This window comes from Pseudomonas sp. MWU12-2020 (assembly GCF_023100605.1).
In the GTDB taxonomy this organism is placed as follows: domain Bacteria; phylum Pseudomonadota; class Gammaproteobacteria; order Pseudomonadales; family Pseudomonadaceae; genus Aquipseudomonas; species Aquipseudomonas fluorescens_H.
This window is the reverse complement of the sequence record NZ_JALMEX010000003.1, coordinates 519044-634386: the sequence shown is the minus strand read 5'-3', so window position 1 is coordinate 634386 and position 115343 is coordinate 519044. Positions and strand designations below refer to the sequence as shown.

Below are 115343 nucleotides of genomic sequence, written 5' to 3'. Positions count from 1 at the left end.
CGCGCCCGCGCGGGCAAAAATCAACGCTCTCAATAGTGGCTATCAGGATTTCAGCTTTAACGCCCTCATATCTCCTAACGATCTATAAATATCGATTAACGTTCTTTTACGGAATAACCAGCAGCCGCTATAAATCCCTGCACGCGGCGAACAACTGTTGCTCCAGCAACTGTTGCCCAGGCAACAGCAGATCAACAAACCCGCCTGATATCTGCACAACCGACTCACGCCAGAACGCTCAAGCCCAGGTAATCCGGGGCTCTCAGGAATTGGTACAGCGCTTGCTCAAGCCTTGGCACTTACTCACTGCTCGCTGAGCAACTGTTGATAAAAAGGAACTCATCATGTCGCGTCCCCTGAAAGTCGTCGCCCTCTCTGGCGGCACCTGGCGTCCATCGCGCACTCTGGTGCTGACCCAAGCGCTGCTGGCCGAACTGGCTGGGCACTTGCCGATCGAGAGTCATCTGATCGAACTCGGCGATATCGCCCGACCACTGGGCAGCGCTCTGTCGCGTCAGGAGCTGGGTGCCGAGGTCGAGGCCGAACTGCAAGCCATTGAACAGGCCGATCTGCTGATCGTTGCCGCGCCGGTGTATCGCGGCTCCTATCCGGGCCTGCTCAAGCATTTGTTCGATCTGATCGACCTCAACGCGCTGATCGACACCCCGGTGCTGCTCGCCGCCACCGGTGGCAGCGAGCGCCACGCACTGGTGCTCGATCACCAGTTGCGTCCGCTGTTCAGTTTCTTCCAGGCCGTGACCCTGCCCATTGGCGTGTACGCCACCGAGGCCGACTTCGCCGATTACCAGATCACCAGCGAACCGCTGAAAGCGCGGATTCGCCTGGCTGCCGAACGCGCCGCGCCACTGTTCGGCACGCAAATCAAACCGTTGCTGAAAATCGCTTAAGGAGCTGCTCATGGATGTTTTCTGGTTCCTGCCGACCCACGGCGACGGCCATTACCTGGGCACCACCCAAGGCGCGCGCCCGGTCACCCTGAATTATCTGAAACAAGTGGCGCAAGCCGCCGACAGCCTCGGCTATCACGGCGTGCTGATTCCTACCGGGCGCTCCTGCGAAGACTCGTGGGTGATCGCTTCGGCGCTGGTGCCGTTGACCGAACGTCTGCGTTATCTGGTGGCGATCCGTCCGGGAATCATTTCGCCAACCGTTTCGGCCCGTATGGCGGCGACACTCGATCGACTGTCCAACGGTCGTCTGCTGATCAACGTGGTGACCGGCGGCGATCCTGACGAAAACCGTGGCGACGGCAGCTTCCTCAGTCACAGCGAACGCTACGAAGTCACCGACGAATTCCTCAAGATCTGGCGCCGGGTGTTGCAAGGCGAATCGGTGGATTTCGAAGGCAAGCACCTCAAAGTACAGAACGCCAAGGCCCTCTATCCACCGGCACAAAAACCTTATCCGCCGCTGTATTTCGGCGGCTCGTCCGACGCGGCGCACGACCTGGCCGCCGAGCAGGTGGACGTATACCTGACCTGGGGCGAACCACCCGCCGCCGTCGCCGAAAAACTTGCCGATGTGCGTGAACGCGCCGCTCGGCATGGGCGCAAGGTGAAGTTCGGTATTCGCCTGCACGTGATTGTTCGCGAGACCGCCGAAGAGGCGTGGAAGGCTGCGGACAAATTGATCGAACACATCAGCGACGAGACCATCGAGGCGGCGCAAAAGTCCTTCTCGCGCTTCGATTCCGAGGGTCAGCGGCGCATGGCGGCGTTGCACGATGGTCGTCGCGACAACCTGGAAATCGCCCCCAATCTTTGGGCCGGCGTGGGTCTGGTACGCGGCGGTGCCGGTACGGCGCTGGTGGGCGATCCGCAGCAAGTGGCGGCGCGGATCAAGGAGTACGCCGACCTCGGTATCGAGAGTTTTATCTTCTCCGGCTATCCGCATCTGGAAGAAGCGTACCGCTTTGCCGAACTGGTGTTCCCGCTGTTGCCCGAGCCGTACGCAAGTCTGGCCGGACGCGGCGTGACCAACCTCACCGGGCCGTTTGGCGAAATGATTGCCAACGATGTGTTGCCCGGCCAAGCCAAGGCCTGAAAACGCCCATTGTAGGAGTGAGCCTGCTCGCGAAAGCGGTGGATCTGCGACGGTGATGTCGACTGTGCTGACCACATCGCGAGCAGGCTCACTCCTACAGAGGATTGCATCGATTTTGAGGAACACCGTGTGACCGCCAAACCACAAAGCACCCTGCTCTCCCCGCTGCAGACTGCCCGCCAACTGGCTGCCGAATTCGCCTTGACCGCCGTCGAGCGTGACGAGCGCGGCGGCACGCCGAAGGCCGAACGCGATGCCCTGCGCGACAGCGGCCTGCTGGCCCTGAGCATTCCCACCCGTTACGGCGGGCTCGGCGCGACATGGAGCGAAACCCTGCAGATCGTGCGCGAGTTCGCCAAGGTCGACAGTTCCATCGCCCACGTCTTCGGCTTTCATCACCTGATGCTCGCCACCGTGCGTCTGTTCTCGCGGCCCGAACAATGGCAGCCGTGGTTCGAACAGACCGCGCGACAGAACTGGTTCTGGGGCAACGCCCTCAACCCGCTCGACACCCGCACCGTGGTCAAGGATTTCGGCGGTTGGCGCGAGTTTTCCGGGAAGAAAAGCTTCTGTTCCGGCGCCAGCGATTCACAAATGCTGATCGCCTCGGCCGTCGACGAAAGTGCCGGCGGCAAATTGCTGATCGCGGCGATCCCCAGCGGTCGCAGCGGCATCACGCTGCACGACGACTGGAACAACATCGGCCAGCGCCAGACTGACAGTGGCAGCGCCACGTTCGAACGGGTGCGGGTCGAAGAATCCGAGCTGCTGCTTGATCCCGGCCCGTTGAGCACACCGTTCGCCTGCCTGCGTCCGCTGATTGCGCAATTGACCTTCACCCATATGTTTCTCGGGATCGCCGAAGGTGCCTTTGAAGAAGCCCGGCAATACACCCTGAGCGAAACCCGTCTCTGGCACAAATCCGTAGCCCGCAATGTGCGTGAAGACCCTTACGTGCTCGCGCATTACGGCGAGTTCTGGGTCGCGCTGGAAGGCATTCGCCTGCTGGTCGAACGGGCCGCCGCGCTGCTCGACGAGGCCTGGGCCAAAGGCCCGAACCTGACCGCAGAGGAACGTGGACATCTGGCCACGGCGATTGCCACCGCCAAGGTCGCCGCCAGTCGTCAGGGGCTGGAGATTTGCAGCCGCTTGTTCGAAGTCACTGGCGCGCGTTCGACCCACGCCTCGCTGCGCCTCGACCGGCACTGGCGCAACCTGCGCACGCAGACCCTGCACGACCCGCTCGATTACAAACTTCATGAGCTGGGCGACTGGGCGCTGAATCAGGCGCTGCCGGTGCCGACGTTCTATTCCTGATCTTGCCTTTAATGGAGCGAGTCCCATGCAACTGCTGACCCTTCCGCCCTCACCCGCTCTGGCGACGTCGATCCGCGCCACCGCGCAGGTCTTCGAAGACCCCAAGTCCCAGGCCCTGCTCGCGCATCTGCAACAGGTCGCGCCGAGCGAAGCCAGCGTGCTGATCATTGGCGAGACCGGCACCGGCAAGGAGCTGGTGGCGCGGCATATCCACAATCTGAGCCACCGCCGGCATCGGCCGTTTGTCGCGGTCAACTGCGGTGCGTTCTCCGAATCGCTGGTGGAAGCCGAGCTGTTCGGCCATGAAAAAGGCGCCTTCACTGGCGCCCTCAGCGCCAAGGCCGGGTGGTTCGAAGAGGCGGATGGCGGCACCTTGTTCCTCGACGAAATCGGTGATTTGCCGATGGCGATTCAGGTCAAGTTGCTGCGGGTGTTGCAGGAGCGCGAAGTGGTGCGCCTCGGCTCGCGCAAAAGCATTCCGATCAATGTGCGCGTGCTGGCCGCGACCAACGTGCAACTGGAGAAAGCGATCAATGCCGGCAACTTCCGCGAAGACCTGTTCTACCGATTGAACGTGGTCAATTTGGAACTCAGTCCGTTGCGCGAGCGGCCCGGTGACATCCTGCCGCTGACCCGGCATTTCATCGAGGCCTACAGCCAGCGCCTGGGTTACGGACGGGTCAGCATCAGCCCCGGCGCCGAACAGAAACTGCGCAGCTACAGTTGGCCGGGCAATATTCGCGAACTGGAAAACGTCATCCATCACACCCTGTTGATCTGCCGCAACGGCGTGATCGAACGCGACGATTTGCGCCTGTCGAACCTGCGCATCGAGCGCCCGGACGATCAGCAGTCGAACGCCGACGATTCACCGGAAGCGTTGCTGGAGCGGGCCTTTCAAAAGCTCTTCGAACAACAGGCCGGCGCCCTCCACGAAAAAGTCGAAGACGCCCTGCTGCGCGCCGCCTATCGCTTCTGCCATTACAACCAGGTGCATACCGCCGCGCTGCTCGGTCTGAGCCGCAACGTCACCCGCACACGGCTGATCAAGATCGGCGAACTGGCGGTGAACAAGCGGCGACTCACGGAGAACCTGCACGGTGAACGCCTGATCCAGTTGTCGATCTAGCCCACCAGATTGCAGTGCAGCGCATCGTCATGACTGCGGGCGATGCTGCTCAACACCTGGAACGAATTGAAGGTCACGGTTTTCGCCTGATGGGCGCGGATCAGCTGCCAGAAATCCTGCTCGCCGCTTTCATAGCGACAGAACGCCGCCTCTCCTGCCTCACGGCTCTGCCATTGCAGCAAGCTCAGCACCCGCCGACCGTCGTCGCTGACCTGGACGCTGGCGCTGACGAAGCCTGCGTAGCGCTGCGCCAGATGTTCGCTCTGCTGCGACAGCGCCGAGACCAATGCCGGTTGCTGGCGCGGCTCGATCTCGAATTCGATCAACTGGGTAAAACTGCGATTTTTCGCTGAAGTTTGCATGAGAAGTCCCCACTCATCGTAAGACGAGTCTTGCGACTCGAAGACCTGCAGGGTAAAACCTCTAGTTAAGTCAAGGTCAAGAGTCATTTTGCAAAATGATCACCAAGGAAAACCTGCACAAGCAACTCACCGTGGGCGAAGTCGCAGCGCGCAGCGGTGTCGCGGTGACTGCCCTGCACTTTTATGAATCGAAAGGCCTGATCAAGAGCCAGCGCAATGCCGGCAATCAGCGGCGCTATCCACGGGAAGTCTTGCGTCGAGTGGCGTTGATCAAGGTCGCGCAACGCCTGGGCATTCCGCTGGCAGAAATCGGCGAGGCGCTGAAAATCCTCCCGGACGACCGTGCCCCGACGGCGGCGGACTGGAAAGTCCTGTCCGAACAATGGCGTCGGGAGCTGGATGAGCGGATCAATCAACTGACGTTGTTGCGCGACCGGCTCACCGGTTGCATCGGTTGCGGCTGCCTGTCGATGGAGGCCTGCCCGTTGCGCAACCAGGGCGATGTGCTCGGTGAGCAGGGGCCGGGAGCGCATTTTCCGGACTGACGGCTCGTCGGGGAAAAATGCTGGCCGCGCAGACAGTTCTATAGTGAATCCTCCACAAATCCGGTGGAGTTCCACTCCGAAAACAAAGAACAGGGAGAACGTCATGAGCGTCAAACCCATTCCCGAGGGGTATCACAGCATTACCCCGTACCTCGGCATCCTCAAGGCCGCCGAGGCCATCGAGTTTTACAAAAAAGCCTTTGGTGCGACCCAGGTCATGCGCCTGGACATGCCCGACGGGCGCATCGGCCACGCCGAACTACGGATTGGCGATAGCGCGATCATGCTTGGTACACCGTGCGATCAAGGACCGTTGAGCGGCCCGGACAACGCGGTGTCGGTCGGTCTGCATCTGTATGTCACCGATGTCGACAAGTCCTTTCAGCGAGCGCTGGATGCCGGGGCGAGTGCGGTGTCCGAGGTCAAGGATCAGTTTTATGGTGATCGCAGCGGCACGCTGAAGGATCCCTATGGACACGTGTGGTTTCTCGCCACGCGCAAGGAGGATCTGACCGAGGAGCAGATCAAGCAGCGGGCGATGGAGATGTTCAGTCAGGGTTGAGATTTTCAGGGGCCGGGCTGGCCTCTTCGCGGGCAAGCCCGCTCCCACAGGGATCTCTGGTGTTTATACAATGGGTGTCACACAGAAAAACACTGCGGGAGCGGGCTTGCCCGCGAAGGGGCCGGCACTGCCGACACACATCACACTTCATGAACCACCACACCACGCTTCAACCCTTGCCCCGAATGCCGAACACTTTCAGGATGCATCCCACCCGCACCTGAACAAGGATCAGCCCGATGTTTGCCGGATTCGTCAAAGACCAGCGCCACGTCAACGGCGTCGACATCGCCTATCGCCTCGGCGGCAGCGGCCCGGGGCTGTTGCTGTTGCACGGGCACCCGCAGACCCACGTGATCTGGCATAAGATCGCGGAACAACTGGCCGAGCATTTCACCGTGGTCGCCGCCGACCTGCGCGGTTATGGCGACAGCGCCCGACCGGCTGCCAATGAACAACACCGCAACTATTCAAAACGCGAAATGGCCCGAGATAACGTCGCGTTGATGCAGGCGCTGGGGTTCGAACAGTTTTCGATTCTGGCCCACGACCGTGGCGCGCGGGTTGCCCATCGCCTGGCCCTCGACCACCGCGCTGCGGTGCAGCGGATGATGCTGCTGGACATCGCCCCGACCCTGGCGATGTACACGCAGACCAACGAAGCGTTCGCCCGCGCCTATTGGCACTGGTTCTTCCTGATCCGCCCGGCGCCGTTGCCGGAAACCCTGATCGAAGCCGATCCCGAAGCCTATCTGCGCAGTGTGATGGGCAGCCGCAGCGCCGGACTGGCGCCGTTCACCGAGCACGCGTTCGGCGAATACCTGCGCTGCCTGCAACGTCCCGGCAGCGCCCGGGGCATCTGCGAGGACTACCGCGCCAGCGCCAGCATCGATCTGGAACATGATCGTGCCGACATCGCCGCCGGCAATCAGCTTGAACTGCCGCTACGCGTATTGTGGGGCGCCGAAGGTACGGTCGGGCGTTGTTTCGATCCGCTCAAGGAATGGCAGCAAGTGGCAACGAGGGTCAGCGGCAAGGCGCTGCCGGGCGGGCATTATCTGGCCGAAGAAGTGCCAGAACTGCTGCTCGCCGAGGCGCTGGATTTCCTGCGCTGAACCGAGCCGTTCATCGCCGATGCTATGCTGGCGGCTTGTGCCGCCAGTGCTCGCTCCCACATGTCCCAGAACAAAGACCCCGTGCCCCTGCCCGAAGACTTGCGCGTGCTGCTGACCGTGATCCGCAAGAACGGTTTCGCCGCTGCCGCCGATGAGTTGGGGCTGTCCCCGGCCTACGTCAGCAAACGCATCCAGATTCTCGAATCGACCCTCGGCACCCGCCTGCTGCACCGCACCAGTCGCCGGGTGTCGCTGACCGAGGACGGCGAGCGGGTGCAGCGCTGGGCCTTGCGCATCCTCGATGATTTCCAGCAACTGCACGACGACCTCGCCGACGCCCACGACAGCCCGCGCGGGCGTTTGCACATCTGCAGCAGTTTCGGCTTCGGTCGCAACCATGTGGCGCCTGCGGTTTCGCGGCTGGCCGAACGGCACCCGCAATTGCAGATTCGCCTGGACCTGTTCGACCGCGCAGTGGACATCGTCAACGAGGGTTTCGATCTGGAAATCCGCGTCGGCGACGACCTGCCCGGCCAGCACATCGGCCGGCAACTGGTGAGCAACCGCCGTGTGCTGTGCGCCGCACCCGAATACCTTGAGCGCCGAGGCACCCCGCAGACTCTGGACGATCTGCAACAACACGACTGCCTGGTGATCAAGGAGCGCGACAACGCCTTCGGCGTCTGGAATCTGGACCGCAACGGCACGCAGGAAAGCGTGCGGGTCAGTGGGCCGTTGTCTTCCAACCACGGCGAGATTGTCCTGCAATGGGCGCTCGACGGACGCGGCGTGTTGCTGCGTTCATTGTGGGATGTAAAACCGTTGCTGGAACAGGGCCGACTGGTGCCGGTGCTGACTGATTACAACCAGAGCGCCAATGTCTGGGCGGTGTACCCGACGCGGCTGGCCAACTCCGGCAAGCTGCGGGCGTGTGTGGAGTTTTTGCAGGGGCATTTCAAGGATCTTTCTCTCTAGCCAAACACCACAAAACCCTGTGGGAGCGAGCCTGCTCGCGAAGGCGTCGGGTCAGACAATTGAGTGCTGACTGACACGACGCCATCGCGAGCAGGCTCACTCCTACAGAGGGCTAGTTGGGTGTCAGGCCAGCCATGGGTTGGCGGCCAGGTGTTCGCGCTCGAACGCCTCGATCTGCTCACGCCGCTGCAAGGTACTGCCAATCGCATCCAGCCCCAGCAACAGCGCAGTCTTGCGCAAGCCATCAATCTGGAAATCAATCACTTCACCGTCCGCCAGTCGAATCTGCTGCGCCTCTAGATCGACATTGATCTGCGCCGTGTCGGGCTGGCTCACCAGTCGGCCAATGCGCTGCACTTGAGCCTCATCCAGAGTGATCAGCAACACGCCGTTGCGCTGGCAGTTGTCGTAGAAGATCCCGGCAAAACTGCTGCCGATCAGCGCGCGAATGCCCATTTGCTGCAACCCCCACACCGCATGTTCGCGACTGGAACCGCAGCCGAAATTCGGCCCGACCACCAGAAAGTTCGCGCCCTGCCAGGCCGGCTGGTTCAACACGAATTCAGGGTTGGGCGTACCGTCGGCAAGAAAACGCATATCGAAAAACAGCCCACGATCCAGACCCTGACGGTCGATACCCTTGAGAAACTGCTTGGGCATGATCACGTCGGTGTCGACGTTGGCCGCGAGCATTGGCGCAGCCTGACCGCTGACCTGAGTAAAGGGTTGCAGGCTCATGGGCGTTCTCCGAAGTGGCGGATGTCGGTCAGGTGGCCGTTGATCGCCGCGGCGGCGACCATGGCCGGGCTCATCAGGTGCGTACGCGCCCCCGCGCCCTGCCGGCCTTCGAAATTGCGGTTGGTGCTCGAGGCGCAGCGGTCGCCGGGGGCCAGCACGTCATCGTTCATCGCCAGGCACATCGAGCAGCCGGACTGGCGCCATTCAAACCCGGCGTCAATGAAGATCTGCGCCAGCCCTTCGGCTTCGGCCTGGGCGCGGACCTCACTGGAGCCGGGCACGATCATCGCCCGCACATGCCCGGCCACCCGCCGCCCGTGCACGACGCTGGCGGCGTCACGTAAATCTTCGATCCGCGCGTTGGTGCAGGAGCCGATGAAAGCGTGACTGATGACAATATCGCGCAGCGCCATTCCCGCCTCCAGGCCCATGTATTGAAGGGCGCGGCGCATGTCCTGACGCAGGATCGGATCGTCGATAGTCTGCGGGTCCGGCACCCGTGCACCAATCGCCGCCGCCTGATCGGGGCTGGTGCCCCAGGTGACCATCGGCTCCAGCAGGCTGGCGTCGAGGTACACTTCGCGGTCGAACACGGCGCCGGAATCGCTGCGCAATTCACGCCATTTTTCCACGCCGCGCGCCCAGAGCTCGCCTTGTGGCGCGCGCGGTTTGCCGTTGAGATAAGCAAAGACTTTTTCGTCCGGCGCCATGAACGCGCCGCGCGCGCCCGCCTCGACCGCCATGTTGCAAATGGTCATGCGTGCTTCGACGCTCAGCGCATCAATGGTCGAACCCGAGAACTCGATCGCATAACCCGTGGCCCCCGACGCACCGATCCTGCCGATCAGCGCCATGATCACGTCCTTGGAGGTGAGCCCCGGCGCCAGTTCGCCATCCACCGTCACGCGCATACTTTTCAGGCGCTTGTAGACCAGCGTCTGCGAGGCCAGCAGATGCTCGATCTCCGAGGTGCCGATGCCAAACCCGAACGCCCCCAGCGCACCGTACGTGGTGGTGTGGCTGTCGCCGGCGGCGATGACCATGCCCGGCAGGATGAAACCCTGCTCCGGGGCGATCACATGCTCGATACCTTGGCGCTTGTCGAGAATATCCAGCAGTTCGATGCCGAAGTCCCGGCAGTTTTCCGCCAGATACGACACCTGCCGCGCACCGCCCGCATCAGGCATCGCCGCCACCCGTTTGGGGGTGGTCGGATTGACATGATCGACCACCGCCAGCGCCGTGGCCGGCCGCCAGACCTTGCGCCCGGCAGCGCGCAGACCGCTGAACGCCTGTGGACTGGTGTATTCGTTGATCACCTGACGGTCGATATACAGCAGCACATGGCCTTGGTCGTCGAGGCGGCACACGGTGTGCGAATCGATGTGTTTGTCGTAGAGGGTTCTGGGGTTCATCAGGGTGCTCACTCAGGGAAATCCGGTGCTCTCCATCATAGGGAGCGCCGACCGGCCATCAATTGCCTGACAGTGAGTGCGGCATTCATGAATCGTGTTTGATCGGCTGATCACCAAACACCCCCTGTAGGAGCGGGCTTGCTCGCGAAAGCGTCCTCTCAGTCGACATCCTTATTGAATGAACCACCGCATTCGCGAGCAAGCCCGCTCCCACAGGGGGGGTGGTGGCGTCTGGGCGGAAGTGCGAAACATTTACTTTCATATCGTCTTTCGGGATTTGTCCGGCTCATCCGTCCTATAGAGATGCAGGCCGTTCGCGTAGGCAACAGCCACGACCGCGCCTTTTACGGAGAACCATGCTGCGAAGCCCGTAGCAGAGGCTCCTCTCACCGAATCAAGACGCGCAATCATGTCAAAGAAATCCCGCTCGAAACTGTGGTTCCTGGTGCATAGCTGGCTCGCGTTGCCGATCTGGTTTTTTGTCCTGATCGTCTGTGTCACTGGCACGCTGGCGGTGGTCAGCCAGGAAATCGTCTGGCTGGCCAACCCGCAGATGCGCGCCAGCCCGCCGTCGGACGACGCGCCGCTGCTCAGTTACGACCAGGTACTGGCGGCGATCAAACAAGCCGAGCCGCAGACCCTGGTACAAAGCATCAGCCGTCCCGATGAGTCGCACTTTGCCCTGGACGTCGAAGTCAGCTACCCGGACGGTCGCTCGCTGACGGTCTATGTCAATCCGTACACCGGAGTCATTCAGGGCACCGCCCCCAGCTTCGACTTCAAGGCGTTCACCCGCGCTCTGCACGGCTGGTGGCTGGTGCCGTTCACCAACGGTTTCAGTTGGGGCTGGTATCTGGTGTCGTTTCTTGGCGTGCCGATGCTGGTGTCGTTGATCACCGGGTTGGTGGTCTACAAAAAATTCTGGAAAGGTTTTCTGCGCCCGACCCTGCGCATACGCCACGGCGCGCGGATCTTCTGGGGCGACTTCCACCGACTGTGTGGCATCTGGTCGATCTGGTTCATCGCGGTGATCTCCATCACCGGCATCTGGTTCCTGATCCGCGCGATCCTGTTCGATAACCAGATCTCCATTTCCAGTGAGCCGATCATTCCCGCCATGTCCCGGGAGAGCGTGCCGATTTCGGCCGCCGGCACACCACCGCCGCGTATCAGCCTGGACCGCGCCGTCGAGATCGCCCAGGAGAAGATTCCGGGGCTGGAGGCCAGTTTCGTCAGCCTTCCAGGTAACGCCTACAGCCACATGAGCGTCGGCGGTCGCGGCTGGTATCCGCTGATGTTCCAGACCGCAACGCTCAATCCGTACAACGGCGACATCGCCGCGTCCCGCCTGCTGTCCGATCGCTCCTCGCTGGAGTTTGTCACCGAGTCGATGCGACCGCTGCACACGGGTGATTTCGGCGGTATCTGGATCAAGTTGATCTGGTTCTTCTTCGGCCTGCTGCTGAGCATGATGGTCCTCAGCGGCTTGCTGATCTGGACCAAGCGCACGGCGCTGGCCACCGCCAATGCGCTGAAGCGCGAGGAAAAGAAAAACCGCATCCAGGCACAACCGGCCCGTACCCGTGTGCCTTCGGAGGTGAGCCTGTGAGCAAGTCCGGCACGATCACACCGCCCTCCCGACTGGCCCGTTTCTGGCACAAATGGCGCTTTCACCTCAATGTCCTGCTCCTGCTGATCCCGCTGGGCTTCATGCCCAAGTACTTCGCCGACGCTTCGCTGTTTCGCGGCGACAGCGGTTTGGGTCAACGGGAGATTGGCAACATCCAGGTCGGCCCGTGGAGCCTGCGACTGGCCGAATTGCGCAACGAAGCACCGACTCTCACCGGACCGGCCGGCTATATGAAGGATTTCAGCGCCGCCCTGTGCGATGCCTGTATCGAACAGGTCAAGGCTACCTACCTGCGCATCGGCAAGCCGCGCAGCCTGCGCGCCGCTGGCACTATCTTTTTCGGTACGCCGTACCGCATGGGCACACAAATGCCGATTCCGGAAAAGACCCGTCCCGACGCCGAACTGTGGATCACCATGGAAGGCTGGGACGGCAGCATGCATCAGGCCTCGATTCCCCTGAGCCAGGCCTCCCCCGCGACCCTCGCCTGGCTGAACCAACAAGGAGCCAAACCATGAACTGCGTTCAACGCCCTTCCCGTCTGCGGGTGCGCGCCGCGTTGCTGATGCTGTGCGCAGGTTTCAGCGCCGGCGCCCTGGCCCATAACCCGATGTGCGAATGCAAAGCCGTCGACGCCGAGCAGATCAAATGCACCGGCGGCTTTTCCGATGGCAGCGGCGCACCGGGGGTGACCCTGGACGTGATCGGTTACGACGAAACCATTCTGGTGCCGGGCAAGCTTGGCGCCGATTCGAGCCTGACCTTCAAGAAACCGGCGGCCGAGTTTTATGTGCTGTTCGACGCCGGCCCCGGGCACGTCGTGGAAATCGACCAAGCCGACATCGAGGCCCCATGAGCACGCCCACCACCCAAGTCGTACGTCCGGCCGGCGCCGGGCATGAAACCCTTAATGTTCTGCTGTTGTGTTTGCTGATCCTTGCCGTCGCCGGATCAGTGGTGGCATGGCGCGGGGTGTCCCATGAGCCGGAGCCGGTTTCCAGCCATCAACTCGATGCACGGCGCGACCTGAGTGCCGCCGAGCAAGGCATCTATGCCGACCTGCGGGTGACCCTCGACGAGATCCGCCTGCTGCGTGAAGAGCAGCAAAGCCTGCCGACCCCGCAAAATCTGGCCGAGGAAGGTTTCGCCCCGTTCGCTCAGGACGCCAGCTCGGTCAGCCGTGGCGGCCATGCCTGGCAGTTACTGGCGGACAGCGCCTATTTCGGCCACAGCCAGTCGCCCGCCGTCGCCGGTTCGTTCGTGATGTTGCTGAGCGCCGACGCCAGTGCCGCGCCGGACATCTGGCTTAACCGCGAGGCCGATCTGCAAACGCCTGCCGAGCTGACCGACGCTGCGCTGTCCGCCGCCGGCTGGAAGCAGATCGTCGCGCAGTTCGATGCCGGCGTGACCCGCGAACATCGCCACTGAACCTTCGCCTTCACCCGAGAGAAGACCGCTTGCCCATGCTTATTTCACTGACTCGCCGTCCCCTCCTGCGCACTCTGCTGATAGGCCTGTGCGCGTGCCTGCTGAGCCCACTGGCCAGTGCCGAACCCGGCAAACGCCTGCGCATCGGCATCACCCTGCACCCGTATTACAGCTATGTGGCGAATATCGTCGGCGACAAGGCCGATGTGGTGCCGCTGATTCCCGCCGGTTTCAACCCGCACGCCTATGAGCCGCGCGCCGAAGACATCAAGCGCATCAGCGGCCTGGATGTGATCGTGCTCAACGGTGTCGGCCACGACGACTTCGCCGACCGCATGATCGCCGCCAGCGAAACGCCGAACATCAAGACCATCGAAGCCAACGAAAACGTGCCGCTGCTGGCCGCCACCGGTACCGCTGCGCGCGGCGCCGGCAAAGTGGTCAACCCGCACACGTTCCTGTCGATCAGTGCCTCGATTGCCCAGGTCAACAACATCGCCCGCGAACTGGGCAAACTCGACCCGGACAACGCCAAGACCTACACCCAGAACGCCCGCGCCTACGGCAAACGCCTGCGGCAGATGCGCGCCGATGCGCTGGCCAAACTGACCCAGGCGCCCAACGCCGAACTGCGCGTGGCCACGGTGCATGCGGCCTACGACTATCTGCTGCGCGAATTCGGCCTGGAAGTGACGGCCGTGGTCGAGCCGGCCCACGGCATCGAACCCAGCCCGAGCCAGTTGAAAAAGACCATCGACCAACTGCGCGAACTCGACGTCAAGGTGATCTTCTCCGAGATGGATTTCCCCTCCACCTACGTCGAAACCATCCAGCGTGAGTCCGGGGTGAAGCTGTATCCGCTGTCGCACATTTCCTACGGCGAATACACCGCCGACAAGTACGAAAAGGAAATGACCGGCAACCTCGACACCGTGGTGCGGGCGATTCAGGAGTCCGGGGCATGACGGCAAAAGAAACCCTCTCTGACACCCCGCCATCCCCTGTGGGAGCGGGCTTGCTCGCGAAGGCGCCGGGTCAGCCAACATCTTTATCGAATGACACACCGCATTCGCGAGCAAGCCCGCTCCCACAAGGGGTAAATGGGCCGACTCTGGATTTTGCGGAAATCTCTCTGACACTCGGGCGCACCACGATTCTCGACAACGTCACCTTCCAGGTCCAACCCGGCCACGTGCACGCGCTGGTCGGCCCCAACGGCGGCGGCAAGAGTTCGCTGATCAAGACCCTGCTCGGGCAGATGCCGCACCAGGGTCAACTGAGCCTGCACTGGCCCGGCCAGCCCGGCACCATCGGTTATGTGCCGCAGGCGCTGGAATTCGATCGCGGCCTGCCGATGACCGTCGACGATTTCATGGCCGCCATGTGCCAGCGCCGGCCGGCGTTTCTCGGCTTGAGCAAGCACTACGCCAATGCCATCGGCGAGGCGCTGGAACGGGTCGGCATGCAGGACAAACGCAAGCGGCGCATGGGCGCGTTGTCCGGTGGCGAACGGCAGCGCGTGTTGCTCGCACAAGGCTTGATCCCGGCCCCGCAATTGCTGGTGCTGGATGAGCCGATGTCTGCCCTCGACGAAGCCGGGATCCAGGTGTTCGAACGCCTGCTCGGCGACTGGCGCGCGGCCGGCATCACCGTGCTGTGGATCGAGCACGATCTGGAAGCGGTCAAGCGTCTGGCCGACCGGGTCACCGGTCTCAACCGCCGCGTGCTGTTCGACGCTACGCCGCAACAGGCGCTGACTCCGGAACGCCTGTTGAGTCTGTTTTCCACCCATCCACGGAGCGCGGTCTGATGAGTTACGAAGCCTTTCGTTTGATGGTTCAGGGCTGGGCGTCGTCCGGTTACCTGCCGGAGGCGCTGGCCTACGGATTTGTGGTCAACGCGCTGCTTGCCGGCCTGTTGATCGGCCCGGTGCTCGGCGGCCTCGGCACGCTGGTGGTGGTCAAGCGCTTTGCGTTTTTCTCCGAAGCAGTCGGGCACGCGGCGCTGACCGGCGTGGCCATCGGCATTCTGCTTGGCGAACCCTACACCGGGCCGTACGGCAGCCTGTTCGGTTACTGCCTGCTGTTCGGCATCCTGCTCAACTACCTGCGCAACCGCACCGGCCTGGCGCCGGACACCCTGATCGGCGTGTTTCTCTCGGTGTCGCTGGCCCTCGGCGCGAGCCTGCTGTTGATTCTGGCCGGCAAGATCAACGTGCACATTCTGGAGAACGTGCTGTTCGGTTCAGTGCTTACCGTCAACGGCAACGATCTGCTGGTGCTGGCCATCGTCGGTTCGCTGGTCATGGCGCTGGCGCTGCCGTTGTACAACCGGATCATGCTCGCCAGTTTCAACCCGCAACTGGCGGCGGTGCGCGGCGTGGCGGTGAAGACTCTGGATTACCTGTTCGTGATTCTGGTGACGCTGATCACCGTCGCGGCGGTGAAGGTCATCGGCGCGATTCTGGTCGGCGCGTTGCTGGTGATTCCGGCGGCGGCAGCGCGGTTACTGAGCCAGTCGCTCAAGGGCTTCTTCTGGTGTTCGGTGCTGATTGCCACCGTCAGCACGCTATGCGGGATTCTCGCGCCGATCGTCTTCGATCTGCCGATCCCCTCCGGCGCCGCGATCATCCTGGTCGCCGGCATTGCCTTCGCCCTCGCCGCCATTGCGCGCGGGGTCGTCCCGAGTCTGAAAGGGAACCTTGGATACTGCGAAAACTGACCCTGGCCATGGCCCTGTGCGGCGTGGTCGGCAGCCCGCCGATGGCGGCTGAAAACCCTGAACCGCTGCGCGTGCTGGCCTCGTTGCCCATCACTTACGGTCTGGGCGAAGTGCTGCTCAAGGGCACTGACGTCAGCCTCGAGCGCGCAGCTCCGGCGAATCTGCCGGGCAGCCGTCAGACCGCATACTTCACCGGTCGCGGCGCTCCGGCGCTGGGCAAACTGGCGAGCAATGCCGACGCGGTGATCGGCGTGCGCTCGCTGTGGGCCGATGATCCGCTGTACCCGATCGCGCGGCGCAGCAACATTCGCATTGTCGAAGTCGATGCGGCACGTCCGGTCGACGGCGCCCTGCCGGGGATTGCCGTGCAGCCGGGGCTGAAGGTCGATGGTTTGAACAGTCAGCCATGGCTGGCGAGCAACAACATGGGACGGATGGCCGATGTGATCGCGGCGGATCTGGTGCGTCTGGCGCCGTCCGCCAAGCCGAAGATCGAGGCCAATCTGGCGGCGCTGAAACAGCGCCTGCTCAAGCTCAGCGCCGACAGCGAAGCGCGCCTGGCCGAGGCTGAAAACCTGAGCGTGATGAGCCTCAGCGATCACTTCGGTTACCTGATCGGCAGCCTGAATCTGGAGCTGATCGGTCAGGACGCACGAGCAGATGCCGAGTGGACAGCCGAAGATCTGAAGAAACTCACGGCGACGCTGAAGGACAACGACGTGGCGCTTGTGCTGCATCATCGCCAGCCATCGGAGGCAGTGAAAGCAGCAATTGCCGCCTCGGGGAGTCATCTGCTGGTGTTGAGTACCGACGCGGCGGATCCGGTGGCGGAGCTGGAGGGGAATGTGGATTTGTTACTCAAGGGGTTGAGCGGGGCGTAGTTTCAGTAATACCGCGTTATCGTTCTTCGCGAGCAAGCCCGCTCCCACAGGGGAGTTGTGCGCACCACAGATCCAATGTGGGAGCGGGCTTGCTCGCGAAGAGGCCCGCCAGAACAACACCATTGCCAGGAATGAAAAAACCCGCTGCCTGTCACCAGTCCAGCGGGTTTGTTTTTGGCGGATAAATTACTGAGCCGCCGCCTGCCCTTCCATCTTCTGACGCAGGCTCAGCGGACGCATGTCGGTCCAGACTTCTTCAATGTAGGCCAGGCATTCCTTCTTCAGGCCGCTCTTGCCCACGGTGCGCCAGCCTTCCGGCACGGCTTTGTAATCCGGCCAGATCGAGTATTGCTCTTCGTGGTTGACCACGACCTGAAAGAGGATGTCCTCGCGGTCGAATACTGACGTCATGCTGGTTCTCCATCGGTGTAAGGGTAGGCTGCACCTGGGGTGCAGCCGGGTATGTAGATAGAACGTTCGGCGCTGCGAAAAATTTACTCGGCGGCGGCGGCGGCGGCCAAGGCGCGGCCGAAGATCTCGGCGACGCGGTCGATTTCGGCGGCGGTGATCACCAGCGGCGGCAGGAAGCGCACCACCGCGCCATGCCGGCCGCCCAGCTCCAGAATCAGCCCACGCTTGAGGCATTCACGCTGCACCAGCGGTGCCAGGCGCGCGAACGCCGGCGGATGACCGAGGGCATCCGGCGCGCCGTTCGGGTCAACCAGCTCAACGCCCAGCATCAAGCCACGACCGCGAATATCGCCCAGTTGCGGGAAGTCGCGTTGCAGGATCCGCAGATGTTCGCTCAGACGCTCGCCCATGGCGGCGGCGTGTTCGCAGACCTTGTGTTCGAGCAGATAACGCATCACCGCCGAACCGGCCGCCATCGCCAACTGGTTGCCACGGAACGTGCCGGCGTGGGCGCCCGGCTGCCAGGTGTCGAGCCAGTCACGATAGACCACCACCGCGAGCGGCAGGCTGCCGCCGATGGCTTTGGACAACACCACCACGTCCGGGACAATGCCGGCGTGTTCGAAGGCAAACATCTTGCCGGTACGGGCGAAACCGCTCTGGATCTCATCGACGATCAGCGCCACGCCAGCCTTTTCGGTGATCCGGCGCAAGCCACGCAGCCACTCGATATCGGCCGGGATCACCCCGCCCTCACCCTGCACCGCTTCGACGATCACCGCCGCCGGCAACTGCACGCCGGCCTCAGGATCGTTGAGCAGATTTTCCAAATAACTCAGGTTGGCTTTGACCCCGGCCGCGCCGCCGAGGCCGAACGGACAGCGGTAGTCATAGGGAAACGGCATGAACTGCACGCCGTTGCTGAGCAAGGCACCCAATGGTTTCTTCGGCCCCAGGCTGCCCATCAGGCTCAGCGCCCCCTGGCTCATGCCGTGATAACCGCCGGAGAACGACAGCACGGTGCTGCGCCCGGTGGCGGTGCGCACCAGTTTCAACGCGGCTTCCACCGCATCGGTGCCGGTCGGGCCGCAGAACTGGATTTTCGCCTCGGCCGCCAATGCCGGCGGCAGTAGCCCGAACAGGTCCTGGACGAACTGATCCTTGACCGGTGTGGTCAGGTCGAGGGTGTGCAGCGGCAGTTCATCGGCCAGCACCTGCTGAATCGCCTCGATCACCACCGGGTGGTTGTGCCCCAGCGCGAGGGTGCCGGCACCGGCCAGGCAATCGATGAACGTACGGCCCTCAACATCTTCGACATACAGGCCCTTGGCACGTTTGAGCGCCAGCGGAATGCGCCGCGGATAGCTGCGGGCATTGGATTCCTGCTGACTCTGCCGGGCCAGCAGTGGCGATTCGTTGAACTGATACAGGGTTTCGGCCGGCGCGGAGGTGATCCGGGCCGACGACTCTTCGATAAGGCTGGTGGCGACTGACATCTCTCGACCCCTCAATACGCTATGGATAGTGACCAAAACAGCACACCGCACAGGTGCGCGTTCCGGTCGCGGGGCGCACATGCAGGTTTTCCTGTTCTGGAAACGCTTAAGCGGGGCGAGGATTTAGACCCCGGATCGAGTTGTCAGTCGGGCACCGCCAATGGCTTGTGCATTGCAACCCGGTGCAAGCCCTGATCGGTTAAGGCCGGCGCCGTCTCGCGGTACCCCAGATGCCGATAAAAAGCCGCGCCGATACGGGTGCTGAAAACGCTCACCTGTGGCACGCCACGAATCCGCAGCCAACCTTCAAGATCAGTCATCAGGGCGCGCCCTGCACCACGGCGAAACCATTCCGGCTGCACATGGCAAAAGCCGATGTCACCGCTGCCCGCCGCCATGCCGACGCCCACCGGCTTGTCCTGCAGCAAGGCGATGTTCAAATAGAAATGCGGATCGGCAAGGTGCGCACTGATGACGTCGGCGGACTGTAGGTCAATCCAGCGGCTGAGCAGTTGCGGGTCGTTGCGGTGGTCGAGCGCACAACCGACGCGGATCGAACGCTCGATGATGCGGCTGATAAGGCCGGCGTCGGCCGGCCTGGCCGGGCAAATGCAGATCGGTGCTTCCATGGCGCGTTCCCTCAATCCATTGAGTCAGAGCAGCCCGACCTTAACGCCGGGGCCGGCGAATCACCAATGCAGAGACGTTACATTTGATGTGCCACAGCACAAATCCCAATTGTGGGAGCGGGCTTGCTCGCGAAGGCGGCGTGCCAGTCAGCAACCTATCGACTGACCGGACGCCTTCGCGAGCAAGCCCGCTCCCACAGGGGATTTTCGGTGGTTCAGGCAGGTTGCAGCGGCATCGTCAGTTCCACCCGCAAGCCATCCGGGCGGCTGTCGAAATGCAGGGAGCAAGCGCAGCGCTGGACGATGGCTTGCACGATGGCCAGGCCGAGGCCGCAGCCGGTGCTCTGGCCGTTGCGCCAGAAACGTTGGGTCAGGTGCTGCAAATCATCAGCGGCGATACCCGGCCCATGGTCGCGCACTACAAAGCGTGCGCGCTGGCCGACGGTTTCCAGACTCAATTCCACGCTAGCGTCCGCCGGGGTATGGCGCAGGGCGTTGTCGAGCAGATTGCGCAGCGCGGCAATCGACAGCACCGCCGGCATTTGCACCGGCGCACTGGAGAGCTGCTTGGGCAATTGCAGCTTGATGCGTTGACGCTCACCGCCGGCCGCATCCTGCATCGCCAGTTTCGCCACCTGCTCGGCGCTGCACTGCACACCGTCGTCGAACGACAGACTGCCCTCGACCCGCGCCAGCAAGAGCAATTGCTCCAGCGTGCGGTGCATGCGGTCGGCGCCCTCCTCGGCCCGCGCCAGCGACTGATCGCGGGCACTGCCTTCGGTCATGCGCGCCACCTGCAGGTGCGTCTTGATCGCCGTCAGCGGGCTGCGCAGTTCGTGGGCGGCGTCACCGGTCAGGCGGCGTTCACGCTCGATGGTCTTGCCGATGCGCTGGAACAGCTGGTTCTGCGTATCGAGCAAGGGTTTCAGTTCGCTGGGGAACGACTGCAACTGCAACGGCTCAAGCGAGTCGGCATTCCGTCGCATCAAGGCTTCGCGCAGTCGATTGAGCGGCGCCAGGCCCTGGCCGATGCCCAGCCACAACAGGCACAGACAACCGAGCAACGCTACGCCGACCGGCACCGAGGCTGCCAGCAGGATCGACATGTTCAGGGCTTCGCGTTCGATCTGCCGATCGGCGGTGGTGATCCGCACATCGCCCCGCGCGAGAGTGAAACTGCGCCACGGCGCGCCGTCGATCATCTGGTCGTGGAAGCCCATTTTTTCCGCTTCCAGGGTTTGCTCGGGGCTACTGTGGCTGCGGGCCAGAATCTCTCCGCGCAGCGAACTGACCTGACAGGCCATGCCGCCGGGAATGTTCAATTGTTCGGCACTGAAATGGGTGCCCTCGCCCTTGCTCGGCAGCGCCGGCAATTGCTCCAGCAACCCGGCGACCATGCGCGCCGAGGCTACCAGACGCTGGTCGAGGGAAAACATCATCTGATTGCGCAAGTCGCTGAGCATCCAGGCCGCGGCCAGCGCCCAGATCAGGGCGAAGGCGGCGCCGAGGGTCAGACTCAGGCGCAGACGCAGACTCATCACTTCTGTTGTTCTCCACCATCGGCCGGCCCGAGGCGATAACCCAGACCGCGCACGGTTTCGACAATACCCTTGCCGAGCTTGCTGCGCAGGTGATGGATGTGCACGTTCAGCGCATTACTTTCCAGCTCGTCATTGAAGCCATAGACGCTGTCCTTCAACTGCTCGGTGGACAGCACCCGGCCACGGTTGTGCAACAGCGCCTGCAACAGCGATTGCTCGCGACGCGACAATTCCACCGGTTTTCCGGCCAGCGTAGTTTCACGGCTGCTCGGATCGTAGGTCAGCGCACCGTGTTCAATCAGGTTGACGCTGCGTCCGGCGACCCGGCGCAACAGGGTTTGCAGACGGGCGAACAGCTCCCGCAAATCGAACGGTTTGAGCAGGTAATCGTCAGCCCCGGCCTGCAGGCCATCGACGCGATCGGTCACCGAGTCGCGCGCGGTCAGGATCAGCACCGGAATTTCCAGACCCTGCTGACGCAATTGTTGCAGCAACTTGAGGCCATCTTCGTCAGGCAGGCCGAGATCGAGCACCATCACGTCGAATTCGGCGACCTTGAGCATCGCCCGTGCTTTCGAGGCGGTGTTGACGTGCTCGACCGTCAGGCCCTGCGCCGTGAGACCGGCCACGATACCGCTGGCGATCAGTTCATCGTCTTCACAAACCAGTACGTGCATGGGGGCTCCATGAGCAAAAACGCCATTCAAGCAGCCGAAGATTAAGCCGCAGTTATGCCAAGTGTACCGTTTAACGAGAGAAACGCTGCGTAGCCGCCCCACCACCGCAGTACGTCAGGTAAAGAGTCAGGTCATCTACCTGCGTTCCAATCTGATCGACAACCGCCAGGCGCAACTTTCAAATTGAAACATACCGGGCATATTAAAAATCAAGCTGTGCAACTAACATCGACTGCACACGATTAACAACAACGCTTTCTTCAACAACCATTAAAGGACTAAACATGTCTCGATTAGGAAAGGCCGTCGCTGTTGACTGGCGCTCAGGCAAAGACCAGATTTACTTCTTTTTCACGCACTACAACATATACTCGCGCTTCAGCCTGGCAGAAAACAAAGTACCTGAAAAATATCCTTTGGAGGTATCCGGGAATTGGGATGACTTTCATGACGCCTATCAGTTGCGGTTTGGTTTTACGACCACTGGACTCGACACTGACAGGATAGACGGAGACTTCCTGTGGCTATTTCATTATGGAGAGGATCGACTCACTCCCTATGTCACCAAATATGATCAGGACGATGAACGCTGCATCAGCACGGTTCCAGTTCAGGAATCACGCTGGCATAAACTTGTGCCTTACTTCGACCGGATCATTGCAGGAACGTGGTGGCAAACCATACCGGGCCGAGCACAGTTGTTCCGTTTCCTGATGGACAACGGCAAGGCGCTCAGGCTTGATTTTGGTTATGAGACACTTGTCGAAGAAACCATTAATGATGAAACATGGCCTGGGTTGGCCCAATATCAGGACCGAATCATGACGGGTGCGCAAAACGATCGTACGCTGGCGGACAGTTACTGGTATCTGTTCTTGGACAAGGATGAATACATCCGCTACAACATTCAGGAAAATCAGGTTGAGTCCGATCCCATCCAGATTGACGACGAATCCTGGCCAGGACTGCTGCGCGGCTGAAAACACTTTTTTCAAGTGAATGATTGTTGGCGATTAAGCATCGATTAATCGCCAACAATACTACGCACCTTGTCCCTACCCGCCAGAACAGTCAAACCCGCAATCATATTAATAAGCTTTATCAAGCGAAGTTGAGCCATTGGCAAACAGCAAGATGTCAGCGGCAACGAATACTCCGAGATATGAAATCTTGTCTTTATGTTTATCTGAATGACAACCGGCCCGCCGATATGATCAAGACGCGAAAAAAACATGTGGCGCGTATACAATCTCCGAAATCCGCTGGCCCGGGTTGCTGATAAACCGAGACCTCTTGCAGGCATCAGCGCATCTGCTTCGGGCCGTCCATCGGACAGCGTGCGGGGCGGTTAATCATCGGTTAATCGCCATCCACCATTGTGCCCACACTTGCACAGGGACAAGGCTCCTCCATGCGTCATTTTTTTCTTTTGTTTGCACTGCTGATTTCCGGCCTGGCCCAGGCCGGGAACAATCCATTCGAAACCAAACCGGAGTTTCTGCCGGTCGACAAAGCCTTCGTGCTGACTTCCGAACGCCTTGAATCCGGGGAAACCCAGCTGTTCTGGCAAATCACCGACGGCTATTACCTGTACCAGAAACGTCTGAAATTCGACGGTTTGCCGGCCGAGCAACAGCCGGCATTGCCCGAGGGCGAGTCGCACAGTGACGAGTTCTTCGGTGAACAACCGGTGTATCGCCAGGGGCTGGAAGTCAAAGTCCCGGCCTCGGCCAGCGGTCAGGTCAAGGTCAGTTACCAGGGCTGCGCCGATGCCGGCCTGTGTTATCCGCCGCAGACCCGGGTCATCGATCTGGGCGGCAAAGCGACGCCGACAGCCAGTGCCGAAGCGCCGGATCAGGCCTTGGCCAGCAGCCTGCAACAACGGGCGCTGGGCTGGAGCCTGCTGGTGTTCTTCGGCCTCGGCCTGTTGCTCGCGTTTACCCCATGTTCGTTGCCGATGCTGCCGATTCTGGCGGGCATGATTGTCGGTAGTGGCGCCACCCCACGCCGTGGTTTCGCCCTGGCCAGCAGCTATGTGATCTGCATGGCACTGGTGTATGCGGCGATGGGGGTGATCGCCGCCCTGCTCGGCGCCAACCTGCAGGCCTGGCTGCAAAATCCGTGGCTGCTCGGTGCGTTTGCCGCAGTGTTTGTGGTGCTGGCGCTGCCGATGTTCGGCTTCTTTGAATTGCAGTTGCCGGTGGCCTTGCGGGATCGCCTTGAGCACGCCTCGCGCAGTCGCAGCGGTGGCAGCCTGATCGGTGCCGGTGTACTCGGTGCGTTGTCCGGTCTGCTGGTTGGCCCGTGCATGACCGCGCCACTGGCCGGCGCCTTGCTGTACATCGCGCAGAGTGGCAATGCGCTGCACGGTGGCTTGATTCTGTTCGCGTTGGGCATCGGTATCGGGGTGCCGCTGTTGCTGCTGGTGACCGTGGGCAATCGCTTCCTGCCGAAACCTGGCGCGTGGATGAATCTGCTCAAGGGCATCTTCGGTTTCCTGTTCCTCGCGACCGCGCTGCTGATGTTGCGCCCGGTGCTGGACGCCTCGTTGTGGCTGGGGCTGTGTGGCGCCTTGCTGCTGATCACCGCGTTCTGTGCCTGGAAGCAATCGGAAGGTTTCGGCCGGGTCGCCCAGGTGTTCGGCGCCAGTTCGTTGCTGCTCGGTCTGTGGGGCAGCCTGCTGCTGATTGGTGCTGCCGGTGGCAGTGACGACCCGTATCAGCCGTTGCAGGTGTACAGCGCCGGCCGGGTCGCCAGCGCCACGCCGAGCGGGCATGAGGCGTTCACCACGATCAAGGATCCCGCAGCCCTGCAACGCGAACTGGATAGCGCCAAGGCTCAGGGCCAATGGGTGCTGCTCGATTACTACGCCGACTGGTGCGTGTCGTGCAAAGTCATGGAGAAACAGGTGTTCGGCAAGGACAAGGTCATGCAGGCGCTGAGCGATGTGCGCCTGCTGCGCCTCGACGTCACCGCCGACAATGCCGCCAGCCGCGAGCTGCTCGGCCGCTACAAAGTCCCGGGGCCACCGAGTTTTGTCTGGATTGGCGCCGACGGCGAAGAACGGCGTAGCCAGCGCATCACCGGCGAGGTCGATGCCGATACATTCCTGCAACGCTGGACCACCACTCGAGACGCCAACTGATGCTGACGTTCACCCTCGGCACCTTCGCCATCGCGCTTAACCACCTGCTGCTGATCAGTGCCTTGGCGCTGGCGACCTTTGTCGGCTGGCGGGTGGCCAAGCGTGGCGGCGATAATCCCGAGTCGGCGCTGTTCAGCCTGTTCCTGTTGGGCATGCTTGCGGCGCGCGTGGCGTTTGTCGCCCTGTATTGGGGGCACTATCGCAACGACCCGTGGCAGATCATCGACCTGCGCGACGGCGGTTTCCTCGCCTGGCCGGGGGTGATCGTACTGCTGCTGGCTGCACTTTATCGCGGCTGGCGCCGCCCGGGCCTGCGTCGGCCACTGGGTTTTGGTGTGGCCAGCGGCGTGCTGTTCTGGCTGCTGGCGACCCTGTCGCTGAACATCTACGAGCAAGGCACGCGCCTGCCGGAAATCACCCTGCGTAACGCCGCCGGTGAGACCATCCAGCTCAGCGACTATCAGGGCGGCCCGCTGGTGATCAACCTCTGGGCAACCTGGTGCCCGCCCTGCCGGCGTGAAATGCCGGTGCTGGAAAACGCTCAACAACAACGCCCGGACCTGACCTTTCTGTTCGTCAATCAGGCCGAAAGCATGCAAAGCGTTGCCACCTTCCTCGAAACCCAGGGCCTGAGCCTGAACAACGTACTGTTCGACCGCAGCGGCCGACTGGGTCAAGCCGTGGGTTCCATGGCGCTGCCGACTACGCTGTTCTACAGCCCTGACGGTCGCTTGCTGAGCAGCCACCTGGGCGAACTGTCGAACGCCAGCCTGGCCCGCGCCCTGGAAAACTTCGACATCCCGAATCCAACCGCCGCACCGGCCACCTCTGCAAGGAAACTGCCATGCCCCGCCTCCGCCACCTGCTGACGTTGACTCTGGGCACTGCCCTGCTGCACCTGCCGTCGGTTCAGGCCGCCGAAGAATTGCCCGCCGCGATCAAGCAGATCGAAGCCAAGGGCGCGAAAATCGTCGGCCAGTTCGACGCGCCGGACGGCTTGCGCGGTTATGCAGCGCAGTACCAGAACCGTGGCATGGCGCTGTACCTGACACCGGACGGCCAGCACGTCTTGCTCGGCAATCTGTACGACGCCGACGGCAAGGACTTGAGCAGTGAGCCGTTGCAGAAACTGGTCTACGCGCCGATGGCCAAGGAAATCTGGGGCAAGTTCGAAGCCAGCAACTGGATTCAGGACGGCAACAAGGATGCACCGCGCACCGTGTACCTGTTCAGCGATCCGAACTGCCCGTACTGCAACATGTTCTGGGAACAGGCGCGGCCATGGGTCAAGGCCGGCAAGGTACAACTGCGGCACATCATGGTCGGGATCATCCGCGAAGACAGCCCGGCCAAATCCGCTGCACTGCTGGCCGCGAAAGATCCGGCCAAGGCGCTGGAAGACCATGAGAAGGCTGGCAAGGCCAGCACACTCAAACCCTTGAAAGGCATCCCGGCGGCAGTGCAGACCAAACTCGCGGCGAACATGCAGTTGATGGAAGACCTGGAATTGCAGGCGACTCCGGCGATTTTCTACATGGATGACAAGGGTGAACTGCAACAGCAGCAAGGGGCGCCTTCGCCGGAGAAACTGGCGAAGATTCTCGGGCCGAAATAACCGGCGCTGGCTCCTGCACGCACTCAACCATCACCACTCACAAGGTTGGCAACGACCGATGATGTCTTCCAGATCATCGGTCACACCCTGTTCAGTCAGGAATCGCGTGACCTCAGCACTCCACTCATGATCCGAGGCAATCCCGGCCCATGTGTGGGTGCCGGCTCTAAGATAAGGGCGGTCATCGAACGTGTTGATCAGTGCCTGATTCAACGTTGGCACATCAAAATCCGGATTTTTCGCGCTTTGCACCGTCAGCGAGTTCAACACTCGTTGTTGGGTTTCTTCGCACAGTTTCACCGGACGGGCATCGATGGAACTCACGACGAGAAACGTAGGTTTAACGTCCTCGGCGAGCGCCGCATGCAAGCGGTAATGCCCGTCAATAATCACGTAAGAACACAATCCACCGATATACCAGAGCAAGATTGGAGGCAAGCTGCCTTCTCTGGCTTTTTTGCGCCACCATTTCAGCCGGCCCGCCAGCGGATCAACCGTGTGCAAACCAATCACATGGCCAAGACCCCAATCGAGCCAGTGCACGGTTTGCGGCTGCACGTTGTCGAGAATGCCATCGCCGTAAACGTACCACCTGGGATAATGGCTTGGCTGCTGCGGCGGCGTGCAGAAAAACCAGCCGCTGACACCTTCACGCTGTTTACCGCGCATAGCCGTGGGCACCATCGGCCGTACGACCCAATGGCCGGGATAAAGAAAATCAGCCTGAGTTTCCATCAACTTGTTGATGAAGTAGCGACACCAGTTTCGTAGGCGTTGATCGGACGGGAGAACAAAGTGCTCCTGAACGTCAGCCGAGCCGATGGCGGGGACAAGGGCTGACTCCAGCAAGGGCTGCGGGTTGCGCACCAGCCACGCACCGTAATATGAAGTGGCGAGAGTGCCCCAGAGCAGCGGGATATCATTCAGCATCAACTTTAATCGGTTGTTGTTCCCGCTTGATAGATGAAGCGGCGGTTTGCTGAACCCCGGACGATTGACCTCAAGGCCCAGTCCAATCCAACTGCCCTTGAAATCCTCGAGATCCCGCCAATAAAACTGGCTCACATCAGTCCCTTCTAAATGTGTTTGCGCGCAGAAGTATTTCAGATTCAGGTTCTTTTGGCGCCTGAATTGGCAACTTCGCGAGCAGGCTCACTCCTACAAGGAGTACAGGGTGCAGGCCAACTCCAAGCACATCTCAAACCCTGAGCGGCCAAGTGAACCGTGGCTGCAATCTTTTTATCATGAGCGCTGCGAGTTGCGCTCAGCCAAAAAGGTAAACAACACCTCGTTCACAAACTGCGGATTCTCCAGACTGGAGATATGCCCCGCCTCCGGCACCAGCACCCACGGGCAACCGATCAGTTCGGCCATTTCCTGAGCCTCTGAGGGCGGTCGTGGTTTGTCCTGGTCGCCGCACAGCACCAGGGTGGTCGCGGCGTTCAGCTCGCCCAGACGCGGCAACAGGTCATCACGGCTGAACGTGATTCGGCCCATCGGCACGATGCTTTCGCGCAGGCGATCCGTGGTGTAGGCCGCCAGTTTGGCGCGGAAGTCCTGATACAGCGGCGACTGCGGATCGATGCCCGGACGGAAGAAGATCGGCACCACGATGTCGAGTAACTGTGGCGCAATCTCGCCGCTTTCCTCGATCTGCTTGAACAGCGAGAAATAGTATTGACGGGTAGGCTCAGGCTCGACGCCGACGTAGGTGTCCATCAGCACCAGCCCGTTGATCCGCTGCGGGGCCGACAAGGCCAGCCGCACGCCCCACATGCCGCCGACCGACAGCCCCGCCAGCGTTATCCGCTCGATCTGCAGGTGATCGAGCAAGGCCTCTACCTGTCGTGCGATGTCATCCAGCGACGTGGTGCCTGGCGGCAAGCGCCCGGACTCACCATGGCCCCACAGGTCCAGGGCAATCACCCGGTAGTGCGGCGACAGCGCAGCGATCTGCGGTGCCCACATCGCCGTGTCCCACAGATAACTGCCCGCCAGCAACACGGCCGGGCCGGTGCCTTGATCAATGTAGTGCAGCGCTTGTCCGTCAACCGTGAAGAAAGGCATCGACCACCCCCGCGACAAAAAAGAGAACCGGCAGACTGAGCTGCCGGTTGTTGATCGTCAACCCTGGATATGTACGTGAATATGCCGGTTTATTTGTGTTGAATTCACTGACGCTTTCGCGAGCAAGCCGCTCCCACAGGGGAATGCATTCCAATGGTGGGAGCGGGCTTGCTCGCGAAGGGGCCGGTACAGACGCCGAAGATTACAAGCCCTCCAGCTCCGCCATCAGATCATTCAAGCGATCCACCTTGTCCTCGGTCATGTCACTGGCCGCCAGGCCTTCGATGTACTCGGCCAGTTCCTGCACCGTGCTGCACTCGAACATCGCCCGCAGCGGCACATCGCGTTGCAGGGTTTTCTGCACCCGCGAAGCGATCTGCGTGGCCAGCAACGAATGCCCGCCCAGTTCGAAGAAGTTGTCGCGCACCCCGACCTTGTCGACCTTGAGCACTTCGGCCCAGATGTCGGCCAGGGTCTGCTCCAGTTCGTTGCGCGGGGCCAGGTAGTCCTGGCTCTGCAACTGACCGATCTCCAGCGCCGGCAGGGCCTTGCGGTCGAGTTTGCCGTTGGCGTTGTGCGGCAACTGATCCAGCCACAACCAGTGCAGCGGCACCATGTATTCCGGCAGTTCGCTGCGCAGGCGTTGCTTGATTCGCTCCAGACGTTCGCTCGGGTTGAGCGCCGAATCCGCCGCGACCAGATAGCCGACCAAGTGCTTGCCATTCACGCCTTCCTGCACGCCGACCGCCGCATCGAGGACTTCCGGCTGTTCGTGCAGACGCGCCTCGATCTCACCCAGTTCGATCCGGTAACCGCGAATCTTCACCTGATGATCGACCCTGCCAACGTACTCCAGCACCCCGTCACTGCGCCGCCGCGCGAGGTCACCGGTGCGATACAGACGCTCGCCCGGCGCGCCGAAGGGGTTGGGCACAAATACCGGCGCGGTGCGCAGCGGATCGCTGACGTAACCGCGACCGACACCGGTCCCCGCCACGCACAACTCACCCACCGCACCCAACGGCACCAGCTCCAGCGCGCCATCGACCAGGTACAGCACGTTGTTGTCGGTCGGCGTACCGATCGGCAAATAGCTGCCGCGAGTCGAGGCCAGGTCGACGCGGTAGAACGCCACGTCATCCGAGCATTCCGCCGGGCCGTAAGCGTTAACCAGACCGATGTCCGGGTAACGCAGCAGCCACTGGTGCGCCAGTTCCGGCGGCATTGCTTCGCCGGTCGGCAGCATCCAGCGCAGACCGTCGAGGCTCAGGCGCTCGGAGGCGAGCATGCCCTGAATCAGCGACGGCACGCTCTCCAGCACGGTGATGCCCTGCGCCTGCACATGCACCAGCAAGCCCTGCGGATCGTGGGCGATGGTGTTCGGCACAATGTCCACCCGCGCGCCGAACAACGGCGCGGCGAGGAACTGCCAGACCGAAATATCGAAGCTTTGCGAGGCGGTCTGCGCGATCACGTCGGCGTCCGTCAGTTTCAGGTACGGCACCTTGCTCAACTGGTTGTTGAGCATGCCGCGCTGCTCGACCATCACGCCCTTCGGCAACCCGGTCGAACCCGAGGTGTAGATCACGTAAGCGAGGTTGTCCGGGTCACTGTGGATACCGAGGTTTTCCGCGGAGGTCGCCAACGCCTGCACCTCTTCCCAGACCAACAGCCGTGGACGGTTGGCGCAGCTGAATTCATCGAGCAAGGTCTGCGCCTGTTCGCGGCAGGCTTCGCTGCACACCAGCACCGGCGTGCGGCTCAGCTCGATGATGCGTTGCAGGCGCTGGCTCGGCAGGCCCGGGTCCAGCGGCAGGTAACCGGCACCGGCCTTGAAGCTGCCGATAATCATCCCCAGCAGATCGAGATTACGCTCGGCCAGCAATGCCACCGGTTGATCCATCTGCACCCCGGCCGCAACCAGTGCATGACCGAGACGGTTGGCATTGTGGTTGAGCGCGGCATAGCTCAGTTGCTGATCAAGGCAAGTGGCGGCGATGCGCTGCGGGTGCGCCGCGACCTGTGCTTCGAACAGCGCCACGTAGCTCTGCTCCAGCGGATAGTCGTGGGCGCTCTGGTTGCAGCCGTGCAGCAGGAAGTCCTGTTCCTCGGCGCCCAGCAGCGGCAGATCAGCCATGTCGCCATGGAAGCCTTCGACCAACGCCAGCAGCAGGCGCTTGAACTCGCCGAGCATGCGCTCGATGGTCGATTCGTCGAAGTAACGCTGGTCATACGACAGATGCAGACCGAGGTCATCGCCCGGGTAGCACACCGCCGTCAGCGGGAAGTTGGTGTGGGTGCGACCGGAGTCCGAAGTCGCATTGAGGCTCTGCGCACGGTCCAGCACCGAGACTTCCACCGGGGCGTTTTCGAACACGAACAGACTGTCGAACAGCGGCTGGCCTTTCGGCAGTTCACTCTGCTCTTGAATGTTCACCAGCGGCAGGTATTCGTACTCGCGCAGTTGCATGTTGCTGTCGAGCAGCGCGCTCAGCCACTGGCGCACACTGGCGCGCTGATCGTCCGCCGGGATCTGCACCCGCAGCGCGATGCTGTTGATGAACAGGCCGACGGTGCGTTGCATCTCCGGCATTTCCACCGGACGCCCGGCCACCGTCACGCCGAACAGCACGTCACGATCACCGCTCAGGCGTCGCAGCACCAAGGCCCATGCCGCCTGAGCGAAGGTGTTAATGGTCAGTTGATGGGCCTGGGCCAGCTCACGCAGACGGGCGCCATCTTCAACGTTGAGACGGGTATAGCGATCACCGACGATCATGCCGCCGCTTTCGCCAGCGTGTTCGCGCAGGAACGGCCGGTCGCTCGGGATCGGCGTGGTGCGTTCGAAACCTTGCAGGTTCTGCTGCCACCACTGGCGTGCCTCGGTCAGGCTCTGGCGTTGCAGCCAGCCGATGTAGTCGCGGTAACGCGGCGGCACCGACAACTGTGCTTCGCGCCCCTCACCGAGGGCGGTGTAGGTCTCGAAGAAATCGTTCATTAGCAGCGAGCGGCACCAGGCATCGATGAGGATGTGGTGGTTGCTCATCATGAACCAGTAACGCGCCGCGCCGACCTTGATCAGGCGCAGGTGGAACGGTGCCTGATTGAGCAGATCGAACCCGGCCTCGCGCTCGCTTTTCAGCAGCGCCTGCAGCTTCGGTTCTTGCTCTTCTTCGGCAACGGCGCTCCAGTCCAGGTACTCGATCGGCGTGCGCCCCGGGCTGTGGATCACTTGCAGCATGTCTTCGCCGACGTTCCAGCAGAACGACGCACGCAGCGCTTCATGACGGGCGACCACCGCTTGCCAGGCCTGGGCGAAACGCTCGGGATCAAGCTCGCTGTTGATGCGATAGCGATCCTGCATGTAATACAGACCGGTGCCCGGTTCGAGCAAGGTGTGCAGCAACATGCCTTCCTGCATCGGCGTCAGCGGATAGACGTCTTCGATGTGCGCCGCCGGCACCGGCAGTGCATCGAGTTGCGCCTGGGTCAATTTCGCCAGCGGGAAGTCCGACGGCGTCAGGCCACCGGCCTGGTCTTGCAGGCAATGTTCGATCAGGCTTTGCAGCTCGCCGAGGTAGGCGTCGGCCAGATCGTTGATGGTTTGCGCCTCGTAACGCTCGCCGCTGAAAGTCCAGCGCAGCAGCAGTTCGCCGCCGTACACCTGACTGTCGATGCTCAACTCGTTGGGCAACGGCGCCTGCGGATCGTGGGCCGCACCGACCGGCTCGTCCAACGGACGGAACAGCGCATCGCTGGCGAAACTCTGGTCGAACTGGCCGAGGTAATTGAAGGTCACCGGAGCATTCGGCAACGCCGCCATGCTGCGCTGGCTGAGGTCATCGGCCAGATAGCGCAGCACGCCATAACCGAGGCCTTTGTGCGGCACCGCGCGCAGTTGTTCCTTGATCGCCTTGATCGAGGCGCCCTGCCCGACGGCCTCTTCGATGTTGTGCGGGGTCAGGCGTAATGGATAGGCGCTGGTGAACCAACCGACGGTGCGGGTCAGGTCGATCTCGTCGAACAGGGTTTCGCGGCCGTGGCCTTCCAGTTGAATCAATGCCGACGGCTGACCGCTCCAGCGGCACAGCACACGGGCCAGCGCGGTCAGCAGCAGATCGTTGACCTGCGTGCGGTAGGCGCGCGGCGCCTGTTGCAGCAGTTGTTGGGTACGCTCGGCATCCAGGCGCACGCTGACGGTTTGCGCGTGACGATTCTGCTGTCCGCCCTGCGGGTTTTCGCACGGCAGGTCGGCGCTCGATCCGGCCAGTTGGGTTTGCCACCAGTTCAGTTCCTCGCGCAGCGATTCGCTGCCGGCATAGGCCTGCAAACGTGCCGCCCAGTCCTTGAAGGCACTGGTTTTCGCCGGCAGTTTTACCGACTGCTCGGCATCGAGCTGGCGGTACACGGTTTGCAGATCGTCGAGCAATACGCGCCACGACACACCGTCGACCACCAAGTGATGGATCGCAATAAACAGCCGTTGCTGCCCTTCGGGACCATCCACCAGCAAGGCGCGCAGCAGCGGGCCGTTCTGCAGATCGAGACTGCGCTGGGCATCGGCGAACAGCGCTGCGCACTGGTCCATCGCCGCCACCCGCACCTGCCACAACACCTCGGCGTCGGACACCGGTTGATGCGTTGCCTGCCATTGATCGTTGGCCTGAGTGAAGCGCAGACGCAGGGCGTCGTGCTGCTCGATCACTGCCAGCAGCGCCTGCTCCAGACGATGCGGTTCCAGCGCCACGCTCGGCTCCAGCAGCAGCGCCTGGTTCCAGTGCTGACGCTCAGGGATTTCAGTGTCGAAGAACCAGTGCTGGATCGGCGTCATGGCCGACTCACCGACCACCAGTCCCTGCTCGGCAGTGACTTGCTCGCTGCGGCTGGCCACGGCGGCGAGGGTCTGCACCGTCTGATGCTGGAACAGATCCCGCGGGCTGAAATGAATGCCCTGCTGCCGCGCCCGGCTGACCACTTGAATCGACAGGATCGAGTCACCACCGAGTTCGAAGAAGTTGTCGTTGAGACCGACCTGCTCGACGTTAAGCACCTCACACCAGATCTGCGCCAGGGTCTGCTCCAGCTCATTGCTCGGGGCGACGTAGTGCTGACGGTTCAGCTCGGGATCCGGTGCCGGCAAGGCGCGGCGGTCGAGTTTGCCGTTGGCGGTCAGCGGCATGCTCGCCAGCAGGATCAGGTGCGTCGGCACCATGTAATCCGGCAGTTGTGCCTTGAGGTGCGACTTCAGTGCTTCACGCAGTTCGGCCTGTTGCGCTTCGCCTTGCTCGGCGACTTCGCTGACCAGGTAGCCCACCAGTTGCTTGCCGCTCGGCGCATCCAGCGCCAGCACCACCGCTTCGCGGATCGAGTGGTGATCGAGCAGACGGGTTTCGATCTCGCCCAGTTCGATGCGGAAACCACGGATTTTCACCTGATGGTCGATCCGGCCCAGGTATTCCACCAGACCATCGGCGCGCTGGCGCACCAGATCGCCGGTGCGGTACATGCGCCCGCCATCGGCGGCAAACGGGTCCGCTACGAAACGCTCGGCGCTGATGCCCGGACGGTCGTGATACCCCTGCGCCAGACCGGCGCCGCCGACGAACAATTCACCGGTCGCGCCTTGCGGCACCAACGCCAGATCGGCATCGAGAATGTACGCCACGCGGTCACCGATCACGCTGCCGATCGGCACGCTGCCGGCGCCCTCTTCCAGCACTTCCGGGGCGAGACTGGCCAGTGGCATGACCACGGTTTCGGTCGGGCCATAGGCGTTGAAGAACAGACTCGGTTTGAACGCAGCACGAATCCGTTGCAGGTGCTCGCCAGTCAGCGCTTCGCCGCCGGTGATGATCATCCGCACCGGCAGAGTTTCATTCTGCGTGGCGAGGAACTGCGCCAGCTGGCTGCCGTAGCTCGGGGTGAAGCCGAGCACATTGATCCGATGGGTGCGGATCAACCCGCAGATTTCTTCCGCATCCCACTGCCCTTGCGCTCGCAGCACCACTTGCGCGCCGCTGAGCAACGGCACCAGCAGACGCTCGGTGGCAGCGTCGAAGTTGATCGAATAGAAGTGCAGCTCGCAGTCGTCCGGGCGCATGCCGAAACGTTCGATCACGGCCTGGCAATGCATGGCGATTTCACCGTGGGACACCACCACGCCTTTCGGTTTGCCGGTCGAACCCGAGGTGTAGATCAGGTACGCCTGATGCTGCGGCAGGCTGATAAAGGGCAGCTCAGTGGCCGGGTAATCCGCCAGCGCCGCGCTGTCGTCTTCCAGGCACCAGCGCGCCACGTTCGACGGCAGATCGCCAAGCGCATTGAACATCGCGCGGTCGCTGAGCAGCAGACCGATGCGGCTGTCTTCGATCATGTAGTGCAGACGGTCGAGCGGGTATTCCGGGTCCAGCGGCACGTAAGCGCCGCCCGCCTTGAGGATCGCCAGCAGGCCGACGACCATGTCCAGCGAACGCTCCAGCGCCAGACCGACCCGCACTTGCGGGCCGATCCCACGCTCACGCAGGACCCAGGCCAGGCGATTGGCCCGCGCATCAAGTTCGGCGTAGCTCAAGGTCTGCCCGGCGAAGGTCAGCGCCGGGGCATCTTTGCGCGCCAGCGCCTGCTCGGCGAACAGATGATGGATGCACTGATCGAGACGACGCTCGCCCGGTTCAACGCCGAGACTTTCGAGCAACTGCTGTTGTTCAGTCGGGTCGAGCAGCGGCAACTGGCTCAAACGCTGTTGCGGGTCGGCGATCAACGCTTCCAGCAGGTTGCGCCAATGCTTGGCCATGCGTGCAATGGTCGGCTCGTCGAACAGATCGGTGCTGTACGTCAGGCAGCAACCGAGGCGATGGTCGAGGTCGGTGACTTCCAGGTTGAGATCGAACTTGGTCGCTCGCGCATCGTTGGCCAGGTACTCGACGGTCATCCCGGCGAGCATGCGGCTCTGCTGGAATTCCCAGCGCTGCACGTTGCACATCACCTGGAACAGCGGGTTGTACGCCGCGCTGCGGGGTGGTTGCAACGCTTCGACCAGATGATCGAACGGCAGATCCTGATGCGACTGGCCCTCAATCACGGTGTGACGCACTTGCTCGAACAACTCGCCGACCGACATCTGCCCGTCGAGCTGGCAACGCAGCACCTGCGTGTTGAGGAATGCACCGATCAGCCCTTCGCTTTCCGGGCGGATACGGTTGGCCACCGGCGCGCCGATGCGCAGGTCGGTCTGACCGCTGTAGCGGTAGAGTAGCGTGGCGAGCGCGGCGGTCATGGTCATGAACAGGGTCAGACCGTTTTGCGCATTGAACGCACGGACACGGGCGGCAAGATCGTCGCTCAGGTCGAAACGGAACAGCTCGCCCTGGTGGCTTTGCACCGGCGGACGCGGACGGTCGCCGGGCAGTTCCAGCAGCGGATGTTCGCGACCGAGTTGCGCGGTCCAGTAGTCGAGTTGACGCTGACGTTCACCGGACTCCAGCCACTGCCGTTGCCAGACGCTGTAGTCGAGGTACTGCACCGGCAACGCTTCGAGCGGCGAGTCGCGGTCATCGACAAAGGCTTCGTACAACGCACTGAGTTCGCGGGCAAAAATATCCATCGCCCAGCCTTCGGTGACGATGTGGTGCAGGGTCAGAACGAAGTAATGCTCCTGCTCGGCGGTCTTCACCAGACAGGCGCGCAGCAGTGGGCCGCTTTCCAGATCGAACGGCAGATGCGCCTTTTCGTCGGCCAGTTGCTGGACCCTCTGCTCGCGCTGGTCCGCCGGCAGTTTCGAGAAATCTTTCCAACCCATGCGCACGCCGGTCTCGGCATGCACCTGCTGACGGGCCACGCCATCGACGCTCGGGAACGTGGTGCGCAGGGTTTCGTGGCGCAGGATCAGCGCCTGCAAGGCCGCCTCGAAATGCTCGACGTGCAACACGCCGCGCAGGCGCGCCATGCCGCCGACGTTGTACGCCGGGCTGTCCGGCTCCATCTGCCAGAGGAACCACATGCGTTGTTGCGAGTACGACAGCGGCACCGCTTGGCTGCGATCGACTTTGGCAATCGGCGGCTGCTGGTTGGTCTGGCCGCTGGCCTGGATCAGGCGGATCTGCTCGGCGAAATCACCGAGTTCGCTGTGCTCGAACAAGGCGCGCAACGGTAGCTCGACGTCACAGGCCTGGCGGCTGCGCGAGATGATTTGCGTGGCCAGCAACGAGTGCCCGCCGAGGGCGAAGAAATCGTCACGCAGACCGACTTGAGGCAAACCCAGCACTTCGCGCCAGATCGCGGCGATCTGTTGTTCCAGCTCGGTGACCGGTTCGACGTGTTCACGCACTTGCCACTGCGGGTCGGGCAAGGCGCGGCGGTCGAGCTTGCCGCTCGGGCTCAGGGGCATTGCGTCCAGGCGCATCAGTTGCGCCGGGACCATGTATTCCGGCAGTTCGGCGGCCAGCGCGGCTTTCAGACGAGCGATCTGCGCGTCCTGATCTTCGCGGGCATCGATGGCGGTGAAGTAGCCGATCAATTGCGCGCCAGCGGCGGTTTCCCGCACCAGTACCACGGCTTGAGCGACGCCGTCCTGGGCCAGCAGGCGCGCTTCGATTTCTTCCGGTTCAACGCGGAAACCACGCAGTTTGACCTGCTGATCGAGACGCCCGAGGTATTCGATCACGCCATCAGCGGTCCAGCGCGCCCGGTCACCGGTGCGATACAGACGTGCGCCCTGCTCGCCCAGTGGATCGACCACGAAACGCTCCGCAGTCAGCGCCGGGCGACCGAGGTAACCCCGGGCCAGACCGATGCCGCTGATGCACAGCTCACCCGGCACACCGGCCGGCACGGGATTGAGATCGGCGTCGAGCACGCGGCAGATCACGTTGCCCAGCGGCCGGCCAATCGGCGAGCGCTCGCCGTCGGCGCTGGTGCAGTGCCAATGGGTGACGTTGATTGCGGTTTCGGTCGGGCCGTAACGGTTGTGCAGTTGCACCGCCGGCAGTTGCGCCAGCACGCGGTTGCGCAGTTCCGCCGGCAGCGCTTCACCGCCGGAGAATAACCGGCGCAGGCTGGTGCATTCGGCGCTCAGCGGCTCGTCGATGAACAGCGCGAGCAACGGCGGCACAAAGTGCAGCGTGGTCACACCGTATTCCTGAACCAACTGGGCGATGCGATGCGGATCGCGGTGTTCACCGGGGCCGGCGATCAGCAGACGTGCGCCAGTGATCAGCGGCCAGAAGCACTCCCACACCGACACGTCGAAACTGATCGGTGCCTTTTGCATCAGCACGTCGGTTTCGTTCAGGCGATAGCTGTGCTGCATCCACTGCAACCGTTCGGCCAACGCGGCGTGGGTGTTGCCGACGCCTTTCGGTTGGCCAGTGGAGCCGGAGGTGTAAATCACGTAGGCGAGGTTGTCGCCATGCAGGTGCAGACCCGGCGCCTGGCTCGGCCAGTTCTCCAGATGCAGCGCGTCCATGGCGATCACGCTGACGCCGTCGCTGGCCGGCAGACGGTCGAGCAATGCGGTCTGGGTCAGCAGCAGCTCGACACCGCTGTCGCTGAGCATGTAAGCCAGGCGCTCGGCCGGGTAATCCGGGTCCAGCGGCACATACGCGCCACCGGCCTTGATGATCGCCAGCAGACCGATCAGCAGTTGCGGCGAACGCTCGGCAGCAATCGCCACGCACACATCCGGGCCGACACCTTTGTCGCGCAAATAATGCGCGAGGCGGTTGGCCTGGGCGTGCAATTCGGCGAAGTCGAGACTGCCGCCGTCCCACACCAGCGCGGTGCGTTCCGGGGTCTGCCGCGCCTGTTCGTTGAGCAGTTCCGGCAGCCATTGTTGCGCCGGGGTGCACGGGGCGATGCTCCATGCCTGCTGCTGTTCGTGCTCGCACGGAGTGAGCAATGGCAGGTCGCCGATCGCCTGTTGCGGCTGTTCGCAAACGGCGCGCAGCAGGTTGCTGAAGTGCTCGGCCAGACGCGCGATGGTCGCTGCGTCGAACAGCTCATCGGCGTAGTCGAAGGACAGGGTCAGGCGCCCGTTGCGATCTTCTTCGCTGTGCAGTTGCAGGTCGAACTTGGCTTCGCGGCTGTGCCACGGCAACTCTTCGGCGAGCAGACCCGGCAGGCGCTTGAGCGCACTCAAGTCGCGCTGCTGATGGTTGAACATGACCTGGAACAGACGCTGTTCGCGGGCCTGCGGGAACGCCTCGATCAGTTGTTCGAAGGGCAGATCCTGATTCGCCTGAGCGCCCAGTGCAGCGTCGCGGGTCTGCGCCAGCAACTCGACAAATGACAGCCGTGAATCAACCTCCGCGCGCAGCACCTGGGTGTTGATGAAGAAGCCGATCAGGCCCTGGGTTTCCAGGCGCGGACGGTTGGCGTTGGGGATGCCGATGCGGATATCGCGCTGACCACTGTAACGGTGCAGCAGGCTCTGGAAGGCCGAGAGCAACAGCATGAACGGCGTCGACTGGTGAGCCTGGGCGGTCTGCTTGACCGCATCGCTGAGGCTGACGCCGAGGCGCACACTGTGGCGCGCAGCGCTGTGCAATTGCTTGGCCGAACGCGGATGATCGGTGGCCAGTTCCAGCACCGGATGTTCGTCGCCCAGTTGGGCTTTCCAGTACGCCAGTTGCCGCTCGCCCTCGCCTTGCGCCAGCCATTGGCGCTGCCAGCTGCCGTAGTCGGCGTATTGGGTGGGCAGCGGCGCGAGTTCGGCGCGCTGGCCTTGGGATGCCGCAGCGTACAGGCGCGAGAACTCGTCGATCAGTACGTTCAGCGACCAGCCGTCGGCGATGATGTGGTGCAGCGTCACCAGCAACTGGTGATCTTCGTCGTCGAGACGCACCAGCGTCACCCACAGCAGCGGGCCTTTTTCCAGGTCGAACTGGGTGCGCGCTTCGTCCTCGCGGATCTGTTGCGCGCGGGCTTCACGCTCGTGCGCCGGCAGGTCGCTGATGTCGATCAGTTGCAGGTTGAACTCGCCCGCCGCGTCGACCTGTTGCAGCGCGACGCCGTCGCGTTCGAGGAAGCGCGTGCGCAGCGATTCGTGGCGTTCGATCAGTTGCTGGAAGCTCGCACGCAACGCGTCTTCGTCCAGCTCGCCGCGCAGACGCAAGGCGCCGGGAATGTTGTAGGCGCTGCTTTGCGGGTCGAGTTGCCAGGTGATCCACAGCCGGTTTTGCGCCAGCGATTGCGGCAGTGCTTCGCTGCGCGACAAGGTGTTGATTGCGCCTTGGGCGCTGCCGCCGTCCTGTTGCTGCTGCGCCACGGCAGCGGCGAACGCGGACAGGGTCGGGGCTTCGAACAACAGGCGCAGATTCAGCTCCAGCGCCAGTTCTTCACGCACTCGGGCGATCACTTGCGTGGCGGCAATCGAGTTGCCGCCGAGCAGGAAGAAATGGTCGTCGGCACCGACCTGTTTGATGTTGAGTTGTTCGGCCCAGATCTTGCCGATCAAGGCTTCCAGCTCGGAGGCTGCCAGGGTCGACTCGTTACTTTGCACCTCGGCGGACGGGAACACCGCGTAGCTGTCGAGGCTGCCATCGGCCAGACGATTGCGGCACGCCGAGCGTTGCAGTTTGCCGCTGGACGTCTTCGGCAGCGCGCCCGGATTGAGCAGCACCACCACGCTCGGCGCTTGTTGATAGGCCTCGGCCACCGCTTGGCGAATGGCTTTGATCAGCGCTTCCGACGGCAGGATTTTTTGCACGCTGCGGCTGATTTCCGCGGCGATGCCGATGCCTTCTTCGCCGTCCTGAGTGACCGCGAATGCCGCGACCCGGCCCTTGCGCACCACTTCCACTTCGTTCTCGACAGTTTTCTCGATGTCCTGCGGATACAGGTTGTGGCCGCGCACGATGAGCATGTCTTTCAGGCGACCGGTGATGAACAGTTCACCGTCGCAGCTGAAACCCAGGTCGCCCGTGCGCAACCAGGTGCGGCCGGCGTGCTGGACGAAAGTCTTGGCGCTGGCCTCGGGATTGCGCCAGTAGCCGTGAGCGATGCTCGGGCCGGTGGCCCAGACTTCACCGACGAGGTTGTCAGCCAGTTCGTTTAGCGTTAACGAATCGACGATCAGCACCGCATGCTCCGGCTGGCTGATGCCGCAACTCATGATCGGGCTGCCGTCGCCCGGCTCGGCGCGGTTTTGCGCCAGCGCCTGATCATCGACGCGCAGCGCAGGAATTCCGGTGCCACGTGGGGTGCCGGCGACGAACAGGGTCGCCTCGGCCAGACCGTAGGAGGCCATGAAGCTGTCTTCACTGAAACCGCACCGGGTGAACTTCTCGGCAAAGCGTTCAAGGGTGTCGAGGCGGATCGGTTCGGAGCCGGAATAGGCCACGCGCCAGCGGCTTAGATCAAGGCGTTCCAGCGCCGATTCGCTGACCCGCTCGCTGCACAAACGATAGGCGAAATCGGGTCCGCCACTGATAGTGCCGCCGTATTGGCTGATCGCTTCGAGCCAGCGCAACGGGCGGCCAAGGAAGTACGCAGGTGACATCAGAATGCACGGCACGCCGCTGAAAATCGGTTGCAGCAGGCCGCCGATCAGGCCCATGTCGTGGTACAGCGGCAGCCAGCTGACGATCACGTCATCGGGGTTCACGTCGATGCCGAAACCGTGACGAATCAGCAGCTCGTTGGCCACCAGATTGCCGTGGCTGACCTGCACACCTTTGGGCAACGCGGTGGAGCCGGAGGTGTATTGCAGGAAGGCAATGTGATCTTGCGGCAGAGCCGGCTCAACCCAGCGTTCAGCCTGCGCGCTGTCGAGCGTATCGACGCACAGCAGCGGCGGCGCACCTTCGATTTGCCGCAAGGCATCGCGCAGGTCAGCGCTGGTCAACAGCAGGCGCGGTTCGGCGTCCGCGATGATCGACAGCAGGCGTTCCTGATGATGACGGCGGGCAGACTCCGGCGGATAGGCCGGCACCGCAATCACCCCGGCGTACAGACAACCGAAAAATGCCGCGACGTAATCCGCGCCGCTGGGAAACAGCAGCACCGCGCGATCACCGAATTCAGCCTGGGCCTGCAACGCGGCAGCAATGGTCCGCGCGCGCTGATCGAGTTCGCGGTAACTGAGCACCACGCCCTGCTCCTCGGTTTCGGCGAGAAAGCGCAGGGCCAGTCGATCCGGCGTCTGTGCCGCACGGCGCTGGAGGGCTTGGACCAGAGTGCTGGGGAGTTCGAACGCGTCGGTCATGAGGTTTCCTGCCTGAATTCGGCTTGCTAAGTGGAATCGGGTTGCTGCGTCACGCCGGTCGAGGGCGTGCAGGGCGCGGTCTGTGCCGACCGCGCGAGGCTTGGGAATGCTGTCTGGCCGGGGCTGTGCGCCCGAAGCCATTCACCAATGAGAACGGATGACGTCTGGAAATAATTAGTCGGCGCGCAGGATCGCCAACGGGGGCCGAGGTGTGGCGGTGTGTCGCAGTTCTCGATTCGCACCTTTACGGAGCATTAGTTCTCTTTCTCAATTGACAATCATTATCATTCAACATGATTTGTCGCTCGATGTGTAGGACGGCCCCGTCCCCCAGGCGTCCCACTAACCTATTGGCAGCAAGGTGATTTCCATGACGGAACAAGTATCCACAAGCAGGTGCGATTCACCGCTACTTCAGGCCTTCGTCGACAATCGACTGATTCTGGTGAAGATTGCAGCCCGCATTACCGGCTGCCGTTCGCGCGCCGAAGACGTGGTTCAGGATGCGTTCTTCCGGCTGCAGTCGGCCCCACCGATCACGTCGTCAATCAAGGCTCAATTGAGTTACCTGTTCCAGATCGTGCGCAACCTGGCCATCGATCACTACCGCAAACAGGCGCTGGAGCAGAAATACGCAGGCCCGGAAGAGGAAGGGTTGAACGTGGTCATTCAAGGCGCTTCGCCAGAAACCTCGCACATCAATTTCTCGACACTGGAACACATCGCCGACGCCCTCACCGAACTGCCCAGCCGCACCCGCTACGCCTTCGAGATGTACCGCCTGCACGGAGTGCCGCAAAAGGACATCGCCAAGGAACTCGGCGTCTCGCCGACCCTGGTCAACTTCATGATTCGTGATGCGCTGGTGCACTGCCGCAAGGTGTCGGGCAGTCGTGGGGATGCGGCTTCGATGGGTCGTCGCTAAGCCCTGAATTCGGCGTCAAGCCATTCGCGAGCAAGCCCGCTCCCACATTTGACCGGCGTACACAGGTCGATGTGGGAGCGGGCTTGCTCGCGAATGCGGCCTCAAGATCACGTAGATCTTTGAGGCCTGAACCTCAGGCCAGCTTGCACCGATCGAAAAACCGCTCACGCCCCAGAATCATCAGCGCCGCACGCTTGTGCGGGAAGTCGAATTCCTTCTCGCAGTGGAAGCACTGGTTGTGCATGTGGCCGATCATCTTCGCGTTGTCGGCACGCGGTTCGGCAACCACGCGCTGAGTGCGCGGATCATCCAGAAACAGGTAGTGCACCAGGGCCGACAACCAACTCGCGACTTTGTGCGGGCCACGGTGATTCTCCTCCCCCACCAGCATGTGAATGCCACGGTCGTAATTGTCGGCGTCGTAGAACGGCGCGATACGGTCTTCCTTGGCCCAGTAGGCTTCGAAATAGGCAAACGGCTGATCGTCGAAACAACCGATCAGCGTCAGAGTGTGCGGATCGGCGTCGAGCTTGCTCAGGTATTCGCGATGCTGCTCAAGACTGCCCTCCTCCTGCCAGAAACTGGCGACCCGCGGACTGTTCTGCCAACGGTTGAAACGCGCCAGATCCTGCTCGATTTCCACCGTGCGCAGGGAAATCCACGCACCGAGACGCGCATCGAAGCGCCGATAGACTTCACCGCACGGCTTCACCGGGCGCAGCGGATGGCGCTTGCCCTGGCTGATCACCATTTGCTGCGGGTAGCTGCCGCTCAACGAGGTGCCGAGCCATGGCTGCGGCAGTTGCCAGAACAGTGTGCGCTCGCAGCGATACTCACCGGCCACCTCGGTACTCACCAGCAAACCGCTGAGCAAGGCTTCGGTGGGTGGCTGATCCAGCTGCCAGAGCAATTGCTGGCGCTCCGGCTCACGGGCGAACAACCAGTAACAGGCCGCCCACAACGCCAGGCCGGGCGGCAGGGCAAAACGCTCATCGAGCTGAATCGGGCCGTTGCCGCCACGATCGATTCGCAGGCGAATCAGCGGTTGCCCGTCCAGGCTCAGGCTCAGACGGCTTTCAGTTGCATCGGCTACCAATTGGCTGCCCGAAGGCAAGGCCAGGGCAGTCAGGTCATTCAGATTGGACATGGGTCGGGCTCACGATAATCGTCGACAGTTCAACGATGGGACGTGAGCCAAGGGAGGAAATTTAGCCGCCGGGGTGAAAAACGCTCAGGGCTGCGGCACCGGCACCACGGCAATCTTGTACGGCTCGAAGATTTTCAGCATCTGGCCGTTGTTGCGCAGCCCCTGCAGTAACTTGCTGAACGCCTCGCCGGTGATCGGTGCAGTCGGGCGCAAAATGGCGTAGTGGTGATAAATCTGATCGATGCGCTGCGACACCAACAGCTCATCTTTAACCTTTTCGTTGCGCTTCAGATAATCGAACAGGTATGAGCGCGTCACCAAGGCAATGTCGGCGCGCCCGCGCAGGACCATCAACAGGTTGCTGTCGTGGGAATAGGTCAGCGTGGCGTTGAACGTATCAGCAAGGTATTTGGGATCGGCGTTGAAGTTGGCGAACTCATAGTGATAACCGCTGTACAGCGCCAGGCGCTTGCCCTTGAGATCGGCGAAATAGTTTTCCTGGCGAGCATCTTTGCGTTGCGCGACAAAAATCTCGGCATCTTCCAGGCCCATATCGACCGTGGTATGTGGAATGTCCTTCCAGCCCCACTCGGGGTTTTCGAAGATGGCCATGTCGGTGCGACCTTCCTTCAGATCGCCGAAACGCCGGGGAATCGAGGTCGGTACCAAGACAAACTGATAGTCCGTCTGCAACGCGTTGAGCGCTTCGACCAATTCCGGCAGCAGCCCGGTATCGGCGCCGCTTTCCGGGCGAATGGTGTAAGGGGGAAAGTGCGCGGCGCCCACTCGAACCAGTTGCGCCGCCTGCGCAGGCAACCCTGAAAATGCCGTCAGCGCGACGAGTACCAGACCCGTGGCCGTCCGAATTGGCGAAGACTTCAAAACACCCCACTCCCCGAAAAAATACCGATCAATGCATTCAAGCTAGGCGGTTTCGCCCAGTTAGCCAGTTTCCCGACTTTATAGAAAAGGGGTTAACGCTCTTCGAGCACCAGAATCAGCGCTTCATCGGCCAACTGATCGAGGCTCAGGCTGCCGCCGGCACGGAACCAGGTGGTGGTCCAGGACAGCGCGCCGGTGAGAAAACGTCGGGTAACGAATACATCGCCACGGATAAAACCGGCCTCCTTGGCTTCCCCCAGCACCTGCAGCCAGATGTCCTCGTAGACATCGCGCAGGGCCAGCACCCGGGCCTGACCGTCTTCGGACAACGAGCGCCATTCGTAGACCAGCACCGCCATGGCTTCGCCGCTGCCGCCCATGATCGATTGCAATTCGCAGCGGATCAGCGCCAGCACCCGCTCGCGGACATTGGTGGCTTCGGCCAGCGCGGCGCGCATCAGCGCGGTGTTGTAGCGGATGGTCTCCTCCATCACCGCACGGAGGATTTCATCCTTGCTTTTGAAGTGATGAAAAATGCTCCCGGACTGAATCCCCACCGCCCCCGCCAGGTCACGCACCGTCGTGCGCTCGTAGCCCTTGTTGCGGAACAGGTGAGCCGCCACTTGCAGCAGTTTGCCGCGGGCACTGTCAGGGTCGGTCAACTGGCCCTGGTCGACCAGTTCGCGCATGACCCTCAGGGCTTTTTGCTCGTCCACCCGTTCTCTCCTACAGTCGATCAGTCTGTTGCCCCCCTGAACACGCAGGGTTGCGCGCAATTTAAGCCGCGGGCCGCAACCAAGCAAGCGCTTGGGCAGAAGATATTTCAGTGGTTTACAAACCAAGCGCTTGCTTGGTAGCCTCCAGACACTTCTGTCGCAGGTTCCTGAGTCGGAGATAAAAATGCCCACCACCGTTCGGATCGGATGCGCCAGCGCATTCTGGGGTGACACCAGTACTGCCGCCGCACAACTTGTGGCCGGCGGACAGCTGGATTATCTGGTGTTCGATTACCTGGCCGAGATCACCATGTCGATCATGGCCGGCGCCCGTATGAAGGACCCGCAGGCCGGGTTCGCCGGGGACTTCGTCGAAGTGCTCGCGCCGCTGCTGCCACAACTGGCTGAACAGAAAATCCGCGTCATCAGCAATGCCGGCGGGATCAATCCAAAAGCCTGTGCCGCCGCTCTGCAAGCCGCCTGCGACAAGGCCGGGGTCAAGCTGAAAATCGCCGTGCTGCTCGGCGACGACCTGCAACCGCAATTCAAGCAACTTGCCGCCCAAGGCATCCACGAAATGTTCAACGGCGCGCCGCTGCCGCCGATGTGCGTATCGACCAACGCCTACCTCGGCGCACCGGGCATCGTCGAAGCTCTGCGCCTGGGCGCCGACATCGTCATCACCGGGCGCGTGGTCGACAGCGTGGTGGTCAGTGCGGCGCTGGTCCATGAATTCGGCTGGGCGTGGCACGACTACGACAAACTGGCCCAGGCCGCGCTGGCCGGGCACATCATCGAATGCGGCGCGCAATGCACCGGTGGCAACTTCACCGACTGGCGCGACGTGCCGGATTACGAACACATCGGTTTCCCCATCGTCGAAGTCAGCGCCGACGGCCAGTTCATCGTCAGTAAACCCGAAGGCTCCGGCGGATTGGTGACGCCGCTGACGGTTGGCGAGCAGATGCTCTATGAAATCGGTGATCCGCAGGCGTATCTGTTGCCGGATGTGGTCTGCGATTTCACTCAGGTCAAACTGCAGCAACAAGGCAAAAACGCCGTGCACGTCCACGGCGCCAAAGGCCTGCCGCCCAGCGACAAATACAAGGTCAGCGCGACCTGGCCGGACGGTTTCCGCTGTACCGCCAGTTGCCTGATCGCCGGTATCGATGCGGTGGACAAGGCGCGGCGCGTCAGCCAGGCGATCATCGCCAAGACCTCGGAAATGTTCAGCCAACGCGGCTGGCCAGCGTACAGCGAAGTCGACATCGAACTGCTCGGCAGCGAAGCCACTTACGGCCCGCACGGCCAGCGTCGTGACAGCCGCGAGGTGGTGATCAAACTCGCGGTGCGCCATCCACTGAAACCGGCGCTGATCCTGTTCTCCCGGGAAATCGCCCAGGCTGCCACCGGCATGGCTCCGGGGCTGACCGGCATCGTCGGCGGACGGCCGACGGTATATCCGTTGATTCGCCTGTTCTCGTTCCTGATCGATAAAAACGCCTGCACCCTGCAAGTCGATATGGCCGGTGAACAGCACCCCTGCGCCCTGCCCGCGCAAACACCCCTCGACAGCCACGATCTGCCCACCCCCGACCAGCCACCGAAACCCCAGGGCCGTGCCGACGCCAGTGTGCTGTTGGTGAAACTGGCGGTGGCGCGCTCCGGCGACAAGGGCAACCACAGCAACATCGGCGTCCTGCCGCGCCGCCCCGAATACCTGCCGTGGATCGCCGAAGCGCTGACGCCGGCAGTGATTGTCGACTGGATGAGCCACGTGCTCGACCCGATTCATGGCCGGGTCGAGCGCTGGTACCTGCCCGGCACCCACAGCCTGAATTTCCTGCTGGAAAACGCCCTCGGTGGTGGCGGTGTCGCGAGTCTGCGTATCGATCCACAGGGCAAGGCCTTCGCCCAGCAGTTGCTGGAAATCCAGATCCCGGTGCCGCAGAGCATCGCCGAACAGCTCGACTAGAGGATTCGCGTCATGGCTTATGAGTCAATTTTCCGTGCCGATCTGTTCAGCGGCCAGAACATCATCGTCACCGGTGGCGGCAGCGGCATCGGGCGCTGCACCGCCCATGAACTGGCGGCGCTCGGGGCCAATGTGCTGCTGGTCGGGCGCAAGCCGGAAAAACTGCAAAAGGTCGCCGCTGAAATCATCGAAGACGGTGGCCGCGCGCACTGGCAAGCCTGCGACATCCGTGATGAGGAAGCGGTGAAACAACTGGTCACTGAGTTGATCGCCGAACACGGGCCGATCCACGGTCTGGTCAACAATGCCGGCGGCCAGTACCCGTCGCCACTGGCCTCGATCAATCAGAAAGGCTTCGAAACCGTGCTGCGGACCAATCTGGTCGGCGGCTTCCTGATGGCCCGGGAAGTGTTCAACCAGTCGATGAGCAAGCACGGTGGCAACATCGTCAACATGCTCGCCGACATGTGGGGCGGCATGCCCGGCATGGGCCATTCCGGCGCGGCACGTTCGGGGATGGACAACTTCACCAAGACCGCCGCGTTCGAATGGGGTTACGCCGGGGTGCGGGTCAATGCAGTGGCGCCGGGCTGGATCGCATCCAGCGGCATGGACACTTATGAAGGCGCGTTCAAAGCAGTGATCCCGACCCTGCGCGAACATGTGCCGCTCAAGCGCATCGGTACCGAATCGGAAGTCAGTGCGGCGATCGTTTTCCTGCTCAGTCCGGCGGCGGCGTTCATCAGCGGCAGCACCTTGAAAATCGATGGCGCGGCCAGTCTCGGCAGCCGCGCATGGCCGTTGCACAAGGCGAGCCACAGCGAGTCGTTCAACGGTTTCCATCGGGCGTACTTGCCCGACGTCCTCAAGGACAAGGAGTAAGCCATGCCGCAGATCCAGTCCCAACTCGATCCGCACAGTGAGGCCTTCGCTCGCAATCAGGCGGCGATGCTCACGGCCATCGAGCACGTCCAGCAACTGGAACAGAACCTGCTGAACAAGGCTGCCGAAGCCGAGGCGAAATTCGACAAGCGCGGGCAACTGCTGCCCCGCGAACGCCTGAATCTGCTGCTCGACCCCGGCGCACCGTTCCTCGAACTGGCGAGCCTGGCCGGCTACAAACTGCACGACGACAAGGACGGCAGCGCCGCCGGCGGTGGCCTGATTGCCGGCATCGGTTACGTGTCCGGCATACGCGCGATGGTGGTGGCCAACAACAGCGCGATCAAGGGCGGCACCATTTCCCCGACTGGCCTGAAAAAGTCCCTGCGCCTGCAACAGATCGCCCAGGAAAACAAACTGCCGGTGATCACCCTCGCCGAAAGCGGCGGGGCCAACCTCAACTATGCCGCGGAGATTTTCGTCGAGGGTGCGCGCAGCTTTGCCAATCAGGCGCGGATGTCGGCCATGGGCCTGCCGCAAATTACCGTGGTGCACGGTTCGGCCACGGCGGGTGGCGCGTATCAACCGGGGCTATCGGATTACGTGGTGGTGGTACGCGGCAAGGCCAAGCTGTTTCTTGCCGGGCCGCCGCTGCTCAAAGCCGCGACGGGCGAGGTCGCCACCGATGAAGAGCTGGGCGGCGCCGAGATGCACGCGCAAGTCGCCGGCACCGCCGAGTACCTGGCCGAGAACGATGCCGATGGCGTGCGGCTGGTGCGCGAGATCCTGCGCATGCTGCCGTGGAACGAGCAACTGCCGTGGCTGCCCGAGCCGCAATACAAGGCGCCGCTGTACCCGATCGACGAACTGCTCGGACTGATCCCCGACGACCCGAAAAAGCCCTACGACGTGCGCGAAATCATTGCGCGGATTGCTGATGAATCCGAGTTCCTTGAATTCAAGGGCGAGTTCGATCAACACACCGTTTGCGGCCAACTGAAAATCCACGGTCGCGCCTGCGGTTTGATCGGCAACAACGGCCCGATCACCCCCGCCGGGGCGAGCAAGGCCGCGCAGTTCATTCAGCTGTGCGACCAGAGCCAGACGCCGCTGCTGTTTTTCCACAACACCACCGGGTTCATGGTCGGCACCGAGTCCGAGCAGCAAGGCGTGATCAAGCACGGCTCGAAACTGATTCAAGCGGTGGCCAATGCGCGAGTGCCTAAACTGACGATTGTCGTCGGCGGTTCCTACGGTGCCGGCAATTACGCGATGTGCGGGCGCGGTCTCGATCCACGCTTCATTTTTGCCTGGCCCAACAGCCGCACCGCGGTGATGGGCGGCGCGCAGGCCGGCAAGGTGCTGCGCATCGTCACCGAGGCCAAACAGCTCAAAGAGGGCTTGGTGCCGGACCCGAAAATGCTCGACATGCTCGAACAGGTCACCGCGCAGAAACTCGACAGCCAGTCCACCGCGCTCTACGGCAGCGCCAACCTGTGGGACGACGGCCTGATCGATCCGCGCGATACGCGCACCCTGCTCGGTTACCTGCTGGATATCTGCCACGAAGCCGACATCCGCACGCTGCAACCCAACAGCTTCGGCGTCAGCCGCTTCTGACTGCCACGGATCCCAAGGAGAACAATAAAAATGATCTTCACCCCGGAACACGAAGCACTGCGCCGCACCGTCCGCCAATTCGTCGAGCACGAAATCAACCCGCACGTCGATGAATGGGAACAGGCCGGGCGCTTTCCGATCCACGAGATTTTCCGCAAGGCCGGCGACCTCGGGTTGCTGGGGATTTCCAAGCCGGAAAAATTCGGCGGCATGGGCCTCGACTACAGCTATTCGATTGTCGCCGCCGAAGAGTTTGGCACCATCCACTGCGGCGGCATTCCGATGTCGATCGGCGTACAGACCGACATGTGCACCCCGGCGCTGGCCCGCTTCGGCTCCGATGAATTGCGCGACGAATTCCTCCGCCCCGCGATTAGCGGCGAGCAGGTCGGCTGCATCGGAGTCTCGGAAGTCGGTGCCGGCTCCGACGTCGCCGGGCTCAAGACCAGCGCGCGCAAGGACGGCGACGACTACGTGATCAACGGCAGCAAGATGTGGATCACCAATTCACCGAGTGCCGACTTCATCTGCCTGCTGGCCAACACCTCGGACGACAAGCCGCACATCAACAAGTCGCTGATCATGGTGCCGATGAACACCCCGGGCATCAGCCTCAGCTCGCACCTGGACAAGCTCGGCATGCGCAGCTCGGAAACCGCCCAGGTGTTTTTCGATAACGTGCGTGTGCCGCAGCGCAACCGCATCGGCCACGAAGGCGCCGGCTTCATGATGCAGATGCTGCAGTTCCAGGAAGAACGCCTGTTCGGCGCGGCGAACATGATCAAGGGCCTGGAATATTGCGTCGACAGCACCATCGAGTACTGCAAGGAGCGCAAGACCTTCGGCAACGCGCTGATCGACAATCAGGTGATTCACTTCCGCCTCGCCGAATTGCAGACCGAAATCGAATGCCTGCGGGCGCTGGTCTATCAGGCCACCGAGCAATATGTGAAAGGTCAGGACGTCACGCGTCTGGCGTCGATGGCCAAGCTCAAGGCCGGACGCCTCGGTCGCGAAGTCAGCGACAGCTGTCTGCAATATTGGGGCGGCATGGGCTTCATGTGGGACAACCCGGTGGCCCGCGCCTATCGCGATGTGCGGCTGGTGTCGATTGGCGGCGGCGCCGACGAAATCATGCTGGGGATCATCTGCAAACTGATGGGCATCCTGCCGGGGAAAAAGAGATGAGCGCCCTGCCCGACTGCCAGACGCTGTTGCTGGAACAGCACGGCGGCGTGCTGCACATCACCCTCAATCGCCCGGAAAGCCGCAATGCGATGAGCCTGCAGATGGTCAGCGAACTGCGTGCGGTGCTGGCGGTAGTGCGTGATGACCGCGGGGTTCGCGCTCTGGTCCTCAGCGGTGCCGATGGGCATTTCTGTGCGGGTGGCGACATCAAGGACATGGCCAATGCCCGTGCCCAAGGGGCCGACGCTTACCGCGAGTTGAACCGCGCCTTTGGAGCCCTGCTGCAAGAAGCTCAGGACACACCACAAGTGCTGATCACCGTTTTACAGGGCGCAGTGCTCGGTGGTGGTTTCGGGCTGGCATGTGTCAGCGATATCGCAATGGCCGACCATCAAGCGCAGTTCGGTCTGCCGGAAACCAGCCTTGGCTTGCTACCGGCGCAGATCGCTCCGTTCGTGGTGCAACGCATCGGCCTGACCGAAACCCGTCGCCTGGCACTGACCGCCGCGCGCTTCGATGGCCATCAGGCCCGGCGGTTGGGGCTGGTACATTTTGTCGAGCAGGATCCGCAGGCGCTGGCCGAACGCCTTGATGAAGTGATCGACCATGTTCTGTGCTGCGCGCCCGAAGCGAACGCGGCAACCAAAAAGCTGCTGCTGGCCAGTGCCGGGCAGCCTTCGAGTGAATTGCTGGATGAAGCGGCGCGGTGGTTCAGCGAAGCGGTGACCGGGGCCGAAGGGATCGAGGGCACCCTGGCTTTTGTGCAAAAACGTAAACCGAAGTGGGCCCTTTAAAAGCATCGCGAGCAGGCTCGCTCCCACAGGTTTTGTGAACGATGCAAATTCCTTGTGGGAGCGGGCTTGCTCGCGAAGAGGCCAGCCAACCCACCGCCAAATACTCAGGAAGATCACCATGCCCGCCCTCCACAAAATCCTGATCGCCAACCGCGGTGAAATCGCCTGCCGCATCCAGCGCACCGCCCAGGCCCTCGGCTATCGCACCGTTGCCGTATTCAGCGATGCCGACGCCAATGCCCTGCACGTGCAGATGGCCGATCAAGCGGTGAACATCGGCGCCGCCCCGGTGCAGCAGTCCTACCTGAACATCCCGGCGATCCTCGACGCCGCCCGCCGCAGCGGTGCCGACGCGATTCATCCCGGCTATGGCTTCCTCTCGGAAAATGCCGGGTTCGCCCGCGCCTGCGCAGAAGCCGGCCTGACCTTTATCGGCCCCAGCGCCGACGCCATCGAACTGATGGGCAGCAAACGCCTGTCGAAAATCGCCATGCTCGAAGCCGGCGTACCGTGTATTGCCGGCTATCAAGGCGCCGCGCAGGACGACGCCACCTTGCTGCGCGAGGCCGAGCGCATTGGCTACCCGCTGATGATCAAGGCCAGCGCTGGCGGCGGTGGACGCGGGATGCGCCTGGTGCACAGCAGCGACGAGTTGCCGGCGCAATTGCGCACCGCCCGCTCCGAGGCGCTGAACGGTTTCGGCAGTGATGAACTGATCCTCGAACAGGCGCTGATCGAACCACGGCACGTTGAGGTACAACTGTTCGGCGATCATCGCGGCAACCTGATCTACCTCGGCGAGCGCGACTGCTCGGTGCAGCGCCGCCATCAGAAAGTCATCGAGGAAGCACCCTGCCCGGTGATGACCCACGAGTTGCGTCAGGCCATGGGCGAAGCGGCGCTCAAGGCTGGCCGAGCGGTGAATTACGTCGGTGCCGGCACCGTCGAGTTTCTGCTCGATGCCCGTGGGCAGTTCTACTTTCTGGAAATGAACACGCGTCTGCAGGTCGAGCATCCGGTGACCGAGTTGATCACCGGGCAGGATCTGGTCGCCTGGCAATTGGCCGTCGCCGAAGGGCAGCCGCTGCCGTTGACTCAGGATCAGGTCGCGCTGAACGGCCACGCCATGGAAGTGCGTTTGTATGCCGAAGATCCGACGCAGAATTTCCTGCCGCAGACCGGTCGTGTCCAGGCCTGGGAACCGGCAGTCACTCCGGGTGCGCGGATCGATCACGGCTTGCGCGAAGGTCAGTGGGTCAGTCCGTTCTACGACCCGATGCTCGGCAAACTGATTGCCCACGGCGCCACCCGCGAAGAAGCGCGGCGCAAACTGTTGCGCGCAGTGCAGGACAGCGTGCTGCTCGGCGTGCAGACCAATCAGCGTTTGCTGGTCAGCCTGCTGCAACATCCGCAGTTCATCAGCGGCGAGTTCAGCACCGCGTTCATTGCTCAGCACTTCACTGACCACCCTTGCCTGCACGCCTACGCCCCCGGTGCGGAGGAACTGGCCATCGCCGCCGTGCTGTTTTATCAGTCTGGCGCGCGGGCGCATCGTGCGCCGCTCAAGGGCTGGCGCAACAATGCCGGCGTGCCGCTCAATTTTCGTCTCGGTGTGGAAGAACGGGACTGGACCTTGCAGCTGCTTGCGGACGGCGCTGGCCGATTCACCGTGAACGTGATGCAGCGCGCGCTGGCGCTGACCGTCATCGATTGCGACGAGCGCGCTGTGACGCTGGAAGTCGACGGCCTGCGCCAGCGTCACGCCTATCGGGTCGATGGTGAAGAACTCTGGCTGTTCACCCACCCCGGCAGCCTGCGCCTGGAGGATCGAACTCATGCGCTCATCAGCAGTCAGAGCAGCGTCAGCTCCGGCACACTCAAGGCGCCGATGGACGGTGCCATCGTCGACGTGCTGGTCAGCGAAGGCAGCCCGGTCAGCAAGGGTCAGTTGCTGGTGGTGCTGGAGGCAATGAAAATGGAGCATCCGCTCAAGGCCGGCATCGACGGCGTGCTCAAGCGGGTGCAGGTCAAGGTCGGCGATCAGGTAAAAAATCGTCAGGTTCTGTTGCAGGTCGAGTGAGTCGCCAGGCGCAAACGCGAGGTTTGACTACGCTCTGATCTATCAGGACGCGTAAATCAGGAAACCTGCGATGCCCCATTGGCTGGTCATTGATCTGGAAGCCACCACAGATGAAGGTGGCTGGCCGGTTACGGAAATGGAAATCATCGAAATCGGCGCGACGCTGGTCGATCGTGCCGGTCGCGAGCAGGATCACTTTCAGCGGTTCGTCAAACCGACCCGGCGGCCATTGCTAACGCCGTTCTGTCGGGAGCTCACACACATCACCCAAGCCAACATCGACGCCGCGCAGCCGTTGAGCGAGGTCTGGCCGGCGTTCGAACGCTGGCTCGGGCAACACCAGACGCGCCTCGAGGGCTGGGCCAGTTGGGGCGATTACGACCGCAAGCAATTGCTCCAGGAGTGGCAACGCCTGCAACTCGACAGCGTACTGAGCCGGGTGCAGCACATGAACCTCAAACAGCGCTTTGCCAAGGCGCGGCGACTGGAACGACCGTTGGGCCTGAACGGCGCGCTGCAACTGGCCGGCATGCAGTTCAGCGGTCAACAGCATCGGGCCCTGGAAGATGCGCGCAACACCGCGCGGTTGCTGCCGCTGGTCTTGCCACTCTGAAGTCAGGGCGAGAACTCGCCGGACACGCCCCGGGCAGGTGACGGCGCCGGGAGCCTTGTGCATACTGGCCGGCCCTTTTTAACCCTTTTTAAGCCCCATTCAAGAGGAATCGCCCATGTTCAAAGTCAACGAGTACTTCGACGGCACCGTCAAGTCGATCGCTTTTGGCACCGCTGAAGGTCCGGCGACCATCGGCGTCATGGCCCCGGGCGAATACGAATTCGGCACCGCTCAGCGCGAAATCATGCACGTGGTCTCCGGCGCACTGACCGTCAAGCTGCCGGACAGCAGCGACTGGGAAACCTTCGCCGCCGGCAGCCAGTTCAACGTACCGGCCAACAGCAAGTTCCAGCTGAAAGTCGCCGTTGACACCGCTTACCTGTGCGAATACCGCGGCTAAGCCCACGGCTTTTCCCGGTGCAAAAAAATGCCCGTGTCCATGGACACGGGCATTTTCATTTCTGGCCTCGATTATTCGAGGATTTCCACCGGCATACCGACTTCCAGCCGACCATTGCTGTCGTTGACCAGATTCTGCCCGAACATCGCGCCATCGGCCTGGGCGCGGTACTTCTGCAAGGTCGCCAGCGGTTCGCGATCGGCACTGCGCTCCCCGGTCTGCGGATCGATGGTGGTCAGGATGCAGCGCGAGCACGGCTTGACCACCCGGAATTCGACAGCGCCGATGCGAATGCGCTTCCAGCCATCTTCGGCGAACGCCGCACTGCCTTCGATCACCAGATTCGGCCGGAAACGCAACATCTCCAGCGGCCGTCCGACCTTTTGCACCAGATCCTGCAACGACGCCTCGCCAATCAGCAATAGCGGGAAACCGTCGGCGAATGCCACCTGATCATCCTCGCGACCATAACCGGCCTGCGTCATGCGCGCGCGATCAAGTGGCACCTGCACCAGACGGGTCGGCTTGCCGATGAAATCGCTGACCCAGCGGGCCGCTTCATCACCGGCATCCGGCACGCGCAGGGTGTCACGCCAGATGGTCACGCCGCGCAGCTCGGCATCGTCCTCGGGCAACGGGATATCCAGCGCGGTGTGGTCAGGCGCACTGAGGGTCAGGCCGCCCTGCGCATTCCACAGCGCCGACAGCTGGCTCATTTTCGCTTCGGCCCGTTGGGTCAGGAAGCGGCCGCTGGCCTCGTCTACCAGCATCCAGCGTCGGTCACCTTCCAGGCCAAGTTTGTCCAGGCCAATCGATTGCAGAATCTCGGGCTTGCCGGATTTCAACGGGTAACGATAAAGCGCACTCAGACGCAGCATGTCCAGCTTCCTGATGGGCAAAAAAGCCACCCTATACGAGCTTTATCTGTGAATCAAAAGAGTTTGTGCACTGCAAACCTTGTGGGAGCGAGCCTGCTCGCGAAAGCGGAAACTCATTCAACACATGTGTCGATATGGAATCCGCCTTCGCGAGCAGGCTCGCTCCCACAGGAGGCTGAAGCGTCAGGATCAGGCTGGCACTTCATCGAGCATCAGACGCTGACGCACCACATCGACCAATTTGTCCGGCTGGAACTTGGAGAGGAAGTTGTCGCAGCCGACCTTCTTCACCATCGAGTCGTTGAAACTGCCGGACAGCGAGGTGTGCAGCACCACGTACAGGCCACGCAGGCGCGGGTCGTTGCGGATCTCGGTGGTCAGGCGATAGCCGTCCATTTCCGGCATTTCCGCGTCGGTGAACACCATCAGCAGTTTGTCGGTCATGTTCACCCCGGTATCGGCCCAGGCCTTGAGCATGTTCAGTGCCTTCAGGCCATCACTGGCGATGTGCATCTTCACCCCGAGCTGGCCAAGGGTGTCGCGCAGTTGCGACAGCGCCACATTGGAGTCGTCCACCAGCAGCACTTCGCGGCCGCGGGCACGTTCCAGCACCGGATCGTCGAGCTTGTCACGCGAGACCTTGGCGTTGTACGGGACGATCTCGGCGAGGACTTTCTCGACGTCGATGATTTCCACCAGTTGATCGTCAACCTTGCTGATCGCGGTCAGGTAATGCTGGCGCCCGGCGCTGGTCGGCGGCGGCAGAATGGCTTCCCAGTTCATGTTGACGATGCGATCCACGCCACCGACAAGGAAAGCCTGCACCGAACGGTTGTACTCGGTGACGATGATGGTGCTGTTCGGGCCCGGCACCAGCGGACGCATGCCGATCGCCTGGGACAGGTCGATCACCGGCAGCGTCTGGCCGCGCAGGTTGACCACGCCGCAGACAAACGGGTGGCGCTGCGGCATCAGGGTCAGCTTCGGCAATTGCAGAACTTCCTGAACCTTGAACACGTTGATCGCGAACAATTGGCGTCCGGCCAGTCGAAACATGAGAATTTCCAGGCGATTCTCACCCACCAGTTGCGTGCGTTGGTCTACCGTGTCGAGAATGCCGGCCATCAATGACTCCTGGGCTTGTTCTGATGAATTCACTATTGAGGGGTTATCGGCTGTTTATGGCGATTCTTGATCCCCATAGAAATCAGTATCAAAATGCCATACACAGGCATTGATGTCACATTAACATCATGCTTTACTGGCTCGGTGTTTTCATCTGCTACATTCTCTTCTGGCGCGACCACGGTTGGCGTCACAGGTTCCCGCGTGTAAGGGAATCCCCTAGTAACAATCAGGCCCAACCTGATGTTCGCAATATCCAATAGCCATTAATGTGACGCCATTCTCATTGCATGAACGGAGTCAGGCTATTGTGTGCGATCGCAGGTCAGTGGAACCTTACCCTCTGGAAAACCTCAGCCAGTGCACTTGCACGGTGGGGCGCGATCTCCCGACGATTCATGATCGTCGACACACACGGCATTCCCTCATCAGACATGACGCTGTGGAGATAAGCATGCCAATCGACCGCAAAGACTGGGCACAACGCTTCCCCGAATTTCTCGTCGAAGCTGAAACACTCCTGGCCAAGTCCGAAGAATGCCTGAGCCACCTGCAACTGATCAGCAACGACAAGGACGCCATCGACTGCATGCGCAGCACCCTGCTCAAGCTTGCGAGCCGTGCAGAAGCGTTGGCACTGGAGGCGATTTCCGAGTTTTCCCTGCATATTCACAGCCTGCTCGACCACGCGCCGGAACATATCGACCTGCATGCACAGGCTCTGGATGCGCTCAAAGACTGTTTCACCCTGATGGCCTGGCAAATCGAACTGGTCGATCAGAACACTGGCCAGTTGAGCCTGGACGCTAGCGAACAGACCTCCCTGATCGAAGCCTTCGCGTTCCAGGTAGGTCAAGGTGAATTTCAGCCGTCACTTGCGACTCAACCGTTGTCACTCATGTCTTATTCGGAACGGCAGGCCTGATTCAGTGCTGAAATTGCACGAATCCAGATAGCTGATCCGCACCGCTGAATGTCGCAATTGAATAGTTCATACCTGCCAGCGACAAACCGAATTAAATAATCACACCTGACACCAGCGGAAATTTTCCTGCGGCCTCAGGGTTTGCCTGTGTCCGTGTAACGATCAACTTCGAGCAACATCGATATCTATCGAACACAATAAAGCGACTTTTCCATTATGGAACTCACGTCCAACATGGCCTCTTTCATGACTCAATGGACATATATGGCAAACGCGACCAACGGTATCTTAAGTGGTATTATGCCGGCCATTAGTTGCTTTCAATTTAATGGCACAGTGATTCAGTGACAGGCATCCATCGAAGTTTGCGGTCAAATGTCGTTCACTGACCCCGGTTAAAATCAATAACATAATTGACAGCATTTTCAGACAGAGATCCGCCCGCCACCGGCCGGTCTGCCCGCAGCGAACATCTATTGGCTCCATCCGTTATGTACGCCAGCCTCAAGTCAATCACCACATGGCCACCCTCCCGGGAAAATGCACGCCGGTTCACTCTCATATTGTGTGTCAGCGCAGCCGTTGGCAGCTTGCTGACCTACGGTTTTGCGGCGCCACTCTCGCTCGGTCTGCTGCTGTTGAACATCGCCGCCACCGCTTGTGTCTGGGTGCAATATCGGCTGTCACGCAAATCGATCAAGTTCCAGCCTCAGGAGCTCGCCGACCGCTTGCTGGAAGTCCAGGAAAACGAACGGCACCGGCTCAGCCGCGAACTGCACGACGATATCGGTCAGTTGCTGACGGCGGCCAAGCTGCAAAGCGAATGGCTGAAAAGACGTCTGCCGCAAGACCTGCAAGAGCAATGCTCGACACTCAGCGACACCCTTGAGGAAACCCTGAACAAGGTGCGCGACGTGTCGGCTATCCTCAATCCGCGCCAACTGACCAGCCTCGGGCTGGAGGCCAGTCTGCGTGCGCACTTGCTCAAGACTCTGGCCAACACGCCGGTGCACTGGAGCCTCGATTGCCAGCAGCGGCTCAACGGGATTCCCGAAGAAATGGCAGTCGCCGCCTTTCGCATTGCCCAGGAAGCGGTCACCAACATTCTGCGTCACGCGCAGGCCAGCAACCTGTTGATCCGCGTGCAACGACTGCCGCAAGGCCTGACGTTGTTGATCAGTGACGATGGCCAAGGGTTTGCGCCTGCTGCGGATCCGGGGCGGGAAGGACAGCGCGGCATGGCCGGGATGGCCGAAAGGATCGAACAGTTGGGCGGCACGCTGAACGTCATCAGCGAGCCGGGCAAAGGTACTCAAATCGAAGCACTATTCCCCTGGGCGCCCCGTGCACTCGAGCGGGCCAGTACGAATAAGGTTATGCGTTGACTTGTAACTTACTTCTGGTGGATGACCACTCGCTGATCAGGGCCGGCGTGCGTGCTCTGGTGCTCGACATTCCCGGTTACGCGGTCGTTGGCGAAGCCAGCGATGGCTCGCAGCTGCTCGAAATGGTCGAGCAACTGGTACCCGATATCGTGTTGCTGGATATCTCGATGAAGGAAACCGGAGGCCTGGAAGCCCTGCAACGGCTCAAGCGCGTGCGGCCACAAAGCAAGGTACTGATCCTGTCGATGCATACCGATCCGGCGCTGATCATGCAGGCACTGGAATCCGGGGCGCACGGTTATCTGCTCAAGGACACGACGGCCACCGAGCTTGAACATGCCCTCGAAGCCCTGCGCAACAACGAACGCTACCTGAGCCCGGCGATCGCCCACACCGTGATCAATCAGGCGCTGACCCGCACGCAGAAAAACCAGCCGGAAGTGGCCGACTCGCACAACCTGACGGCACGCCAGCTGGAGATCCTGCGGTTGATCGTACGCGGCAAATCCACCCGGGAAATCGCCAACGGTCTGGGCCTGAGCATCAAGACTGTCGAAACCCATCGTTCGCAGATCATGAAACGCCTGCAGATCTACGACGTGGCGGGCCTGGTACTGTTCGCGGTACGCGAGCAGATCATCAGCCTGGACGACTGACCGACCGGGCACTGCCCAACAGCGGCGAATGCTCGGGCAAGTGCACCCGCAATGCTCCCGGACGGGCCTCGAAGCGCAGGCTTTCGCCTATCAGCGGCTCGCCGTCAAGATTGATGCTCAAGCCCTCAGCGACCTTGATTTCAACCCAGGGCAAGCGGGCGCGCACAAACATGTTATCGAGGCCGAAACCATCGCTGAGCAGATTCTTCAGCGTGCCCACCAACTCCTGTGGCGCGGGCAGAATGCTGATGTCCAACAGGCCATCATCCGCCAGCGCCTGCGGGCACAATACGTGTCCACCGCCCGCCTGGCGGCCGTTGCCGATACCCAACGCGAGCAGCTCGCCACGCCAGTGAAAGTCCGGCCCCTGCAGTTCGCCATAGGCCGCGTGCAACTCACTGAAGCGCGATAAACCGGTGAACAGATAGGCGGCCCCACCCAACACTTTTTTCAGATCCTCGGACGTATTGGCCGTCACCTGGCTACCGAAACCACCGGTGGCCATGTTGAGGAAAATCTGCCCGCCAACTTCGCCCAGATCAATATCACGCGGCGGTACATCGAGAAGCTCAAGTGCCTCGGCCGGCTCCAGCGGGATCCCCGCCGCGCGGGAAAAGTCGTTGGCCGTGCCCAGCGGCAGCAGCACCAGACTGGCCTTGTGCGCATGCGCCGCCAGGGCTTCAGCGATATCCCGCAACGTACCATCACCACCCCCGGCGATGATCTGCCGATAACCGCCTGCCAGTGCCTCCTCCACCAGACGCTGAGCGTCACCCGCCTCCCAGGTCAGACGCACTGCCAGCTCCCAGCCCTGCTCGCGCTTTGCTTCGACGGCGGCGCGCACCGCCTCATTGAGTGCCTGCTTGCCATGCAAAATCAACAGCGCCCTGCGCTCACTCATAACGGTCACTCCCCACGGTTGAATCGGTATGAAACATCTTGACCTCTGGCACCCGCAAAAAAGCCATGGCAATCCCATTTAATTCAAACGATTGCCTGTTGCAGTCCTACACAGCGGTATTTTTTCTTACGATATGTGAGGAATCGGCTCAATTGACCAGACTCGATCATTGATTCACCGTGTGCAGGTGGTATCAATCTTCGATTTAACAACACAAGGACGTGCAGGTAATGAGTGGATACACCCTCGGTGCTGGTGACAGTTGGAATGACGGGAAGGCCAGCGCGCTTACATTTGAAACAGCCGATGGACATCTCCATGTCCAGCCATGAAGCCAAAATTCCAACTAGTCCGATTGTCCCTCTCGGTGAAAGTCGCACCAGTCACAAATCCGATTTCAAAAAAAACGCCAGAACCGCTGGAGAAGTTGATATGGAACCGCGCGTGACCGAACTGGAAACCCACCTCAAATACATTCGTCGCGATATGGACGAAGTCCGCGGGGATGTAAAGACCATCAAGCACCGTCTCGCCTATTCGGCGGGTGCTACGGCGGTGGTCTTGGGACTGTTGGGATGGGTTGCCAACAGCCGGTTCGATCAGTTGGTCACACTGATGAGCCATTGACGGAAGAAATGCAGGCATCGACTCGGTATTGGTCGAGCCTGCAGTCACCAGGCGCGGATCAGCCGAGCAGGTCGCTCAATGGAATGAACCCAACCTCATCGCCTTCTGCCAGCGTACGGCCTTCCAGCACTTCTACCAGGCCATCCGCCCAGGCCGCACTGCGCAGCACACCGGAACTTTGATTGCGGTAAATGACTGCCCGCCCTTGTTCGAGTCGACCGCGCAAGTATTCGCGCCGATTGCCGGCCACAGGCCAGACGAAGCCTGCCGGCACCGTAAACTTCAGAGGTTCTGAATCCTGTACGCCCTGACGCCTCAGCAAATAGGGCCGCGCGAGCAGAGCAAAGGTCACCAGAGTCGAAGCAGGGTTACCCGGCAGGCCGATGACCGGCACTTTGCGAAAATGGCCGAAGGTCAGCGGTTTGCCCGGTTTGATTGCCAGTTTCCACAGCGCCAGCTCGCCCTCTTCCCTCAACGCGATGCCAAGAAAATCCGCTTCGCCCACCGAAACGCCGCCGGTCGACAGAATCAGGTCGACATCCTGCAAGTCGCCCAAACGCGCCCGCGTAGTGGCCAGATCGTCCGGAAGAATGCCGGCATCAATCACCTCACAACCCAGGCGCTGCAACCAACTGCACAACACCACCCGATTACTGTTGTAAATCTGCCCCGGCCCCAACGGCTGACCCGGCTCGACCAGTTCATCGCCGGTGGACAGCACCGCGACTCGCACCTTGCGTACAACATTCAGGCCGGCACTCCCCAGCGACGCCGCCAGACCTTGCTCGATCGGTCCCAGTCGGGTACCTGCCGCCAGGATCAACTCACCGATAGTGGTTTCCTGCCCCTGCGGGCGAATGTTCTGACCGACACTCATGGTTTCGATGAAGCGCACGCTGCCGTCGGTCAGGACCTCGGCGTTCTCCTGCATTTCCACGCAATCGGCCCCGGCTGGCACTGGCGCACCGGTGAAGATCCGCGCGCAGGTACCGGGCTTCAATGGCTCAGGCGCCTGCCCGGCGAACACTTTCTGGCTGACCGGCAGCGGTTCGCCGGTCCAGTCCGCCAGATTCAGGGCATAACCGTCCATGGCGCTGTTTGGCCAGGGCGGCAGATCCAGAGTCGAAATCAGGTCGTCGCCCAGCACCCGCCCCTCTACTTCAGCCAACGGCAGAAACTCGCGCTCGACAATCGGCGAAGCGTCAGCCATTTCCAGCAGGCGGGCCAGCGCTTCCTCGACAGGCATCAGACTGCCAGTCTTGCCCGGCTTACCCACGGGATTCACAAGGCGCTGCCTGTTTCAGGTGAGGTACGAAATTGCATGGGCGATGCCGAGAGTCCAGCTGTTCGGCGAGAATCCCGTCCCAACCGGTGCGCACCGCATTGGTTGAACCTGGCAGGCAGCACACCAGCGTGCCATTGGCCAGACCGGCCAGAGCTCGCGACTGCACGGTTGACGTACCGATATCAGCCACCGAGATCTGGCGGAACAGTTCACCGAATCCGTCAACCTGCTTGTCGAGCAGACAAGCTATGGCTTCAGGCGTGCTGTCACGCCCGGTAAAACCGGTGCCGCCGGTAATCAACACAACCTGCACCACGTCCTCGGCAATCCAGTGGGCAACTTGCGCGCGGATCTTGTACAGATCATCTTTGAGCAGGACCCGCTCGGCCAGACGGTGGCCGGCAGCGGTCAGACGGTCGACGAAGACCTGGCCTGATGTGTCGGTTTCCAGGGTTCGGGTATCGCTGACAGTCAGCACCGCAATGTTCAGCGGCGCAAAAGGTACATCGGCCTTGGCTTTCATTAGGCTCGTCCAGTTGTAGGAGAAACAGCCCGGTGTTATATCACAGCGCCCGAATTTTTCGCCGCCCTGCTGGAGAGCTGCCATGACCTCGAATACGCCATTGCCCCCTTGTTCCATTTTGCTCCTGGCAGGCGGACGCGGCCAGCGCATGGGCGGCCAGGACAAAGGGCTGATCGAGTGGCAGGGTGAGCCGCTGATTGCGCACTTGCAGCGCAAGGTCCGGCCGCTGACTGACGATCTGATCATCTCCTGCAATCGCAATCGTGAGCGCTATGCCGCGTACGCCGATCAATTGGTCAGCGATGAAGAGGGCGATTTTCCCGGTCCTCTGGCCGGTATCCTTGCCGGACTCAAAGCCGCCCGCCTGCCGCACTTGCTGGTGCTGCCCTGCGATGTGCCGCGAATCGACGCAGCACTGCTGCAGGACATGCGTGAAACCGCCGCCCAGTTTCCTGACAAACCTTTAATGCTGCGTCACGATGACCATTGGGAACCGCTGCTGTGTGTGATTCCGGTCGCGCTGCTGCCCGTGTTCGAAACCGCCTGGAATACCGGCGAACGCAGCCCTGGCCGGGTCATGCGCAACCTCGGCGCGACGGCCCTGCAATGCCCCGACAATGACCCGCGACTGGCCAACCTGAACACCCCCGAACTGTTAAATGCGCATAACACTGTGTCAGACTGACAGCACTCAAGGAACTCTCACGCCTTGTACACGTCTCAAGCTCAGTAACCAAAGTATTCCCATTCGGAGACACACCCATGACTCAACGGACCCTCGCCACTTTCATGCTCGCACTGGGCCTGGCAACTCTCGCTGGTTGCTCGTCGCCAACAGTGATCACCTTGAATGACGGTCGCGAAATCCAGGCCGTCGACACCCCGAAATACGATGAAGATTCGGGCTTCTACGAGTTCAAACAACTCGACGGCAAAGAGACCCGCATCAACAAGGATCAGGTTCGTACCGTTAAAGAGCTGTAAGCTTTACGTCGACACCGGATACAGAAAAGCCCGCATCAATGCGGGCTTTTTCATGGGAGCGGGGAAAGTGAATGGCGTCACCACTGCAAGGTGATCTGACTTTCGAACTCGCGTTCTTCGCCGGTCACCGGGTCGACAAACCGCAGCCCCTGTGCCAACAGCTTCAACGGATTGGCATAGTCATCCTCAACGTCTTTCAACACATCCGGGTAGAACGGATCATTACAGATACTCGCCCCTAGCGCGGTCATATGCACCCTTAGCTGATGCTTCTTGCCGGTCACCGGGTACAGGCCGTAGCGCCACAGATCACCATTCTTTTCCCGGACTTCCACCGCCGTTTCAGTATTGGCGACACCTGGGCCTTCCTGCATGCGGAAGAACGGTTCGCCGTCGATCAGGCGACTTTTGTGCACCAGGGGAAATTCCAGTTCCGGCAGCGCACGGGCGATCGCTTCATAACGTTTATCGATCTGCCGGGTCGGGAACAACGACTGATAAGCCGAGCGGGTTTGCGGGTTGGCGGAAAAGATCACCAGCCCCGCCGTGTGCCGGTCAATGCGGTGCAGTGGCACCAGATGCGGATTATCGAGGCGACGGATCAGACGGCGCAGCAACGTCTGCTCGACGTATTCACCGGCGGGTGTCACCGGCAGAAAATGCGGTTTGTCCGCCACCACCAGATGCTCGTCCGCATACAGGATCGACTCGAGCACCGGAATCGGTTTTTCATCCGGCACTTCGCGGAAGTAGTGAATGCGCAGGCCTTCCTTGTACGGCAGATCCACCGCAATCGGCTGCCCCTGACCATCCAGCACCCGGCCCCGGGCGATTCTGTCCAGCCATTGCTCCCGGCTGATCGCACTGAAATGCTCACACAGGCAATCCAGCACGGTAAGCCACGCACCGGGAGGCAGGTAAAGGGTGCTGGCCTGATTCTGAGCAGCGGAAAATGTTGGTGTGGACATACGGAAATTCGAACCCTCAATGCAGGCCGGCATTATCCAACACTGAGCGCAACGAACCTAGCGCAGAGTCTGCGGCCCGCTCAGGCCGGAATCGACTTGAGCGCCGCGGCTTCGGTGAACTCCTTGAGCCAGCGCAGCACATCGACCGCCTCCCAGCGCCCCGGGTCATACAAGGCGTACAGCAAGCCCTGATAACCGACCACATCCAGCTGCTTGTGATAACCGGCACGCTGGAACAGCGCCTCGATCTCGGCAAAACAGGTGTTGAAATGCAGTTTGTTGAAAGGCGTCTTGCCCTCCGTGACCAGCCCGTCCAGGCGCAACTCGAGGACCGCCTCGCGCACCACGTCAACCGACATCCGGTTCACGCTGTTCTTCAACTGTTCGACATTGACCACGGTTCGTCCCTCTGACTGCCGGATTCACCTGCTCAAGTCATCAAAAGCAGCAGGTCTTTCCAATTACTGTATGAACATACAGTAACCGAATAAACCCTAGAGTGCCAAGGACTGCCTGTGCAGGAGTGACCAGCGGAACGAGGATCAACGCAGGAAAGCAACCACTTGATCGGCGTCGAAAGGCCAGTCCAACTCGGCCCCGGTATCAATTCGGCGCAGTACCGGAATTCTTAGCCCATAAGCCTCAACCAACGGCTCACTTTCAGCGATGTCCACCAGCTCCACCAACAGCCCATGCTCGACAAGCGGCATCAGTTCGGCCTCTGCCAACTCACACAAATGGCATCCCAAGGTGCCGAACAACTGACATTCAGGAGGCATGATCGCTCAACCGGAAAAGTGAGCGTTCATTCTAGGCCTGCCTCGAAAACCCGTCGAGCGACTGCTGCCCGAAGACCCGAACACGGCGGGAAACACGCAAAACCCTGACGCAAATCAGTCCACGGAAAAGCCAATCAGGCGATGCTCCCGCGCTTTTTGCCTCTACGCTTGAGAAGCCTGAGCCTGACATCGGAGTGTCTTGTGTTTGCCAACCTGTTGATCATCCTCGCCTCATCCCTGGTGATGATTGCCCTGTTCCGCCGCCTGCGTTTGCCGCCGGTGCTGGGCTATCTCTGCGTGGGCCTGATGGTGGGACCGACCGCGTTCAACTGGGTCAACGAGAGCGAACACCTGCCGGACGTGGCCGAGTTGGGCGTGGTGTTCCTGCTGTTCTCACTGGGCCTGGAGTTTTCCCTGTCGAAAATGATCGCGCTGCGCCAGGTAGTGTTTCGCCTGGGCAGTCAGCAGGTATTGCTCAGCACCGGGGTGCTCGGGCTGGTGCTGATCCTGCTGGGCATGCCGCTGGCCCCGGCAATGTTGCTCGGCGCCGGGCTGTCGTTGTCGTCGACGGCGATTGTCACCAAGGAGTTGAGCAGCCTGGGCGAAGTGTTCAGCAGCCACGGGCTGAACGCGGTCGGGGTCTTGCTGTTTCAGGACGTGGTCGCGGTGTTGTTGCTGACCCTGGTGCCGGTGTTCGCCGGGAGCAGCGCGCAAGCCTGGTATTGGGCCTTGCCGCTGACGCTGGTGAAGACCGTGGTGCTGTTTTTCGGTCTGTTGCTGGCCAGCCGCTGGCTGCTGCCACGGCTGTTCCATGAAGTGGCCGCGTCCCGCTCGGCGGAATTGTTCGTGCTGCTGGCGCTGGTGATTGTGCTGCTGACCGCATGGCTGACGCATCTGCTGGGCCTGTCCCCTGCCCTTGGCGCATTTCTGGCCGGGATGCTGCTCGGCGAGAGCCACTATCGCCATCAGATCGAGGCCGACATCCGGCCGTTTCGCGACATCCTGCTCGGGGTGTTTTTCGTCAGCATCGGCATGCTGATCGACCTGCAACTGTTCATCAGTCACAGCGTGCTGATTCTCGGCCTGACCCTCGGCCTGATGCTGATCAAAGGCACGGTCGTCGCACTCCTGATCAAGTGGCGCGGCAGCGATCATGAAACCGCCTGGCGCAGCGGCCTGGCCCTGGCGCAGGGCGGGGAATTCTGCTTCGCCTTGATGGCGCAGATGCAACAGAACCAACTGCTCCCTGCCGAGCTGGGCGCCCTGCTGCTCGCGGCAACATTCTGCTCGATGCTGCTGACACCGTTGCTGTTGCGCGCCGCGCCGAAAATCGCCGCGCGCCTGCACCGCAAGCCGAACCAGGAGGCGCAAATCGAGGAAATCAGCGCCCTCAATGCCGGTCTGGATCAACACGTGGTGATCTGTGGCTACGGCCGAGTCGGCCAGTCCATCGGCCGCTTCATGCGCAATGCCAATCAGCCTTATATCGCGTTGGACAACGATCCGGTGCGCGTGCAGGAAGCCGCGTCCGGCGAAAGCGAGGTGCATTACGGCGACTCGTCACGCGGCGACCTGCTGACCGCCGTCGGACTGTTGCGCGCCCGGCTGCTGGTGATCGCCGTGGATCAGAGCGATGTCAGCCTGCGCATTCTCAAGGAAGCGCGCCGGCTCAATGTACAGATCCCGATTCTGGTGCGCACCCGCGACGACAGCCAATGGGCTGAACTCAAAGCGGCCGGCGCCACCGAAGTGGTGCCGGAGCTGTTGGAATCGAGCCTGATGCTCGCCTCCCACGCCTTGATCATGCTCGGCCTGCCGGCGCATCAGGTGCAGGAGCAGATCGATCAGGTGCGCATCGACCGCTATCGCCTGTTGCACGGGTTTTATCCCGGCGCCGAAGACAAGGAAGCCTAGTCCTGACTCACCGCGCCGATCTTGTGCAGCGACAGGTCGGCGCCGTAATACTCTTGCTCCTGACTCAGGCGCAGGCCGTGCAAGGCCTTGATCACACCGTAGACGACGAAGCCGCCGAGCAACGCCACCAACACACCCAGCGCGGTGCCGATCACCTGGCTGATCAGGCTGACACCGCCGAGACCACCCAGCGCAGTCTGGCCGAAGATGCCGCAGGCGATCCCGCCCCACACCCCGCACAAACCGTGCAACGGCCAGACACCGAGCACATCGTCGATGCGCCATTTGACTTGTGCGGCGGTAAAGCACCAGACAAACAGCGCACCGGCAATCGCTCCGGTGACCAAGGCACCCACCGGATGCATCAGGTCGGAACCGGCGCAGATCGCTACCAGTCCGGCCAACGGGCCGTTGTGCAGGAAGCCCGGGTCATTGCGCCCGACAATCAACGCCGCCACCGTGCCGCCGACCATGGCCATCAACGAGTTGACTGCAACCAGACCGCTGACGCCTTGCAACGTCTGTGCGCTCATCACGTTGAAGCCGAACCAGCCGACAATCAGAATCCACGAACCCAGCGCCAGAAACGGAATGCTCGACGGCGCGAACGCCACCAGACGCCCGTCGCGATAACGCCCGTTGCGCGGGCCGAGCAGCAACACCGCCGCCAGCGCCAGCCAGCCACCCATGGCGTGCACCACTACCGATCCGGCGAAATCATGGAACGCCGCGCCAAAACGCGCCGTCAGCCAGGCCTGCAGACCGAAGTTGCCGTTCCAGATCATGCCCTCGAAAAACGGGTAGATGAATGCCACGATCAGCGCCGTTGCACACAGTTGCGGAACGAATCGCGCGCGCTCGGCAATCCCGCCGGAGATGATCGCCGGGATCGCCGCGGCAAAGGTCAGCAGGAAGAAAAACTTCACCAGACCGTAACCGTGATCGGCACTCAGCACCGCCGCCGGTTGCATGAAGGTCACCCCGTAGGAGATCCAATAGCCTATAAAGAAATAGGCCAGGGTCGAGACCGCAAAGTCACTGAGAATTTTCGACAGCGCGTTGACCTGGTTTTTCTGGCGAACCGTGCCGACTTCAAGAAAGGCGAAACCGGCATGCATCGCCAGCACCATCACCGCACCGATCAGAATGAACAACGTGTTGGAACTGTGAACCAGTGTGTCCACAGCGCTTTGCAGATTTTCCATAAAGAGGCAGACCTGAAGGCTAAAAAGGCACCAAAGCGGTTCGCGCGGACAATTCATGCACCAAGTTGCGACCGGTCGGTCTGCGCAGCGACGCTGCGATGAACCGCTTTGGCGCACAAGGTCGATGTCCTGACACGAACCCGGATTATTTGAGTTAAGGTTTTGCTGCATGTACGCCCGCCAACAGCGCACGACGGCGGCAGGACGCACCACGACATAGCAAAAGCTGTACCAGTCATTTGTACTGAACCTTCGCGCAAGGCTCATACTCGAACGCTTCAGACGTCACTTACGGAGATCCACCCATGGCCAGCATCAAGGCAAAGACTGCTCAAGAAATCCTGATGAACGACTTCCAGACTCTGGTGGCCGATACCGAACGGTTGCTCGAACACACCGCGTCCCTCGCGGGCGATCAGGCCGATGAGCTGCGTGATCAGATCCACGACAGCCTGTTGCGCGCCCGGGAAACCCTGAAGCTGACCGAAGACACCCTGCGCGATCGCGGTCAGGCGGCGGTCACCGCCACCGAAGACTACGTGTCCGCCAATCCTTGGCAGTCGGTGGGCATCGCCGCCGGGGTGGGCTTCCTGATTGGCCTGCTGGCCACTCGGCGCTGATCATGTCGATCGGCGAATCCGGCCTGGGGTCGGGCACCACCTCCTCCACGCGGCGCCTGGGCGCAGCTGTTCTCGGCCTGCTGCACAGCCATGTCGAACTGTTCGGCATCGAGCTGCAGGAACAGAAAGCACGCACCGTCAGCCTGTTGCTGTTCGCAGGGCTGGCGCTGGTGTTTGCGTTGCTGTTGCTGATCGGCCTGTCTGCCTTGGTGTTGATCCTGCTCTGGGACACTTATCGCCTGGCCGGGATCATCGGCCTGTGCGTGTTCTACGTCCTGGCGGCGGGGTTCTGTGGATTGCGTCTGAAGGCAGCGGTCTTCGATGAATCCTCGCCCTTCCACGGCACCCTGGAAGAATTGGCCAACGATCGGGAGCGCCTGCTGCCATGAGCCTGCCTGAACTGCCACACAACAGCTCGCGCCGGGAAATGCGCAAGGCGCTGATTCGCCTGCGCATGGAAATGCATCGTCAGGAAATCCGCCACGAAGCCGGGCAAGTGCTGCAACCCTTGCAGCGCATGCGGGGGATGAAGCAAAACCTGCAAGACGGCTTCGGCATCAAGCATGCGCCGCTATGGGGCGTGGCCGCCGTCACCCTGCTGGGTTTCATCACCGGCAAAGGCGCAAAAAGCGGCGGCGTCGGCGGGTTGACCCGGCTGATCCGTCTTGGCACCAGCCTCGGGCCGCTGATCAGACTGGTGATGCAGAGTTCGGGCAAACGCTGAACCGACGTATCTGGCTGCATTCTTGCAATATCCGGGATTGAACCTCCTCACCCCGAGGTTCAATCCCGCACGCCTATCCGGCCGGCAGGGTTTACCCCGAACAAGAACAACTAAGGAGGCCCCGTGATCGACGGGCAACCGCTCGCCTGCTTTCAACCTTTCATCGATACCGCTACCGGACGAATTGCAGGCGTCGAAGCCCTCGGTCGACTGCGCCAGCCTGACGGCCAATTGGCCTCGGTCGGGCCCTTGTTCGCCGACCCGCGCACACCTGCCATCGCCCTGCGGCGCCTCGACCGCCAGATCCGTGACCACGCCCTGAGCCGACTGCATGAAGCCCCTGCCGAATGGTTTCTGAGCCTGAACATGTCGCCGCGCTGGATCAGTCGCCTGCGCGCGGATCAGCCCCTGCCCAGTCTCAAGCAAATGCTGCGACACGGCGTCGATCCGCAACGCATCGTGTTCGAGATCACTGAACTGGGCGGCAACAGTCAGCGTCTGACCGACGTGGTCGGCCGTTATCGTGAGGCCGGTGCGCGGATTGCCATTGATGATTTCGGTGCCGGTTACTCGCAGCTTGATCGGGTGCTGGCGTTGCAGCCGGACATCCTCAAACTCGACATGCGCCTGTTCCAGGCGGCGGCGCTGGGCGGGCCGAGCAGCGAGGTGGTCAAGGCCCTGGCGCAAATGGCTGAGAAAACCGGCTGCTGGATCATTGCCGAAGGCGTGGAGACCGAAGCGCAACTGAATTTCGCCCTGGAATGCGGATCACGTTACGTTCAGGGTTTTCTGTTCGCCCGGGCGCAGGAAGCCTTCTATCCGACCGATGCCTTCGTGCAGCGCTTCGCCGAACTGCGTCAGCGGTACGTGCGGCAGAAGCTGGCCGAACGCGGGCGCTTGATGCAGATGCGCCAGCAGCTCGGCGAACTGATGGCGATCCTCCAGAGCTGGGCTCAGGCCCACGCGCCGCTGAGTGCGCTGCCGCAACTCGAAGCCTTCCCGTGGTTGCTGCGGTTCTACCAATGCGACCGGCATGGCACCCAACTCACGCCCAACCTTGAATGGCGGCATAACCGTTGGGTCGCCGACAACCGCTACCTGGGGCACAACTGGTCATGGCGTCCGTACTTCTATCATCTGCTCGCCGAAGGCTGGGAGGAGCGGCGCCTGACCCTGTCCAGCACCTACCGCGATGCCACCAGCAACCAGTATTGCCTGACCGCCGGCCAGTTCTTCGACAACGGCGAACGCTTGCTGCTGATCGACATTGATGCAGCCGGCTTGTAGTTCCGCTTGCAGGGGCGTGGCCGAACCGGGAAGCTAGGGCATTGATCATTCCAGTCACCGACGGAGAGAACCAGCCTTGGATTGGCAGACCCTGCTTAACCGCGAACGCCTTGGAAAGCCGCTGCACAGCCCGCAAGAGCTGGGCCGCAGCCCGTTCCACAAAGACCACGACCGCATCATTTTCTCCGGCGCTTTCCGCCGCCTGGGACGCAAGACCCAGGTGCACCCGGTATCGAGTAACGACCACATCCACACCCGTCTGACCCACTCGCTGGAAGTCAGCTGCGTCGGCCGTTCGCTGGGCATGCGCGTCGGTGAAACCTTGCGCAGCGCCCTGCCCGACTGGTGCGACCCGAGCGACCTGGGCATGGTCGTGCAATCGGCCTGCCTGGCGCATGACATCGGCAATCCACCGTTCGGTCATTCCGGGGAAGACGCGATTCGCCACTGGTTCCAGCAGGCGGCCGGGCGCGGCTGGCTCGACGGCATGAGCGAAGCCGAGCGCGGTGACTTCCTCAATTTCGAAGGCAACGCGCAAGGCTTTCGCGTGCTGACTCAACTTGAGTACCACCAGTTCGATGGTGGCACCCGACTCACCTACGCCACCCTCGGCACCTATCTGAAGTATCCGTGGACGGCCCGTCACGCCGACTCGCTGGGCTACAAGAAACACAAGTTCGGCTGCTACCAGAGTGAATTGCCGCTGCTGGAGCAGATCGCCCACAAACTCGGCCTGCCGCAACTGGAAGACCAGCGCTGGGCGCGGCACCCGTTGGTGTACCTGATGGAGGCGGCCGACGACATCTGCTATGCGTTGATCGACCTCGAAGACGGCCTGGAAATGGAGCTGCTGGAATACGCGGAAGTCGAATCGCTGCTGCTCGGCCTTGTGGGTGACGACCTGCCGGAAACCTATCGCCAGCTCGGCCCGCAGGATTCGCGCCGACGCAAACTGGCGATCCTGCGCGGCAAGGCCATCGAGCACCTGACCAATGCTGCCGCCCGAGCGTTCGTCGAGCAACAGGACGCGCTGCTCGCCGGCACGCTGCACGGCGACCTGGTGGAACACATGCACGGCCCGGCCAAACGCTGCGTGCTCAATGCCAAGGACATCGCCCGCAAGAAAATCTTCCAGGACAAGCGCAAGACGCTGCATGAAATCGGCGCTTACACCACGCTGGAAATCCTCCTCAACGCGTTCTGCGGTGCGGCACTCGAACAACACGGTGGACGCACGCCGTCGTTCAAGAGTCGTCGCATCCTCGATCTGCTGGGCAACAATGCACCCGATCCCCACGGGCCGCTGCACACCTCGTTCCTGCGCATGATCGACTTTATCGCCGGGATGACCGACAGCTACGCCAGCGACATGGCGCTGGAAATGACCGGGCGCTCCAGCCACTGACGGAGCATCTTCCTCAACCGGGTCAGCGCGACTGCCCGGTTGAGTGCCTGATCCATTAAAGCGGCTCTTCGGTATTCAATGAGCGCGCAGACCAAACGTAATCCGTTTAACTTCAAAACAACACAGACAAACGCTGCTTCTTCAATACTCTACAAGCAACTTAAAACATTCAGATAAACAAATACTCTAAACACCTCCTTACGCGACATTGAGTTTGGTCGTAGTCAATTTCCCTTTAGTGTGTAGGACTTATCCTATATTGCTGCTAGAGCCATGTGAGTTCATGCGGCCGCTCATTTATCTGAGCTAAGGTGCGCGCTTTATTCGCGCACGTATGGGATTTGATTATGAACTCCGTTTTTATTGTCGATGATCACCCCGTCATCCGACTTGCCGTTCGAATGCTGCTCGAGCATGAAGGTTATAGGGTCGTCGGCGAAACCGATAATGGGGTCGATGCCATGCAGATGGTTCGCGAATGCATGCCCGACCTGATCATCCTCGATATCAGCATCCCCAAGCTCGACGGCCTGGAAGTCCTCGCCCGTTTCAACGCCATGGGCACTCCGCTCAAGACCCTGGTACTGACGGCGCAATGCCCGACACTGTTCGGTATTCGCTGCATGCAATCCGGCGCGTCCGGTTATGTGTGCAAGGAAGAAGACTTGAGTGAACTGGTCAGCGCCATAAAAGCGGTACTTTCCGGTTACAACTATTTCCCAAGTCAGGCATTGAATCCGGTACGCAGTGACGATGTACGTTACGCCGAACTGGAATTATTCAAAGCCGTGAATGACCGCGAACTCATGGTCCTGCAGTTATTTGCACAGGGGCGGACCAACAAGGAAATTGCCAAAGGCATGTTTCTCAGTAACAAAACCGTCAGCACTTACAAAAAACGCTTGATGCAGAAACTGAAAGCCAGATCCCTGGTGGAACTTATCGAGATGGCCAAACGCAACGCGCTAGTGTGAGAGCCTGAATGCCCAGTCGTTTGAAGATCTATCTCGTCATATTGTGTGCGAGCCTGTGCCTGACTCCTCAAGCCTATGCCGACCTCGTCACAGCGCAAGATTATGTGCTGCGCAGCCGTTCGAGCCACGAAGCGCTGTCCATTTCTCTGCAGCCCGCGCAACGGCAATGGTTACAGACTCGCAGCGAACTGAGACTGGGCACCTCCGCACCGGATTATCCGCCGTTCGACATGACCGCCAGCGGCCGCGATTACGAAGGTTTTACCGCCGACTACGCCGGCCTCCTCGCACAGGCTGTCGGTTTACCAATCCGGGTCAAGCGCTTTGCCTCACGGGAAGCCGCCTTGCGTGCACTGATAGGCGGACAGGTCGATATGCTCGGTACGGCCAACGGTTTCGAGGCGAGTAATCCGGACATTCTGCTTTCAATCCCCTATGCCATTGATCAGCCGGTACTGGTCACCCGTGAAGACGAGACTCGTACGCTCACCGAGGGCCTGGCCGGTCTGCGCCTGAGCATGGTCTATCACTATCTGCCGCAGGAGGAAGTCAAGGCGCTGTACCCCAAGGCCATCCTGACGTCCTACCCTTCCTATCAAAACGCAATCAATGCGGTGGCTTTCGATCAGGCCGACGTGTTTCTGGGCGATACCATCTCCACCCACTACATGATCAACAAGGGCTATCTGAACAACATTCGCATGGCCAATTTCGGCAAACAGGAAGCCCACGGTTTCAGCTTCGCCGTGCATACCGACAATCCGCAACTGCTCGCGATCATCAACACCGCGCTCCAGGCCATACCGGCCAGTGAACGCGACCGCATCGCCAAGCGCTGGAGCGCTGGCAGCGACATCCTGCTGACCGACCAGAAGCTGCAATTGACCCACCATGAAGAGCAGTGGCTCAAACAGCATCCGGTGCTGCGCGTCGTCGTCAACGAGGCGTTCGCGCCGCTGACGTTCTTCGACAGCGACGGCAATCTGCGTGGCATCACCGCAGACCTGCTCGAACTGCTGCGCCTGCGCACCGGCATGCGCTTCGAACTGGTACGCAGCCGCAGCGACGGCGACATGGTCGAGCAGATCAATCAGCACCGAGCCGATCTGATCGCGGCGTTGCTACCCAGCCCGCAACGGGAAAAGACCCTGCAATTCAGCCGTCCCTACCTGGAAAACTCGTTCGTCCTGCTGACCCGCAAAGCCACCGACAGCCCGACCCATCCGACGCAGCTCAAGGACAAATACCTGGCGATTGCCCAAGGCAGTCCCATGGCCGATTACCTGCGACGCGAGTTCCCCAATATCCACCTGACCGAAACCTCCGACACCTTTGGCGCCGCGACCTTGCTCGCCGAGGGCAAGGCCGATGGCGCCGTCGCTTCGCTGGTGATCGCCAACTATCTGATTTCGTCGCGGATCTTCGAGCATCAGTTGCAGATCACCACCACCCTCGGCACCCGTCAGGCAGCCTTTTCGCTGGCCACGGCCCGCGACAACAGCGAGCTGGGGTCGATCCTCGACAAGGCGCTGCTGAGCATCAGCCCCGAAGAACTGGGGGTGATCAATAGCCGCTGGCGCGGTTTTTCCAATGCGGCGCAAAGCAACTGGCATCACTACCAGCGCCTGTTTTACCAACTGATTGGCGCAGCCTGCCTGCTGCTGTTGCTGTCACTGCTGTGGAATGCCTACATGCGGCGCCAGATCAAGCAACGCCAGGCCGCCGAGCGGGCACTCAACGACCAGTTCGAATTCATGCGCTCACTGGTCAACGGCACGCCTCACCCGATCTATGTGCGCGACCGCCGGGGGCTGCTGCAAAGCTGCAACGACAGTTACCTCGAAGCCTTCAACGCCAAACGCGAAGACGTGATCGGCAAAAGCGTCATGCAAGGCACCCTGAGCAATGCCTTCGAAGCCCAGGCCTTCGAGGCGGACTACCAGCGGGTTGTGGCCGAAGGGACACCGATGGTACTCGACCGACCGCTGCACATCGGTGGCCGGCGTCTGACGATCTACCACTGGATCCTGCCGTACCGCGATTCCAGCGGCGATGTACAAGGGATCATCGGTGGCTGGATCGACATCAGTGAACGCCGGCAACTGTTCGATGAACTGCGTACGGCCAAAGAACAGGCGGACAACGCCAACCGTGCCAAAAGTACCTTTCTGGCCACCATGAGCCACGAAATCCGTACGCCGATGAATGCCATCATCGGCATGCTCGAATTGACGCTCGAGCGCATGACCGATCAGGCTCCGGATCGCTCGTCCATCGAAACCGCCTATTGCTCGGCCAAGGACCTGTTGGGCCTGATCGGCGACATCCTTGATATCGCACGGATCGAGTCCGGGCACCTGAGCCTGAGTCCCGAGCGGGTCAATCTGGTGGAAACCGTTTCTTCGGTGGTGAGGATCTTCGACGGTCTGGCCCGGCAGAAAAACCTCGCCCTGCCCCTGACCCTCACTCCCCCGGGCCTCAATGTCGACGTGCAGCTCGATCCGTTGCGCTTCAAGCAGATCCTGTCGAACCTGATCAGCAACGCCATCAAATTCACCGAGTCCGGGCAGGTCCGGGTCAATCTGGACGTGGTGCCCGATGGCGCGGGCCAGTGTTCGCTGATTCAATTGACGATCCAGGACACCGGGGTCGGCATCAGCATCGAAGATCAACAGCGCCTGTTCAAACCGTTCGCCCAGGCTGACAGTGGCCGACAGCCCGCGCGCAGCGGCGCGGGTCTGGGGTTGGTGATCAGTCGCAACCTCTGTGAAATGATGGGCGGTCAGCTGCAATTGAGCAGTCAGCCCGGGATCGGCACTCAGGTCTGCCTGTCGCTGCCGCTGCAAACGCTGCCGTGCAAGGTCGCCGCGACGAAAACCGCGCCACCGATCCACGCCGCGGGTACGCCGCTGAACATCCTCGTGGTCGACGACCATCCCGCCAATCGTCTGCTGATGTGCCAGCAACTGGAGTTCCTCGGGCACCGCTTCAGCCTTGCCGAAGAGGGGCGAAGCGGATTCGAGACGTGGCAGCGCGGCGCATTCGATCTGGTCATCGCCGACTGCAATATGCCAGTGATGAACGGCTACGAACTGACCGAGGCCATCCGCCAGCACGAACAAAGCACCGGGCGTGCTCCTTGTACCGTGCTGGGCTTCACAGCCAATGCGCAACCCGAGGAAGTGCAGCGCTGCAAACAGGCCGGCATGAATGACTGCCTGTTCAAACCCCTGAGCCTCAGTGCGCTGAGCCAGTGGGTCAACGGCCTGCAACCGGCAACCCCTGAACCTGCGTTCAATCTCGAGGGTTTGAATCAATTGACGGGCGGCAATCCGCTTCAGGCCCAACGCCTGCTCACGCAATTGCTCAAGAGCAGCCGCCTCGATCGCGAGGAGTTGCTGGCCCTGGCGCCGCACAATGATCGCGAGGCATTGGCGGCGGTGGCGCACAAGATCAAGGGCGCCGCCCGAATCGCCCAGGCTTCGCGTCTGATCGTGCGCTGCGATGCCCTGGAACAGGCCTGCCTGCAGACCACGTCTGTGGCGGCCATCGTGCGCTGCATCGAGGCCACCGACGCGGCGATGGTCGAACTGGAGCAGGCGCTGCAGCAACAATTGGAACCGTTCGCAGAAAGCACAATGACCGAGCCTTAACTATGCTTGGGCGCTGAGCAGTGTGTTTACTTCAATGGAGAGTCAGCAATGCCCAGCCCACTGCGCCCGGATCAACGCCGGTTCCCGTTGCACGTGCACATCAGCGTCATGTTCACGTTTCTGCTGTTGCTGACCGGCGTGGTACTGGGACTGTTCAATTATCGCCAGACCACCCGAATCATCCTGTCGAGCAGCGAAAACCTGTTCAATCGCATCGAACAGGACGTGCGCCTCGACCTGCATTCAACGTATGAACCGATCCGTCATCTGCTGAGCCTGCTGGCCGACAACCAGGCGGCCGGGGCCTCGAACCTGCAACAGCGTCTGGCACTGCTCAAGCCGTTCAGTCAATCACTCAAGGACAACACCGATCTCGCTTCGCTGTATCTGGGCTACGGCAACGGCGACTTCTTCATGGTCCGGCCGTTGCGCACCAGCGCCCTGAAAACCCTGCTCAAGGCACCGCCGGACGCGGCCTATCAGGTCTGGAGCATCGAGCACGACGCCAGCGGCATCGCGTCGTCGCAGTCACTGTTCTTCGACCAGGCGCTGATGCCTGTCGGGCGCCAGGACAATCCCGACGACCGCTACGATCCGCGCACCCGCAACTGGTACACCAACGCCCTGCAACAGGGTGATCAGATCACCACCGAACCCTATGTGTTTTTCTCCACGCACAACGTGGGCACCACCCTGGCCCGACGCAGCGGCGCAACCAGTGTGATCGGTGCCGACCTGACCCTGGAAGCACTCTCGGCCACCTTGCTCAAACACGTGGTCACCCCGTCTACCGAAATCGTGTTGTTCGATGCCGATGGCAATGCCGTGGCCTATCCGGACAGCCGCCGGCTGATTGTCGACGACAGCAGCGCACGCCTGGCCAAGGCTGCCGACCTGAGCCCGAATCTGCACGCGTTGCTGTCCACCACGCATCCGGGCAAACGGCTCGACGTCGATGGACGCCGCTGGATCGTCGCCCGCAGCAATCTGCAAGAGGGCGGCCCGAGAGGTCTGCAGATGGCCCTGTTGGTGCCGGAGGACGAGTTGCTGGCCGACGCCTACCGTATGCGCTGGCAAGGGGCACTGATCACCCTCGCGACCTTGCTGCTGTGCCTGCCGCTGGGTTGGCTGACCTCGCGGATTCTGGTCAAGCCGTTGCATGCGCTGGTCAAGGAAGCCGATGCGATTCGCAGCTTCGATTTCAACTTTCCGGTTACCCGTCGCTCGCCGGTACTGGAGGTTGATCAGTTGAGCCTGTCGATGGCCCGCATGAAGGAAACACTCGCCAGTTTCTTCCGCATCACCGACAGCCTGTGCGCCGAAACCCGCTTTGCCCCGTTGCTGCAACGGGTGCTGTTCGAAACGGTGCAGATCGCCCAAGCGCAAGCGGGGTTGATCTATCTGCGCGAAAACGATGGCAACCGAATGGAGCCTTACGGACTGGTAATTGATGGCGTTTCGCAGGAACCCGGCGAGTTCGCTGTGCTGGGCCGGGATCTTCTGGCCGATCAAGGGCCGACGTGGTTCCAGCAACTGATCACCGCTGACAACGTGGTCAGCAGCCTTGGCTTTGAACAGGCCGGGGACTTGCAGAAAGTCTTGTTGGCCATGCAGTCGCCGCGCATCCACCTGATCGGTATCCGCCTGCGCAACCGGCACAACGAAACCATCGGCCTGCTGCTCCTGCTGATCAACGACAGCGGCAGCGCTCAGGACCTGGAAAAACTGCGCCCGGATCGCATCGCCTTCCTGCAAGCAGTCTCCGGCGCGGCGGCGGTGAGTATCGAAAGCCAGCGCCTGCAAGCGAAGCAGAAGCAGTTGCTCGATGCGTTCATCCAGTTGCTGGCCGGCGCCATCGACGCCAAGAGCCCGTACACCGGCGGCCACTGCCAGCGCGTGCCGGAACTGACCCTGATGCTCGCGCAGGCCGCGGCCGCCAGTCAGGCGCCGGCGTTCCAGAGCTATCAGCCGAGCGAAGACGAATGGGAAGCCCTGCACATCGCGGCCTGGCTGCACGATTGCGGCAAGGTCACGACGCCGGAATATGTCGTCGACAAGGCCACCAAACTGGAAACCCTCAACGATCGCATCCACGAAATCCGCACGCGTTTCGAGGTGCTCAAGCGCGATGCCTGGATCAGTTACTGGCAGGCACTGGCGCTGGGCGGCAACGAGGCGCAACTGAGCGAGCTGCGTGACGCCACGTTGGCTGAACTGGACGACGACTTTGCCTTTGTTGCCCGTTGCAATCTGGGCGGCGAGGCCATGGCGCCAGCCGATCTGCAGCGTCTTGAGCGCATCGCCGAGCGCCGCTGGACGCGCACCCTTGATGATCGACTGGGGGTGTCATGGGAGGAAAACCGCCGTCAGGCGCAAACGCCGGTTGCGAATCTGCCGGTCAGCGAGGCACTGCTGGCGGACAAACCCGAACACCTGATCAAGCGCGCCGACAGCGAACTGATTCCGGAAGACAACCCGTGGGGGTTCAAACTGGATGTGCCGCGCTACAAATACAATCGCGGCGAACTCTACAACCTGAGCATTGCCCGGGGCACGCTGACCCGTGAGGAGCGCTACATCATCAATCACCACATGGTGCAGACGATCCTGATGCTCAGCCACCTGCCTTTCCCCGGACATCTGGGCAGCGTTGCGGAAATTGCCGGTGGTCATCACGAAAAAATGGACGGCAGCGGCTACCCCAAACGCCTGAAGCGCGACGACATGAGCCTGCCGGCGAGGATGATGGCGATTGCCGATATTTTCGAGGCGCTGACAGCGGCGGATCGGCCGTACAAGAAAGCCAAATCCTTGAGTGAAGCCTTGGGGATCATGGCCACCATGTCCCGCGAGGCGCACATCGACCCCGAGCTGTTTGCGTTGTTCATCAACGACGGGGTGTACATGCAGTACGCCGCGCGGTTTCTCGATCCGCGACAGATCGATGCGGTGGACTCGGCCAGCCTGCTGCGCAAGGCTGGCCTGAGCGCCTGATCAGCAGTCGGTCAGACGCAGGAAGATCGCCGCCAGTTGCTCGATACCGGCCTGATCGTCCGCGCCGAAACGCGCGAGTTTCGGGCTGTCGAGATCGAGTACGCCAATCAACCGACCGTCCTTGACCAGTGGCACCACCAGTTCGCTGTTGGAGGCGCTGTCGCAAGCGATATGGCCGGGGAATGCATGCACGTCTTCAACGCGCTGGGTCTGCCGACTGGCAGCTGCCGCGCCACACACGCCGCGCCCGAACGGAATGCGCACGCAGGCAATCTGGCCCTGGAACGGACCCAGCACCAGTTCTTCGTTGCGATTGAGGTAGAAACCGGCCCAGTTCAGATCATCGAGCTGGTTGAACAGGAACGCCGAAAACTGCGCGGCGTTGGCGATGAAATCGCGCTCGTCCGCCAGCAGCGATTCCAGTTGTGCGGCCAACAGGCCATAGCCTTCGAGCCCCTGGCCGCTTTGTTGCAAATCAATCATGCCTTGTGCTCCAGCAATTTCAGTCCCACCCAGTAACGGGCGAATTGGTACGCGCAACGTCCGTTGCGATTGCCGCGCCCGGTTGCCCAGCGCACGGCGAGGATGTCCAGCTCTTCATCGCGCTGCCAGCTCAAGCCAGCCTTGGCGGCCAACTGGCCGATCCAGTGTTCGACGACGTTGAGGAAGTGTTCCTGGGTAAACGGATAAAACGACAGCCACAGGCCGAAACGGTCCGACAAGGCGATCTTGTCTTCCACCGCTTCACTTGGATGCAGTTCGCCGTCGACGCGTTTCCAGTTTTCGTTGTCGCTTTCCTTTTCCGGCACCAGATGGCGGCGGTTGGATGTGGCGTACAGCAAGACGTTGTCCGGTGCCTGCTCGAGCGAGCCGTCGAGCACGCTTTTCAGCACTCGGTAGTCGCCTTCACCGGATTCGAACGACAGGTCATCGCAAAACAGCACGAAGCGCTGCGGCAGTTTGGCGATCTGCTCGACCACGCGCGGCAGGTCGGCCAGATGGTCACGCTCGATCTCGATCAAACGCAGACCGGCACTCGCGTGTTCGGCCAGCAGCGCACGCACCAGCGACGATTTACCGGTGCCGCGCGAGCCCCAGAGCAGCGCGTGGTTGGCCGGCATGCCGTCGAGAAACTGTTGCGTGTTGCGCCCCAGTTGCTCCAACTGACGGTCAACGCCGATCAGGTCGGACAGGCGCATGTCGAGGCTGACTTCCAGCGGCAGCAAATACCCGCTGCGCCCGTCACGCTGCCAGCGCGCCGCGAGGCATGTTTCCCAGTCGATCACCGGGCGCGGCGCCGGCAACAAGGGTTCGATCCGCGCCAGAACCGACTCGGCGCGTTCAAGAAAAGCATTTAATCGGGAATCCACGTCTTCTCCTCGGGCACGTTCAAAGCAATGATGGTGCTTCAGCGACGACAATCAGATCAACAACCCCCGCTCAGGCCTTGTTACAAGGCGATTCGGGAACCTCGGTATCCATACATGATCGACTATGCTTGAGCAGCGAAGGGAAACGGAAGTGGTTCAACACCCTATGGATATCAAATTCACCCACCGGCTGTCTTACAAGCAAGCCAGATTCACTGTGCTGGTCGGGTTCATTCTGGGCACGCTGCTCAGCCTGCTGCAAATCGGCATCGATTATGCCAGTGAAGACGCCTCCATCAACCGTGAAATCCTGTCTTTGCTGGAAATCAGCCACAATCCGGCATCGCGCATCGCCTACAACATCGACGCGGAACTGGCGCAGGAACTGACCCTGGGCCTGTTGCGTTCGCCGGCGATCATCTCGGCGCAAATGACCGACAACAACGGTAACGTCCTGGCCAACGTCAAACGCCCGGAACTGCAAAGCGGTTATCGGGTGATCAGCGATTTCCTGTTCGGCGCCAAACGCCAGTTCGAAGACCGCCTGTACCTCGACCACCTGCCCAACGAATCGCTGGGCACGCTGAGTCTGGAAGTCGACACCTACGCGTTCGGCAGCCGGTTCCTGCGCCGCGCCGAAGTCACCCTGCTCAACGGTTTTGCCCGCAGCCTGATCCTCACCGGCATCCTGCTGGCGCTGTTCTACGTGATGCTGACCAAGCCACTGGTGCGTCTGATCCGTGAGCTCAGCGCCCGCGACGCACGCAGCGCAGAACCGACGACTCTGGAATGTCCGGCCGGCCACGCCAACGATGAGATCGGCGTGCTGGTCAAAGTCGCCAACCAGCAGTTCGACAACATCGCCACGGAAATCCAGCAACGCCGCAACGCCGAAAACCGCCTGACCGATTACCTCGGGCAACTGGAACACATCGTCTCGGCCCGCACCGCCGAGCTCAAGGCCATCAACACCCGGCTCAGCCAGTCCAACGAGGAACTGGAGGTGGCCCGCAGCACCGCGCTGGACATGGCCGAAGCGCGCTCGGCATTCCTTGCCAACATGAGCCACGAGATCCGCACCCCGCTCAACGGCCTGCTGGGGATGATCGCCCTGTCCCTCGACGGGCCACTGAATGCCGAGCAGCAGCAACAGCTGTCGATTGCCCACGACTCGGGCAAGGTGCTGGTGGAACTGCTCAACGATATTCTCGACCTGTCCAAGTTCGATGCGGGGCAACTGGAGCTGGAACACATCCCGTTCGACCTCGGCTCGCTGATCGAGGACACCGCCAACCTGCTGTCGCAGAACGCGGCGCCCAGCGTTGAATTGACCTGCCTGATCGACCCGCACTTCCCCGCGCTGGTGCTGGGGGATCCAACCCGGGTACGGCAGATTGTCAGCAACCTGCTGTCCAATGCCCTGAAGTTCACCCGGTTCGGCCGGGTCGATGTGCGTCTGTCAGCGCATAACGACGGGGTGCGCATCGAGGTCTGCGACACCGGCATCGGCATCGCCCAGGAAGCCCAGGTGAAAATCTTCCAGCCGTTCACCCAGGCCGGTGCCGGCATCACCCGCCAGTACGGCGGCACCGGCCTCGGCCTGGCGCTGACCTACAACCTGTGTGAAGCCATGCAAGGCCGATTGACCATCAGTTCCGAGGCCGGTTTCGGCAGTCAGTTCTGTGCCGACCTGCCGTTGCCGTGCCACACCCGGGCGGTGATGCCGCCGCCGCTGCAGGGCAAGGTTCTGGCGATCACCGCTGCCAGCAGCGGCCTGGCGGAACTGCTCAAGACGCTGTTGCCAGTGTGGGGTGTGACCTATGAACAGCGCACCATGGACGATCCGCTGCTGGGCCTGTCTCCCGACCTGGTGATCACCGACTGCCCGGAATGCCTGTTCAGCCTGCGCCCGACGCTCAGCACGCCGATCCTGGTGGTGACCGCTTATGGCAGCTTCATGCCCAGCGAAGAAGCCGCGGCGCTGGCGCCATTGCAGCAACAGGCCCGACCGCTGGCGCGCAACGCGCTGTATCAGATCCTGCGGCGCATTCTGCTGGCCGACATCACTACGATCAACGATGCGCGCCTCGAGAGCGTGCCCGTACAACGGCGCGGACGGGTACTGCTGGTGGAGGACAATCCGGTCAACCAACTGGTGGCCAAGGGCATGCTCGGCAAGCTCGGTTGCGATGTGGTGGTCGCCGCCCACGGCGCCGAGGCGCTCGATCAACTGGAGCACGATGAATTCGATCTGGTGCTGATGGACTGCAACATGCCGGTGATGGACGGCTACGAAGCGAGCCGGCAGATCCGCCAGAGCGGGCGCTGGCCACACCTGCCGATCGTCGCACTGACCGCCAACGCCATGTTTGAAGAACGCGAACGCTGCCGTGCGGCCGGCATGAGCGATTACCTGGCCAAGCCGTTCCGCCGCGAAGAGCTGGCGGCGGTGCTCGACCAGTGGATTCCGACTACGTCAGTGCTTTGATCTGCCCCAACAGGTGATCGAGGCCGTTGCGCAAATCGTTGAGTCGATCGAGATCCACCCCGCTGTCGCACAACAACCGGGCCTTGAGTGGCCCGACCTGCTCGCGCAGCGCCTGACCTTGGGTGGTCAGGCTCAGATGCACTTCACGCTCGTCGCGCGCCGAACGCTGGCGCTGCACCCACTGCAATTGCTCAAGACGCTTGAGCAACGGCGTCAGGGTGCCGGAGTCCAGCGCCAGCCGCTCGCCCAAGGCCTTGACCGTCGGTTGCTCCGGCGCTTTGTCCTGCCATTCCCACAGCACCAGCATCGCCAGGTACTGCGGGTACGTCAGGCCAAGCTGATCGAGCATCGGCTTGTAAGCGCGAATCACCGCCCGGGACGCGGCATACAACTTGAAGCACAACTGACTGTCGAGCTTCAGCGAATCGTCGGGCAGGCTGTTCATTTGAGCAGAGCTTCGATCTCGCCGCTCATGTCCTGCGGCTTGGTGGTCGGGGCGAAACGCTTGACCAGTTGCCCATCCTTGCCGATCAGGAACTTGGTGAAGTTCCACTTGATGCCCTCGGAGCCGAGCAGACCCGGAGCGCGCTTTTTCAACTGTACGAACAGTGGATGCGCGTCAGAACCGTTGACGTCGATCTTCTTGAACAGCGGGAAACTAACGCCGTAGTTCAGCTCACAGAACTCGCTGATCGCGCCCTCGTTGCCCGGCTCCTGCTTGCCAAACTGATTGCACGGAAACCCCAGCACCACCAGGCCCTGATCCTTGTAGGTCTGCCACAGCTCTTCCAGGCCTTTGTATTGCGGGGTGAAGCCGCATTTGCTGGCGGTGTTGACCACCAGAACGACCTTGCCGGCGAAATCGGCCAGGGTCTTTTGCTCACCCTTGATGGTGGTGACAGGGATATTCAGCAGGTTGTCGCTCATGATCCGCACTCTGAATTCTGGAAGAAGGCGTAAACATAGCGAGCAATTAAATTGCGTGCAATTTAATTAACTGCACATAACCCTGTAGGAGCTGCCGAAGGCTGCGATCTGTTGATCTTGAAAATCAAAAGATCGCAGCCTTCGGCAGCTCCTACAGGGGCTCGCATCACTCGCGCGGCTCGAGATTCAGGCACACCGAGTTGATGCAATAACGCAGGCCGGTCGGTGGCGGACCATCGGGGAACACGTGGCCCAGATGCGCATCGCAGCGGGCGCATTTGACCTCGGTGCGGATCATGCCGTGGCTGGTATCGCGGATTTCGGTCATGGCGCTTTCGCCGATCGGCGCGTAGAAGCTCGGCCAGCCGCAGCCGGAATCGAATTTGGTCTTGGAGTCGAACAGTGGCTCGTTGCAGCAGACGCAGTGATAGACACCGTCAGTCTTGGTGGCGTTGTATTTGCCGGAGAACGGCCGTTCGGTCGCACTGAGCCGACACACGTTGTACTGCTCGGGGTCGAGCATCGCACGCCATTCTTCCAGGGTTTTTTCCAACTTTTCCATCATCACACCTCAGCGGCTGAAAAAGCCCGATCTGTACCTTTTCCACGGATCGGGTGGCACGTATGATTGCGCCTCGTCACACGCCAGTCTGGCAGTCAGACCGGGCGCATTCAAACGGATTCTCGGCGCCACGGCGCAAGACTCCGCCTGTGCGAAGACGCAGGAATCCCAGTACGGTTGGCCATTCGCCGTCTGGATCGTTCATTTTCGGGATCACATCGCCATGCAGTTCAGCAAATCGAACAAGCTCGCCAACGTCTGCTACGACATTCGCGGCCCGGTGCTCAAGCACGCCAAACGTCTGGAAGAGGAAGGCCAGCGCATCCTCAAGCTGAACATCGGCAACCCGGCACCGTTTGGTTTCGAGGCGCCGGACGAAATTCTTCAGGATGTGATCCGCAACCTGCCGACGGCCCAGGGCTACAGCGACTCCAAAGGCCTGTTCAGCGCGCGTAAAGCGGTGATGCAGTACTACCAGCAAAAAAATGTCGAAGGTGTCGGCATCGAAGACATCTACCTGGGCAACGGCGTGTCCGAGCTGATCGTGATGTCGCTGCAGGCACTGCTCAACAACGGCGACGAAGTGCTGGTGCCGGCGCCGGACTACCCGCTGTGGACCGCCGCCGTGAGCCTGGCCGGCGGCAATGCCGTGCACTACCTGTGCGACGAGGGCGCCGACTGGTTCCCTGATCTGGCCGACATCAAGGCCAAGATCACCCCGAACACCAAAGCGATGGTGATCATCAACCCGAACAACCCGACCGGCGCGGTGTATTCGAAAGAAGTGCTGCTGGGCATGCTCGAACTGGCCCGCCAGCACAACCTGGTGGTGTTCTCCGACGAGATCTACGACAAGATCCTGTATGACGACGCCGTGCACATCTGCACCGCTTCGCTGGCGCCGGACCTGCTGTGCCTGACGTTCAACGGTCTGTCGAAATCCTACCGCGTGGCGGGTTTCCGCTCCGGCTGGATCGCCATCTCCGGGCCAAAACACAATGCCCAGAGCTATATCGAAGGCATCGACATGCTGGCCAACATGCGCCTGTGTGCCAACGTGCCGAGCCAGCATGCGATCCAGACCGCCCTCGGTGGCTACCAGAGCATCAACGATCTGGTGCTGCCGCAAGGTCGCCTGCTCGAGCAGCGCAACCGCACCTGGGAGTTGCTCAACGACATTCCGGGTGTCAGCTGCGTCAAGCCGATGGGCGCACTGTATGCGTTCCCACGGATCGACCCGAAAGTCTGCCCGATCCACAACGACGAGAAATTCGTCCTCGACCTGCTGCTCTCCGAGAAGCTGCTGGTGGTGCAAGGCACGGCCTTCAACTGGCCGTGGCCGGATCACTTCCGCGTGGTCACGCTGCCCCGTGTCGATGATCTGGAAATGGCCATCGGCCGCATCGGCAACTTCCTCAAGTCCTACCGCCAGTAACCGGTCGACAGTGCGCAACGTGTCCTGCGTTGCGCGCTGTCTGATTCAGCAACACTTCTGCCCTCCCCGCCTCACTGCGCCTTCTACACTTGCGATTGATATGGCTTACACGCGCCTGACGTAATGGCGGCGGGTGGCGGCTGCCTGTCAGCCCTTTCGGTTTCGGTCGTGGGCAATGACCTGCAGACCCAGGAATCCGCTGTAGGACACAGTTTGAAATAGTCACTCGGTTGAATCACCCGGTGCCGCACCTTATATACCCCGCAGTACGCTACATCTTTAGCTTGAGGAGATTTCTACAACCATGATGCGCATCCTGCTGTTTTTGGCCACTAACCTGGCGGTCGTGCTGATAGCCAGCATCACCCTGAGCCTGTTCGGCTTCAACGGGTTCATGGCGGCCAACGGGGTTGATCTCAACCTCAGTCAGCTGCTGGTTTTCTGTGCGGTCTTTGGTTTCGCCGGTTCGCTGTTCTCGCTGTTCATCTCCAAGTGGATGGCGAAGATGAGCACCAGCACCCAGATCATCACCCAGCCACGCACCCGGCATGAGCAATGGCTGCTGCAAACCGTCGAGCAACTGTCCCGTGAAGCCGGGATCAAGATGCCCGAAGTCGGTATTTTCCCGGCCTACGAGGCCAACGCGTTCGCCACCGGCTGGAACAAGAACGACGCGCTGGTCGCGGTCAGCCAAGGCCTGCTCGAGCGCTTTTCGCCGGATGAAGTGAAAGCCGTGCTGGCCCACGAAATCGGTCACGTGGCCAACGGTGACATGGTCACCCTGGCGCTGATCCAGGGCGTGGTGAACACCTTTGTAATGTTCTTCGCGCGGATCATCGGCAACTTCGTCGACAAGGTGATCTTCAAGAACGAAGAAGGCCAGGGCATTGCCTACTACGTGGCAACGATCTTCGCCGAACTGGTTCTGGGCATCCTCGCCAGCGCCATCGTCATGTGGTTCTCGCGCAAGCGCGAATTCCGTGCCGACGAAGCCGGCGCACGCCTGGCGGGCACCAACGCAATGATCGGCGCACTGCAACGTCTGCGTGCCGAGCAGGGCCTGCCGGTGCACATGCCGGACACCCTGAATGCCTTTGGCATCAACGGTGGCATCAAACAGGGCTTTGCCCGCATGTTCATGAGCCACCCGCCGCTGGAAGAACGTATCGACGCGTTGCGTCGTCGCGGTTGATTCAACTGGTGCAGTAATGAAAAGGCCCGCAGTGATGCGGGCCTTTTTTGTGCTCGGGATTATGGATTGCCTGTTCTGGCCTCTTCGGGAGCAAGCCCCCTCCCACAGTGGTTTTTGGTGTATTCGAGATTGTTAGAACACTGACGATCCCTGTGGGAGCGGGCTTGCTCGCGAAGAGGCTGTTAATGCCGATACAAAACTATCGGCCAGAAACCCGATACACCCGCTCCTCCAACCGCGTCACTCCCGCCTGCAGAAACTTCCAGCTCTCCCCCAGCACATCCTGCTCTTCCAGCATCCGCACCTGCCAGTCACCACCCAGCAAGCGCTGCACCTCATCATCGGCCACTGCAAACGGTGGCCCGGACATTTGCGCCTGATCGTAATCCAGTGTGATCAATAACCCTTGCACACCCGGCGGCAGGATCTGCTGCAGATGCGCTGCATAGCGCTCGCGCATGGGGGGCGGCAAGGCGATCAGCGCTGCCCGGTCGTACAACGCAGCACAGTCCGCTACATCGTCTGCCGTCAGCGCAAAGAAATCACCGCACCACAACTCGATGGAATCCGCGCGATAGACCTTGAACGGCCCTTTGTCGCTGACCTGCGGCGTTACCTGATGCTCGCTGAAAAAGTCCTCGATGGCCTTCTGCGACAACTCGACCCCGAGCACCTGATGGCCGCGCCCTGCCAGCCACAGCAGATCCAGGCTTTTACCGCACAACGGCACCAGCACCCGCGCGCGGGCCGGGATAGCCAGCGGCGGCCAGTGACGCTGCAGATACGGGTTCACCTCAGGCAGATGAAAGCCGATCTGATTGGATTCCCACTTCTTGTGCCAAAACTCAGGCTGCATGCATCACCCCAAAAAAATCGATCAAAAGGCGTTAAAACTTATATTAGATTTAGATCAATGATCTGACTGAAGATGAGGCCATCTTACCGCTCAGGAACCTCTCCATGTTTCCCAGCCTGTTTATCTCCCACGGCTCGCCCATGCTGGCCCTGGAACCCGGTGCCAGTGGCCCGGCTCTGGCGCGTCTGGCGGCCGAACTGCCCCGCCCCAAAGCCATCGTCATCGTTTCTGCGCACTGGGAAAGTCAGGAACTGCTGGTCAGCAGTAATCCGCAACCAGAGACCTGGCACGACTTCGGCGGCTTTCCCCGTGCCCTGTTTGAAGTGCAATATCCGGCACCGGGCAATCCGCAACTGGCAGGCGAAATTGCTGAATTGCTGAACGCCGCCCATCTGCCGGCACGCCTTGATCCGCAACGACCGTTCGATCACGGCGTCTGGGTGCCGCTGTCGCTGATGTACCCGCAGGCGGATATTCCAGTGGTGCAGGTGTCGCTGCCGAGCCGCAGCGGCCCGGCGCTGCAAACCCGTGTCGGACGTGCGTTGGCTAGCCTGCGCGATCAAGGCATTTTGCTGATCGGCTCAGGCAGCATCACCCACAACCTGCGCGAACTGGACTGGCATGCCGGGCCGGAAAGCGTCGAGCCATGGGCACGGGACTTCCGTGACTGGATGATCGACAAGCTGGCGGCGAACGATGAGGCGGCGCTGCACGATTACCGTCAGCAGGCACCGAACGCCGTACGCAGCCATCCGAGCGATGAGCATTTGCTGCCGTTGTATTTCGCACGCGGTGCGGGGGGCGAGTTCAGCGTGGCGCACAGGGGATTCACGATGGGTGCGTTAGGCATGGATATCTATCGCTTCGGATAAACGCAGAATCAAAAGATCGCGGCCTTCGGCAGCTCCTACAGCGGGGAATGAGTACACCCTGTGTAGGAACTGTCGCAGGCAGCGATCTTTTGATCTTCGATCTTTGCTCTTTCAGACAGGCAAAAAAAATCCCCGAACCAGTCGGGGATTTTTTATGTTCGATCAATCAGCCCGAGGGCGGATCAATCTTCGCGGTAGCGACGCAGTTTCAGCTGCTTGCCAGCGACGCGAGTGTCCTTCAGTTTGGTCAGGAGTTTGTCCAGACCATCTTCCGGCAGCTCGACGAGGCTGAAGCTGTCACGCACCTGGATGCGACCGATCGCTTCGCGGGCCAGACCACCTTCATTGAGGATGGCGCCCAGCAGGTTCTTGGCGGCGATACCGTCACGCGCACCCAGCGCGGTACGGCAACGGGCACGACCTTCGCCCAGAGGCATTGGCGCACGACGCTCGCGGTCACCACGATCAGGACGATCACCGGAACGCTCAGGACGGTCGCCACGCGGTGCGTTGTTCGGCACCAGTGGACGTTCCTTCTCGATCGCGGCCAGGTTCAGCGCTTGACCGTTGGTAGCCTTGCGCAGCAGGGCTGCAGCCAGGGCACGCGGGGTGCAACCGATGTCAGCGGTCAGGCGATCCAGCAGTTCGCCGTGAGTCGATTCGGCATCAGCGACCAGCGGCGACAGGCTGTTGGTCAGTTTCTTGATGCGTGCATCGAGAACCGCCTGAGCGTCCGGCAGACGCACTTCGGCAACCTTCTGACCGGTTACACGCTCGATCACTTGCAGCATGCGGCGCTCACGTGGAGTCACCAGCAGCAGTGCACGACCTTCGCGACCGGCACGGCCGGTACGGCCGATACGGTGCACGTAGGATTCCGGATCGTACGGCATGTCCACGTTGAATACGTGGGTGATGCGCGGAACGTCCAGACCACGGGCAGCTACGTCGGTCGCGACAACGATGTCCAGACGGCCATCTTTCAGCGAGTCGATCACGCGCTCACGCTGGTTCTGGGCGATGTCACCGTTCAGCGCAGCGGCTTTGTAGCCTTTGGCGTCGAGGGCACTGGCCAGATCCAGGGTCGCTTGCTTGGTGCGCACGAACATGATCAGCGCGTCGAAGTCTTCCACTTCCAGCAAGCTGAGAACGGCAGAGGTCTTCTGGTCAGCGTGAACCAACAGATGAGCCTGTTCGATCGCGGTAACGGTTTGGGTCTTGGTCTGGATCTTGACGTGTTGCGGATCGCGCAGATGGCGTTCGGCAATGGCGCGGATCGACTGCGGCAGGGTAGCCGAGAACAAAACGGTCTGACGGGTCGATGGCAGCGCCTTGAAGATGACTTCCAGGTCATCCATGAAGCCCAGTTTCAACATTTCGTCAGCTTCGTCGAGAACCAGGTGGTTCACGGTCGACAGGACTTTCTCGTCGCGACGCAGGTGGTCACACAGACGACCCGGAGTAGCGACAACAATCTGTGCGCCATTACGGATAGCCTTGAGTTGCGGGCCCATCGGTGCGCCGCCGTAAACGGCGACAACGGTGACGCCAGGCATTTGCTTGGCGTAGGTTTCAAAAGCGGTTGCTACTTGCAGCGCCAATTCTCGAGTTGGCGCCAGGATCAGGGCTTGCGGTTCGCGCTTGGCAGGATCGATGCGGTGCAGAATAGGCAGTGCGAACGCGGCGGTTTTACCGGTACCGGTTTGCGCCTGGCCAATCATGTCCTGGCCGGCCATGATGATCGGGATCGATTGCTGCTGAATCGCCGAAGGCTCTTCGTAGCCGGTCGCTGCGACGGCTGCAAGAATATTCGGGTTAAGATTAAAAGCGGCGAATCCGCCGGTTTCCTGGGTCATGGGTCTGCCTCTAAGTGCATCCGCAAAGACCCATGCTCCAAAGCTGCGCATGCCGTGTTGAGACTCAAGAGTCGCCCTGGCAGCTTTGTCGGCGGGGATTTGCGAAAACGAATGAATGAAAAAAAGAATCGTCCGGGAAGAGCCCGCAATGCGGACGTGCAGCCGAAGCTGACTTCGGGAAATTGCGCTACCTAAACGCGGCCCGGTTAAAGGCCGGCGCGCACTATACCGGATTTTGCCCGAAAAGGGAGCTTTTTTTATCGTCTGAATCGGTGTGTCACCGCTGTGTAACGGGGTTTTGCGGATAATCGTGCGAAGGTCTATTTTTCAAAGGCCCGGCCCTGCGGGCGATGACGCTTAAACGATTCACCGATGTGCGGCATACCGTCGCTGCACCCGCCCTTCCCGCCCGAGGATCTCCCCATGAACCAGCCCTGCCCCGGCCGCGTCAGCCGTGAACGTCGTGGTCATGTCCACTTGATCGGCCTCGACCGAGCCGCCAAGCGCAACGCGTTCGACCTCGATCTGCTCAATGCCCTGAGCCTGGCCTACGGTGAGTTCGAGGCAGACAGCGAGGCGCGGGTGGCCGTGGTGTTCGGGCACGGCGAGCACTTTACCGCCGGCCTGGACCTGCTCAACGCCAGCGCCGCCCTCGCCGAAGGCTGGCAGGTTCCGACCGGCGGTTGCGACCCGTGGGGTGTTTTCATCGGACCGCGAGTGAGCAAACCGGTGATTGTTGCTGCGCAGGGTTACTGCCTGACCATCGGCATCGAGTTGATGCTGGCAGCCGACATCAATCTGTGTGCGAGCAACACACGCTTTGCGCAAATGGAAGTGCAGCGTGGGATTTTTCCCTTTGGTGGCGCGACGTTACGTTTTCATCAAGTGGCGGGCTGGGGCAACGCGATGCGTTGGCTGCTGACCGGTGATGAGTTCGATGCGCATGATGCGTTGCGTCTGGGCTTGGTGCAGGAAGTGATGGCCAGCGAGGATTTGCTGCCACGGGCGATCGAACTGGCCGAGCGGATTGCCCGGCAGGCACCGTTGGGGGTGCAGGCGACGCTGATGTCGGCGCGCCAGGCGCGGTATGAAGGTGAGACAGCGGCGGCGCAGGGGTTGCCGGCGCTGGTGAAGAAATTGCTGGGCAGTGAAGATGCCAAGGAGGGGATCAGGTCGCTGGTGGAGCGGCGGCCGGGCATCTTCAAAGGGGTCTGAGAAATCTGGTGCTCTTCAGGCCCTCTTCGCGAGCAAGCCCGCTCCCACATTTGGAATGCATTTCAAGTGTGGGAGCGGGCTTGCTCGCGAAGGGGCCATCAATGACAACTCAAGTCGCCGGGCGAATCGCCTTGATCAACGATTGCAACGAATACCCCAACCGCGGCGCCAGCGCTTCGGCCCGGGCGGTCAGCGCCTGCATGTCCAGCTCCTGATCGAGATCCGCCGGCACAATCAGAATTACGTTGCCCTCCTTCACCGGCAATTCCCAGTAATGCCGGTGATAGAGCCCGCGCAGCAATGCGGCGCCCAACGGTTTGCCATCATCGGTGGCCCATTGGTTGATCACCAGCCAGCCGCCCGGATTCAGACGCTTCTGACAGTCGCCGAGGAAACTCCAGGCCAGATGCCCGACACCCGGCCCCACGTCGGTGTAGAGGTCGACAAAGATCAGATCCGCAGGCTCGGCCGTCGGCAGCAATTCCAGCGCATCGCCGACCCGGATGTACAAGCGCGGATCGTCATCCAGCCCCAGATACTCGATGGCCAGGCGTGGCACGTCCGGGCGCAGTTCGATGGCTTCGACGTCTTCCAGCGGCAGGAACTTGAGGCAGGCCTGGGTCAGCGTGCCGGCACCGAGGCCGAGAAACAGTGCGCTCTCCGGTTGCTCGTGGCACAGCGCGCCAATCAGCATCGCCCGGGTGTAGTCGTATTCGAGCCAGCTCGGATCAGCGGTGAACACGCAGCTCTGTTCGATGGCATCGCCGAATTCCAGAAAGCGGTAATCGGCCACTTCCAGCACGCGAATCACGCCGAACTCATCCTGTACCTCGGCGAGCAACAGCTCGACGCGCTCCTCAGTCATTTCGTCTCCTGATGGTCACCGGGCGCGGTGACGCGATGTCGCCGCTCAGGCGCCGTGGCAAAGCGGCGATTGTCGACGAGGCGCGGGAGCAGGTCACGCACTAATTGCTGCTACCATGGGCGTCCCGAGCGTAGAACCGAATTAGAGACTGTGATGAGCCAACCCTGGAGCCCTGACAGCTGGCGCGCCCTGCCGATCCAGCAACAACCCCAATACCCCGACGCCGCGCACCTGCGCCAGGTCGAGCAGACCCTGGCCAGCTATCCGCCGCTGGTGTTTGCCGGTGAAGCACGCGAGCTGCGCCGACAGTTTGCCGAGGTGACTCAGGGCCGGGCGTTCCTGTTGCAGGGCGGCGATTGCGCGGAAAGCTTTGCCGAGTTCTCGGCAGCGAAGATTCGCGACACCTTCAAAGTGTTGCTGCAGATGGCGATCGTCATGACCTTCGCCGCCGGTTGCCCGGTGGTCAAGGTCGGGCGCATGGCCGGTCAATTCGCCAAGCCGCGCTCGGCCAACGACGAAACCATCGAAGGCGTGACCCTGCCCGCCTACCGTGGCGACATCGTCAACGGCATCGGTTTCGACGAGAAAAGCCGCGTGCCGGATCCGGAGCGCCTGCTGCAGTCCTATCACCAGTCCACCGCCACCCTGAACCTGTTGCGCGCTTTCGCCCAGGGCGGTTTTGCCGACCTGCATCAGGTGCACAAGTGGAACCTTGATTTCATCGCCAACTCGGCGCTGGCCGAAAAATACAGCCACCTCGCCGACCGCATCGATGAAACCCTGGCGTTCATGCGCGCCTGCGGCATGGACAGCTCGCCGCAACTGCGCGAAACCAGTTTCTTCACCGCCCACGAAGCGCTGCTGCTGAACTACGAGGAAGCCTTCGTGCGTCGCGACAGCCTGACCAACGATTACTACGATTGCTCGGCGCACATGCTGTGGATCGGCGACCGCACCCGTCAGCTTGACGGCGCCCACGTCGAATTCCTGCGCGGAGTGAACAACCCGATCGGCGTCAAAGTCGGCCCGAGCATGAACCCGGACGACCTGATCCGCCTGATCGACGTGCTCAACCCGGACAACGATCCGGGCCGCCTGAACCTGATCGCGCGGATGGGCGCGAACAAGGTCGGCGATCATCTGCCGGCGCTGATCCGCGCGGTGCAGCGTGAGGGCAAGCAGGTGCTGTGGAGTTCCGACCCGATGCACGGCAACACCATCAAGGCCAGCAGCGGCTACAAGACCCGCGACTTCGCGCAGATTCTTGGCGAGGTGAAGCAGTTCTTCCAGGTGCACGAAGCCGAAGGCAGCTACGCGGGCGGGATTCACATCGAGATGACCGGGCAGAATGTCACCGAGTGCATCGGTGGTGCGCGGCCGATCACTGAAGACGGGCTGTCGGATCGTTATCACACCCATTGCGACCCGCGGATGAATGCCGATCAGTCGCTGGAACTGGCGTTTTTGATTGCGGAAACCCTGAAGCAGGTTCGGCGTTGAATCGGTCAGGTTTCTAGCGTCTGAGAGGCAGCCTTCGCGAGCAAGCCCGCTCCCACACTGGATTTGTGAACGACGCAGAACCAATGTGGGAGCGGGCCTGCTCGCGAAGGGGCCAGCTCAGTCACTACAGATTTCAATCAATGCCACCCGCAATCGCCCTGCACTCTCGCGCTGACAATTAAGCTGCACCCGCGCAAGCCCCAGCCAATCGGCCATCTGCCGCAAATTCAGCGCCAGCGCCAACATCCCCTGATCATCCAGCCCCGGCTCTTCCTCGTGCACCGCATGCACCGCCAACCGCCCCGACGCCCGCTCGGCGCGCAGATCGACCCGCGCAGCAATCCGCTCGTTGTGCAGGAACGGCAGCACGTAATAGCCATAGACCCGTTTGTCCTGCGGCGTATAAATTTCCAGCCGATAGCGGAAATCAAACAGTCGCTCGGTACGACTGCGCTCCCAGATCAGCGAATCGAACGGCGACAACAGCGCACTGGCGACGACTTTACGCGGGACTTTCGGCTGCGGCAGACAGTAGGCGATCTGTCGCCAGCCGGCGACTTCGCAGGTCTGCAACTGCCCGTCCTCGACCAGCTCCGCCAGACGCGGTCGCGCATCGGCCGGGTTCAAACGGAAGTAATCCCGCAGATCCTTTTCCGTGCCGACGCCGAGTGCCTGGGCCGCGTGCAGCAGAAGACCACGCTGGCCCTCGGCTTCATCCGGCAACGGCTGCTGCAGAATCGGCGCAGGGATGACCCGCTCCGGCAAATCATACAAACGCTCAAAACCGCGGCGCCCGGCCACGGTCACTTCGCCGGCGGCGAACAACCATTCCAGCGCATGCTTCTCCGCGCTCCAGTCCCACCACTGACCGGCCTTGTCCTCGCGGGTCGAAAGGCTGCCCGCGCCCAACGCGCCCTGCGCTTCGACCGACGCCATAACCCGACGAATCGTGTCTTGCTGCTCGCGTCCGAACTTCGCCAGTTGTTGATAGATGTCCTCGCCACGTTTCGCGCGCTGCATCCGCCACCCCAGCAACGGATACATCGCCAGCGGTAGCAACGATGCTTCGTGGCCCCAGTATTCGAACAGCGTGCGACGGCGACCCGAACTCCAGGCGGCCTGGTCGAGCAGAGTGGATGGATATGAACCCAAACGAGAAAACAGCGGCAAGTAGTGCGAGCGCACCACCGCGTTGACGGAGTCGATCTGCAACAGACCCAGCCGTTCAATCAGCCGGTTGACATGCGGCGCCTTGACGGTCAGCGGCTGGCGCCCGTTGAACCCTTGGGCAGCCAGCGCCAGACGTCGCGCCTGTTTGAGGGAAAAGGCCAGAGTCGCGGGCATGAACATCTCCTTGTCTGCTCGCAACCTACCTCAGTCAAAAGGGGTTTGTGTAGCGATACCCTCATCATTTATGCATCGGATCGTCCCAGAACGGCCGGATGGCCTCGTGTTCAACGTCAGCCCGGCTGACCCCGATGTCCTTCAACGCTTCATCACTCAAACTGGCGAGCAACTCACGTTCACGGTGCAATTCGTACCAGCGGCTAAACTTGTGCAGCAGATCCGAGATCAGGTGCACCGGCACTCTTTCATCACTGACATAGACTTTTTGACCTTTCATCGTGTTGCCCTCCATGTGGGATGACTAAAGTCTCGCCCCGGAGCTAAGATCAATCCAACGAATGTTTCTGATGCCATGCATCTCGGAGATTGATGAATTGTCGGCCTATCCCAGTATCGATACCGATGTTCTGCGCACCTTCGTCGCAATCGCCGACCAGGGCGGTTTCACCCGCGCTGGCGAGATGGTCAACCGTACGCAATCGGCCGTGAGCATGCAGATGAAGCGTCTGGAAGAAGACGTTCTGCAACGCCAGCTGTTCGAGCGCGATGGCCGCCAGGTACGCCTGACCGCCGAAGGCCAGGTGCTGCTCGGCTATGCGCGGCGTATCCTGAAATTGCACAGCGAAGTGTTCAACACTTTGCGCGAGCCACACATGGTCGGCACCGTGCGCATCGGTACGCCGGACGACTATGTGATGCGGTTTCTGCCGGGAATACTGTCGCGGTTCGCCCAGTTCTATCCGCTGATTCAGATCGAAGTGCACTGCGAGTCCAGCAAACAGCTGTTGCAGCGCACCGATCTGGATTTGTCGATCGTCACCCGCGAGCCGGGCAACGAGATCGGCCAGTTGCTGCGCAAGGAGCGATTCGTCTGGGCCGAAGCGCAAAACTTCAGCGCCCACGAGCAGACGCCGCTGCCGTTGGCGATGTTCAACAGTGATTGTTTCTGCCGGTTGTGGGCGTGCAATGCGCTGGACGCGATGGGCCGCGACTACCGCATCGCCTACAACAGCACCAGCCTGTCGGCGCTGATGGCGGTGGTGAGCGCGGGTCTGGCGATCACCGCGCAACTGGAGAGCCTGATCACCCCGGACATGCGCATTCTCGGCGCCGCCGAGGACCTGCCATTGCTGCCCGAGGCCAGCATCATGCTGATCCGCAACCTGAACAATCCGTCGCCGATCACCGAATGCCTCGCCGAGCACATCGTCGAAGGCTTCAAACTTTAAAGGCGAGCATCACCGCACACAGCACCAGAAAACCGCAGAACAGCCCGCGCAAGAGCCTTTCCGGCATTGCGTGGGCGACTTTCACCCCCCAACTGATGCTGGCCAGACCGCCGATGGCCAGCGGCAGACCGATCATCCAGTCCACTTCGTGATGCACCGCGTAGGTCACCAGCGTCACGCCGGTGCTCGGCAATGCGAGCGCCAGCGACAGGCCTTGGGCAACCACTTGCGTGGTGCCGAACAGACTGGTCAGCACGGGCGTCGCCACCACGGCCCCGCCAACGCCGAACAAGCCACCCATGGTCCCCGACGCTGCGCCGAGCACACCCAGCCATGGCCATGAGTAACGCATCTCGGAGCTCACCGCGTTTTTTTTGCCGAACATCTTCAGCAGGTTGTACGCCGAGAGCACCACAAGGAACGCGACAAAGCCGATGCGCATGGTTTGCGCATCGATGCCCACCGCCCAGATCGAGCCGATCCACGCAAAGCAGAAGCCCATGACCGCCAGCGGCAGCGCATGGCGCAGTTCGATGCGATTGCGCTGGTGATAGCGCCACAGCGCCAGCATCACGTTCGGCACCACCATCACCAGCGCCGTGCCTTGGGCGATCTGTTGATCCAGGCCGAACCACACACCCAGCAGCGGAATGGCGATCAAACCACCGCCGATGCCAAAAATCCCGCCCAGTGTGCCCAGGGCCGCGCCAAACAGCAGGTACAACAAAAACTCGATCACAGCGATTTCCTCATCCGTCAGGCGATTCATCCTACGCAGTACAGGCTGGCGGGGAAACGCACAGCAACGCACAATGGCTATGCCAAATTCGCACAAGTATTGAATTCTCATGAATCCCAATCAGTTGACCGATCAGCTCGGGTTATTTCTCGATGTTCTGGAAAGCGGCAGTTTTTCCGCGGTTTCCCGTCGTCATCCGCTGACGCCTTCCGCCATTGCGCGGCGCATCGATAGCCTGGAAAGCGCCGTCGGCAGTCAGTTGTTCATCCGCAGCACCCATGCTGTGCGGGCAACCCCGGCCGGGCTGGCGTTTGCCGAGCGGGCGCGACGTATCGTCAGCGAACTGCAACTGGCCCGTGCCGAAGCGGTGTCGTTGAGCAGTGCGCCGGAAGGCTTGATCCGCATTGATGCCCCCGCTGCGTTCGGTCGCCGCCATCTCGCGCCGGTCATCGCCGACTTTCTGGTGCTGTACCCGGGGCTGGATGTGCAGTTGCACCTGATCGACAGCTTCATCGACATGCACGGCTCGAATCTGGGCAAAGTTGATCTGGTGCTGCGCGCCGGGCAAATGGCCGATACGCGGCTGGTCGCCACCCCGCTGGCGAGCATGGTGCGCATCGCCTGCGCCAGCCCCGACTACCTCAAACGCCGTGGCGCGCCGAGCCATCCTGCGCAGTTGAGTGAACACGACGGACTGGATTGGGAAGGCCTCGCCCCGCCCTTCGCCTGGCGCTTCGAGCTGGACGGGCAAATGCAACTGCATCGCCCCTCACGAATCCGCATGAGCGCCAACAATGCCGAAGCCCTGGTGTGCGGCGCACTGGCCGGGCTGGGCATCGCGCATTTGCCGACCTGGCTGGCCAGTGAGTACCTGCTGCGCGGAGAGTTGCTGCCGCTGTTCTGCGAGACCGGCCTGCCACAACCGGAAACCACCGGTATCTATGCGCTGCGCATGGAACAGCAAACCCACTCGCGCAGCCGTTTGCTTCTGGAATATCTCAAGACCCGTTTCAGCCCGGTGCCGCCGTGGGATCTGGCGCTACAGCGAGAGCTGGGCCGGCACTAGACTCTGGATAATTATCTGGCGCATTAAACATTCGGGCGCTAGATTCAAGCCCATCATCGAACAAGGCGTTGCCATGACCACCGAACGCGACACCCCCGACAACTGCGATCACCTGCTGCTGGATAACCAGGCCTGCTTCGCCCTGCACTCCACTTCGCTGATGATGACCAAGGTCTACAAGCCCCTGCTGCAAGCACTGGGTCTGACCTACCCGCAGTATCTGGCGATGATGGTGCTGTGGGAAAAGGACGGTTTGACCGTGGGAGAAATAAGCACGCGGTTGCTGACCGATCCAGGCTCGCTGACGCCGTTGCTCAAGCGTCTGGAAGGCGAAGGTCTGCTCAGTCGAACCCGCAGCCGTGAGGACGAACGGGTGGTGATCGTCGAACTGACCGCGCAGGGCCGCGCTCTTCGTGAGCAAGCCAAAAGCGTTCCGCAGTGCATCCTCGGCGCCAGTGGCTTTACCGTCGAGCGCCTGCAAAATTTGCAAGCAGAACTGCAAGTGCTGCGCAGTCATCTGCAAGACAGCCTGACCTGAGCCCACCTGACTTCCCCTTGTGGGAGCGAGCCCGCTCGCGAAAGCGTTCTTTCAGACCACACCCCCCCTGACTGGCACACCGCTTTCGCGAGCAGGCTCGCTCCCACCAGAATCTCTTGCTGACCTGAAAATATTGATGCCGTGAAAATTATTTCTTTGGCTTTCATACTTCTTCGCCCGCTCTAAAACAGACCTTCCAGCCGGCCATGTCATCCTCCTTCACTACTGATCCAATTTTCTTCACAAATTTATCTTGCGCACTAAACATTAGCGAGCTACATTCACCTCGCACTTACTTAGCGCGCAAACAATTAGCGCAAAAAAACACACTCGACGAGGCTCACTCCATGCAAACTCTCTACACCGCAATCGCAACCTCCACTGGCGGCCGTGATGGTCGTGCGATCTCCAGCGACAACATCCTCGACGTCAAACTCGCTACCCCGAAAGAACTCGGCGGTGCCGGCGGTGCAGCGACCAATCCTGAGCAACTGTTCGCTGCCGGCTATTCGGCCTGCTTCATCGGCGCGCTGAAATTCGTCGCCAGCCAGACCAAACGCAAAATCCCCGACGACGCCTCGATCACCGCCCACGTCGGTATCGGCCAGATCCCTGGCGGTTTCGGTCTCGACATCGATCTGCACATCAGCCTGCCAGGCCTGGAGCAAGCGGATGCACAAAGCCTGGTCGAAGCGGCGCACCAGGTCTGCCCGTACTCCAACGCCACTCGCGGCAATGTTGAAGTGCGTCTGCACACCACCGTTTGAGAACAACGCCAAACCACTGTGGGAGCGGGCATGCTCGCGAACAGGCCCGGTCAGACAACCAGTTTGTTGAATGACACACCGCATTCGCGAGCAAGCCCGCTCCCACAGGGTTCAGCGGTAAACGTGGAATCGCAGGCACAAAAAAGCCCGACTCAATGGTCGGGCTTTTTCTTTCCGCGAAAAGCAGTGCTTATTTGGCACGGCCTTTGTAGGAACCGCCTTCGCGGGTATCGATCTCGATCATGTCGCCGATTTCGATGAAGTCAGCAACCGACAGCTCGGTACCGTTCTTCAGTTTGGCAGGCTTCATCACCTTGCCGGAAGTGTCACCGCGAGCGGAACCTTCGGTGTAGTCAACCTGACGCACGATGGTGGTCGGCAGCTCTACGGAAACCAGACGCTCTTCGAAGAACACGGCTTCGCAAACGTCGGTCATGCCTTCTTCAACGAAAGGCAGAACGCTTTCGATGTCTTCGGCGTTCAGCTCGTACATGGTGTAGTCAGTGGTGTCCATGAACGTGTAGGTGTCGCCGCTGATGAAGGACAGGGTCGCTTCTTTGCGGTCGAGGATCACGTCGTCCAGCTTGTCGTCCGCACCGTAAACGGTTTCGGTCTTGTAACCGGTCAGCAGGTTCTTCAGCTTGGTCTTCATGATCGCGCTGTTACGGCCCGACTTGGTGAATTCAGCTTTCTGAACCAGCCAAGGATCGTTGTCGATACGGATCACGGTACCGGGTTTGAGTTCTTTACCAGTTTTCATTGCGAATATCCGAATTTGGATGGGATTTACAAAAATCTAGGCCTCGTATCATATCCAATTTAGGTAAAACCTTACCAGCGCCGTGGCAAGATCCGCCTGCAAGCCTTGTTCCAGACACCATGCTTCGGCGTTGTCCTGCAATTGCGACCAGTGTTTACGGGCCTCCAGCCAGTGCTCGCCAATCGGTTGTGCGGCGCTCCAGGCCCGCCACAGACCGTTGATCGCCTCGGCAGCGGCCTGTGAAAGCCCTTTGGTGTAGAGCGCGAGAAAGGCGTCGAGCTTGTCGAGATGGATGTCTTCGTCCTGCTGATAGATGTGCCAGAGCATCGGTCGCCCGGCCCACTGTGCGCGGACGAACGAGTCTTCCCCACGCACCGCGTTGAAATCGCAGCACCACAGCAACTGATCGTATTGATCCTGACGGACGAACGGCAGCACCTGCACCGTCAGCGCCTGACGCACGTTCAAATCGCCGACGGCCAGCGAATCGACTCCGAGCCAGCGCGCGACATCACCGAGAATCCGCCCCTCCGGCACCAGCAAATGGGTCGGTGTGCTATCCGCCGCCAGCACATCCAGCCAACTGGCCAGCCCGGCATTTTCGTAGGCAAACAAGGAGATCAGCTGCGAATCCGCTGCGCGATCGACACCCAGGCCTTGCAGGAATTGTCGCTGTGCAGCGGCATCCTGCTGAAAATGCCGACGACGCTCAAGCAGACCGCGTTCACGCAGCAAGCCGCCGGTCCCCGGCTGAAATCCGGGAAAGAAAAAGAATTTCTGTACCGACTTGTACTTCACCGACTGCAAGCCATGACAACCGGTTACCCAGTCTTCGGCGCTGAGGTAATCGAGGTTCATCCACAGTGGCGGCCGTTGCCGCTCGGCCATGGCGTCCATGTACGCCGGTGGCAACTGACAGGCAAATGCGGCGATCACCACATCGGCGGCTTCCGTTTGCGGCCAGTCGCTCGGCCAGTGCCGCACCTCGACGCCCTGCTGCGATTGCTGGGCAAGGTTGATGTCGATCTCGGGGCAGATACGTTCGAAGGCGCGCAGGTCATCGACCCACAGACGCACCGCCAGCGCATGCTCGGCCACCAGTTGGCGGGCGAGACGCCAGGTCACACCGATGTCGCCATAGTTGTCGACCACGGTGCAAAAAATATCCCAGCGGGTTTTCGGTACCGACATGCAAGACTCCCGTTGGCAAAAGGGCTGATTGTCCGCATAAATGACCTCGCGCAGAAGAGCCGACGGCGATTAATCTTCGTGCGACAATCGCGACTTGCCCGTAATCATCCGCCAGGAGGCAGCCATGCCCTATCGCCCCACCCCGCGTCGTCCCTTGCCTGTTCAGCTTAGCGCGCTGCGACTGACCGGCAGCATTGCCCTGGGCATGTGGCTGGGCTTTCTGGCCATCGCCCTGACCTGCTGGTTGCTTTCACGCTTTGTGTTCACCGAGCAACTGGCGCCTGTCGCTCAGGCCGTGCAGCAACTGGCCAAGCCCCCGGCGGCCGTCCAGGTACAACCGGACATTCCGCCACAGAGTCCGCTGTTCGAGCAGTACGAAGAGAACCTGCGCAAGAACGAACAGCAGAATCGCCTGGATCAGGCACGCAGCAGCAGTCGCAACCAGTCAAATCCGAAATGCCAGTTCTGGCTGCAACAGGACCAGACCGCGCCGAGCGAGAAGAGCCGCGCCAACGTTTTGCAATTCTGCGATTGATCATGAACAAGCACACCGTCCACCAACTGATCCTCGACAAACTGCGCGTCGACCTCGACATCGCCGAGCGCGCCGCGCAGACCGCTTACGAAACCGCGACTCACGAAGAGAACATCGCCGAGAACAAGTACGACACCCTCGGACTTGAGGCATCCTATCTGGCAGCAGGTCAGGCGAAACGCGTCGAGGAAATCCGCCAGTCACTGGCGCTGTGCCAGAATCTGACACTGCGCGCCTATGACGAAAATCGCGGCATCGAGATCGGCGCCCTGCTCGGCCTGGAGGACGAAAAGGGTCGCGAGCAATGGCTGTTTCTGGCGCCGGATGCGGCGGGCCTGAAAGTCGATGTGGTGGGTCAGCCGATTACCGTCATCACCCCGCGCTCGCCGCTGGGCAAAAGCCTGCTGGGCAAGTTCGAGGGCGATGAGGTGGAGATTCTGGTGGCGGGCACCCGGCAACAGTTCGCTGTCACCGAGGTGCTGTGAGGCAGGGACTCAGTGGACTGGCAGTTCGACGCCGTCGAACAGCTCTTCCAGTTCCTGCTTGTTGTGGCACTGGATGGCTTTGGCCATCACTTCGCGGGTCAGGTGCGGGGCGAACTTCTCGATGAAGTCGCACATGAAACCACGCAGGAAAGTACCGCGACGGAAACCGATCTTGGTAATGCTCGACTCGAACAGTTCGCTGGCATCCAGCACCACCAGGTCGTTATCGAGTTTGGTGTCGACCGCCATCTTGGCGACGATGCCCACACCCAGACCCAGACGCACGTAGGTTTTGATCACGTCGGCATCGGCGGCGGTGAACACCACTTTCGGCGTCAGGCCGCGATGGCTGAAGGCTTCGTCGAGTTTCGAACGGCCAGTGAAACCGAACACGTATGTCACGATCGGGTATTCGGCCAGCGCTTCAAGGGTCAGCTTCGGCAGCTTGGTCAGCGGGTGGCCCTGCGGCACGACCACGCAACGGTTCCAGCGATAGCACGGCATCATCACCAGGTCGCCGAACAATTCCAGCGCTTCGGTGGCGATGGCGAAATCGACGGTGCCGTCAGCGGCCATCTCGGCGATCTGCATCGGCGAACCCTGATGCATGTGCAGCGCCACGTCCGGGTATTGCTTGATGAAATTGCTGATCACCGGCGGCAATGCATAACGCGCCTGGGTGTGGGTGGTGGCGATCGACAGGGTGCCTTTCTTCTCGTTGGAGAACTCCTGGGCAATCTGCTTGATGCTTTCGACCTTGCGCAGGATTTCCCCTGCGGTGGTGATGATGCGTTCGCCGGCCGGGGTGACGCGGGTCAAGTGCTTGCCGCTGCGGGCAAACACTTCAACGCCGAGTTCGTCTTCCAGCAGGCGGATTTGTTTACTGATACCCGGTTGCGAGGTGTAAAGGCTTTGGGCTGTAGCGGAAACGTTGAGGTCGTGGTGCGCCACTTCCCAGATGTAGCGCAATTGTTGAAGCTTCATATGTATCCCTCAAAGCAGGTAGACGCCACGGGCATCAGCGACGGTATATAACTATATTAATGGTTTGATGAATAAATCTAGAACTTTTTTATCAAAACGCCATTATTCCCGCTTCAGCGATCCTCCCGACGCCGGCGCTCCACCAACGGCACCAGATAAACCGGCACCTTGGCCAATTGCAGAACCCGGGTCGCCGTACGCCCCAAAGGCGTTTCCGCCCCGACACCGTGACTGTGAGTGCCTACGATCAGCAAATCCACAGAGAGTTTCTCCACCTGGTCAAGAATCACCTGCGACGGATCGCCCTGCAGTACCCGTACCGCACGGATCCGCTGCAGATCCTGTTCGCCGTCCTCCCCCAATTCTTCGCGAAAACTGTCCAGCACCCGTTGTTCGATACTGGCGATGACTGTTTTCAGACCCTGACTGTGAAATTCGTTCAATGCCTGTTCGTCGAGATAGCTCTGCAACACCGATTCGGCGAACAGTCCCATGGGTTCCACTGCATGCACCACATACAAGTCGGCATTGAATGTCCGCGCCAGTGCCAGGGCATGCTGCATCACTAAAGGTGCGTACAGACCGAGGTCAGTGGCATACAGCATCGAACGAATCATATGACCTCCTCGCGTGCCAACATGGCGGAGATTGATTCAGCTTAGCAGTGCCTTGGCGAGTACGACGTGCGACGCAACGTCTTGAAGCACAGGGGCTTTAGATCGATGGTTCGTTGCTGATGCCGTGCGGTACGTGACCGGTGGCGACCACTTCGCGGGCGGCCTCGCAGTGGCCGGCCTGATCGTCGAAAAACACATCGGCAGCGAAGGCTTCGAGAAACGCCGATTTGGTCAGCCCGCCAAGGAACAGCGACTCGTCGAGGCGGATGTCCCACTCGCGCAATGTACGAATCACCCGCTCATGCGCCGGTGCCGAACGCGCGGTGACCAGCGCCGTGCGGATCGGGCAGTCGTCCTCGGGGAACTCGCGTTGCAGCGCATTGAGCGCCGCCAGAAAACCTTTGAACGGCCCACCGCGTAACGGCTCGCGCGCAGACTCACGTTCCTTGGCCTGAAACGCCAGCAGCCCGCCGGACTGATATACGCGTTCGGACTCATCGGAGAACAGCACCGCGTCGCCGTCGAAGGCGATGCGCAGTTCGTCACTGGCGGCACGACTGGCGCCACCGGAGAGAATCGTCGCGGCGGCAAAACCGGCGTCCAGCGCAGCGCGCACGTCCTCGGCATGCGTCGACAGGAACAAGTCACAGCCAAAAGCCTTGAGGTAGGGATACGGACTGCGCCCACCGACGAATGCCGCCCGCGAGATATCCAGTCCATAGTGGTGAATCGAATTGAAGGCGCGCAGGCCGGTGTCGGCGCTGTTGCGCGAAACCAGAATCACCTCGACCCGGGCGCGGTCGAGGCGACTGTTGAGGCTGAGGAGTTTTTCCACCAGAGGAAAGGCATCACCGGGCGCGAGGATCTCGTCTTCGTGTTCGATCTGATATTGCCGATAGGCTTCGACGCCGCTCGCCAGGTAGACCTTGTGACTCTCGCTCAGGTCGAACAGGGCACGAGACGAAATCGCCAGCACCAGTTTGTCATCGATGTTCTTGGCCATGCCTTCCCCCACTCCCCCAGAAAACCGACTCAGGTGTTGCGTCGGTCGATGAAACTCAACGTGCGATACAGCGCCTCGATCCGCGGCAATTCGAACCCCACGGCTTTGGCCGCAGCCAGTGGCCGGGCATAAATCGCCTCCAGTTCCAGCGGCCGCTTGTGCAGGAAATCGTGGTACATGCTCGGCCAGTAGTCGGGCATTTTCTCGGTCATCATGAACAGGTACTCGGCGTAACCGGGCGGCATGTCGTGACCACAGGCCTTGGCGCCCTGCACCACTTCGGCCATCAACGCCTGAATCAGCGCGCGACTGTCCGCGTCGGCCATCAGCGGCGTGGTGCCGGCACCGAGCAGCACCGAGAGACCGTTATAGGGAATATTCCAGACCAGTTTCTGCCAGCGTGCCTGTTGCAGATTGGGCATCGCCTGCGAATCGATACCGGCCGCGCGGAACAGACTGGCGCCCTCCTCGACCAGCGCCATGCGCGCCGCGTCGCCTGCCGCCGGGCCACTGTGATAGCCGATGTTCACCGCCCCCAGTGCCTGATGGGTGATGTGCCCCGGCCCTTCGCGATGCACGCAGATCAGACACAGGCCACCGAGCAGATGCAGGGAATCGGGCAGCAACTCGCGCAGGCTGTCTTCGACGTCCAGACCGTTTTGCAGCACCAGCACTTTCGCGCCGGGCCTGGCCGCAGCAATGATCGCCGGGGCCAGACCGGCACTGCTGGTGGTCTTGGCGCCGACCAGCAACCAGTCGCAGGCCGGCATGTCCTCGGCCTTGGCATAGGCTTGCACCGGGTTCAACGTCAGCGTGCCATGCACGGCACTGTCCACCTGCAAACCACGTTCGGCCACTGCGGCGAATTCACTGCGCAGTAAAAAGTGCACATCGAAACCGGCCCGCGCCAGCATCAAACCGTAGAACCCGCCAATTGCACCGGTGCCGATAATCCCGATCACCGGTTTGCTGTCTGCTCCCACCATCTATGGCAACTCCTCTGCAATTCGAACCAGTGCCTGCGCCACTGCTGCGTTCAGCCCATCGGCGGTCAGGCGCGTGTGCAATGCCCCAAAGAACTCGCCGTCGCGCACCACAAACAGCGCCGGCAAATGAAAGACCTGATAACGCTCCACCAATCCGCCGTTGTTGCCAGCATCGATCCAGCACAGGCGATCAACCGCCAGCTCGAACCCGGGCAAAACCTCTCTGGCATAGCGGCAGCTGGAACAGCCGACACTGGTGAAAATCACCAGCGAAACGCCGCTCATCGCCAGCAACCGCTGGTCAGCGTCGAAATCGGTCAGCTCGGATTCGACCACTATACTGGGGGAAACAATGTCAAATGGCCGACACAGGGAGTCTGTGCTCATGGGACGTTTCATTCCTCATCCGGACGAAGTGCCGGTTGAATTAACCTTGCTCAAGCCCGAGTGTATTTCCAGGCAACAGCTGCACACTATCAGCCTCGGCGGGATCGCTTGCAATTATCACCGCGCGTGGCGCCACGGTACCGCGCTGCAAGTGCGCATGCCGACACTCAATGCCGAGATCTGTTATCCGGGCTATGTCGCGTGGTGTCTGCGGCGCAAGAAGGGCTATCTGGTGGGGATCGCATTCACCGATGAGCAGACGCTGTTCAGCGCCCGAATGGGCGAACAGGTGTGCCAGATCGAGCGTTATTGCCGCATGAACGAGGCCCACGACGATCTGCAGGATATCCAGGCGCTGGCCCTGCAATGGGTCGAACAACACGCCGACGAGTTCTCCCACGATAGCGTGCGCAAGGCTTTTGCCCAGCCAGTGCTGGATTAAAGCGGCGCTTGCCCATTGTCGAGCCGCGTCTGACGCGCTAAGGTTCGGCTCCCCGACGCGCTTAAATCTGCTGTGCTCCGCCGCGCGGGGATCGCTGGCGGCCGGCACCCGTGACCTGACGAGTAAACGATGGCTGATTTACCGATCAACGACCTAAACGTCGCCTCTAACGAGACCCTGATCACTCCCGATCAGCTCAAGCGTGATATCCCTCTGAGCGATGCTGCGCTGCGCACCGTCACCAAGGGCCGCGAAGTCATTCGCAACATTCTTGATGGCACCGACCACCGTCTGTTCGTAGTGATCGGCCCGTGCTCGATCCACGATATCAAGGCTGCCCACGAATACGCCGATCGCCTCAAGGTGCTGGCGGAGGAAGTCTCCGACACCCTGTATCTGGTCATGCGCGTGTATTTCGAGAAGCCACGGACCACCGTCGGCTGGAAAGGCCTGATCAACGATCCGTACCTGGATGACTCGTTCAAGATTCAGGACGGCCTGCACATCGGTCGCCAGTTGCTGCTGGACCTGGCCGAGAAAGGCCTGCCGACCGCCACCGAAGCCCTCGACCCGATCTCCCCGCAGTACCTGCAGGACCTGATCAGCTGGTCGGCCATCGGCGCGCGTACCACCGAATCCCAGACACACCGTGAGATGGCTTCCGGCCTGTCCTCGGCTGTCGGCTTCAAGAACGGCACTGATGGCGGCCTGACCGTGGCGATCAATGCCCTGCAGTCGGTTTCCAGCCCGCACCGCTTCCTGGGGATCAACCAGGAAGGTGGCGTGTCGATCGTCACCACCAAGGGCAACGCCTACGGTCACGTGGTGCTGCGTGGCGGCAACGGCAAGCCGAACTACGACTCGGTCAGCGTCGCCCTGTGCGAGCAGGCGCTGAACAAGGCGAAGATCAAGCCGAACATCATGGTCGATTGCAGCCACGCCAACTCCAACAAGGACCCGGCCCTGCAACCGCTGGTGATGGAGAACGTCGCCAACCAGATCCTCGAAGGCAACCAGTCGATCATCGGCCTGATGGTCGAGAGTCACCTGAACTGGGGCTGCCAGGCGATCCCGAAAGACCTCGCCGACCTGCAATACGGCGTGTCGATCACCGATGCCTGCATCGACTGGTCCGCCACCGAGAACACCCTGCGCAGCATGCACGCCAAGCTCAAGGATGTTCTGCCGAAACGTCAGCGCAGCTGATCAGCGTTTCACAGGCATAAAAAAACGCCGGGCATTGCCCGGCGTTTTTGTGTGTGCGATTCAGATCTTGGCGGCGCGACGCTGATGACGTTCCATGTAGCGCTCGACGTAGGAGCACGACGGGATCACCGTGTAGCCCATTTCTTCGGCGTACTGCAGCGCACTTTCAGTCAGCGCGGCGGCGATGCCTCGACCGCGCAGGGCGTTGGGCACGAAGGTGCGATAGATATCCAGGGTCTGTTTCCCCAGATCCATATAGGTCAGGTAGGCACGATGACCGTCCACATTGGTCTCGAACTGATGACCAGCCTGGTCATGGTGGATGGACAACGCCTCGCTCATCACTACTCCTCGCGGGTCTTGAATTCTGACCCCTACCTTACCGATGTTTTTCCGGCGAAGGAACATCTACGCCACCCCGTGCCTGATGGACACCGAGAAAAACCACACCGATCTCGCGCAACCGAGCACGTGATAAATAGTAGGCACCATTGGCGAAAATGCTCAAGGTGCGCTCGTCATCGTGCTCGTTGACCGGGTGACTCCGATGGACGCAGCGGCGGGCGCGGGGAAGATCTTCCCGAAGCGCTCGCCGGAACATTGCCGAATGTCGAGACTTAAGACGCAGCCTCTTCTTTAAAGTCACCTCAAGAGCGACAAAGATATGTGAGGCATCATGCAAAATCGGAACAAAAGTGTAGACGAATTCATCTAGGCAGACTTGGTGCAAGACGCAGAAACAGCACCGGGCCAAGGGAACTTTTTCTCATTAACACGCTCAAGCCGGGGCTTGCAGCTGGATATTTTTTATACAGCCCAGTTAAAAGTTGCTCGAAAAAGAATCAGCGCCTACAATTTTTTTTGCTTCTTGCGTTAGGTCAGTTTACTTACTACAAGTAATGGGTAGTATGTACGCCGGCTATTTCCTCAATCGGAGGAGAAAGCCACTTAATTGAAAGTCCTTGAAGGGGAACACGATGAACAACGTTCTGAAATTCTCTGCTCTGGCTCTGGCCGCAGTTCTGGCTACCGGTTGCAGCAGCGCATCGAAAGAAACCGAAGCACGTCTGACCGCTACTGAAGACGCAGCTGCTCGCTCCCAGGCTCGTGCAGACGAAGCTTACCGTAAAGCTGATGAAGCTCTGGCTGCTGCTCAAAAAGCACAACAGACTGCTGACGAAGCTAACGAGCGTGCTCTGCGCATGCTGGACAAAGCTAGCCGCAAGTAATAATCCCTCGGGATTGTTATCAAGCCGACCCATTTTTTGGGTCGGCTTTTTTATGGCCGGTACTTTTGTCCGGGCAATAAAAAACCCGCCGACGCTTCACGCATCGGCGGGTCTGGATCGAACTTACTGCTGCAGGTCGATCGGTGTGCTCGAAACCATCGGCGCTGCCGCACCCGGCGTACCGATTTCGGTAGGCAAGCCGTCTTCAGCCGCGACTACATCGCGCACCACATCCCAATTCACCCGCACGTTATTGGCAATATCCTCACGCTTGAGCATCGCATTGATGACCGCTGTGTGCTTGTCGACCACCGACGGGTTGCCCTTGTCATCGATCGGCGTGTGCGCTTCCAGATACACCTTGCCGCCACTGCGACCGAACTTGTACGCGTCGTTGAGAATGCGCACCGAGGTACCGACCGGCACCATTGCAGCCATTTCCAGCACGTTGTTGTTGAACATGCGGAAGCAACCGTGGCTGGTGCGCATGCCGATGCCGAACTTCTTGTTCGAACCGTGGATCAGGTAACCCGGCGTGCCAAGACTGAACTTGAACGGACCCAGCGGGTTGTCAGGACCGGCCGGCACCACGTTCGGCAGCGGATCACCATCAGCAGCGTGTTCGGCCTTGATCGACGCTGGAGGCGTCCAGGTCGGGTTCGGTGTCTTCGCGGTGATGGTGGTATGCGCGATCGGCGACCCCCAACCTTCACGCCCGATCCCCAGCGGGAAGGTGTACACCACGTTCCGGCCTTTCGGGTAGTAGTAGAGGCGGTACTCGGCGAGGTTGATCACGATGCCTTCACGCGGACCCGGCGGCAGAATGAAGCGGGTCGGCAGGACGATTTCGGTACCGGCGCCCGGCAGCCAGGCGTCAACGCCCGGGTTGGCCGCGACCATTTCCGAATAACCCAGATCGTAGGTGGTGCCCAGGTCAGCGAAGGTATCTTCGTACTTGGCCTTGATCACCTGCACCTGGCCGATGATGTCCTCACCGGGTGGTGGCAGGGGAAACTCCAATGCAGCAACGGGACCGGCCACACACAGGGCGGCAAGTGACAGGCAGCGGGTGACGGCAGGAAAGCGCGGCAACATCCGGAAAATCCTTCGCATGATCAACAAGGGTATAAGAGCGCGATTGTACACCGCACCTCGATAATTCGGGGAGATGCGCCGATGGGCAGCCAGAAGTCTTCATTTAGGAGCTGCCGCAGGCTGCGATCTTTTGATCCTAAAGCTCGAAACGCAACTCAGGCCAGATCGGCGACGTCCCGCGCTTCTGCGACTCAAGGATCGCGCGGCATAACGAACACAGGCGCTGATCCTGAAACACCCGACGATCCACACTCGACCAGCGCGGTTGTGCGGGCAGCAGACTGCCACACAACGTGCGGTCTGCCGAGCCACCGAGTTCCAGTTGACGGGTCACCAGATGCACCCGTACTTCCTGGCAGGCGAACAGATCCAGCTGTTCGTCAGGCTCGATCAGTTGGTAGGCAAACAGGGACCAGGCAGGACGCGGCATCGGGGGCTCCAAATAAGGGGGCGCCACATTAGCCGAAAGCCTGCCACTAGAAAAGCCTCATAACAGCGGTTTTAGCGTCGGCCAGACATTTTCCAGCAACTTGCCCTGAGCCCCGGCTGCCGGGTGCAGACCATCGGCTTGCATCAGATCGGGATGCCCGCCCACGCCGTCGAGGAAAAACGGTACCAGCGGGATCTTTTTATCGTCCGCAACTTTGCCATAGACCTCGGCGAAGGCATCGGTGTAACGCTTGCCGTAGTTGGGCGGTAATTGCATGCCCAGCAGCAGCACCTTGGCGCCGCTCTGACGCGAGCTGTCGATCATCGCCGCAAGGTTTTGTTGCAATTGCGTTGGCGGCATTCCGCGCAGGCCATCATTGCCCCCAAGCTCGAGGATCACCAGTGCCGGCTTGTGCTCTGCAAGCAGCGCCGGCAGGCGTGCCTGGCCTCCGGCACTGGTGTCGCCGCTGATGGAGGCATTGACCACTTTGTCGTCAAAACCCTCCTGCTTGAGCCGTTGCTCAAGCAGCGATACCCACCCCAGGCGGGTATCCAGTCCGAAACCGGCGCTGATACTATCGCCAACGATCAGGACAGTACCCGCCGCTGCGTTCTGGGCCATGCACATCAAGGCCAGGCCAGCACTCAAAAACCAAACACGCATCGGATTCTCCATGGGCGCAAGCATTCTCACCGCGAAGAACCTCAGCAAAGTGGTTCCCAGCGCGGAAGGTGAACTGACTATCCTGCACGAACTCAGCCTGGAACTGAACAAGGGCGACAGCCTGGCCATCGTCGGCGCGTCCGGTTCCGGCAAATCCACCCTGCTCGGCCTGCTCGCCGGCCTGGACCTGCCAAGCAGCGGCGAAGTCATCCTCGCCGGGCAATCCCTGGGCAACCTCGACGAAGACCAGCGCGCGCGCATCCGTGCCGAACACGTGGGGTTCGTCTTTCAGTCATTCCAGTTGCTCGACAGCCTCAACGCGCTGGAAAACGTCATGCTGCCGCTGGAACTCGATGGCCGCAAAGACGCCCGTGAGCGCGCTACTGAACTGCTGCAACGGGTCGGCCTCGGCCAGCGCCTGACGCACTCGCCGCGCCAGCTGTCCGGTGGCGAACAACAGCGCGTGGCGATTGCCCGGGCCTTCGCTGCCGAGCCGGACGTGCTGTTCGCCGACGAACCCACCGGCAACCTCGACAGCCACACCGGCGAGCGCATCAGCGATTTGCTCTTTGAATTGAACAAGGAGCGCGGCACCACCCTGGTGCTGGTGACCCACGACGAACGCCTGGCCCATCGCTGCCGGCGTCTGATCCGACTTGAAGCCGGGCTGCTGGTCGCCCCTCTGGAGCCTTGATGGCACGTCTGCCGCTGTTGCGTCTGTTCAGTCTCGCGCTACGTCAACTCATGCGCGATGCCCGCGCCGGGGAATTGCGAGTGTTGTTTTTCGCGCTGGTGGTGGCGGTCGCGGCGAGTACCGCCATCGGCTACTTCGGCGCCCGCCTCAACGGCGCAATGATGCTGCGCGCCACCGAGTTCCTTGGCGCCGACCTGGTGCTTGAGGGCAGCTCGCCGGCCCGCGACGAACAGATCCGCAGCGGCACCGAGCTGCGCTTGAATCATGCGCAGGTGGTGGAATTTTCCAGCGTAATCGCCACTGACAACGGTATTCAGTTATCGAGCATCAAAGCCGTCGACCGCGCCTACCCACTGCGCGGCGAACTGAAAAGCGCCCCGGCCCCGTTTGCCGCTGAAACCTCGGGCGGCGAGCCGCAACCCGGTGAAGCCTGGGTCGAGGCACGTCTGCTGACTGCGCTGGATCTGAAGATCGGCGACAGCATCGACGTCGGCATGAAAACCCTGAAGCTGACCCGCGTGCTGACCTACGAACCGGATCGCGCCGGCAACTTCTACAGCCTCACGCCTCGGGTGATGATCAACCTCGACGACCTCGCGGCCACCGGCGTGGTGCAGCCCGGTAGCCGCGTGAGCTACCGCGAGTTGTGGCGCGGTCAACCGCAGGCGCTGGAGACCTACCGGCAATTGATCAAACCGGGGTTGGCGGCCAACCAGCGAATCGAAGATGCGCGCGACGGCAATCGGCAGATTGGCGGTGCACTGGGCAAGGCCGAGCGTTATCTGAACATGGCCAGTCTGGTCGCGGTGTTGCTGGCCGGCGTGGCCGTAGCGTTATCGGCCAACCGCTTCGCCAGCCGCCGCTTCGATGCCAGTGCGCTGTTGCGCTGCCTCGGGCTGTCGCGCCGGGAAACGATGGCGCTGTTCAGTATTCAGCTGACCGTGCTGGGCCTGTTCGCCGCCCTCAGCGGTGCCGTGCTCGGCTGGCTGGCGCAACTGGGACTGTTCGCTCTGTTGCATGATCTGCTACCCGCCGATGTGCCACCGGGCGGCCTGTTTCCGGCGCTCGCCGGGATCGGCACCGGGCTGGTGGCACTGGCCGGTTTCGCCCTGCC

Annotated in this window: 106 protein-coding genes and 1 pseudogene (1 of these 107 cut by a window edge); 62 read left to right on the top strand and 45 right to left on the bottom strand. The window is 61.3% G+C overall.

The window, feature by feature from the left end:
- The first annotated feature begins 344 nt into the window (after positions 1-344).
- From msuE to M0814_RS10280, 4 genes are all read left to right on the top strand, one after another.
- A complete protein-coding gene (gene msuE, locus M0814_RS10295; RefSeq protein ID WP_103486594.1) occupies positions 345-908 on the top strand; it encodes an FMN reductase in 564 nt (187 codons plus the stop codon).
- Between the two features lie 10 nt (positions 909-918).
- A complete protein-coding gene (gene ssuD / locus M0814_RS10290) occupies positions 919-2064 on the top strand; it encodes an FMNH2-dependent alkanesulfonate monooxygenase (protein ID WP_103486593.1) in 1146 nt (381 codons plus the stop codon).
- Positions 2065-2193: 129 nt separating this feature from the next.
- Positions 2194-3381 carry an acyl-CoA dehydrogenase family protein gene (locus M0814_RS10285; protein WP_103486592.1) on the top strand — a complete coding sequence of 396 codons (1188 nt, stop codon included), beginning with the start codon at positions 2194-2196 and terminating at the stop codon, positions 3379-3381.
- A 25-nt stretch (positions 3382-3406) separates the two neighbouring features.
- Complete coding sequence (locus tag M0814_RS10280) at positions 3407-4510, top strand: sigma-54 dependent transcriptional regulator (protein ID WP_103486591.1); 1104 nt, start codon at positions 3407-3409, stop codon at positions 4508-4510.
- Here the strand turns inward: M0814_RS10280 and M0814_RS10275 are convergent.
- The gene (locus tag M0814_RS10275; RefSeq protein WP_003226650.1) at positions 4507-4872 is read right to left on the bottom strand and encodes an antibiotic biosynthesis monooxygenase; all 366 of its coding nucleotides are present in this window, start codon (positions 4870-4872) and stop codon (positions 4507-4509) included. The genes M0814_RS10280 and M0814_RS10275 overlap by 4 nt on opposite strands.
- A gap of 95 nt (positions 4873-4967) precedes the next feature.
- On the opposite strand from M0814_RS10275, the gene soxR reads away from it, so the two are divergent.
- The 4 genes from soxR to M0814_RS10255 all read left to right on the top strand — a co-directional run bounded on the left by soxR (position 4968) and on the right by M0814_RS10255 (position 8069).
- Complete coding sequence (gene soxR, locus M0814_RS10270; protein ID WP_003226652.1) at positions 4968-5417, top strand: redox-sensitive transcriptional activator SoxR; 450 nt, start codon at positions 4968-4970, stop codon at positions 5415-5417.
- 103 nt (positions 5418-5520) lie between these two features.
- A complete protein-coding gene (locus tag M0814_RS10265; RefSeq protein WP_003226653.1) occupies positions 5521-5979 on the top strand; it encodes a VOC family protein in 459 nt (152 codons plus the stop codon).
- Positions 5980-6218: 239 nt separating this feature from the next.
- Positions 6219-7094 carry an alpha/beta fold hydrolase gene (locus tag M0814_RS10260; RefSeq protein WP_103483783.1) on the top strand — a complete coding sequence of 292 codons (876 nt, stop codon included), beginning with the start codon at positions 6219-6221 and terminating at the stop codon, positions 7092-7094.
- A gap of 24 nt (positions 7095-7118) precedes the next feature.
- Positions 7119-8069, top strand: a complete 951-nt coding sequence (locus M0814_RS10255; protein WP_103483784.1) for a LysR substrate-binding domain-containing protein — start codon at positions 7119-7121, stop codon at positions 8067-8069.
- A gap of 123 nt (positions 8070-8192) precedes the next feature.
- Here M0814_RS10255 and leuD read toward each other — a convergent pair whose 3' ends face one another.
- Together leuD and leuC are read right to left on the bottom strand one after the other, a co-directional pair.
- A complete protein-coding gene (gene leuD, locus M0814_RS10250) occupies positions 8193-8807 on the bottom strand; it encodes a 3-isopropylmalate dehydratase small subunit (RefSeq protein WP_103483785.1) in 615 nt (204 codons plus the stop codon).
- Positions 8804-10222 carry a 3-isopropylmalate dehydratase large subunit gene (gene leuC, locus M0814_RS10245; RefSeq protein WP_103483786.1) on the bottom strand — a complete coding sequence of 473 codons (1419 nt, stop codon included), beginning with the start codon at positions 10220-10222 and terminating at the stop codon, positions 8804-8806. Before leuC ends, leuD begins: the two co-directional genes overlap by 4 nt.
- A gap of 138 nt (positions 10223-10360) precedes the next feature.
- On the opposite strand from leuC, the pseudogene M0814_RS10240 reads away from it, so the two are divergent.
- The 9 genes and pseudogenes from M0814_RS10240 to M0814_RS10200 all read left to right on the top strand — a co-directional run.
- A pseudogene (locus M0814_RS10240) lies at positions 10361-10438 on the top strand (DUF4381 domain-containing protein); the annotation flags it as partial.
- A gap of 193 nt (positions 10439-10631) precedes the next feature.
- Complete coding sequence (locus tag M0814_RS10235; RefSeq protein ID WP_103483787.1) at positions 10632-11831, top strand: PepSY domain-containing protein; 1200 nt, start codon at positions 10632-10634, stop codon at positions 11829-11831.
- Positions 11828-12370, top strand: coding sequence for a thiamine pyrophosphate-binding protein (locus tag M0814_RS10230; RefSeq protein WP_103483788.1), 543 nt, complete (start codon positions 11828-11830; stop codon positions 12368-12370). Before M0814_RS10235 ends, M0814_RS10230 begins: the two co-directional genes overlap by 4 nt.
- Entirely contained in the window at positions 12367-12708 is a 342-nt protein-coding gene (locus tag M0814_RS10225; RefSeq protein WP_103483789.1) for a hypothetical protein, read from the top strand. The genes M0814_RS10230 and M0814_RS10225 overlap by 4 nt, the downstream gene beginning before the upstream one ends.
- A complete protein-coding gene (locus M0814_RS10220; RefSeq protein ID WP_103483790.1) occupies positions 12705-13280 on the top strand; it encodes a DUF6162 family protein in 576 nt (191 codons plus the stop codon). Before M0814_RS10225 ends, M0814_RS10220 begins: the two co-directional genes overlap by 4 nt.
- Before the next feature lie 35 nt (positions 13281-13315).
- Positions 13316-14245 carry a metal ABC transporter substrate-binding protein gene (locus M0814_RS10215; protein WP_103483791.1) on the top strand — a complete coding sequence of 310 codons (930 nt, stop codon included), beginning with the start codon at positions 13316-13318 and terminating at the stop codon, positions 14243-14245.
- Entirely contained in the window at positions 14242-15090 is an 849-nt protein-coding gene (locus tag M0814_RS10210; RefSeq protein ID WP_103483792.1) for a metal ABC transporter ATP-binding protein, read from the top strand. Before M0814_RS10215 ends, M0814_RS10210 begins: the two co-directional genes overlap by 4 nt.
- Positions 15090-16001 (top strand): metal ABC transporter permease, encoded by a 912-nt coding sequence (locus M0814_RS10205; RefSeq protein WP_103483793.1) that lies wholly within the window; start codon positions 15090-15092, stop codon positions 15999-16001. Before M0814_RS10210 ends, M0814_RS10205 begins: the two co-directional genes overlap by 1 nt.
- 8 nt (positions 16002-16009) lie before the next feature.
- A complete protein-coding gene (locus M0814_RS10200) occupies positions 16010-16882 on the top strand; it encodes a zinc ABC transporter substrate-binding protein (protein ID WP_103483794.1) in 873 nt (290 codons plus the stop codon).
- Positions 16883-17068: 186 nt separating this feature from the next.
- Here M0814_RS10200 and M0814_RS10195 read toward each other — a convergent pair whose 3' ends face one another.
- The 5 genes from M0814_RS10195 to M0814_RS10175 all read right to left on the bottom strand — a co-directional run bounded on the left by M0814_RS10195 (position 17069) and on the right by M0814_RS10175 (position 21636).
- Positions 17069-17293 (bottom strand): MbtH family protein, encoded by a 225-nt coding sequence (locus M0814_RS10195; RefSeq protein ID WP_003226665.1) that lies wholly within the window; start codon positions 17291-17293, stop codon positions 17069-17071.
- 83 nt (positions 17294-17376) lie between these two features.
- Positions 17377-18789, bottom strand: a complete 1413-nt coding sequence (locus M0814_RS10190; RefSeq protein ID WP_103483795.1) for an aspartate aminotransferase family protein — start codon at positions 18787-18789, stop codon at positions 17377-17379.
- A gap of 143 nt (positions 18790-18932) precedes the next feature.
- On the bottom strand, positions 18933-19418 hold the full coding sequence (locus tag M0814_RS10185) for a GNAT family N-acetyltransferase (RefSeq protein WP_103483796.1): 486 nt from the start codon (positions 19416-19418) through the stop codon (positions 18933-18935).
- 215 nt (positions 19419-19633) lie between these two features.
- On the bottom strand, positions 19634-20956 hold the full coding sequence (locus M0814_RS10180) for an ATP-binding protein (protein ID WP_003226668.1): 1323 nt from the start codon (positions 20954-20956) through the stop codon (positions 19634-19636).
- The gene (locus M0814_RS10175; protein WP_003226669.1) at positions 20956-21636 is read right to left on the bottom strand and encodes a response regulator; all 681 of its coding nucleotides are present in this window, start codon (positions 21634-21636) and stop codon (positions 20956-20958) included. The genes M0814_RS10180 and M0814_RS10175 overlap by 1 nt, the downstream gene beginning before the upstream one ends.
- Positions 21637-21920: 284 nt before the next feature.
- Between M0814_RS10175 and M0814_RS10170 the strand changes: the two genes are divergently transcribed.
- The 4 genes from M0814_RS10170 to dsbG all read left to right on the top strand — a co-directional run bounded on the left by M0814_RS10170 (position 21921) and on the right by dsbG (position 26396).
- On the top strand, positions 21921-22616 hold the full coding sequence (locus tag M0814_RS10170; protein ID WP_103483797.1) for a hypothetical protein: 696 nt from the start codon (positions 21921-21923) through the stop codon (positions 22614-22616).
- A 431-nt stretch (positions 22617-23047) separates the two neighbouring features.
- Complete coding sequence (gene dsbD, locus M0814_RS10165) at positions 23048-24781, top strand: protein-disulfide reductase DsbD (RefSeq protein ID WP_103483798.1); 1734 nt, start codon at positions 23048-23050, stop codon at positions 24779-24781.
- Positions 24781-25650 (top strand): TlpA disulfide reductase family protein, encoded by an 870-nt coding sequence (locus M0814_RS10160; protein ID WP_003226672.1) that lies wholly within the window; start codon positions 24781-24783, stop codon positions 25648-25650. Before dsbD ends, M0814_RS10160 begins: the two co-directional genes overlap by 1 nt.
- Entirely contained in the window at positions 25626-26396 is a 771-nt protein-coding gene (dsbG, locus tag M0814_RS10155; RefSeq protein WP_103483799.1) for a thiol:disulfide interchange protein DsbG, read from the top strand. Before M0814_RS10160 ends, dsbG begins: the two co-directional genes overlap by 25 nt.
- 30 nt (positions 26397-26426) lie before the next feature.
- Here the strand turns inward: dsbG and M0814_RS10150 are convergent, their stop codons facing one another.
- From M0814_RS10150 to M0814_RS10140, 3 genes are all read right to left on the bottom strand, one after another.
- The gene (locus tag M0814_RS10150; RefSeq protein ID WP_103483800.1) at positions 26427-27461 is read right to left on the bottom strand and encodes a ParB/Srx family N-terminal domain-containing protein; all 1035 of its coding nucleotides are present in this window, start codon (positions 27459-27461) and stop codon (positions 26427-26429) included.
- A gap of 177 nt (positions 27462-27638) precedes the next feature.
- The gene (locus M0814_RS10145; RefSeq protein WP_103483801.1) at positions 27639-28463 is read right to left on the bottom strand and encodes an alpha/beta fold hydrolase; all 825 of its coding nucleotides are present in this window, start codon (positions 28461-28463) and stop codon (positions 27639-27641) included.
- A 202-nt stretch (positions 28464-28665) separates the two neighbouring features.
- The gene (locus M0814_RS10140) at positions 28666-41664 is read right to left on the bottom strand and encodes a non-ribosomal peptide synthetase (protein WP_103483802.1); all 12999 of its coding nucleotides are present in this window, start codon (positions 41662-41664) and stop codon (positions 28666-28668) included.
- Between the two features lie 370 nt (positions 41665-42034).
- Here M0814_RS10140 and M0814_RS10135 point away from each other — a divergent pair, with 370 nt between their 5' ends.
- Positions 42035-42589 (top strand): RNA polymerase factor sigma-70, encoded by a 555-nt coding sequence (locus M0814_RS10135; RefSeq protein ID WP_003226680.1) that lies wholly within the window; start codon positions 42035-42037, stop codon positions 42587-42589.
- Between the two features lie 133 nt (positions 42590-42722).
- Here M0814_RS10135 and M0814_RS10130 read toward each other — a convergent pair whose 3' ends face one another.
- From M0814_RS10130 to M0814_RS10120, 3 genes are all read right to left on the bottom strand, one after another.
- Positions 42723-43736 carry a GNAT family N-acetyltransferase gene (locus M0814_RS10130; RefSeq protein WP_103483803.1) on the bottom strand — a complete coding sequence of 338 codons (1014 nt, stop codon included), beginning with the start codon at positions 43734-43736 and terminating at the stop codon, positions 42723-42725.
- Positions 43737-43820: 84 nt separating this feature from the next.
- Entirely contained in the window at positions 43821-44618 is a 798-nt protein-coding gene (locus M0814_RS10125) for a transporter substrate-binding domain-containing protein (RefSeq protein ID WP_003226684.1), read from the bottom strand.
- Between the two features lie 92 nt (positions 44619-44710).
- Positions 44711-45334, bottom strand: coding sequence for a TetR/AcrR family transcriptional regulator (locus tag M0814_RS10120; protein ID WP_045122564.1), 624 nt, complete (start codon positions 45332-45334; stop codon positions 44711-44713).
- A 184-nt stretch (positions 45335-45518) separates the two neighbouring features.
- On the opposite strand from M0814_RS10120, the gene M0814_RS10115 reads away from it, so the two are divergent.
- The 8 genes from M0814_RS10115 to M0814_RS10080 all read left to right on the top strand — a co-directional run bounded on the left by M0814_RS10115 (position 45519) and on the right by M0814_RS10080 (position 54886).
- Positions 45519-47309, top strand: coding sequence for an acyclic terpene utilization AtuA family protein (locus M0814_RS10115; protein ID WP_103483804.1), 1791 nt, complete (start codon positions 45519-45521; stop codon positions 47307-47309).
- A 12-nt stretch (positions 47310-47321) separates the two neighbouring features.
- Positions 47322-48191 carry an SDR family oxidoreductase gene (locus tag M0814_RS10110; RefSeq protein ID WP_103483805.1) on the top strand — a complete coding sequence of 290 codons (870 nt, stop codon included), beginning with the start codon at positions 47322-47324 and terminating at the stop codon, positions 48189-48191.
- 3 nt (positions 48192-48194) lie between these two features.
- Entirely contained in the window at positions 48195-49811 is a 1617-nt protein-coding gene (gene atuC / locus M0814_RS10105) for a geranyl-CoA carboxylase subunit beta (RefSeq protein WP_103483806.1), read from the top strand.
- A 30-nt stretch (positions 49812-49841) separates the two neighbouring features.
- Positions 49842-50999, top strand: coding sequence for a citronellyl-CoA dehydrogenase (gene atuD, locus M0814_RS10100; protein WP_103483807.1), 1158 nt, complete (start codon positions 49842-49844; stop codon positions 50997-50999).
- Positions 50996-51793 carry an enoyl-CoA hydratase-related protein gene (locus M0814_RS10095; RefSeq protein ID WP_103483808.1) on the top strand — a complete coding sequence of 266 codons (798 nt, stop codon included), beginning with the start codon at positions 50996-50998 and terminating at the stop codon, positions 51791-51793. Before atuD ends, M0814_RS10095 begins: the two co-directional genes overlap by 4 nt.
- 118 nt (positions 51794-51911) lie before the next feature.
- Complete coding sequence (locus M0814_RS10090) at positions 51912-53873, top strand: acetyl/propionyl/methylcrotonyl-CoA carboxylase subunit alpha (RefSeq protein ID WP_103483809.1); 1962 nt, start codon at positions 51912-51914, stop codon at positions 53871-53873.
- 70 nt (positions 53874-53943) lie between these two features.
- A complete protein-coding gene (locus M0814_RS10085) occupies positions 53944-54486 on the top strand; it encodes an exonuclease domain-containing protein (protein ID WP_003226699.1) in 543 nt (180 codons plus the stop codon).
- Between the two features lie 115 nt (positions 54487-54601).
- Complete coding sequence (locus tag M0814_RS10080; RefSeq protein WP_003226701.1) at positions 54602-54886, top strand: pyrimidine/purine nucleoside phosphorylase; 285 nt, start codon at positions 54602-54604, stop codon at positions 54884-54886.
- 71 nt (positions 54887-54957) lie between these two features.
- On the opposite strand, the gene M0814_RS10075 is transcribed toward M0814_RS10080, so the two are convergent.
- Together M0814_RS10075 and M0814_RS10070 are read right to left on the bottom strand one after the other, a co-directional pair.
- Entirely contained in the window at positions 54958-55764 is an 807-nt protein-coding gene (locus M0814_RS10075; RefSeq protein ID WP_003226703.1) for an MOSC domain-containing protein, read from the bottom strand.
- Between the two features lie 189 nt (positions 55765-55953).
- Entirely contained in the window at positions 55954-56889 is a 936-nt protein-coding gene (locus tag M0814_RS10070) for a chemotaxis protein CheV (RefSeq protein ID WP_003226705.1), read from the bottom strand.
- 454 nt (positions 56890-57343) lie between these two features.
- On the opposite strand from M0814_RS10070, the gene M0814_RS10065 reads away from it, so the two are divergent.
- From M0814_RS10065 to M0814_RS10055, 3 genes are all read left to right on the top strand, one after another.
- Complete coding sequence (locus M0814_RS10065; protein WP_103483810.1) at positions 57344-57814, top strand: hypothetical protein; 471 nt, start codon at positions 57344-57346, stop codon at positions 57812-57814.
- 491 nt (positions 57815-58305) lie between these two features.
- Entirely contained in the window at positions 58306-59199 is an 894-nt protein-coding gene (locus M0814_RS10060; protein WP_103483811.1) for a sensor histidine kinase, read from the top strand.
- Entirely contained in the window at positions 59196-59855 is a 660-nt protein-coding gene (locus M0814_RS10055; RefSeq protein ID WP_003226712.1) for a response regulator transcription factor, read from the top strand. The genes M0814_RS10060 and M0814_RS10055 overlap by 4 nt, the downstream gene beginning before the upstream one ends.
- On the opposite strand, the gene yegS is transcribed toward M0814_RS10055, so the two are convergent.
- On the bottom strand, positions 59839-60756 hold the full coding sequence (gene yegS / locus M0814_RS10050) for a lipid kinase YegS (RefSeq protein WP_103483812.1): 918 nt from the start codon (positions 60754-60756) through the stop codon (positions 59839-59841). The two genes, M0814_RS10055 and yegS, sit on opposite strands and share 17 nt — an antisense overlap.
- A 318-nt stretch (positions 60757-61074) precedes the next feature.
- Here yegS and M0814_RS10045 point away from each other — a divergent pair, with 318 nt between their 5' ends.
- Positions 61075-61383, top strand: coding sequence for a hypothetical protein (locus M0814_RS10045; RefSeq protein WP_177434688.1), 309 nt, complete (start codon positions 61075-61077; stop codon positions 61381-61383).
- Positions 61384-61441: 58 nt separating this feature from the next.
- Here M0814_RS10045 and glp read toward each other — a convergent pair whose 3' ends face one another.
- Both glp and moaB read right to left on the bottom strand, forming a co-directional pair.
- A complete protein-coding gene (gene glp / locus M0814_RS10040) occupies positions 61442-62668 on the bottom strand; it encodes a gephyrin-like molybdotransferase Glp (RefSeq protein WP_103483813.1) in 1227 nt (408 codons plus the stop codon).
- Positions 62652-63191 (bottom strand): molybdenum cofactor biosynthesis protein B, encoded by a 540-nt coding sequence (gene moaB / locus M0814_RS10035; protein ID WP_103483814.1) that lies wholly within the window; start codon positions 63189-63191, stop codon positions 62652-62654. The genes glp and moaB overlap by 17 nt, the downstream gene beginning before the upstream one ends.
- A gap of 82 nt (positions 63192-63273) precedes the next feature.
- Here moaB and mobA point away from each other — a divergent pair, with 82 nt between their 5' ends.
- Together mobA and M0814_RS10025 are read left to right on the top strand one after the other, a co-directional pair.
- Positions 63274-63876 carry a molybdenum cofactor guanylyltransferase MobA gene (gene mobA / locus M0814_RS10030; RefSeq protein ID WP_103483815.1) on the top strand — a complete coding sequence of 201 codons (603 nt, stop codon included), beginning with the start codon at positions 63274-63276 and terminating at the stop codon, positions 63874-63876.
- Between the two features lie 77 nt (positions 63877-63953).
- Positions 63954-64175, top strand: coding sequence for a YgdI/YgdR family lipoprotein (locus M0814_RS10025; protein ID WP_003226722.1), 222 nt, complete (start codon positions 63954-63956; stop codon positions 64173-64175).
- 77 nt (positions 64176-64252) lie between these two features.
- On the opposite strand, the gene M0814_RS10020 is transcribed toward M0814_RS10025, so the two are convergent.
- The 3 genes from M0814_RS10020 to M0814_RS10010 form a co-directional block, all read right to left on the bottom strand.
- Entirely contained in the window at positions 64253-65143 is an 891-nt protein-coding gene (locus tag M0814_RS10020) for a pseudouridine synthase (protein WP_045122565.1), read from the bottom strand.
- A gap of 80 nt (positions 65144-65223) precedes the next feature.
- Positions 65224-65541, bottom strand: coding sequence for a transcriptional regulator (locus M0814_RS10015; RefSeq protein ID WP_003226726.1), 318 nt, complete (start codon positions 65539-65541; stop codon positions 65224-65226).
- 144 nt (positions 65542-65685) lie between these two features.
- Positions 65686-65922 carry a glutaredoxin family protein gene (locus M0814_RS10010; RefSeq protein ID WP_103483816.1) on the bottom strand — a complete coding sequence of 79 codons (237 nt, stop codon included), beginning with the start codon at positions 65920-65922 and terminating at the stop codon, positions 65686-65688.
- A gap of 201 nt (positions 65923-66123) precedes the next feature.
- Here M0814_RS10010 and M0814_RS10005 point away from each other — a divergent pair, with 201 nt between their 5' ends.
- Positions 66124-67836, top strand: coding sequence for a monovalent cation:proton antiporter-2 (CPA2) family protein (locus tag M0814_RS10005; protein WP_103483817.1), 1713 nt, complete (start codon positions 66124-66126; stop codon positions 67834-67836).
- On the opposite strand, the gene M0814_RS10000 is transcribed toward M0814_RS10005, so the two are convergent.
- Complete coding sequence (locus M0814_RS10000; protein ID WP_103483818.1) at positions 67833-69041, bottom strand: ammonium transporter; 1209 nt, start codon at positions 69039-69041, stop codon at positions 67833-67835. The two genes, M0814_RS10005 and M0814_RS10000, sit on opposite strands and share 4 nt — an antisense overlap.
- Positions 69042-69346: 305 nt before the next feature.
- On the opposite strand from M0814_RS10000, the gene M0814_RS09995 reads away from it, so the two are divergent.
- From M0814_RS09995 to M0814_RS09960, 8 genes are all read left to right on the top strand, one after another.
- A complete protein-coding gene (locus M0814_RS09995; RefSeq protein ID WP_003226733.1) occupies positions 69347-69661 on the top strand; it encodes a DUF883 family protein in 315 nt (104 codons plus the stop codon).
- A gap of 2 nt (positions 69662-69663) precedes the next feature.
- Positions 69664-70050, top strand: coding sequence for a phage holin family protein (locus tag M0814_RS09990; protein WP_003226735.1), 387 nt, complete (start codon positions 69664-69666; stop codon positions 70048-70050).
- On the top strand, positions 70047-70385 hold the full coding sequence (locus M0814_RS09985) for a hypothetical protein (protein WP_003226737.1): 339 nt from the start codon (positions 70047-70049) through the stop codon (positions 70383-70385). Before M0814_RS09990 ends, M0814_RS09985 begins: the two co-directional genes overlap by 4 nt.
- A 123-nt stretch (positions 70386-70508) precedes the next feature.
- Complete coding sequence (locus M0814_RS09980) at positions 70509-71672, top strand: EAL domain-containing protein (protein ID WP_003226739.1); 1164 nt, start codon at positions 70509-70511, stop codon at positions 71670-71672.
- 76 nt (positions 71673-71748) lie between these two features.
- On the top strand, positions 71749-73077 hold the full coding sequence (locus M0814_RS09975) for a deoxyguanosinetriphosphate triphosphohydrolase (protein WP_003226741.1): 1329 nt from the start codon (positions 71749-71751) through the stop codon (positions 73075-73077).
- 347 nt (positions 73078-73424) lie between these two features.
- A complete protein-coding gene (locus M0814_RS09970) occupies positions 73425-74051 on the top strand; it encodes a response regulator transcription factor (protein WP_003226744.1) in 627 nt (208 codons plus the stop codon).
- Between the two features lie 8 nt (positions 74052-74059).
- Positions 74060-77704, top strand: coding sequence for a transporter substrate-binding domain-containing protein (locus M0814_RS09965; RefSeq protein WP_103483819.1), 3645 nt, complete (start codon positions 74060-74062; stop codon positions 77702-77704).
- A gap of 48 nt (positions 77705-77752) precedes the next feature.
- The gene (locus tag M0814_RS09960) at positions 77753-80698 is read left to right on the top strand and encodes an HD domain-containing phosphohydrolase (protein WP_103483820.1); all 2946 of its coding nucleotides are present in this window, start codon (positions 77753-77755) and stop codon (positions 80696-80698) included.
- On the opposite strand, the gene M0814_RS09955 is transcribed toward M0814_RS09960, so the two are convergent.
- Positions 80699-81181 carry a GAF domain-containing protein gene (locus M0814_RS09955; protein ID WP_003226750.1) on the bottom strand — a complete coding sequence of 161 codons (483 nt, stop codon included), beginning with the start codon at positions 81179-81181 and terminating at the stop codon, positions 80699-80701.
- A complete protein-coding gene (locus tag M0814_RS09950; RefSeq protein ID WP_003226753.1) occupies positions 81178-82068 on the bottom strand; it encodes an ATP-binding protein in 891 nt (296 codons plus the stop codon). The genes M0814_RS09955 and M0814_RS09950 overlap by 4 nt, the downstream gene beginning before the upstream one ends.
- Positions 82069-82234: 166 nt before the next feature.
- Between M0814_RS09950 and M0814_RS09945 the strand changes: the two genes are divergently transcribed.
- Positions 82235-84556: a response regulator gene (locus M0814_RS09945; RefSeq protein ID WP_103483821.1), complete on the top strand. Its 2322-nt coding sequence runs from the start codon at positions 82235-82237 to the stop codon at positions 84554-84556.
- Here M0814_RS09945 and M0814_RS09940 read toward each other — a convergent pair.
- The 3 genes from M0814_RS09940 to msrB form a co-directional block, all read right to left on the bottom strand.
- A complete protein-coding gene (locus M0814_RS09940; protein WP_045122566.1) occupies positions 84540-85001 on the bottom strand; it encodes a MarR family transcriptional regulator in 462 nt (153 codons plus the stop codon). The two genes, M0814_RS09945 and M0814_RS09940, sit on opposite strands and share 17 nt — an antisense overlap.
- The gene (locus M0814_RS09935; protein WP_103483822.1) at positions 84998-85483 is read right to left on the bottom strand and encodes a glutathione peroxidase; all 486 of its coding nucleotides are present in this window, start codon (positions 85481-85483) and stop codon (positions 84998-85000) included. The genes M0814_RS09940 and M0814_RS09935 overlap by 4 nt, the downstream gene beginning before the upstream one ends.
- Before the next feature lie 166 nt (positions 85484-85649).
- Positions 85650-86045, bottom strand: coding sequence for a peptide-methionine (R)-S-oxide reductase MsrB (gene msrB / locus M0814_RS09930; RefSeq protein WP_103483823.1), 396 nt, complete (start codon positions 86043-86045; stop codon positions 85650-85652).
- A gap of 223 nt (positions 86046-86268) precedes the next feature.
- Here msrB and M0814_RS09925 point away from each other — a divergent pair, with 223 nt between their 5' ends.
- Complete coding sequence (locus M0814_RS09925; protein WP_103483824.1) at positions 86269-87480, top strand: pyridoxal phosphate-dependent aminotransferase; 1212 nt, start codon at positions 86269-86271, stop codon at positions 87478-87480.
- A 304-nt stretch (positions 87481-87784) separates the two neighbouring features.
- Complete coding sequence (gene htpX, locus M0814_RS09920) at positions 87785-88672, top strand: protease HtpX (RefSeq protein ID WP_045122567.1); 888 nt, start codon at positions 87785-87787, stop codon at positions 88670-88672.
- A gap of 199 nt (positions 88673-88871) precedes the next feature.
- On the opposite strand, the gene M0814_RS09915 is transcribed toward htpX, so the two are convergent.
- Positions 88872-89528 carry a thiopurine S-methyltransferase gene (locus M0814_RS09915; protein WP_103483825.1) on the bottom strand — a complete coding sequence of 219 codons (657 nt, stop codon included), beginning with the start codon at positions 89526-89528 and terminating at the stop codon, positions 88872-88874.
- 104 nt (positions 89529-89632) lie between these two features.
- Here M0814_RS09915 and M0814_RS09910 point away from each other — a divergent pair, with 104 nt between their 5' ends.
- Complete coding sequence (locus M0814_RS09910; protein ID WP_103483826.1) at positions 89633-90400, top strand: class III extradiol ring-cleavage dioxygenase; 768 nt, start codon at positions 89633-89635, stop codon at positions 90398-90400.
- Between the two features lie 182 nt (positions 90401-90582).
- On the opposite strand, the gene M0814_RS09905 is transcribed toward M0814_RS09910, so the two are convergent.
- Entirely contained in the window at positions 90583-92256 is a 1674-nt protein-coding gene (locus M0814_RS09905) for a DEAD/DEAH box helicase (RefSeq protein ID WP_003226768.1), read from the bottom strand.
- A gap of 423 nt (positions 92257-92679) precedes the next feature.
- Here M0814_RS09905 and M0814_RS09900 point away from each other — a divergent pair, with 423 nt between their 5' ends.
- Positions 92680-93471: a crotonase/enoyl-CoA hydratase family protein gene (locus M0814_RS09900; RefSeq protein ID WP_103483827.1), complete on the top strand. Its 792-nt coding sequence runs from the start codon at positions 92680-92682 to the stop codon at positions 93469-93471.
- A gap of 109 nt (positions 93472-93580) precedes the next feature.
- Here M0814_RS09900 and M0814_RS09895 read toward each other — a convergent pair whose 3' ends face one another.
- Complete coding sequence (locus M0814_RS09895; RefSeq protein WP_095668663.1) at positions 93581-94336, bottom strand: spermidine synthase; 756 nt, start codon at positions 94334-94336, stop codon at positions 93581-93583.
- A 153-nt stretch (positions 94337-94489) separates the two neighbouring features.
- Here M0814_RS09895 and M0814_RS09890 point away from each other — a divergent pair, with 153 nt between their 5' ends.
- Positions 94490-95836 carry a 3-deoxy-7-phosphoheptulonate synthase class II gene (locus M0814_RS09890; protein WP_090284945.1) on the top strand — a complete coding sequence of 449 codons (1347 nt, stop codon included), beginning with the start codon at positions 94490-94492 and terminating at the stop codon, positions 95834-95836.
- A 117-nt stretch (positions 95837-95953) separates the two neighbouring features.
- Here the strand turns inward: M0814_RS09890 and M0814_RS09885 are convergent, their stop codons facing one another.
- Both M0814_RS09885 and M0814_RS09880 read right to left on the bottom strand, forming a co-directional pair.
- Positions 95954-97180 carry a winged helix-turn-helix domain-containing protein gene (locus tag M0814_RS09885; RefSeq protein WP_103483828.1) on the bottom strand — a complete coding sequence of 409 codons (1227 nt, stop codon included), beginning with the start codon at positions 97178-97180 and terminating at the stop codon, positions 95954-95956.
- Between the two features lie 64 nt (positions 97181-97244).
- Positions 97245-97460, bottom strand: a complete 216-nt coding sequence (locus M0814_RS09880; protein WP_003226778.1) for a DUF1127 domain-containing protein — start codon at positions 97458-97460, stop codon at positions 97245-97247.
- A gap of 97 nt (positions 97461-97557) precedes the next feature.
- Between M0814_RS09880 and M0814_RS09875 the strand changes: the two genes are divergently transcribed.
- Positions 97558-98412, top strand: a complete 855-nt coding sequence (locus M0814_RS09875) for a LysR substrate-binding domain-containing protein (protein WP_025113145.1) — start codon at positions 97558-97560, stop codon at positions 98410-98412.
- Here M0814_RS09875 and M0814_RS09870 read toward each other — a convergent pair.
- Complete coding sequence (locus M0814_RS09870; RefSeq protein WP_177434687.1) at positions 98402-99151, bottom strand: sulfite exporter TauE/SafE family protein; 750 nt, start codon at positions 99149-99151, stop codon at positions 98402-98404. The two genes, M0814_RS09875 and M0814_RS09870, sit on opposite strands and share 11 nt — an antisense overlap.
- A gap of 109 nt (positions 99152-99260) precedes the next feature.
- Between M0814_RS09870 and M0814_RS09865 the strand changes: the two genes are divergently transcribed.
- From M0814_RS09865 to M0814_RS09855, 3 genes are all read left to right on the top strand, one after another.
- Positions 99261-100217, top strand: a complete 957-nt coding sequence (locus M0814_RS09865) for a LysR family transcriptional regulator (RefSeq protein ID WP_103483830.1) — start codon at positions 99261-99263, stop codon at positions 100215-100217.
- A gap of 73 nt (positions 100218-100290) precedes the next feature.
- Complete coding sequence (locus tag M0814_RS09860) at positions 100291-100755, top strand: MarR family transcriptional regulator (RefSeq protein WP_103483831.1); 465 nt, start codon at positions 100291-100293, stop codon at positions 100753-100755.
- A gap of 347 nt (positions 100756-101102) precedes the next feature.
- Positions 101103-101522, top strand: coding sequence for an organic hydroperoxide resistance protein (locus M0814_RS09855; RefSeq protein ID WP_003226782.1), 420 nt, complete (start codon positions 101103-101105; stop codon positions 101520-101522).
- Between the two features lie 190 nt (positions 101523-101712).
- Here M0814_RS09855 and M0814_RS09850 read toward each other — a convergent pair whose 3' ends face one another.
- A complete protein-coding gene (locus tag M0814_RS09850) occupies positions 101713-102282 on the bottom strand; it encodes an elongation factor P (RefSeq protein WP_003226785.1) in 570 nt (189 codons plus the stop codon).
- A 48-nt stretch (positions 102283-102330) separates the two neighbouring features.
- On the bottom strand, positions 102331-103473 hold the full coding sequence (gene earP, locus M0814_RS09845; protein WP_103483833.1) for an elongation factor P maturation arginine rhamnosyltransferase EarP: 1143 nt from the start codon (positions 103471-103473) through the stop codon (positions 102331-102333).
- A 124-nt stretch (positions 103474-103597) separates the two neighbouring features.
- Between earP and M0814_RS09840 the strand changes: the two genes are divergently transcribed.
- Together M0814_RS09840 and M0814_RS09835 are read left to right on the top strand one after the other, a co-directional pair.
- The gene (locus M0814_RS09840) at positions 103598-104008 is read left to right on the top strand and encodes a hypothetical protein (protein WP_103483834.1); all 411 of its coding nucleotides are present in this window, start codon (positions 103598-103600) and stop codon (positions 104006-104008) included.
- A 2-nt stretch (positions 104009-104010) separates the two neighbouring features.
- Positions 104011-104493, top strand: coding sequence for a GreA/GreB family elongation factor (locus tag M0814_RS09835; protein WP_003226791.1), 483 nt, complete (start codon positions 104011-104013; stop codon positions 104491-104493).
- 9 nt (positions 104494-104502) lie between these two features.
- Here M0814_RS09835 and cysB read toward each other — a convergent pair whose 3' ends face one another.
- The 5 genes from cysB to M0814_RS09810 form a co-directional block, all read right to left on the bottom strand.
- The gene (gene cysB, locus M0814_RS09830; RefSeq protein WP_007908591.1) at positions 104503-105477 is read right to left on the bottom strand and encodes an HTH-type transcriptional regulator CysB; all 975 of its coding nucleotides are present in this window, start codon (positions 105475-105477) and stop codon (positions 104503-104505) included.
- A gap of 113 nt (positions 105478-105590) precedes the next feature.
- Positions 105591-106094, bottom strand: a complete 504-nt coding sequence (locus M0814_RS09825; RefSeq protein ID WP_103483835.1) for a universal stress protein — start codon at positions 106092-106094, stop codon at positions 105591-105593.
- Between the two features lie 97 nt (positions 106095-106191).
- Positions 106192-107097: a 5'-nucleotidase gene (locus M0814_RS09820; protein ID WP_103483836.1), complete on the bottom strand. Its 906-nt coding sequence runs from the start codon at positions 107095-107097 to the stop codon at positions 106192-106194.
- A gap of 29 nt (positions 107098-107126) precedes the next feature.
- Positions 107127-108083 carry a putative 2-dehydropantoate 2-reductase gene (locus M0814_RS09815; protein WP_103483837.1) on the bottom strand — a complete coding sequence of 319 codons (957 nt, stop codon included), beginning with the start codon at positions 108081-108083 and terminating at the stop codon, positions 107127-107129.
- Entirely contained in the window at positions 108084-108470 is a 387-nt protein-coding gene (locus M0814_RS09810) for a thioredoxin family protein (protein ID WP_103483838.1), read from the bottom strand.
- On the opposite strand from M0814_RS09810, the gene M0814_RS09805 reads away from it, so the two are divergent.
- Positions 108469-108912 (top strand): PilZ domain-containing protein, encoded by a 444-nt coding sequence (locus M0814_RS09805; RefSeq protein ID WP_003226800.1) that lies wholly within the window; start codon positions 108469-108471, stop codon positions 108910-108912. The two genes, M0814_RS09810 and M0814_RS09805, sit on opposite strands and share 2 nt — an antisense overlap.
- A 129-nt stretch (positions 108913-109041) precedes the next feature.
- On the top strand, positions 109042-110118 hold the full coding sequence (locus M0814_RS09800) for a 3-deoxy-7-phosphoheptulonate synthase (RefSeq protein ID WP_003226802.1): 1077 nt from the start codon (positions 109042-109044) through the stop codon (positions 110116-110118).
- 60 nt (positions 110119-110178) lie between these two features.
- On the opposite strand, the gene M0814_RS09795 is transcribed toward M0814_RS09800, so the two are convergent.
- The gene (locus M0814_RS09795) at positions 110179-110460 is read right to left on the bottom strand and encodes a GNAT family N-acetyltransferase (protein ID WP_003226804.1); all 282 of its coding nucleotides are present in this window, start codon (positions 110458-110460) and stop codon (positions 110179-110181) included.
- Between the two features lie 635 nt (positions 110461-111095).
- Here M0814_RS09795 and oprI point away from each other — a divergent pair.
- The gene (gene oprI / locus M0814_RS09790) at positions 111096-111347 is read left to right on the top strand and encodes an outer membrane lipoprotei OprI (protein WP_003199355.1); all 252 of its coding nucleotides are present in this window, start codon (positions 111096-111098) and stop codon (positions 111345-111347) included.
- Positions 111348-111470: 123 nt separating this feature from the next.
- Here the strand turns inward: oprI and M0814_RS09785 are convergent, their stop codons facing one another.
- From M0814_RS09785 to M0814_RS09775, 3 genes are all read right to left on the bottom strand, one after another.
- On the bottom strand, positions 111471-112442 hold the full coding sequence (locus tag M0814_RS09785) for a L,D-transpeptidase family protein (protein WP_003226806.1): 972 nt from the start codon (positions 112440-112442) through the stop codon (positions 111471-111473).
- A 136-nt stretch (positions 112443-112578) separates the two neighbouring features.
- Entirely contained in the window at positions 112579-112872 is a 294-nt protein-coding gene (locus M0814_RS09780) for a hypothetical protein (RefSeq protein ID WP_003226812.1), read from the bottom strand.
- Between the two features lie 57 nt (positions 112873-112929).
- Complete coding sequence (locus M0814_RS09775) at positions 112930-113535, bottom strand: arylesterase (RefSeq protein ID WP_003226814.1); 606 nt, start codon at positions 113533-113535, stop codon at positions 112930-112932.
- Positions 113536-113545: 10 nt separating this feature from the next.
- On the opposite strand from M0814_RS09775, the gene M0814_RS09770 reads away from it, so the two are divergent.
- Positions 113546-114229 (top strand): ABC transporter ATP-binding protein, encoded by a 684-nt coding sequence (locus M0814_RS09770; RefSeq protein WP_103483839.1) that lies wholly within the window; start codon positions 113546-113548, stop codon positions 114227-114229.
- Positions 114229-115343, top strand: the beginning of a protein-coding gene (locus tag M0814_RS09765) for an ABC transporter permease (RefSeq protein ID WP_103483840.1). 1390 nt of this gene lie beyond the right edge of the window; the window shows 1115 of its 2505 coding nt (coding positions 1-1115); it begins with the start codon at positions 114229-114231; its stop codon lies off the right edge, out of view. The genes M0814_RS09770 and M0814_RS09765 overlap by 1 nt, the downstream gene beginning before the upstream one ends.

What these genes read in the sequence shown, in the direction of transcription:
- M0814_RS10020 (WP_045122565.1), bottom strand. Translation starts at nt 65,143, where the DNA reads ATGTCCACACCAACATTTTCCGCTGCTCAGAATCAGGCCAGCACCCTT.
- M0814_RS09810 (WP_103483838.1), bottom strand. Translation starts at nt 108,470, where the DNA reads ATGAGCACAGACTCCCTGTGTCGGCCATTTGACATTGTTTCCCCCAGT.
- M0814_RS09835 (WP_003226791.1), top strand. Translation starts at nt 104,011, where the DNA reads ATGAACAAGCACACCGTCCACCAACTGATCCTCGACAAACTGCGCGTC.
- M0814_RS10135 (WP_003226680.1), top strand. Translation starts at nt 42,035, where the DNA reads ATGACGGAACAAGTATCCACAAGCAGGTGCGATTCACCGCTACTTCAG.
- M0814_RS09925 (WP_103483824.1), top strand. Translation starts at nt 86,269, where the DNA reads ATGCAGTTCAGCAAATCGAACAAGCTCGCCAACGTCTGCTACGACATT.
- M0814_RS10235 (WP_103483787.1), top strand. Translation starts at nt 10,632, where the DNA reads ATGTCAAAGAAATCCCGCTCGAAACTGTGGTTCCTGGTGCATAGCTGG.
- M0814_RS10025 (WP_003226722.1), top strand. Translation starts at nt 63,954, where the DNA reads ATGACTCAACGGACCCTCGCCACTTTCATGCTCGCACTGGGCCTGGCA.
- M0814_RS10085 (WP_003226699.1), top strand. Translation starts at nt 53,944, where the DNA reads ATGCCCCATTGGCTGGTCATTGATCTGGAAGCCACCACAGATGAAGGT.
- M0814_RS09805 (WP_003226800.1), top strand. Translation starts at nt 108,469, where the DNA reads ATGGGACGTTTCATTCCTCATCCGGACGAAGTGCCGGTTGAATTAACC.
- M0814_RS09940 (WP_045122566.1), bottom strand. Translation starts at nt 85,001, where the DNA reads ATGAACAGCCTGCCCGACGATTCGCTGAAGCTCGACAGTCAGTTGTGC.
- htpX (WP_045122567.1), top strand. Translation starts at nt 87,785, where the DNA reads ATGATGCGCATCCTGCTGTTTTTGGCCACTAACCTGGCGGTCGTGCTG.
- dsbG (WP_103483799.1), top strand. Translation starts at nt 25,626, where the DNA reads ATGCCCCGCCTCCGCCACCTGCTGACGTTGACTCTGGGCACTGCCCTG.
- M0814_RS09770 (WP_103483839.1), top strand. Translation starts at nt 113,546, where the DNA reads ATGGGCGCAAGCATTCTCACCGCGAAGAACCTCAGCAAAGTGGTTCCC.
- M0814_RS09880 (WP_003226778.1), bottom strand. Translation starts at nt 97,460, where the DNA reads ATGAAAGGTCAAAAAGTCTATGTCAGTGATGAAAGAGTGCCGGTGCAC.
- M0814_RS10220 (WP_103483790.1), top strand. Translation starts at nt 12,705, where the DNA reads ATGAGCACGCCCACCACCCAAGTCGTACGTCCGGCCGGCGCCGGGCAT.
- M0814_RS10160 (WP_003226672.1), top strand. Translation starts at nt 24,781, where the DNA reads ATGCTGACGTTCACCCTCGGCACCTTCGCCATCGCGCTTAACCACCTG.
- M0814_RS10145 (WP_103483801.1), bottom strand. Translation starts at nt 28,463, where the DNA reads ATGCCTTTCTTCACGGTTGACGGACAAGCGCTGCACTACATTGATCAA.
- M0814_RS10075 (WP_003226703.1), bottom strand. Translation starts at nt 55,764, where the DNA reads ATGCTGCGTCTGAGTGCGCTTTATCGTTACCCGTTGAAATCCGGCAAG.
- cysB (WP_007908591.1), bottom strand. Translation starts at nt 105,477, where the DNA reads ATGAAGCTTCAACAATTGCGCTACATCTGGGAAGTGGCGCACCACGAC.
- M0814_RS10180 (WP_003226668.1), bottom strand. Translation starts at nt 20,956, where the DNA reads ATGAGTCTGCGTCTGCGCCTGAGTCTGACCCTCGGCGCCGCCTTCGCC.
- M0814_RS09985 (WP_003226737.1), top strand. Translation starts at nt 70,047, where the DNA reads ATGAGCCTGCCTGAACTGCCACACAACAGCTCGCGCCGGGAAATGCGC.
- M0814_RS10195 (WP_003226665.1), bottom strand. Translation starts at nt 17,293, where the DNA reads ATGACGTCAGTATTCGACCGCGAGGACATCCTCTTTCAGGTCGTGGTC.
- M0814_RS09970 (WP_003226744.1), top strand. Translation starts at nt 73,425, where the DNA reads ATGAACTCCGTTTTTATTGTCGATGATCACCCCGTCATCCGACTTGCC.
- M0814_RS10190 (WP_103483795.1), bottom strand. Translation starts at nt 18,789, where the DNA reads ATGTCAGTCGCCACCAGCCTTATCGAAGAGTCGTCGGCCCGGATCACC.
- M0814_RS10280 (WP_103486591.1), top strand. Translation starts at nt 3,407, where the DNA reads ATGCAACTGCTGACCCTTCCGCCCTCACCCGCTCTGGCGACGTCGATC.
- oprI (WP_003199355.1), top strand. Translation starts at nt 111,096, where the DNA reads ATGAACAACGTTCTGAAATTCTCTGCTCTGGCTCTGGCCGCAGTTCTG.
- M0814_RS10140 (WP_103483802.1), bottom strand. Translation starts at nt 41,664, where the DNA reads ATGACCGACGCGTTCGAACTCCCCAGCACTCTGGTCCAAGCCCTCCAG.
- M0814_RS10045 (WP_177434688.1), top strand. Translation starts at nt 61,075, where the DNA reads ATGTCCAGCCATGAAGCCAAAATTCCAACTAGTCCGATTGTCCCTCTC.
- M0814_RS10275 (WP_003226650.1), bottom strand. Translation starts at nt 4,872, where the DNA reads ATGCAAACTTCAGCGAAAAATCGCAGTTTTACCCAGTTGATCGAATTC.
- soxR (WP_003226652.1), top strand. Translation starts at nt 4,968, where the DNA reads ATGATCACCAAGGAAAACCTGCACAAGCAACTCACCGTGGGCGAAGTC.
- M0814_RS09800 (WP_003226802.1), top strand. Translation starts at nt 109,042, where the DNA reads ATGGCTGATTTACCGATCAACGACCTAAACGTCGCCTCTAACGAGACC.
- M0814_RS10000 (WP_103483818.1), bottom strand. Translation starts at nt 69,041, where the DNA reads ATGGAAAATCTGCAAAGCGCTGTGGACACACTGGTTCACAGTTCCAAC.
- earP (WP_103483833.1), bottom strand. Translation starts at nt 103,473, where the DNA reads ATGTCGGTACCGAAAACCCGCTGGGATATTTTTTGCACCGTGGTCGAC.
- M0814_RS10175 (WP_003226669.1), bottom strand. Translation starts at nt 21,636, where the DNA reads ATGCACGTACTGGTTTGTGAAGACGATGAACTGATCGCCAGCGGTATC.
- M0814_RS10265 (WP_003226653.1), top strand. Translation starts at nt 5,521, where the DNA reads ATGAGCGTCAAACCCATTCCCGAGGGGTATCACAGCATTACCCCGTAC.
- atuD (WP_103483807.1), top strand. Translation starts at nt 49,842, where the DNA reads ATGATCTTCACCCCGGAACACGAAGCACTGCGCCGCACCGTCCGCCAA.
- M0814_RS09910 (WP_103483826.1), top strand. Translation starts at nt 89,633, where the DNA reads ATGTTTCCCAGCCTGTTTATCTCCCACGGCTCGCCCATGCTGGCCCTG.
- M0814_RS09935 (WP_103483822.1), bottom strand. Translation starts at nt 85,483, where the DNA reads ATGAGCGACAACCTGCTGAATATCCCTGTCACCACCATCAAGGGTGAG.
- M0814_RS10110 (WP_103483805.1), top strand. Translation starts at nt 47,322, where the DNA reads ATGGCTTATGAGTCAATTTTCCGTGCCGATCTGTTCAGCGGCCAGAAC.
- M0814_RS09990 (WP_003226735.1), top strand. Translation starts at nt 69,664, where the DNA reads ATGTCGATCGGCGAATCCGGCCTGGGGTCGGGCACCACCTCCTCCACG.
- M0814_RS09825 (WP_103483835.1), bottom strand. Translation starts at nt 106,094, where the DNA reads ATGATTCGTTCGATGCTGTATGCCACTGACCTCGGTCTGTACGCACCT.
- M0814_RS10115 (WP_103483804.1), top strand. Translation starts at nt 45,519, where the DNA reads ATGCCCACCACCGTTCGGATCGGATGCGCCAGCGCATTCTGGGGTGAC.
- M0814_RS09775 (WP_003226814.1), bottom strand. Translation starts at nt 113,535, where the DNA reads ATGCGTGTTTGGTTTTTGAGTGCTGGCCTGGCCTTGATGTGCATGGCC.
- yegS (WP_103483812.1), bottom strand. Translation starts at nt 60,756, where the DNA reads ATGAGTGAGCGCAGGGCGCTGTTGATTTTGCATGGCAAGCAGGCACTC.
- atuC (WP_103483806.1), top strand. Translation starts at nt 48,195, where the DNA reads ATGCCGCAGATCCAGTCCCAACTCGATCCGCACAGTGAGGCCTTCGCT.
- M0814_RS10215 (WP_103483791.1), top strand. Translation starts at nt 13,316, where the DNA reads ATGCTTATTTCACTGACTCGCCGTCCCCTCCTGCGCACTCTGCTGATA.
- M0814_RS09840 (WP_103483834.1), top strand. Translation starts at nt 103,598, where the DNA reads ATGCCCTATCGCCCCACCCCGCGTCGTCCCTTGCCTGTTCAGCTTAGC.
- mobA (WP_103483815.1), top strand. Translation starts at nt 63,274, where the DNA reads ATGACCTCGAATACGCCATTGCCCCCTTGTTCCATTTTGCTCCTGGCA.
- M0814_RS10225 (WP_103483789.1), top strand. Translation starts at nt 12,367, where the DNA reads ATGAACTGCGTTCAACGCCCTTCCCGTCTGCGGGTGCGCGCCGCGTTG.
- M0814_RS09995 (WP_003226733.1), top strand. Translation starts at nt 69,347, where the DNA reads ATGGCCAGCATCAAGGCAAAGACTGCTCAAGAAATCCTGATGAACGAC.
- M0814_RS09855 (WP_003226782.1), top strand. Translation starts at nt 101,103, where the DNA reads ATGCAAACTCTCTACACCGCAATCGCAACCTCCACTGGCGGCCGTGAT.
- M0814_RS09945 (WP_103483821.1), top strand. Translation starts at nt 82,235, where the DNA reads ATGGATATCAAATTCACCCACCGGCTGTCTTACAAGCAAGCCAGATTC.
- M0814_RS09785 (WP_003226806.1), bottom strand. Translation starts at nt 112,442, where the DNA reads ATGTTGCCGCGCTTTCCTGCCGTCACCCGCTGCCTGTCACTTGCCGCC.
- M0814_RS09905 (WP_003226768.1), bottom strand. Translation starts at nt 92,256, where the DNA reads ATGACCCAGGAAACCGGCGGATTCGCCGCTTTTAATCTTAACCCGAAT.
- M0814_RS10095 (WP_103483808.1), top strand. Translation starts at nt 50,996, where the DNA reads ATGAGCGCCCTGCCCGACTGCCAGACGCTGTTGCTGGAACAGCACGGC.
- M0814_RS09780 (WP_003226812.1), bottom strand. Translation starts at nt 112,872, where the DNA reads ATGCCGCGTCCTGCCTGGTCCCTGTTTGCCTACCAACTGATCGAGCCT.
- M0814_RS09965 (WP_103483819.1), top strand. Translation starts at nt 74,060, where the DNA reads ATGCCCAGTCGTTTGAAGATCTATCTCGTCATATTGTGTGCGAGCCTG.
- M0814_RS10170 (WP_103483797.1), top strand. Translation starts at nt 21,921, where the DNA reads ATGTCTCGATTAGGAAAGGCCGTCGCTGTTGACTGGCGCTCAGGCAAA.
- M0814_RS09850 (WP_003226785.1), bottom strand. Translation starts at nt 102,282, where the DNA reads ATGAAAACTGGTAAAGAACTCAAACCCGGTACCGTGATCCGTATCGAC.
- M0814_RS10200 (WP_103483794.1), top strand. Translation starts at nt 16,010, where the DNA reads ATGGCCCTGTGCGGCGTGGTCGGCAGCCCGCCGATGGCGGCTGAAAAC.
- moaB (WP_103483814.1), bottom strand. Translation starts at nt 63,191, where the DNA reads ATGAAAGCCAAGGCCGATGTACCTTTTGCGCCGCTGAACATTGCGGTG.
- M0814_RS09885 (WP_103483828.1), bottom strand. Translation starts at nt 97,180, where the DNA reads ATGCCCGCGACTCTGGCCTTTTCCCTCAAACAGGCGCGACGTCTGGCG.
- msrB (WP_103483823.1), bottom strand. Translation starts at nt 86,045, where the DNA reads ATGGAAAAGTTGGAAAAAACCCTGGAAGAATGGCGTGCGATGCTCGAC.
- M0814_RS09820 (WP_103483836.1), bottom strand. Translation starts at nt 107,097, where the DNA reads ATGGCCAAGAACATCGATGACAAACTGGTGCTGGCGATTTCGTCTCGT.
- M0814_RS09795 (WP_003226804.1), bottom strand. Translation starts at nt 110,460, where the DNA reads ATGAGCGAGGCGTTGTCCATCCACCATGACCAGGCTGGTCATCAGTTC.
- M0814_RS09900 (WP_103483827.1), top strand. Translation starts at nt 92,680, where the DNA reads ATGAACCAGCCCTGCCCCGGCCGCGTCAGCCGTGAACGTCGTGGTCAT.
- msuE (WP_103486594.1), top strand. Translation starts at nt 345, where the DNA reads ATGTCGCGTCCCCTGAAAGTCGTCGCCCTCTCTGGCGGCACCTGGCGT.
- M0814_RS10205 (WP_103483793.1), top strand. Translation starts at nt 15,090, where the DNA reads ATGAGTTACGAAGCCTTTCGTTTGATGGTTCAGGGCTGGGCGTCGTCC.
- M0814_RS10130 (WP_103483803.1), bottom strand. Translation starts at nt 43,736, where the DNA reads ATGTCCAATCTGAATGACCTGACTGCCCTGGCCTTGCCTTCGGGCAGC.
- dsbD (WP_103483798.1), top strand. Translation starts at nt 23,048, where the DNA reads ATGCGTCATTTTTTTCTTTTGTTTGCACTGCTGATTTCCGGCCTGGCC.
- M0814_RS10255 (WP_103483784.1), top strand. Translation starts at nt 7,119, where the DNA reads ATGCTGGCGGCTTGTGCCGCCAGTGCTCGCTCCCACATGTCCCAGAAC.
- M0814_RS09915 (WP_103483825.1), bottom strand. Translation starts at nt 89,528, where the DNA reads ATGCAGCCTGAGTTTTGGCACAAGAAGTGGGAATCCAATCAGATCGGC.
- M0814_RS10070 (WP_003226705.1), bottom strand. Translation starts at nt 56,889, where the DNA reads ATGGCCGGCATTCTCGACACGGTAGACCAACGCACGCAACTGGTGGGT.
- M0814_RS10260 (WP_103483783.1), top strand. Translation starts at nt 6,219, where the DNA reads ATGTTTGCCGGATTCGTCAAAGACCAGCGCCACGTCAACGGCGTCGAC.
- M0814_RS09890 (WP_090284945.1), top strand. Translation starts at nt 94,490, where the DNA reads ATGAGCCAACCCTGGAGCCCTGACAGCTGGCGCGCCCTGCCGATCCAG.
- M0814_RS09895 (WP_095668663.1), bottom strand. Translation starts at nt 94,336, where the DNA reads ATGACTGAGGAGCGCGTCGAGCTGTTGCTCGCCGAGGTACAGGATGAG.
- M0814_RS10185 (WP_103483796.1), bottom strand. Translation starts at nt 19,418, where the DNA reads ATGGAAGCACCGATCTGCATTTGCCCGGCCAGGCCGGCCGACGCCGGC.
- M0814_RS10010 (WP_103483816.1), bottom strand. Translation starts at nt 65,922, where the DNA reads ATGCCTCCTGAATGTCAGTTGTTCGGCACCTTGGGATGCCATTTGTGT.
- M0814_RS09860 (WP_103483831.1), top strand. Translation starts at nt 100,291, where the DNA reads ATGACCACCGAACGCGACACCCCCGACAACTGCGATCACCTGCTGCTG.
- M0814_RS10060 (WP_103483811.1), top strand. Translation starts at nt 58,306, where the DNA reads ATGTACGCCAGCCTCAAGTCAATCACCACATGGCCACCCTCCCGGGAA.
- M0814_RS10090 (WP_103483809.1), top strand. Translation starts at nt 51,912, where the DNA reads ATGCCCGCCCTCCACAAAATCCTGATCGCCAACCGCGGTGAAATCGCC.
- leuD (WP_103483785.1), bottom strand. Translation starts at nt 8,807, where the DNA reads ATGAGCCTGCAACCCTTTACTCAGGTCAGCGGTCAGGCTGCGCCAATG.
- M0814_RS10080 (WP_003226701.1), top strand. Translation starts at nt 54,602, where the DNA reads ATGTTCAAAGTCAACGAGTACTTCGACGGCACCGTCAAGTCGATCGCT.
- leuC (WP_103483786.1), bottom strand. Translation starts at nt 10,222, where the DNA reads ATGAACCCCAGAACCCTCTACGACAAACACATCGATTCGCACACCGTG.
- M0814_RS10210 (WP_103483792.1), top strand. Translation starts at nt 14,242, where the DNA reads ATGACGGCAAAAGAAACCCTCTCTGACACCCCGCCATCCCCTGTGGGA.
- ssuD (WP_103486593.1), top strand. Translation starts at nt 919, where the DNA reads ATGGATGTTTTCTGGTTCCTGCCGACCCACGGCGACGGCCATTACCTG.
- M0814_RS09815 (WP_103483837.1), bottom strand. Translation starts at nt 108,083, where the DNA reads ATGGTGGGAGCAGACAGCAAACCGGTGATCGGGATTATCGGCACCGGT.
- M0814_RS09865 (WP_103483830.1), top strand. Translation starts at nt 99,261, where the DNA reads ATGAATCCCAATCAGTTGACCGATCAGCTCGGGTTATTTCTCGATGTT.
- M0814_RS09955 (WP_003226750.1), bottom strand. Translation starts at nt 81,181, where the DNA reads ATGATTGATTTGCAACAAAGCGGCCAGGGGCTCGAAGGCTATGGCCTG.
- M0814_RS10065 (WP_103483810.1), top strand. Translation starts at nt 57,344, where the DNA reads ATGCCAATCGACCGCAAAGACTGGGCACAACGCTTCCCCGAATTTCTC.
- M0814_RS09960 (WP_103483820.1), top strand. Translation starts at nt 77,753, where the DNA reads ATGCCCAGCCCACTGCGCCCGGATCAACGCCGGTTCCCGTTGCACGTG.